Source organism: Pseudomonas sp. NFACC14 (assembly GCF_900106885.1).
In the GTDB taxonomy this organism is placed as follows: Bacteria; Pseudomonadota; Gammaproteobacteria; order Pseudomonadales; family Pseudomonadaceae; genus Aquipseudomonas; species Aquipseudomonas fluorescens_AA.
Genome location: NZ_FNOA01000014.1, coordinates 57,672 through 165,132, shown reverse-complemented (window position 1 = coordinate 165,132; position 107,461 = coordinate 57,672). Strand labels below are relative to the sequence as shown.

General features: G+C 61.6%; 89 protein-coding genes and 4 pseudogenes (1 of these 93 running past the window's edge). 41 read left to right on the top strand and 52 right to left on the bottom strand.

Features of this window, described 5'->3' with window-relative positions:
* Nucleotides 1-177: 177 nt before the first annotated feature.
* Both BLU85_RS20450 and BLU85_RS20445 read right to left on the bottom strand, forming a co-directional pair.
* Nucleotides 178-846, bottom strand: a complete 669-nt coding sequence (locus BLU85_RS20450; RefSeq protein ID WP_092202850.1) for a polysaccharide lyase family 7 protein — start codon at nt 844-846, stop codon at nt 178-180.
* Nucleotides 847-1,174: 328 nt separating this feature from the next.
* Nucleotides 1,175-1,843: a polysaccharide lyase family 7 protein gene (locus BLU85_RS20445; RefSeq protein WP_092202848.1), complete on the bottom strand. Its 669-nt coding sequence runs from the start codon at nt 1,841-1,843 to the stop codon at nt 1,175-1,177.
* A 322-nt stretch (nt 1,844-2,165) separates the two neighbouring features.
* On the opposite strand from BLU85_RS20445, the gene BLU85_RS20440 reads away from it, so the two are divergent.
* Genes BLU85_RS20440 through BLU85_RS20430 form a run of 3 tightly spaced genes read left to right on the top strand, consistent with a single transcriptional unit; the run spans nt 2,166 to nt 5,135 of the window.
* Nucleotides 2,166-4,289 carry a putative bifunctional diguanylate cyclase/phosphodiesterase gene (locus BLU85_RS20440; protein ID WP_092202846.1) on the top strand — a complete coding sequence of 708 codons (2,124 nt, stop codon included), beginning with the start codon at nt 2,166-2,168 and terminating at the stop codon, nt 4,287-4,289.
* A gap of 41 nt (nt 4,290-4,330) precedes the next feature.
* The gene (locus BLU85_RS20435) at nt 4,331-4,834 is read left to right on the top strand and encodes a M48 metallopeptidase family protein (RefSeq protein ID WP_092202844.1); all 504 of its coding nucleotides are present in this window, start codon (nt 4,331-4,333) and stop codon (nt 4,832-4,834) included.
* A 4-nt stretch (nt 4,835-4,838) separates the two neighbouring features.
* A complete protein-coding gene (locus BLU85_RS20430; RefSeq protein WP_092202842.1) occupies nt 4,839-5,135 on the top strand; it encodes a winged helix-turn-helix domain-containing protein in 297 nt (98 codons plus the stop codon).
* 105 nt (nt 5,136-5,240) lie between these two features.
* Here the strand turns inward: BLU85_RS20430 and BLU85_RS20425 are convergent, their stop codons facing one another.
* Nucleotides 5,241-5,693, bottom strand: a complete 453-nt coding sequence (locus BLU85_RS20425) for a GNAT family N-acetyltransferase (RefSeq protein ID WP_092202840.1) — start codon at nt 5,691-5,693, stop codon at nt 5,241-5,243.
* Between the two features lie 260 nt (nt 5,694-5,953).
* Here BLU85_RS20425 and BLU85_RS20420 point away from each other — a divergent pair, with 260 nt between their 5' ends.
* Nucleotides 5,954-6,691, top strand: coding sequence for a substrate-binding periplasmic protein (locus tag BLU85_RS20420; protein ID WP_092202838.1), 738 nt, complete (start codon nt 5,954-5,956; stop codon nt 6,689-6,691).
* Between the two features lie 148 nt (nt 6,692-6,839).
* On the opposite strand, the gene yccS is transcribed toward BLU85_RS20420, so the two are convergent.
* From yccS to BLU85_RS20355, 12 genes are all read right to left on the bottom strand, one after another.
* Nucleotides 6,840-9,023: a YccS family putative transporter gene (yccS, locus tag BLU85_RS20415; RefSeq protein ID WP_092202836.1), complete on the bottom strand. Its 2,184-nt coding sequence runs from the start codon at nt 9,021-9,023 to the stop codon at nt 6,840-6,842.
* Between the two features lie 253 nt (nt 9,024-9,276).
* A complete protein-coding gene (locus tag BLU85_RS20405) occupies nt 9,277-10,455 on the bottom strand; it encodes a BaiN/RdsA family NAD(P)/FAD-dependent oxidoreductase (protein WP_092202832.1) in 1,179 nt (392 codons plus the stop codon).
* Between the two features lie 151 nt (nt 10,456-10,606).
* Nucleotides 10,607-11,944: an ATP-dependent RNA helicase DbpA gene (gene dbpA, locus BLU85_RS20400; protein ID WP_237140825.1), complete on the bottom strand. Its 1,338-nt coding sequence runs from the start codon at nt 11,942-11,944 to the stop codon at nt 10,607-10,609.
* Nucleotides 11,945-12,214: 270 nt separating this feature from the next.
* The gene (gene mdtD / locus BLU85_RS20395) at nt 12,215-13,642 is read right to left on the bottom strand and encodes a multidrug transporter subunit MdtD (protein WP_092202830.1); all 1,428 of its coding nucleotides are present in this window, start codon (nt 13,640-13,642) and stop codon (nt 12,215-12,217) included.
* Nucleotides 13,643-13,835: 193 nt separating this feature from the next.
* A complete protein-coding gene (locus BLU85_RS20390) occupies nt 13,836-15,173 on the bottom strand; it encodes a TldD/PmbA family protein (RefSeq protein ID WP_092202828.1) in 1,338 nt (445 codons plus the stop codon).
* Nucleotides 15,173-16,615: a TldD/PmbA family protein gene (locus tag BLU85_RS20385; RefSeq protein ID WP_092202826.1), complete on the bottom strand. Its 1,443-nt coding sequence runs from the start codon at nt 16,613-16,615 to the stop codon at nt 15,173-15,175. Before BLU85_RS20385 ends, BLU85_RS20390 begins: the two co-directional genes overlap by 1 nt.
* Nucleotides 16,616-16,849: 234 nt before the next feature.
* A complete protein-coding gene (betA, locus tag BLU85_RS20380) occupies nt 16,850-18,553 on the bottom strand; it encodes a choline dehydrogenase (RefSeq protein WP_092202824.1) in 1,704 nt (567 codons plus the stop codon).
* A gap of 218 nt (nt 18,554-18,771) precedes the next feature.
* Entirely contained in the window at nt 18,772-20,244 is a 1,473-nt protein-coding gene (betB, locus tag BLU85_RS20375; RefSeq protein ID WP_092175129.1) for a betaine-aldehyde dehydrogenase, read from the bottom strand.
* Nucleotides 20,245-20,323: 79 nt separating this feature from the next.
* A complete protein-coding gene (gene betI, locus BLU85_RS20370; RefSeq protein ID WP_014340607.1) occupies nt 20,324-20,944 on the bottom strand; it encodes a transcriptional regulator BetI in 621 nt (206 codons plus the stop codon).
* A 500-nt stretch (nt 20,945-21,444) separates the two neighbouring features.
* Complete coding sequence (gene choV, locus BLU85_RS20365; protein WP_060740268.1) at nt 21,445-22,623, bottom strand: choline ABC transporter ATP-binding protein; 1,179 nt, start codon at nt 22,621-22,623, stop codon at nt 21,445-21,447.
* Nucleotides 22,620-23,465 (bottom strand): choline ABC transporter permease subunit, encoded by an 846-nt coding sequence (choW, locus tag BLU85_RS20360; protein ID WP_092202822.1) that lies wholly within the window; start codon nt 23,463-23,465, stop codon nt 22,620-22,622. The genes choV and choW overlap by 4 nt, the downstream gene beginning before the upstream one ends.
* 71 nt (nt 23,466-23,536) lie before the next feature.
* Nucleotides 23,537-24,484, bottom strand: a complete 948-nt coding sequence (locus BLU85_RS20355; RefSeq protein ID WP_092202820.1) for a choline ABC transporter substrate-binding protein — start codon at nt 24,482-24,484, stop codon at nt 23,537-23,539.
* Between the two features lie 425 nt (nt 24,485-24,909).
* On the opposite strand from BLU85_RS20355, the gene BLU85_RS20350 reads away from it, so the two are divergent.
* Complete coding sequence (locus tag BLU85_RS20350) at nt 24,910-26,286, top strand: L-serine ammonia-lyase (RefSeq protein ID WP_092202818.1); 1,377 nt, start codon at nt 24,910-24,912, stop codon at nt 26,284-26,286.
* A 566-nt stretch (nt 26,287-26,852) separates the two neighbouring features.
* Complete coding sequence (locus tag BLU85_RS20345; RefSeq protein WP_060740272.1) at nt 26,853-27,956, top strand: choline metabolism transcriptional regulator GbdR; 1,104 nt, start codon at nt 26,853-26,855, stop codon at nt 27,954-27,956.
* A gap of 143 nt (nt 27,957-28,099) precedes the next feature.
* Here the strand turns inward: BLU85_RS20345 and BLU85_RS20340 are convergent, their stop codons facing one another.
* The 6 genes from BLU85_RS20340 to choX all read right to left on the bottom strand — a co-directional run bounded on the left by BLU85_RS20340 (nt 28,100) and on the right by choX (nt 33,574).
* Nucleotides 28,100-28,360, bottom strand: a complete 261-nt coding sequence (locus tag BLU85_RS20340) for a hypothetical protein (protein ID WP_092202816.1) — start codon at nt 28,358-28,360, stop codon at nt 28,100-28,102.
* 381 nt (nt 28,361-28,741) lie between these two features.
* Complete coding sequence (locus BLU85_RS20335) at nt 28,742-29,905, bottom strand: gamma-butyrobetaine dioxygenase (RefSeq protein WP_092202814.1); 1,164 nt, start codon at nt 29,903-29,905, stop codon at nt 28,742-28,744.
* A 19-nt stretch (nt 29,906-29,924) separates the two neighbouring features.
* Entirely contained in the window at nt 29,925-30,401 is a 477-nt protein-coding gene (locus tag BLU85_RS20330) for a thioesterase family protein (protein ID WP_092202812.1), read from the bottom strand.
* A 161-nt stretch (nt 30,402-30,562) separates the two neighbouring features.
* Nucleotides 30,563-31,528: an L-carnitine dehydrogenase gene (locus tag BLU85_RS20325; protein WP_092202810.1), complete on the bottom strand. Its 966-nt coding sequence runs from the start codon at nt 31,526-31,528 to the stop codon at nt 30,563-30,565.
* A 142-nt stretch (nt 31,529-31,670) separates the two neighbouring features.
* The gene (locus tag BLU85_RS20320; protein ID WP_045157164.1) at nt 31,671-32,558 is read right to left on the bottom strand and encodes a 3-dehydrocarnitine:acetyl-CoA trimethylamine transferase CdhC; all 888 of its coding nucleotides are present in this window, start codon (nt 32,556-32,558) and stop codon (nt 31,671-31,673) included.
* Between the two features lie 71 nt (nt 32,559-32,629).
* Nucleotides 32,630-33,574, bottom strand: a complete 945-nt coding sequence (gene choX / locus BLU85_RS20315) for a choline ABC transporter substrate-binding protein (RefSeq protein ID WP_092202808.1) — start codon at nt 33,572-33,574, stop codon at nt 32,630-32,632.
* Nucleotides 33,575-33,767: 193 nt separating this feature from the next.
* Between choX and BLU85_RS20310 the strand changes: the two genes are divergently transcribed.
* Both BLU85_RS20310 and BLU85_RS20305 read left to right on the top strand, forming a co-directional pair.
* Nucleotides 33,768-34,727: a GlxA family transcriptional regulator gene (locus BLU85_RS20310; protein WP_060740279.1), complete on the top strand. Its 960-nt coding sequence runs from the start codon at nt 33,768-33,770 to the stop codon at nt 34,725-34,727.
* A gap of 68 nt (nt 34,728-34,795) precedes the next feature.
* Entirely contained in the window at nt 34,796-35,971 is a 1,176-nt protein-coding gene (locus BLU85_RS20305; protein ID WP_092202806.1) for an AAA family ATPase, read from the top strand.
* A gap of 204 nt (nt 35,972-36,175) precedes the next feature.
* On the opposite strand, the gene BLU85_RS20300 is transcribed toward BLU85_RS20305, so the two are convergent.
* The 4 genes and pseudogenes from BLU85_RS20300 to BLU85_RS20285 all read right to left on the bottom strand — a co-directional run bounded on the left by BLU85_RS20300 (nt 36,176) and on the right by BLU85_RS20285 (nt 37,689).
* The gene (locus BLU85_RS20300) at nt 36,176-36,592 is read right to left on the bottom strand and encodes a DUF3010 family protein (protein ID WP_092202804.1); all 417 of its coding nucleotides are present in this window, start codon (nt 36,590-36,592) and stop codon (nt 36,176-36,178) included.
* Between the two features lie 32 nt (nt 36,593-36,624).
* On the bottom strand, nt 36,625-36,948 hold the full coding sequence (locus tag BLU85_RS20295; protein ID WP_092202802.1) for a helix-turn-helix domain-containing protein: 324 nt from the start codon (nt 36,946-36,948) through the stop codon (nt 36,625-36,627).
* Nucleotides 36,932-37,186 (bottom strand): annotated as a pseudogene (locus BLU85_RS20290) (type II toxin-antitoxin system RelE/ParE family toxin). The gene BLU85_RS20295 and the pseudogene BLU85_RS20290 overlap by 17 nt, the downstream one beginning before the upstream one ends.
* Nucleotides 37,187-37,287: 101 nt before the next feature.
* Nucleotides 37,288-37,689: a lysozyme inhibitor LprI family protein gene (locus BLU85_RS20285; protein WP_092202800.1), complete on the bottom strand. Its 402-nt coding sequence runs from the start codon at nt 37,687-37,689 to the stop codon at nt 37,288-37,290.
* A gap of 235 nt (nt 37,690-37,924) precedes the next feature.
* Between BLU85_RS20285 and BLU85_RS20275 the strand changes: the two genes are divergently transcribed.
* The 8 genes from BLU85_RS20275 (at nt 37,925) to BLU85_RS20240 (ending at nt 51,176) form a co-directional block, all read left to right on the top strand.
* Nucleotides 37,925-38,902, top strand: coding sequence for a dipeptidase (locus tag BLU85_RS20275; protein WP_030139307.1), 978 nt, complete (start codon nt 37,925-37,927; stop codon nt 38,900-38,902).
* A gap of 79 nt (nt 38,903-38,981) precedes the next feature.
* Nucleotides 38,982-39,512 carry a DUF5943 domain-containing protein gene (locus BLU85_RS20270; RefSeq protein WP_030139308.1) on the top strand — a complete coding sequence of 177 codons (531 nt, stop codon included), beginning with the start codon at nt 38,982-38,984 and terminating at the stop codon, nt 39,510-39,512.
* 15 nt (nt 39,513-39,527) lie between these two features.
* Nucleotides 39,528-41,588: a dimethylglycine demethylation protein DgcA gene (gene dgcA / locus BLU85_RS20265; protein ID WP_045157161.1), complete on the top strand. Its 2,061-nt coding sequence runs from the start codon at nt 39,528-39,530 to the stop codon at nt 41,586-41,588.
* A 169-nt stretch (nt 41,589-41,757) separates the two neighbouring features.
* Nucleotides 41,758-43,707, top strand: coding sequence for a dimethylglycine demethylation protein DgcB (dgcB, locus tag BLU85_RS20260; protein WP_092202796.1), 1,950 nt, complete (start codon nt 41,758-41,760; stop codon nt 43,705-43,707).
* Complete coding sequence (locus tag BLU85_RS20255; RefSeq protein ID WP_092202794.1) at nt 43,707-44,927, top strand: electron transfer flavoprotein subunit alpha; 1,221 nt, start codon at nt 43,707-43,709, stop codon at nt 44,925-44,927. Before dgcB ends, BLU85_RS20255 begins: the two co-directional genes overlap by 1 nt.
* A gap of 13 nt (nt 44,928-44,940) precedes the next feature.
* Nucleotides 44,941-45,711 carry an electron transfer flavoprotein subunit beta gene (locus BLU85_RS20250; protein WP_092202792.1) on the top strand — a complete coding sequence of 257 codons (771 nt, stop codon included), beginning with the start codon at nt 44,941-44,943 and terminating at the stop codon, nt 45,709-45,711.
* 318 nt (nt 45,712-46,029) lie between these two features.
* Nucleotides 46,030-46,596, top strand: a complete 567-nt coding sequence (locus tag BLU85_RS20245; RefSeq protein WP_092202790.1) for a GNAT family N-acetyltransferase — start codon at nt 46,030-46,032, stop codon at nt 46,594-46,596.
* 1,127 nt (nt 46,597-47,723) lie between these two features.
* Nucleotides 47,724-51,176 carry a GMC oxidoreductase gene (locus BLU85_RS20240; protein WP_092202788.1) on the top strand — a complete coding sequence of 1,151 codons (3,453 nt, stop codon included), beginning with the start codon at nt 47,724-47,726 and terminating at the stop codon, nt 51,174-51,176.
* 802 nt (nt 51,177-51,978) lie between these two features.
* On the opposite strand, the gene BLU85_RS31805 is transcribed toward BLU85_RS20240, so the two are convergent.
* Nucleotides 51,979-52,992 (bottom strand): hypothetical protein, encoded by a 1,014-nt coding sequence (locus BLU85_RS31805; protein WP_371914248.1) that lies wholly within the window; start codon nt 52,990-52,992, stop codon nt 51,979-51,981.
* On the opposite strand from BLU85_RS31805, the pseudogene BLU85_RS31800 reads away from it, so the two are divergent.
* Both BLU85_RS31800 and BLU85_RS20230 read left to right on the top strand, forming a co-directional pair.
* Nucleotides 52,918-53,208: pseudogene (locus BLU85_RS31800) on the top strand (hypothetical protein); the annotation flags it as partial. The gene BLU85_RS31805 and the pseudogene BLU85_RS31800 sit on opposite strands and share 75 nt — an antisense overlap.
* A 27-nt stretch (nt 53,209-53,235) precedes the next feature.
* Complete coding sequence (locus tag BLU85_RS20230) at nt 53,236-54,480, top strand: metallophosphoesterase family protein (protein WP_092202784.1); 1,245 nt, start codon at nt 53,236-53,238, stop codon at nt 54,478-54,480.
* Nucleotides 54,481-54,582: 102 nt separating this feature from the next.
* Here BLU85_RS20230 and gbcA read toward each other — a convergent pair whose 3' ends face one another.
* The gene (gene gbcA, locus BLU85_RS20225) at nt 54,583-55,875 is read right to left on the bottom strand and encodes a glycine-betaine demethylase subunit GbcA (protein WP_060740294.1); all 1,293 of its coding nucleotides are present in this window, start codon (nt 55,873-55,875) and stop codon (nt 54,583-54,585) included.
* Nucleotides 55,876-56,159: 284 nt separating this feature from the next.
* Between gbcA and gbcB the strand changes: the two genes are divergently transcribed.
* The gene (gene gbcB, locus BLU85_RS20215) at nt 56,160-57,260 is read left to right on the top strand and encodes a glycine-betaine demethylase subunit GbcB (RefSeq protein WP_060743118.1); all 1,101 of its coding nucleotides are present in this window, start codon (nt 56,160-56,162) and stop codon (nt 57,258-57,260) included.
* Nucleotides 57,261-57,480: 220 nt separating this feature from the next.
* On the opposite strand, the gene BLU85_RS20210 is transcribed toward gbcB, so the two are convergent.
* Complete coding sequence (locus tag BLU85_RS20210) at nt 57,481-58,521, bottom strand: threonine aldolase family protein (protein ID WP_092202782.1); 1,041 nt, start codon at nt 58,519-58,521, stop codon at nt 57,481-57,483.
* A 194-nt stretch (nt 58,522-58,715) separates the two neighbouring features.
* Between BLU85_RS20210 and BLU85_RS20205 the strand changes: the two genes are divergently transcribed.
* From BLU85_RS20205 to fdhA, 8 genes are all read left to right on the top strand, one after another.
* Nucleotides 58,716-59,432, top strand: a complete 717-nt coding sequence (locus tag BLU85_RS20205; RefSeq protein ID WP_092202780.1) for a TraX family protein — start codon at nt 58,716-58,718, stop codon at nt 59,430-59,432.
* 343 nt (nt 59,433-59,775) lie between these two features.
* Nucleotides 59,776-61,029: a serine hydroxymethyltransferase gene (gene glyA / locus BLU85_RS20200; protein WP_003206308.1), complete on the top strand. Its 1,254-nt coding sequence runs from the start codon at nt 59,776-59,778 to the stop codon at nt 61,027-61,029.
* Nucleotides 61,030-61,050: 21 nt separating this feature from the next.
* The gene (locus tag BLU85_RS20195) at nt 61,051-62,301 is read left to right on the top strand and encodes a sarcosine oxidase subunit beta (RefSeq protein WP_003177603.1); all 1,251 of its coding nucleotides are present in this window, start codon (nt 61,051-61,053) and stop codon (nt 62,299-62,301) included.
* Between the two features lie 14 nt (nt 62,302-62,315).
* Nucleotides 62,316-62,645, top strand: a complete 330-nt coding sequence (locus BLU85_RS20190; protein WP_014340581.1) for a sarcosine oxidase subunit delta — start codon at nt 62,316-62,318, stop codon at nt 62,643-62,645.
* Nucleotides 62,642-65,659: a sarcosine oxidase subunit alpha gene (locus tag BLU85_RS20185; protein ID WP_092202778.1), complete on the top strand. Its 3,018-nt coding sequence runs from the start codon at nt 62,642-62,644 to the stop codon at nt 65,657-65,659. Before BLU85_RS20190 ends, BLU85_RS20185 begins: the two co-directional genes overlap by 4 nt.
* A gap of 167 nt (nt 65,660-65,826) precedes the next feature.
* Nucleotides 65,827-66,459 carry a sarcosine oxidase subunit gamma gene (locus BLU85_RS20180; RefSeq protein ID WP_072405821.1) on the top strand — a complete coding sequence of 211 codons (633 nt, stop codon included), beginning with the start codon at nt 65,827-65,829 and terminating at the stop codon, nt 66,457-66,459.
* A gap of 207 nt (nt 66,460-66,666) precedes the next feature.
* Nucleotides 66,667-67,524: a formyltetrahydrofolate deformylase gene (gene purU, locus BLU85_RS20175; RefSeq protein ID WP_060740301.1), complete on the top strand. Its 858-nt coding sequence runs from the start codon at nt 66,667-66,669 to the stop codon at nt 67,522-67,524.
* A gap of 168 nt (nt 67,525-67,692) precedes the next feature.
* Nucleotides 67,693-68,892 (top strand): formaldehyde dehydrogenase, glutathione-independent, encoded by a 1,200-nt coding sequence (gene fdhA, locus BLU85_RS20170; RefSeq protein WP_092169460.1) that lies wholly within the window; start codon nt 67,693-67,695, stop codon nt 68,890-68,892.
* 110 nt (nt 68,893-69,002) lie between these two features.
* On the opposite strand, the gene BLU85_RS20165 is transcribed toward fdhA, so the two are convergent.
* From BLU85_RS20165 to BLU85_RS20140, 6 genes and pseudogenes are all read right to left on the bottom strand, one after another.
* Nucleotides 69,003-70,007 carry an RHS repeat-associated core domain-containing protein gene (locus tag BLU85_RS20165; protein WP_371914247.1) on the bottom strand — a complete coding sequence of 335 codons (1,005 nt, stop codon included), beginning with the start codon at nt 70,005-70,007 and terminating at the stop codon, nt 69,003-69,005.
* Nucleotides 70,004-70,954 carry a hypothetical protein gene (locus BLU85_RS30700; RefSeq protein WP_139207997.1) on the bottom strand — a complete coding sequence of 317 codons (951 nt, stop codon included), beginning with the start codon at nt 70,952-70,954 and terminating at the stop codon, nt 70,004-70,006. Before BLU85_RS30700 ends, BLU85_RS20165 begins: the two co-directional genes overlap by 4 nt.
* A gap of 91 nt (nt 70,955-71,045) precedes the next feature.
* Complete coding sequence (locus BLU85_RS20155; RefSeq protein WP_092202856.1) at nt 71,046-71,258, bottom strand: cold-shock protein; 213 nt, start codon at nt 71,256-71,258, stop codon at nt 71,046-71,048.
* A 178-nt stretch (nt 71,259-71,436) separates the two neighbouring features.
* A pseudogene (locus BLU85_RS20150) lies at nt 71,437-71,631 on the bottom strand (hypothetical protein); the annotation flags it as partial.
* 235 nt (nt 71,632-71,866) lie between these two features.
* A complete protein-coding gene (locus BLU85_RS20145) occupies nt 71,867-72,442 on the bottom strand; it encodes a hypothetical protein (RefSeq protein ID WP_092202772.1) in 576 nt (191 codons plus the stop codon).
* 105 nt (nt 72,443-72,547) lie between these two features.
* Complete coding sequence (locus BLU85_RS20140) at nt 72,548-72,955, bottom strand: DUF3757 domain-containing protein (protein WP_092202770.1); 408 nt, start codon at nt 72,953-72,955, stop codon at nt 72,548-72,550.
* A gap of 307 nt (nt 72,956-73,262) precedes the next feature.
* On the opposite strand from BLU85_RS20140, the gene BLU85_RS20135 reads away from it, so the two are divergent.
* Entirely contained in the window at nt 73,263-73,838 is a 576-nt protein-coding gene (locus BLU85_RS20135; protein ID WP_092202768.1) for a DUF2780 domain-containing protein, read from the top strand.
* 36 nt (nt 73,839-73,874) lie between these two features.
* On the opposite strand, the gene BLU85_RS20130 is transcribed toward BLU85_RS20135, so the two are convergent.
* A complete protein-coding gene (locus BLU85_RS20130; RefSeq protein ID WP_139207995.1) occupies nt 73,875-74,270 on the bottom strand; it encodes a DUF3757 domain-containing protein in 396 nt (131 codons plus the stop codon).
* Nucleotides 74,271-74,487: 217 nt separating this feature from the next.
* On the opposite strand from BLU85_RS20130, the pseudogene BLU85_RS20125 reads away from it, so the two are divergent.
* Nucleotides 74,488-74,625 (top strand): annotated as a pseudogene (locus BLU85_RS20125) (DUF2780 domain-containing protein); the annotation flags it as partial.
* 46 nt (nt 74,626-74,671) lie between these two features.
* On the opposite strand, the gene BLU85_RS31455 reads toward BLU85_RS20125, so the two are convergent.
* Nucleotides 74,672-75,757 (bottom strand): RHS repeat-associated core domain-containing protein, encoded by a 1,086-nt coding sequence (locus tag BLU85_RS31455; RefSeq protein ID WP_256572866.1) that lies wholly within the window; start codon nt 75,755-75,757, stop codon nt 74,672-74,674.
* 80 nt (nt 75,758-75,837) lie between these two features.
* Complete coding sequence (locus BLU85_RS20115; RefSeq protein WP_092202766.1) at nt 75,838-76,731, bottom strand: acyltransferase; 894 nt, start codon at nt 76,729-76,731, stop codon at nt 75,838-75,840.
* Nucleotides 76,732-76,920: 189 nt separating this feature from the next.
* Between BLU85_RS20115 and BLU85_RS20110 the strand changes: the two genes are divergently transcribed.
* The 4 genes from BLU85_RS20110 to creD all read left to right on the top strand — a co-directional run bounded on the left by BLU85_RS20110 (nt 76,921) and on the right by creD (nt 81,190).
* Nucleotides 76,921-77,427 carry a retropepsin-like aspartic peptidase RloA2 gene (locus tag BLU85_RS20110; RefSeq protein WP_092202764.1) on the top strand — a complete coding sequence of 169 codons (507 nt, stop codon included), beginning with the start codon at nt 76,921-76,923 and terminating at the stop codon, nt 77,425-77,427.
* Nucleotides 77,428-77,497: 70 nt separating this feature from the next.
* Nucleotides 77,498-78,178: a two-component system response regulator CreB gene (gene creB, locus BLU85_RS20105; protein ID WP_092202762.1), complete on the top strand. Its 681-nt coding sequence runs from the start codon at nt 77,498-77,500 to the stop codon at nt 78,176-78,178.
* Entirely contained in the window at nt 78,178-79,596 is a 1,419-nt protein-coding gene (creC, locus tag BLU85_RS20100; RefSeq protein ID WP_092202760.1) for a two-component system sensor histidine kinase CreC, read from the top strand. Before creB ends, creC begins: the two co-directional genes overlap by 1 nt.
* 220 nt (nt 79,597-79,816) lie before the next feature.
* Nucleotides 79,817-81,190, top strand: a complete 1,374-nt coding sequence (creD, locus tag BLU85_RS20095) for a cell envelope integrity protein CreD (RefSeq protein WP_092202758.1) — start codon at nt 79,817-79,819, stop codon at nt 81,188-81,190.
* A gap of 197 nt (nt 81,191-81,387) precedes the next feature.
* Here the strand turns inward: creD and BLU85_RS20090 are convergent, their stop codons facing one another.
* The 9 genes from BLU85_RS20090 to BLU85_RS20050 form a co-directional block, all read right to left on the bottom strand.
* Complete coding sequence (locus BLU85_RS20090; RefSeq protein WP_092202756.1) at nt 81,388-82,017, bottom strand: glutathione S-transferase family protein; 630 nt, start codon at nt 82,015-82,017, stop codon at nt 81,388-81,390.
* A gap of 101 nt (nt 82,018-82,118) precedes the next feature.
* Nucleotides 82,119-83,417, bottom strand: a complete 1,299-nt coding sequence (locus BLU85_RS20085) for an MFS transporter (RefSeq protein ID WP_092255160.1) — start codon at nt 83,415-83,417, stop codon at nt 82,119-82,121.
* A gap of 206 nt (nt 83,418-83,623) precedes the next feature.
* Entirely contained in the window at nt 83,624-83,803 is a 180-nt protein-coding gene (locus BLU85_RS20080) for a hypothetical protein (protein ID WP_060740312.1), read from the bottom strand.
* Entirely contained in the window at nt 83,800-84,930 is a 1,131-nt protein-coding gene (locus tag BLU85_RS20075; protein WP_092202752.1) for a PepSY-associated TM helix domain-containing protein, read from the bottom strand. The genes BLU85_RS20080 and BLU85_RS20075 overlap by 4 nt, the downstream gene beginning before the upstream one ends.
* Nucleotides 84,931-85,059: 129 nt before the next feature.
* Entirely contained in the window at nt 85,060-87,498 is a 2,439-nt protein-coding gene (locus BLU85_RS20070; RefSeq protein WP_092202749.1) for a TonB-dependent siderophore receptor, read from the bottom strand.
* Between the two features lie 231 nt (nt 87,499-87,729).
* Nucleotides 87,730-88,704, bottom strand: a complete 975-nt coding sequence (locus BLU85_RS20065; protein WP_092202747.1) for a FecR domain-containing protein — start codon at nt 88,702-88,704, stop codon at nt 87,730-87,732.
* Nucleotides 88,701-89,219 carry an RNA polymerase sigma factor gene (locus BLU85_RS20060; RefSeq protein ID WP_092202745.1) on the bottom strand — a complete coding sequence of 173 codons (519 nt, stop codon included), beginning with the start codon at nt 89,217-89,219 and terminating at the stop codon, nt 88,701-88,703. Before BLU85_RS20060 ends, BLU85_RS20065 begins: the two co-directional genes overlap by 4 nt.
* A gap of 385 nt (nt 89,220-89,604) precedes the next feature.
* Nucleotides 89,605-90,312, bottom strand: a complete 708-nt coding sequence (locus BLU85_RS20055) for a 3'-5' exonuclease (RefSeq protein ID WP_092202743.1) — start codon at nt 90,310-90,312, stop codon at nt 89,605-89,607.
* Complete coding sequence (locus tag BLU85_RS20050) at nt 90,309-92,243, bottom strand: putative nucleotidyltransferase substrate binding domain-containing protein (protein ID WP_305882175.1); 1,935 nt, start codon at nt 92,241-92,243, stop codon at nt 90,309-90,311. Before BLU85_RS20050 ends, BLU85_RS20055 begins: the two co-directional genes overlap by 4 nt.
* A 258-nt stretch (nt 92,244-92,501) precedes the next feature.
* On the opposite strand from BLU85_RS20050, the gene BLU85_RS20045 reads away from it, so the two are divergent.
* Complete coding sequence (locus BLU85_RS20045; RefSeq protein WP_060740319.1) at nt 92,502-92,948, top strand: response regulator; 447 nt, start codon at nt 92,502-92,504, stop codon at nt 92,946-92,948.
* A 182-nt stretch (nt 92,949-93,130) separates the two neighbouring features.
* On the opposite strand, the gene BLU85_RS20040 is transcribed toward BLU85_RS20045, so the two are convergent.
* On the bottom strand, nt 93,131-95,308 hold the full coding sequence (locus tag BLU85_RS20040; RefSeq protein WP_092202739.1) for a malate synthase G: 2,178 nt from the start codon (nt 95,306-95,308) through the stop codon (nt 93,131-93,133).
* A 562-nt stretch (nt 95,309-95,870) separates the two neighbouring features.
* Between BLU85_RS20040 and BLU85_RS20035 the strand changes: the two genes are divergently transcribed.
* Entirely contained in the window at nt 95,871-96,392 is a 522-nt protein-coding gene (locus BLU85_RS20035; RefSeq protein WP_092202737.1) for a glycine cleavage system transcriptional repressor, read from the top strand.
* A gap of 214 nt (nt 96,393-96,606) precedes the next feature.
* Here the strand turns inward: BLU85_RS20035 and rarD are convergent, their stop codons facing one another.
* The 5 genes from rarD to BLU85_RS20010 all read right to left on the bottom strand — a co-directional run bounded on the left by rarD (nt 96,607) and on the right by BLU85_RS20010 (nt 102,413).
* Nucleotides 96,607-97,494, bottom strand: coding sequence for an EamA family transporter RarD (gene rarD, locus BLU85_RS20030; RefSeq protein ID WP_092202735.1), 888 nt, complete (start codon nt 97,492-97,494; stop codon nt 96,607-96,609).
* 205 nt (nt 97,495-97,699) lie between these two features.
* A complete protein-coding gene (locus BLU85_RS20025) occupies nt 97,700-98,674 on the bottom strand; it encodes a serine/threonine protein kinase (protein WP_060740323.1) in 975 nt (324 codons plus the stop codon).
* A gap of 206 nt (nt 98,675-98,880) precedes the next feature.
* Nucleotides 98,881-100,782, bottom strand: coding sequence for a PhoX family protein (locus tag BLU85_RS20020; protein WP_092202733.1), 1,902 nt, complete (start codon nt 100,780-100,782; stop codon nt 98,881-98,883).
* A gap of 67 nt (nt 100,783-100,849) precedes the next feature.
* On the bottom strand, nt 100,850-101,614 hold the full coding sequence (locus BLU85_RS20015; protein WP_092202731.1) for a TOBE domain-containing protein: 765 nt from the start codon (nt 101,612-101,614) through the stop codon (nt 100,850-100,852).
* 58 nt (nt 101,615-101,672) lie between these two features.
* Nucleotides 101,673-102,413, bottom strand: a complete 741-nt coding sequence (locus BLU85_RS20010; protein WP_092202729.1) for a ComF family protein — start codon at nt 102,411-102,413, stop codon at nt 101,673-101,675.
* A 90-nt stretch (nt 102,414-102,503) separates the two neighbouring features.
* On the opposite strand from BLU85_RS20010, the gene bioB reads away from it, so the two are divergent.
* From bioB to BLU85_RS19980, 6 genes are all read left to right on the top strand, one after another.
* Nucleotides 102,504-103,559: a biotin synthase BioB gene (bioB, locus tag BLU85_RS20005; RefSeq protein WP_092202727.1), complete on the top strand. Its 1,056-nt coding sequence runs from the start codon at nt 102,504-102,506 to the stop codon at nt 103,557-103,559.
* A gap of 161 nt (nt 103,560-103,720) precedes the next feature.
* The gene (gene bioF, locus BLU85_RS20000; protein WP_092202725.1) at nt 103,721-104,899 is read left to right on the top strand and encodes an 8-amino-7-oxononanoate synthase; all 1,179 of its coding nucleotides are present in this window, start codon (nt 103,721-103,723) and stop codon (nt 104,897-104,899) included.
* Nucleotides 104,892-105,623 (top strand): alpha/beta fold hydrolase, encoded by a 732-nt coding sequence (locus BLU85_RS19995; RefSeq protein ID WP_092202723.1) that lies wholly within the window; start codon nt 104,892-104,894, stop codon nt 105,621-105,623. The genes bioF and BLU85_RS19995 overlap by 8 nt, the downstream gene beginning before the upstream one ends.
* Complete coding sequence (bioC, locus tag BLU85_RS19990) at nt 105,616-106,428, top strand: malonyl-ACP O-methyltransferase BioC (RefSeq protein WP_092202721.1); 813 nt, start codon at nt 105,616-105,618, stop codon at nt 106,426-106,428. The genes BLU85_RS19995 and bioC overlap by 8 nt, the downstream gene beginning before the upstream one ends.
* Nucleotides 106,425-107,105 (top strand): dethiobiotin synthase, encoded by a 681-nt coding sequence (gene bioD / locus BLU85_RS19985; protein WP_092202719.1) that lies wholly within the window; start codon nt 106,425-106,427, stop codon nt 107,103-107,105. The genes bioC and bioD overlap by 4 nt, the downstream gene beginning before the upstream one ends.
* A gap of 119 nt (nt 107,106-107,224) precedes the next feature.
* Nucleotides 107,225-107,461 carry the 5' portion of a pyrroloquinoline quinone biosynthesis protein PqqE gene (locus BLU85_RS19980; protein ID WP_092202717.1) on the top strand. 60 nt of this gene lie beyond the right edge of the window, so only the first 237 of its 297 coding nucleotides appear in the window; its start codon is at nt 107,225-107,227; its stop codon lies beyond the right edge, outside the window.

Sequence of the window (107,461 nt, the reverse complement as noted above, 5' to 3'; positions counted from 1 at the left end):
GGGCACACCGAGCCTAGGCGAGGTGCCGAGTGGTGGGGCATAAAGCGTTTTGGTTACTTTTGCGCTTCTCAAAAGTGACCCGCCGTAAGGGCGGAACCCTAAGTAGCCGTTACCGCAGCAATGGATATACACACGGTACCCCTAGGTAAATCTCCACGAGATTTCCGAGGATACCGGTCAAGTGTTGTGATCGATATCCAACTTGCTGAACGTCACCTTCCCACCTTCGCTGGTATAGCCACTGTTGTCCTGCACGTACACGCCAGCCTTGAAGTACAACGGCTTGACCTTCCATTTGGAACTGATGGTGGTGTACCAGCTACGACCCGCCGCAGTAATACCCAGGTCACCCGTACGATCGAGGTGGAGCCGGTAACTGAAGGACTGAGCCAGCTTCACGCCGGTCGCGACGGTGACAACCCGACCCTCATCGTCATCGGGGCGCATGCGGACCTTGGCAACGATGTTGCCAGTCTTGCCGTCATCCTTGTACTGGTATTCCAGTTTCACCAAGGGCTTGCTGCTGTCCTTGGCATGAATCTGCCCGATCACGATCTTGCCGCTGCTGGGCACCTGGTTGACCACCAGGGTCGCGCTCAATTTATTGTCGGCGTCAGGGTAGACCCAGTTGCGCAAGGTGCCGTCCTTGTAGGTTTCCCGTAATTCACTGCGCGGGTAGATCGCGTTTTCGGTCTTGGTGCCGGTGACAGGCGACCAGAAGTACACCGTGCTGCCTTCTGAGTTGAAGTACTTATCCTTGAACCCATCCACCAGTCGAGGCGTTTCGATGGTTTTCGGTGGGCTGCCCTCGGGGATGCTCAAGTTCCAGGTTGCAAGATCGACCATGTTCGGATCCTTTCTGTGCAAGAAATGATTTACGCCACAGCCGGAGGCTCTAGGACGCGCTTTTTACAGACGCCAGGCGTGAGCGCGGTAGAACGCTCGTGCGTTTTTCCGGCGGGGGGTTGGCGTCAACAGTCCGTCAGAGTTGCGTTTGCCGGTTTGGTGCCCGAAACAGATGACCGTTAGTCGGCTAATAGGAATTTTCCGGGAACATGGCGATATGGCATCTGTCTATGGCGCCCTGTTGTGGGGCGTCAAGTAGTGGATAGGGAGGTTTTTGTCGCACGAGGCAAGCAGCGTCCCTGCTGCTATGGCGCCACGAGAGGCGCAATCACAGGTTGTGATCGATATCCAGCATGCTGAAGGTCACTTTCCCGCCTTCGGTGACGTAGCCGGTGTTGTCTTGCACATACACACCGGCCTTGAAATAGAGCGGTTTGACTTTCCAGCTCGGATCAATGGTGGTCCGCCAGTTGTAACCGGCCGCAGTAATGCCCAGCGCGCCCTTCGGGCTCAAGTGGATCATGTAGGAAAAGCTACGGTTAAGCGTGACACCCGTGGCGATAGTGATGACCTGGCCCGTTTCGTCGTCCGGACGCATGCGCACCTTGGCGACAATATTGCCGGTGGAACTGTAGGTTTTGTATTGGTATTCCAGTTTCACCATCGGGTTGGTGCTGTCTTTGGTGTGGATCTGGCCGATCACGATCTTGCCGGTGCTGGGCACCTGGTTGACGGTCACGGTAGCGCGCAAGGTGTTATCCGCCGCCGGGTAAAGCCAATTGCGCAGGGTGCCGTCGGGATAGGTTTCGCGCAGTTCGCTGCGCGGATAAATCGCGTTGGCCGTCTTGGTACCGGTCACGGGCGCCCAGAAGAACACGGTGCCGGTTTCGGCGTTGAAGTATTGGTCCTTGAACCCTTGTACCAATCGAGGGGTTTCGATGGTCATTGCGGGGCTGCCCTCGGGAATGCTCAAGTTCCAGGTTGCGAGATCGATCATGTCCAGGTCCTGCGTGTCGAGATGTAAAGGTGGATGCCGTAGCGGGAGGCTTTAAACCGCCCTTTTGAAGCGTTTCGGAACGCTGGACTGGGCTTTTTTTTGTTGACCGTTCGGCAAATGTTTGACGTCAATTGTTCGTCGGTGAGGTCTTTGCAGGTTCTGTGCCTGAAGAGGGTGACCGTTAGTCGGCTATTTCGGGCTTTGTCTGGGTGATGGCGTGATGACACCTACTGCTTTTCAAAATCCCGGTCTAGAGTGAGGGGACAGTATTTGTCCGCTTTGCTACGTAAAAACGGACGTGGCGCCCGATAAGAGAAGCAGCATGGAATGCGCGCAACCAACGCCCGGCGAAGACACCTCTGTCCTTTTGATTGTTGATGATTACCCTGAAAACCTGCTCAGCATGAGTGCTCTGTTGCAGCGGCAGGATTGGCGGGTGATGACTGCGTCCTCGGGGGTCGAGGCGCTTAACCTGCTGCTCGAACACGACATCGATCTGGTTCTGCTGGATGTGCAGATGCCTGACATGAACGGTTTCGAAGTCGCGCGGCTGATGCGTGGCAGCCAGCGCACGCGGCTCACGCCGATCATTTTCCTGACCGCCAACGAGCAATCCCAGGACGCGGTCATCAAGGGCTACGCCAGTGGCGCGGTGGACTACCTGTTCAAGCCCTTCGATCCGCAAATCCTCAAGCCCAAGGTCCAGGCATTGCTCGAGCACCAGCGCAATCGCCGGGCCTTGCAGCGCCTGAGCCAGGATCTCGAAGCGGCCAGGGCCTTCAACGCCTCGGTGCTGGACAACGCCGCCGAAGGCATCCTGGTGGTGGATGAGAATGGGTGTATCCGCTTCGCCAACCCGTCGACCTGCCGTTTGCTCAATGCCACCGCCGACCAGTTGCAGGGGATGCCGTTCCTGGATTTCCTGCAGAAACCCCATATTCCCGAGTGGGCCGATTCCGATATCCATAACGCCTATCGGCGCGGTGAAACCTGGCGACTGCATGACGCGGTGCTGCGCACGGCGCCCGGCCAGCAGGTGTCGGTGGCCTTGTCCTGCGCGCCGCTGCCCTCGGAGCAGAAGGCGATGGTGGTGACGCTGCAGGACATGTCCGTGGTTCGCCACTTGCACCAGCAGCTCGAATACCAGGCCGTCACGGACCCGCTGACTGGCTTGCTCAACCGTCGGGGCTTCTACCAGACCGCGGAAAACCTGTTGATGCGCAGCGAGCGGCTGGAAAGCAACTGGGTGTTGCTGTACCTGGACCTCGACGGCTTCAAGCGGGTCAATGATTCGCTGGGGCACGACGCTGGTGACCGGGTCTTGCGCTGGGTGTCGGAGCAGTTGAAGGCATGCCTGCGCCCCTTCGATATCCTGGCGCGGCTGGGCGGTGACGAGTTCACGGCCTTGCTGGACCTGGAGTTTCCCGAACAGGCGGCCAAGATCGCGGAGAAACTCATCGAGCGTGTCGCGATCTGCCAGCAGATCGAAGGCATGGACGTGGCGCTCGGCGCCAGCATCGGCATCGCGACGTACCCGGACTGTGGCGCCAACCTCGATGGCTTGCTACGGGCCTCCGACATCGCCATGTACGAAGCCAAGCGTGCCGGTCGCCAGCAATACCGTTTCTACGACCATGAAATGAACGGTCGAGCCCGTTCACGGCTGATGCTGGAAGAGAGCGTGCGCTCGGCCATCGAGAACCGCGATTTCAATTTGGTCTACCAGCCGCAGGTGAGCATCGTCGACGGGCGGATCCGTGGGTTCGAGGCGCTGTTGCGCTGGCAGCATCCAAGTGTTGGCGATGTGCCGCCGGGCCTGTTCCTGCCGTTGCTGGAAGAGGCGCGATTGATCAGTCGGCTGGGCAGTTGGATTTATCATCGCAGCGCGGCCCAGCGCAAAGTCTGGGAGCGCTTGTTCGCTGACGACCTGGTGTTGGGGGTGAGCCTGAGCAGCACTCAGTTCGGCATGCCGAACCTGGTGACCGAGTTGCGCCAGGTCCTGGAACGCCACGCCTTGAAGCCTCGGCAGTTGGAGGTCGAGGTGACCGAGGATGCGTTGATGCGCAATCCCGATGAAACCCAAAAGCAATTGCGGCTGCTGCGCCAGCTCGGGGTGCGCGTGGCGTTGGATGACTTCGGTTCGGGCCCGTGTTCGCTGACGCATCTGCGTGACCTTGAACTCGATACCCTCAAGCTGGATCGACACTTGATCGCCCGTCTGCCAGGGTCGCCCCGGGACGCCGCGTTGGCCGCCTCGGTCATCGACCTGTGTACGCAGTTGGGCTTGCGGGTCATCGCCGAAGGGGTGGAAACCCGCGAGCAGTATTTGTGGCTACACGCCCACGGCTGTGAGTTCGTGCAGGGGTTCCTGGTGGCGCGTCCGCTGATGGCCGAAGACACCGCTACCTTCGCCACGCCCTTCGACTGGAGCGCAGTGCAGACCTGAATTCGCTACACTGGCGGCCTCTTGTGACTGTGTTGCCACCGATGACCGCACTCAAATACCTCCAGGCCTACCCCGCCGCCCTGCAAGCCCAAGTGCAGCAATTGATCGCCCAGGATCGCCTGGGCGATTACCTGCAACAGCGCTACCCGGGTCGGCATCCGATCCAGAGCGACAAGGCCCTGTACGGTTATGCGCTGGACCTCAAGCAGCAATACCTGCGTAACGCGCCGGCCATCGACAAGGTGTTGTTCGACAATCGCCTGGACCTGACCCACCGCGCCCTCGGCCTGCACACCGCGGTGTCGCGGGTGCAGGGCGGCAAGCTCAAGGCCAAGAAGGAAATCCGCATCGCGGCGCTGTTCAAGGACGCGGCGCCCGAGTTCCTGAAGATGATCGTGGTGCACGAGTTGGCCCACTTCAAGGAGTCGGACCACAACAAGGCCTTCTACCAACTCTGCGAACACATGCTGCCGGGCTATCACCAACTGGAATTCGACCTGCGGGTGTACCTGACCTGGCGTGACCTGCAACCTCACAAGGACTGACCGGATGGACGTGAGCAAGACCAAGACCAGTTTCTACCGTCGCCTGTACGTGGCCTACCTGATCGACAGCGGCGCGGCCAGCAACGTCCCGGCGCTCACTGACGTCACCGGCATGCCGCGACGCACTGCCCAGGACACGGTCGCGGCGCTGGCGGACCTGGATATCGTGTGTGAGTTCGAACAAGAGGAGGGCGCTCGCAACCACGCCGGGCGTTATCGGATTCGCGACTGGGGGGCGATTGACCGGGGGTGGATCGAGGCGAATCTGCCGCGGATCAAGGCAGTGTTGGAATACCCGTAGGCGCTGCGTAGGAGCTGTCGAGCGAAGCGAGGCTGCGATCTTGCCCCAGACAATTGAGTCCTGAGCGAAAGATCAAGGTCAAAAGATCGCAGCCTTCGGCAGCTCCTACGGCCGATGCATACCGATGTGTGGAATCCCGTCCTCCAGGTATTCCACCCCCACCGCTTCGAACCCGTACCGCCCGTAGTACCCCTGCAAATGCGCCTGGGCCGACAATGAGATCGATGTGCCGGGCCAATGTTTCTCGGCCTGCTTGAGCGCTTGTTCCATCAGCGTGTGGCCCAGCCCCTGGCCGCGTGCCTGGGGGGCGATGATCACACGCCCGATCACTACGTCGCTGTTCTGCGAGTGCGGGTCGAGCAAGCGCAGGTAGGCCATCAGATGGTTGTCGTGCCAGGCCATCAGGTGGCAGGTGTCGCCCTCCAGGTCCAGTCCGTCGACGTCCGGGTAGGCGCAGTTCTGCTCGACGACGAACACGTCGGAGCGCAATTTGAGGATGGCATACAGCTGTTCCTTGCTCAGGTCACTGTGATGTTTGCAGACCCACTCGATAACCATTTTTTGAATTTCCTGAAGAACCTGCTGCCGATATTAAGCGTGGTTGGCTCGGAAGTCTCTTGCTCGCGCGACAGGAAAATCTGTGACAAAGACCAAAATGCCATCATTCCTTTGTCGCGGTGCTGTCGTCTTTGTGTAATCTTCGTGACAGCCCTGCGCTGCGGTTCCAATGAGCTAATGTTAGGACCGGGTGTCCGAGGATGCCTGTTGAGTTTCGGCTAAAAACAAACCGGGCTTTGAACCCGTCAAGGACGTTTGGCATGCCGCGATTGCATCGAACTCTTGCATTGATCGGGTTGCTGTTGCTGAGCTACGAGGCTTGCGCGCAGAAGTTGCGCCTGGTCGCCGATGCCTGGCCGCCCTTTACCGATTCCACCTTGATCAATGGCGGCCTGGCGACCGATATCGTCAGCACCGCCCTGGCGCGGGCCGGCTATGCCACGGACTTCGAACAGGTGCCCTGGGCCCGGGCGATGCTGGGCATCGGCGAGGGCCGCTATGACGTGCTGATCAACGCCTGGTACAGCGAGGAGCGTACCCATATAGGCCGGTTCTCGGCGGAATACCTGATCAACCGCGTGCTCTTCATCAAGCGCAAGGACGAGGCGATCCAGTTCGACAGCCTGCAACAGCTGCGTGCCTATCCCATCGCTGTCGTGCGCGGTTATGCCTATTCCAAAGACTTCGATGAAGACCCGCAAATGCAGAAAATCCCGGTGCATAACTTCGCCATGGCGGTGCGCATGCTGGCTGCCGACCGCGTGAAGTTGACCCTGGAAGACGAGTTCGTCGCCCGCTATTACCTGACCCGCGAATCGCCCAAGGTGCGCAGCGCCGTGGAGTTCCTGCCCAAGCCCTTGAGCGAAAACAGCCTGCACATCCTGGTCAGCCTGAAGAACCCGGAGCATGAGCAGATTGTGGCCGGGTTCGATCGGGAGATCGCGGCGATGAAGGCGGATGGGAGTTATGAGCGGTTATTGAAGGCGCATGGGATGTAAGGTGTCTGGGCTGGCCCCATCGCGAGCTCGCCCCCACATTTGGAATGCCTCCCCCTGTGGATAGACGACATCCCCCTGTGGGTGGACGACATTCCCCTGTGGGAGCCGAGCTTGCTCGCGATGGGGTCAGCCCAGACACCACAACCGCTCAAGCCTCGCCAGTGTCCTTGATCAAATGCGCCGCCAACGTGCGCAACGGCCCCAACTGTCGGCAGATCAACCCCAGTTGCGTCTGCACCAGACGCTGTCCTTCGTCGATTTCATCGGGCATCTGCTCAAGCTCGCTGGCCAAGGCTTCCTCTTCGTCGCTCTGGATCGCGATCGGCTGTTTACTCGCCAGGCCCTGGGCGATTTCGTCGATGCTCGCTGCCAGTTTCACCCCGGCACCGTCGATCAACTGTTCGCGCACTTGCGCCGGCAGTTCGGTGCCCCGGTGGGCGCCCAGGCCGGACAAGTAACTGAGCAGGGTGTGGGACAGCACCAGGAAGCGGAACCCCACATCGGCTTCCTTGCGGAAGTGCCCCGGCTCCATCAGCATGTTGGCCAGCGTGGTGGACAGCGCGGCATCGGCGTTGTGGGCGTTGCGCCGGGCCAGGCGGTAGGCCAGGTCGTCACTTTTGCCGGCGGCGTATTGCTGCATGATCTGGCGCAGGTAAATGCTGTTGCAGGTCAGCGTGTTGGCCAGCACTTTGTTCAGCCGCCGGCCTTGCCAGTCGGGCAGGAACAGGAACACCGCCAGCCCGGCGATCAGGCTGCCGAGCAAGGTGTCGAACAGCCGCGGCAGCAGCAAACCGTAACCGTCGCCCACCTGGTTGAAGCAGAACAGCACCATGACGGTGATCGCCGCCGTCGCCAGGGTGTAGCGGGTGGTGCGGTTGGTAAAGAACACCACCCCGGCGGCAATGGCGAAGCACGATTGCACCAGTGGATTGGGAAACAGGTCGAACAACGCCCAGGCCACCGTCAGGCCGATGGCGGTGCCGATGATCCGCTGGCCGAGCTTGCGCCGGGTGGCGCCGTAGCTGGGTTGGCACACGAACAGCGTGGTGAGGATGATCCAATAGCCCTGGGACGGGTGGATCATGTGCACCACGGCGTAACCCACGCTCAACGCCAGGGGCAGGCGCAGGGCATGGCGGAACAGCAGCGAAGTGGGCGTGAGCTGAGTGCGCAAGCGCAGCCAGACATCCTTGAGGTTGCGCGGCGAGCGGTCCAGCAGGCTGCTGTCGGTGGCGTCGGCCAGGGCGTCGGGGTTGCTCGCGTCGCTGAGCAGGCGGTCCATGGTGCCCAGGTTCGCCGCCAGCGCCCGTAACGAGCGCAGCAAGCCACGCCAGGCCGGGTTGCTCTGGATGCGCAAGTGCTCAAGGGACGCGTGCAGGTCGTTGAGGGCCTCGGCGAAGGTGTCGTCGTAGACGAACGGCTGGCGCAGTTGGATCGACTCGGCCAGCGCCTGGCAGGCCTTGCCTTGCTGGCGCAGCAGGCGCTGGCAGCGGAACAGCACGTCGCTGTGGAAGAAGGCCTCGGCCAGCGCGTTGTAGGGATAGTGGGAGGAGCTGGCGCGTTCGTGGATGTCCTGGGCCAGGAAGTACAGCTTCAGGTAGCGACTGACTTTCGAGCCCGGCCGGCCGTTGCCCACGCGGTGCAGGATGATTTCCTTGGCGCTGTTGAGCGCGGCGACCACCCGGCCATTCTGCTGGGCCAGTTCCAGGCGGCGGGCCTCGACGTCGAGTTGGCGGATCGGCTCCAGGAGCGACGATTTGAGTTTCAGGTAGCGTCCCAACTCGCGGAACAGTCGCGCCAGGCTTTGCTGCACCGGCTGGTTGGAAAACAGCGCCTGCCACAGCACCGAGAGCAGGCCGTACCACGTGGCGCCGGCCACCAGCAGCAGCGGCTCATGCCAGAAATCGGTGACCGCGCCACCGCGCTGGTCCACGCCGATCATGGTGTAGACCGAAAGGATCAGGGTGGCCGAGGCAATCGCGCCATAACGTTCACCCAGGGCCCCGAGCATGGTCAGGCCGAAGCTCGCCAGGGCCAGGGCGATGATGAACAGTACGGGATACGGGAACAGCAACTCCACCGACAACGCCGCAATGGTGAAGCACACCAGCGTTACGGCCAGCGCATTGAGGCGGCCCTGCCAACTGTCGTCGGTCTCGGCCAGGGCGCTGGAGATGATGCCCAGGAAGAGGGGAATCAGCAGCGCCATTTCGTCCAGGTACCAGCACAGCCCCATGCTGCCGGTCAGGGCGATGAACACCCGCACGCTATAACTGAACTTATCCAACGCCCAAAGGCGACGCAAAGACTGGCTAAACGAGTTCGATGACATGAAGTGCAAGGGCCTGACGGGCAATGACGCTAAATTGAGGCAGTAATGACGCCGACGCAATGGCGGCGATCACATCTGGCAGCAAAAAGTGTTCCGGCGCGTGTGAGTGCGATCCAGAAAACACCACTGGCCCCCTGTGGGAGCGAGCTTGCTCGCGATAGCGGCAGTCCTGTCACATTGATGTTGACTGAACCACCACAATCGCGAGCAAGCTCGCTCCCACAGGGTACTGCCACATTCAAATCGTGCCGGATCAGACGTACTGCGCCGCCGCATACCCCGAAGCCCACGCCCACTGGAAGTTGAACCCGCCCAGGTGCCCGGTGACGTCCAGCACTTCGCCGATGAAATACAGGCCGGGGCTTTTCAACGATTCCATGGTCTTGGACGAGACTTCCCGGGTGTCGACGCCGCCCAGGGTGACTTCGGCGGTGCGGTAGCCTTCGGTACCGGCGGGGACGACGTTCCAGCTCGCCAGTTTCTCGGCGATGTCCGCCAGCTCCCCGTGGGTGTACTGCTTCATGGGTTTGGACACGAACCAGGTGTCGGCCAGCAGGTTGGCCATCTTCTTGGTGAACAGCTCGCCCAACAGGGTCTTGAGTTCGCTGTTGGGGCGTTCGGCCTGTTGCTGTTGCAGCCATTGCGGCACGTCGTGATCGGGCAGCAGGTTGATCTGCACCGTGTCCCCCGGCTCCCAGAACGAGGAAATCTGCAGGATCGCCGGCCCGCTCAGGCCGCGATGGGTGAACAGGATGTTCTCGCGAAAACTCTGGTCGTTGCAGCTCACCAGGCAATCCACCGAGGTGCCCGACAGCTCGGTGCACAGCGCCTTGAGCTGATCGGTGATGGTGAACGGCACCAGCCCGGCACGGGTCGGCAGCAGTGCATGGCCAAACTGCTTCGCCACCTGATAACCGAAGCCGGTCGCCCCCAGGGTCGGGATCGACAGCCCGCCCGTGGCGATCACCAGGGATTGGCAGGCGAGGGCGCCGAGGGTGGTTTGCAGCAGGTAGCCGCCGTCGGTTTTTTCGATCTGGGTGATCGACGTGTCGAGGTGCAGGCTGACGCCGGCCTGGTCGCATTCATCCAGCAGCAGGCCGAGGATGTCGCTGGACTTGTTATCGCAGAACAACTGGCCGAGCTTTTTCTCGTGATAGGGCACGCCGTGCTTGGCCACCAGCGCGATGAAGTCCCACTGGGTGTAGCGGGCCAGGGCCGACTTGCAGAAGTGCGGGTTCTGCGACAGGAAGTTGCCCGGCTCGGTGTACATGTTGGTGAAATTGCAGCGCCCACCGCCGGACATGAGGATCTTCTTGCCGGCCTTGTTGGCGTGGTCCAGCAGCATCACCTGCCGCCCGCGCGCGGCCGCGGTCAACGCACACATCAACCCCGCGGCGCCAGCGCCAATGATCACGACTTCGGTAGAGCGCAAAACGGTGTCCTCTCGACTTTCTCGCATACTGAATGTGGGAGCGAGCTTGCTCGCGATGGCGGCGTGTCAGGCAGCATCAATGCCGCTGATCCACCGCTATCGCGAGCAAGCTCGCTCCCACAGTTTGATCTCTGTTGGGTTGCAGATCGCTTTACAGGATCCGCACCCGCAACGATCGCCCCTTGATCTTGCCATCGTTCAGGCGTTGCAGCGCCTGTTTGGCGATGCCGCGTTCCACGGCCACATAGGCCTGGAAATCGAAGATCGCGATCTTGCCGACTTGGGCGCCGGGGATGCCGGCCTCGCCGGTCAGGGCACCGAGGATGTCGCCGGGGCGGACCTTGTCCTTGCGCCCGGCGCCGATGCACAGGGTGCTCATGGCCGGCAGCAGCGGGCCGCCACCCTGGGGCTTGAGGTTGTCCAGTTGGTCCCAGCTCAGGGGCGACTTCTGCAGTTGCTCGATGGCCTGGGCGCGGTGGGCTTCGGACGGCGCCACCAGGCTGATGGCGATGCCTTTCTCACCGGCGCGACCGGTGCGGCCGACGCGGTGGATATGAATTTCCGAGTCCCGGGCCAGTTCGACGTTGATCACCATGTCCAGGGCATCGATGTCCAGGCCGCGGGCCGCCACGTCAGTCGCCACCAGCACCGAGGTGCTGCGGTTGGCGAACATCGCCAGCACCTGGTCGCGGTCGCGCTGTTCCAGGTCGCCGTGCAGGCCAACGGCGGAAATGCCCTTGGCGCTCAGGTGGTCGACGGTTTCCTGGACCTGCTGTTTGGTGAAGCAGAACGCCACGCACGAGGCCGGGCGGAAATGCGCCAGCACCTTGACCACCGCGTCCATGCGCTCCTCGGGGGAGATTTCATAGAAGCGCTGCTCGATCTGCGCGTCGGAGTGAAACGCCTCGGCTTTCACTTGCTGGGGGTTGCGCATGAACTTGGACGACAGTTGCTTGATGCCCACCGGGTAGGTGGCGGAGAACAGCAGCGTCTGGCGGCGTTCCGGGGTCTGCTGGATGATGTCTTCGATGGCGTCGTAGAAGCCCATGTCGAGCATGCGGTCGGCTTCGTCGAGGATCAGCGTGTTGAGGCCGTCGAGCACCAGCGAACCCTTGCGCAGGTGCTGTTGGATGCGTCCCGGCGTGCCGACGATGATGTGGGCGCCGTGTTCGAGGGAAGCGATCTGCGGGCCGAAGGACACGCCGCCGCACAGGGTCAGGACCTTGATGTTGTCTTCGGCGCGGGCCAGGCGACGGATTTCCTTGGCGACCTGGTCAGCCAGCTCGCGGGTCGGGCACATCACCAGCGCCTGGCAGCCGAAGAAACGTGGGTTGATCGGGTTCAGCAGGCCGATGCCGAAGGCGGCGGTCTTGCCGCTGCCGGTCTTGGCCTGGGCGATCAGGTCCATGCCCTTGAGGATCACCGGCAAGCTTTGCGCCTGGATCGGCGTCATCTGGGCATAACCGAGTGATTCGAGGTTAGCCAGCATGGCGGCGGACAGCGGCAAAGTATTAAAAGCGGTGGCAATGGTGGTCACGGGACTGGCCTGCAAAACAAAATGTCGCGCAGTGTAGCAGCCTCGTGCCACTTTCTTCGAAAGTTCTGGACGAACTGTGGTGGCGAGGGAGCTTGATCCCGCTGGGCTCTGTAGGAGCTGGCGAAGCCTGCGATCTTTTGATCTTGATCTTTGGCTCTCGATCCAATGGGCTGTGGAAAGATCGCAGCCTCGCTTCGCTCGACAGCTCCTACAGCGTTCGGTTTAATGCTCGATATGCTCATCGGGACGTTTCTGCCGCCGTCCATCCTGCTTGGACAACTGGGAAAAAATCGTCGCCGCCAGCATCGCCATGATCCCCACCGTCACGAATGTCAGCTGGAACGCGCCCAGCACCGTCTCCACCCCGTCGTTGCCCACCTGGGCGGTAAAGCCGCCGAGCAGGGCGCCGGCGCAGGCCACGCCGAGGCTCAGGGACAGTTGCGCCACCACCGACAACAGGCTGTTGCCGCTGCTGGCGCTGGCGTCGTCCAGGTCGATCAGGGTCACGGTGTTCATCGCAGTGAATTGCAGCGAGTTGATCGCCCCCAGCACCGCCAGTTGCGCCAGCAGCAGCCAGTACGGCGTCTGTTCGCTGACCAGGCCCATGCTCGCCAGCATCACGCCCAAGGCCACGGTGTTGCCGGTCAGGACGATGCGATAGCCCAGGCGTTCGATCAGCGGTCGGGCCACGGACTTGGCGACCATGGCTGCCGCCGCCAGGGGCAGCATGCTCATGCCGGCCTGGGACGGTGAATAGCCGAGGGCGACTTGCAGCAGCAACGGCACCAGGAACGGCAAGGCGCCGCTGCCCAGGCGCGCGAACAGGTTGCCGAGGATGCCCACCGCGAAGGTGCGGGTCTTGAACAACGACGGCGGGAACAGCGCGTTCTCGACATGCCCGGCCCGCAGCCAGTAGGCCGCCAGGCAGGCCATGCCGCCGAACAGCAGCAACATCACCCGCAGGTGCGGCAGGTGCAGCTCACCCAGGCCTTCCATGGCAATGGTGATCAGCACCATCGCCGCGCCGAACAGCAGGAACCCCAGGCCATCGAACCGGGTGCGCTCGCTGCCACGCAGGTCGGGAATGAACTTCCACACGGCATAACAACCGATCACGCCCACCGGCAGGTTGATGATGAAGATCCAGTGCCACGTCAGGTACTCGACCATCCAGCCGCCCATGGTCGGCCCGATCAGTGGGCCGAGCAGGCCGGGAATGGTGATGAAGCCCATGATCCGCACCAGTTCCGAGCGCGGATACGCCCGCAGCACCACCAGCCTGCCAACCGGCAGCATCAGCGCACCGCCCAGGCCCTGGATGACCCGGGCGCCGATCAGCATGCTCAATGAATTGGACAGGGCGCACAGCAGCGAGCCGAAGCTGAACAGCAGGATCGCCCCGAAGAAGATCTTCTTGGTGCCGAAACGGTCGGCGATCCAGCCTGAGGCCGGGATCAGCAACGCCACGGTGAGCATGTAGGCAATGATCACGCCCTGCATGCGCAGCGGGTTTTCCGCCAGGTCGCTGGCCATGGCGGGCAGGGCGGTGTTGAGGATGGTCCCGTCCAGGGATTGCATGAAGAAGGCAATCGCCACCACCCATGGAAGCCAGCGGGCGGTGACGGCGTCGAGCGGTGCGCGGTTGGGCATGGGACCTCTTGTATGGCGTGTTGATCAGGAACAGGTGCCGCTGTTGTGGCGAGGGGATTTATCCCCGCTGGGCTGCGAAGCAGCCCCAGAACTGTCGCCTCGGTGAGTCAGGCAGAACGCATTTACCCTTTGGGGGTCGCTTCGCAACCCAGCGGGGATAAATCCCCTCGCCACAGGTCCTGTGTTTGGTTGGTTACAGCGTCAAGGTCAACCGCTTGACCAGCGCCCCCGGCAACAACATCGAGGCCGTGGCCCGCTGGCTGTAGGTGCTGGCCGAGAGCAGAAGTTCCCGCTCTCGGGTCAGGCCTTCGAGTTGCGAGCCGAGCAGGCTGTAGACGCTGTCGTCGAAACGCATGGTACTGACCGGCGCCACGATCTGGCCGTTCTCGACCCAGAAGGTGGCGAAGCGGGTCATGCCGGTCAGGCGCGCCGCCGGTTGGTCCGAGTAGTTCAGGTACCAGAGGTTGCTGATGTACAGCCCGGTGCCGAGTGCTTCGAGGATGTGCCTTTGCTCCAGTTGTCCGCCCCGCATGTCCAGCGCCGTAGGGTATTCGTAGCTGCTGGCGCCGTTGGCCGCGAGGCCATATTCGGCGGCGCTGCGGGAGTTGACCAGTCGCGCATTGGCCGTGCCCTTGGCGATCAGCCCCAGGTCATCGCGAGGATAACCTTCGTCGGAAAACGCCGGGCTCAAGGAGCCGCTGACCTGCTCCGCCAGCCACACGTTGGGGCTGAAGTGGGCTTCGCCAGCGTAGAACTTCTGCAGCGGGCTTTGCTTGCTGGCGATTGCACGGGCCGAGAACCCGCCCCAACTGAGCATGCCCATGATCTCTTCCAGAGCGGCCGGTGCCAGGTAGGCGCGATATTCGCCGGGCGGTAACGTGCGCAGCGGGCGGCCGAGGAATGCCAGTTGCTCGCGGGCCTGTTCGAAGCGCCGGGCAAATCCGTCACTGCTCCATTCATGCCCGGCGTAGCTGGCTTTCACCGCCTGGCCATTGTCATGGAACAGGCTGAAATCGAAGTTGAAGCTGTTGGCCTGATGCCAGCCGAACGCCCCCGAAGAACTGGCGAAACCACGGCTGATGGGCCCGGCGGCGTAGAACCCCACCAGGTCCAGGCCTTCGGCGGCGCGGGTGATTTCGGTAATGGCCTGTTCCGTCTCGGGCAATGGATGGGCCTGCACATTGTTGCTCTGCCAGTGGCCGGGGTTGAGCAGCAGGTAGGGATCGCGGGGCAGCAACGGCAAGGTTTCGCGCAGTTGTCGCAGGCCTTCGGCCAGGCGTTGCAAGTCGGTCTCGGGGTCGCCGGACAAGGTGATCTGCAAATCGGCGTGGCGTCCGTCGTCGATCAGTTTGAAACTGACATTGGCTTGCTGCACCTGGCCGGCCTGACGGACCTTGCCATGGTTGAAACGGACGAAGGCTGAAGACTCGGCGGCGTAGCCGAGGGTGAACTGTTCAGGCGTATGCAGGGCTTCGCGCAGCCAGTCTACCAACGCCTTGAATGCCCCGGCCTGATTATTGACGGTGCTCATCAGGCATCTCCCCCGAACACATCGACGTTAGTGAACACGCAGGCTGGCGACGCATGGCCGACGCGGATGACCTGGTTCGGTTCGCCCTTGCCACAGTTCGGCGTGCCCAGGACCTGGAAGGTACTGGCATCGCCCACCGCGCGCAGGCTCTTCCAGAATTGCGCGGAAATGCCCCGGTAGTTGGGGTTCTTCACCACGCCCTTGAGCTCGCCGTTCTCGATCAACTGGCCCCACTCGCAGCCGAACTGGAATTTGTTGCGGGCGTCGTCGATGGACCAGGAGCGGTTGGTGCGCATCAGCACGCCATGTTCGGTGCCCTGGATCAGTTGCGCCAGGGACTGGTCGCCGGGTTCGATGTTCAGGTTCGCCATGCGGTCGATGGGTGGCCGATTCCAGCCGCAGGCGCGGCTGTTGGCGACACCGTCGAGGCCGGCGCGGAACTGCGACAGCGCGCCGCCCAGTGGACGCAGCAAAAGGCCTTCGCGAATCAGGAATTGTTTGCTGGCGGCGCTGCCGTCGTCGTCGTGGCTGTAGCTGGCCAGTTCTTCGGGAATGTTCGGGTCGAAGGTCACGTTCAACAGGCGGGAGCCGTATTGCAGATGGCCGAAATCGCTGGTCTTGACGAAGCTGGTGCCGGCGTAATTGCGCTCGTCTCCCAGGATGCGGTCCAGTTCCAGCGGATGGCCGATGGACTCGTGGATCTGCAGCATCATCTGGTCGGGCATCAGCAGCAGGTCGCGGGGGCCTTGCGGCGTGTTCGGCGCCATCAGCAACTGCAGGGCCTGGTCGGCGATTTTCGGCCCGGCCCCGATCAGGCCGCAGCGGCTGATCACATCGAAGCCGCCCTGCTGGCCGAAGTTTTCCCGGCCCAGGGTGCGGGTCTGGCTGTCGTGGCCGTCGAAGGCGGTGACTTCCAGGGCCGGGTAGATGAAGCGTTGGGCCTGGCGCAGTTCAGCGCCGGCACTGTTGAGGTAGATCTGTTCGACCTGGGTCAGGCCGATACTGGCCTGCCAATTCACCAGGCGCTCGTCCTGGGGCACCGCAGCCGATTCGTCGCCGAGCACCTGGTAGCAATCGCTCAGGGAGGGGAAAGCCTGGTCGAAATGCGGCGAGAAGTAATCGGCGCGGTCGCTGGATACGGCTTGTCCGCGCAGGTCGAGCAAGGCATGGGGCTTGAGCTGGCGAGCATGCTGTTCGGCGCGTTCCAGTGCCGCTTGCAGACCGGCCTGGGACAGGTCGTTGGTGGCGGCATACGCCTCGACACCGTTGACCCGCGCGGTGAGCATAGCACCTTCATCACGGTTCAGGCTGGGCGGTTCGGCGACATTCTTGCGCACCGACAAATGCTGGCCGGATTCGCGCACGTAACGCAGGGAAAAGAATTCAGCGCCCGTGCGCAAGGCAGCGAAACGCTGCTTGAGCTGGGGGTGGAAGTCGAACATGGAACCTCCTTGTCTGGAGCGAGGGTGCGGCGCATTGCGGTGATTTGACGCGGCGGCTCTAGATTAGGCCTGGGGTGGGGGTGGGATCAAGGTAGATGGGAATACTGATGTGTCAGGGCGGATGCTATCGCGAGCAAGCTCGCTCCCACAGGGGGGATCTTCAATGGTCACAAAAGGTGTGTCCGCTGCGGATCCCTGTGGGAGCGAGCTTGCTCGCGATGGCGGTCCTGAGTCTTACTGAGCCATTGGCCCCACTTCGCGCAGGGGCTTGCCGCGCACCGGCGCGTCGCCAGCCACGTAGTACGGGGCGGTGCTGCGTGGCAGGGGCTTGCGACCACGGATCTTGTCGGCGATTTTCTCGGCGATCATGATCGTCGGCGCGTTCAGGTTGCCGGTGGTGATGATCGGCATGATCGAGGCATCCACCACGCGCAGCCCTTGCATGCCATGCACGCGACCTTCGCCGTCCACCACGGCCATGTCGTCGGTGCCCATCTTGCACGAGCAGGACGGGTGGAACGCGGTTTCGGCGTGTTCGCGGATGAACTGGTCCAGTTGCGCGTCCGTCTGCACCTCGATGCCCGGACTGATCTCGCGACCCCGGAACGGATCGAGTGCCGGTTGCTGCATGATCTCGCGGGTCAGGCGGATGCCGTCGCGAAACTCCTGCCAGTCCTGCTCGGTCGCCATGTAGTTGAACAGAATGCTCGGGTGCTGGCGCGGGTCCTTGGACTTGGCCTGGATCCGGCCGCGGCTCGGCGAGCGCATGGAGCCCATGTGCGCCTGGAAGCCGTGTTCCTTCACCCCGTTGCTGCCGTTGTAGTTAATCGCCACCGGCAGGAAGTGGTACTGGATGTTGGGCCAATCGAATTCCGGGCGGGTGCGGATGAAGCCGCCGGCCTCGAACTGGTTGCTGGCGCCGATACCGGTGCCGTTGAACAGCCATTCGGCACCGATGGCCGGCTGGTTGTACCAGAGCAGCGACGGGTACAGCGAGACCGGTTGGGTGCAGGCGTATTGCAGGTACAGCTCCAGGTGATCCTGCAGGTTCTCACCGACCCCCGGCAGGTCATGCACCACCGGAATGTCGAGGCTTTCCAGCAATTGCGCCGGGCCGACGCCGGAGCGTTGCAGGATCTGTGGCGAGGCGATGGCGCCGGAGCACAGCAGCACTTCCTTGCGTGCCCGGGCTTCGACACGCTCTTCAGCGGCGCCCACCAGGTAACGCACGCCGACCGCACACTTGCCTTCGAAGATGATCTTGTCGGTCAGGGCGTGGGTGACGATGGTCAGGGTCGAGCGCTTCTTGGCGATGTCCAGGTAGCCGCGCGCGGTGCTGGCCCGACGGCCGTTGGGCGTGACGGTACGGTCCATCGGGCCGAAACCTTCCTGCTGGTAGCCGTTGAGGTCTTCGGTACGCGGGTAACCGGCCTGCACGCCGGCTTCGACCATGGCGTGGAACAACGGGTTGTTGCCGGCCTTGGGCGTGGTCACGCTGACCGGGCCGTCGCCGCCGTGGTAGTCGTTCGGGCCGATGTCCCGGGTCTCGGCTTTTCTGAAGTAGGGCAGGCAGTCCAGGTACGTCCAGTCCTCGAGGCCAGGCAGTTTTGCCCAGTTGTCATAGTCCAGGGCGTTGCCGCGGATGTAGCACATGCCGTTGATCAGCGAAGAACCGCCCAGGCCCTTGCCGCGACCGCATTCCATGCGGCGGCCGTTCATGTGCGGCTCCGGGTCGGTCTCGTAGGCCCAGTTGTAGCGCCGGCCTTGCAGCGGGAATGCCAGGGCGGCAGGCATTTGCGTGCGAAAGTCCAGGCGATAGTCCGGGCCGCCGGCTTCGAGCAGCAGGACGGTGACGCCCTCGTCTTCGGTCAGGCGGGTGGCCAGGGTGTTACCGGCCGAGCCGGCACCGATGATGATGTAATCGAATTCTTGGGACATGAAATGCACCCTCTTTTTGAATTGGGTTCAGGTCGCGGTTGCCTTGACGCCGCAGAACCTGTGGCGAGGGGATTTATCCCCGTTCGGCTGCGCAGCAGTCGTAAATCAGCGACTGGGTTTGTCTGAAGAATGGGGGGCCTTGGGGAGGGGCTGCTACGCAGCCCCACGGGGATAAATCCCCTCGCCACAACAGCGTTCACTCAAGGCCTCATGTCCAATCAGAACACCGACGCGTAATCGCCCAGTTCGACCTGTACCGATTTGATGCGGGTGAAGTTGTTCAGCGAACTGATGCCGTTCTCACGGCCCACGCCCGATTGCTTGTAGCCGCCCACCGGCATTTCAGCCGCCGATTCGCCCCAGGCGTTGATCCAGCAGATGCCGGCTTCAAGCTGGTGGATCACGCGGTGGGCGCGGTTCAGGTCGCGGGTCACGACGCCGGCGGCCAGGCCGAAATCGGTGTCGTTGGCGCGGCGGATCACTTCTTCTTCGGTGTCATAGGTGAGGATGCTCATCACCGGGCCGAAGATTTCCTCGCGCACGATGGTCATCTCATCGGTGCAGTCGGTGAACACGGTCGGGGCGACGAACGCGCCCTTGGCGAATTCGCCTTCAGTCAGGCGACCGCCGCCGCATAGCAGGCGCGCGCCTTCGGCTTTGCCTTTCTCGATGTAGCCCAGCACGCTTTCCATGTGGGCGAAGCTCACCAGCGGGCCGAAATTGGTGTTTTCATCCTCTGGGTTGCCAACGCGGATGCGTGCCACACGCTCGGCGATCTTGGCTTCGAAGGCGGCCTTGAGGTGGCTCGGTACGAACACGCGAGTGCCGTTGGTGCAGACCTGGCCGGAGCTGTAGAAGTTGGCCATCATCGCGGTGTCGGCGGCGCGATCCAGGTCGGCGTCGTCGAAGATGATCAGCGGCGACTTGCCGCCCAGTTCCATGGTCACGTCCTTGAGCGAAGAACTCGAGGCGCTGGCCATGACTTTCTTGCCGGTGTCGGTGCCGCCGGTGAAGGAGATTTTCTCGATGCGCGGGTGCTCGGTCAGCCAGGTGCCGACTTCACGGCCGCTGCCGGTCAAGACGTTGAACACACCCGCTGGAACGCCGGCTTCGGTGTAGATCTCGGCCAGTTTCAGGGTGGTGAGCGAGGTGACTTCGCTCGGCTTGAAGATCATTGCGTTGCCAGCCGCCAGGGCCGGGGCGGATTTCCACAGGGCGATCTGGATCGGGTAGTTCCACGCGCCGATACCGGCCACCACGCCCAGGGGCTCGCGACGGGTGTAGACGAATGAAGTGGTGCGCAGCGGAACCTGCTCGCCTTCGATGGCAGGCACCAGGCCGGCGTAGTATTCCAGCACGTCGGCGCCGGTGACGATGTCGACGTAGCGGGTTTCGGAGTAGGCCTTGCCGGTGTCCAGGGTTTCCAGGGCGGCCAGTTCATCGTTGCGCTCGCGCAGGATGTCCACGGCGCGGCGCAGGATGCGCGAACGCTGCATGGCGGTCATGGCCGCCCAGACTTTCTGGCCCTTTTCGGCGCTGACCACGGCGCGCTCCACGTCCTCGAACGTTGCGCGCTGCACCAGGGCGAGTACTTCACCGTTGGCCGGGTTGATGGCTTCGAAAGTGGCGTCGCCGCTGGCATCGCTGTACGCGCCATCGATGTAGAGTTTTTGCAGTTCGAAACGGGCCATAAAGTCCTCGCAAGTGCATGAGTGGTTGGCTGGCCACCGAGCGTGTCGTTCATAGCTGACTACGCGCTGCGGTGACGGTTCAGGAGTCGAGCGGTTCTGTGTGCTCTGGCGCCCCTGCCTTGGCCAGTTGGAAATCCATGTATTCGTAAGCGATCTGGTGCGCCTGGGCGGTATCGAACGCGTCTCCCGACAGCGCTCCGCGCAGCCACAAACCGTCAATCAACGCGGCCAGGCCCCGTGCCGCGCTGCGTGCCTGATCGACGGGCAACACGCGGCGGAACTGGCAGCACAGGTTGGAATACAGACGGTGATCGTTGATCCGCTGCAACCTGTGCAAAGACGGGTGGTGCATGCTGGTGGCCCAGAAGGCCAGCCAGGTTTTCATTGCCGGGCCATTGACCTGGCTGGCGTCGAAGTTGCCTTCGATGATCACCTTGAGGTGAGCCCGCGGGCTGGTGTCCTCCAGTGCCTGGCGGCGTGCGGTGACGTTTTCGCTCAGGACAGTCATCAGGTACTGGGCCGTGGCCGCGATCAGGCCGTTCTTGTCCTGAAAGTAGTGACTGATGATGCCGTTGGAGACACCAGCCAGACGGGCGATCAGCGCAATGCTGGCGTCCCCCATCCCGACCTGATCGACCGCTTGCAACGTGGCTTCGATCAATTGTTGGCGGCGGATGGGTTGCATACCGACCTTGGGCATCTAGCACATCTCCTTAGGCCTGCAGGCGGACGAGTGCAGTCCGTCATGGCGAGGGCCAGTCTATTTTGTTTTTATTGAACGTTCAATCAACAAAAACAAAGTTCTATGACAAGTCGTCGCTGTTTGTCGGATTTCCACGTGTAAAGGGCGCTTGAAGGCACATGGAAACCCGCCGCGCAGGGGCGAGGACTTTTTCGGGATGTCTTTATAACACTCGTCGGTCGGTGTGAAGGCCTGGCGCCGATTGATAGCTGGAATACTGTTGTGGCGAGGGGATTTATCCCCGTTGGGCTGCGAAGCAGCCCCATAGCCAGGTGTCTCGGTGTGTCAGATGGAATGAGTCCGCAGTTTTTGGGGCTGCTGCGCAGCCCAGCGGGGATAAATCCCCTCGCCACAGTTGTTTGCATTCCAGGTCAAGCTTGTCAGCAGTCAGCAGTCAGCAGTCAGCAGTGCACAAACAAAAACGCCGCGATCATCTCGCGGCGTTTGTGTGCGTGGGCTCAGCCCAGGTTCTTGCCGAGCAGTGCGTGGTACAGCTCGCTGTCGCCCAGGATCCCGACGACTTTCTGGTTATCGTGGAGCACCAGTTTGTTGCCGGTCTGGTAGCGGATCTGCAACGCGTCGCGCATGCCGATGTTGGAATCCACCAGGGTCGGACGCCGGCCCAGCTCTTCCACCGACTGGCCCGGTGCCCAGTTTTGCAGGTCCAGGACCGCGCCGTTCTGCCGGGCGCCCTTGATGGTGTTGCCTTCGGCCAAGTCGAGCCAGGAGTCGCCGCCCGGATCCAGGCAGACCGAACCGTTGATGCGCTTGCAGTTGTCCAGGGTGCGCATCAGGCTGCGACCGCAGAGCACGTTGAGCGGGTTGGTATGGGCGACGAACGTACGCACATAGTCGTCCGCCGGGTTGAGCACGATCTCTTCGGGCTTGCTGTACTGGATGATCTTGCCGTCTTTCATGATGGCGATCCGCGTGCCCAGCTTCAGGGCTTCGTCCAGGTCATGGCTGACGAACACGATGGTCTTTTGCAGTTTGCGCTGCAGTTCCAGCAGTTCGTCCTGCAGGCCTTGGCGGATCAGCGGGTCGAGGGCCGAAAACGGTTCGTCCATCAGCAGGATGTCGGCGTCCATCGCCAGGGCGCGGGCCAGGCCGACCCGTTGCTGCATGCCGCCGGACAGCTCGTCGGGTTTCTTGTTGCGCCACTGGGTCAGGCCCACCAACTCGAGTTTTTCATCCACCAGCTTGCGCCGTTCCTTCTCGGGACGGCCCTGCATTTCCAGGCCGAAGCTGATGTTCTCGCGCACCGTCAGCCAGGGCATCAGGGCGAACTTCTGGAACACCATGGCGATGCGCTTGGTGCGCATCATCTTCAGTTCGGCGGGGGAGCAGGAGGCGATGTCGATCTGCCGTCCTTCATGCTCGACGAACAACTTGCCACGACTGACGGTGTTCAAGCCGTTGATGCAGCGCAGCAGGCTGGATTTGCCTGAGCCGGAAAGGCCCATCAAGACGCAGATCTCCCCCTTCTCGATGGACAGGCTGGCTTTTTCCACGCCGACGATCAGGCCGGTCTGCTGCAGGATCTCGGGGCGCGAAAAACCCTTGTCCAGCAGGTCCAGCGCGGCCTTGGGGCGGTTGGAGAAAATAACATCGACGTCTTCGAAACGAATGATGCTCATGCGTCACCCCCTACTTTAGCGTCGGGTTGTTTGCAGATTCGGTCGAGCATGATCGCCAGCAATACGATCGCCAGGCCGGCTTCGAAGCCCAGGGCGATATCGGCGGTGTTCAGTGCGTTGACCACGGGTTTGCCCAGGCCATCGGCACCCACCAGCGCGGCGATCACCACCATCGACAACGACAGCATGATGCACTGGGTGATACCGGCCGCGATGCTTGGCATCGCATGGGGCAGTTCGATACGCGACAGGAGTTGGCGGCGGGAGCAGCCGAAGGCTTTGCCGGCGTCCATCAGTTCGTCCGGAACGTCGCGGATGCCCAGGTAGGTCAGGCGGATGGGCGCGGCAATCGCGAACACCACCGTGGAGATCAGGCCCGGGACCACACCCAGACCGAAAAGGGTCAGGGTAGGAATGAGGTAGACGAAGGTCGGTACGGTCTGCATCAGATCGAGTACCGGCCGCATCAGGGTATAGAACATCGGCTTGTGCGCGGCAACAATGCCCAGCGGCACACCGATCAGCACACAGACCAGGGTCGCGAACAGCACCTGGGCCAGGGTTTCCATGGTCTCTTGCCAGTAACCCAGGTTGAGAATCAGCAGGAAGGACGCGATGACGAATACGGTCAGGCCCCATTTGCGCTGGATGAAGTGCGCCAATAGCGCGATGAGGCCGATCAGGGCCAGGGGGTTGAACCAGGTCAGCGCAAACGTCACGCCGTGAATCATCGTTTCCAGAAACAGCGCGATTGCGTCGAATGTGCTGGCGCCGTTTTGCGTCAACCATTCGACAAAGCCCGCGATGTACTGGCCCAAGGGTATTTTCTGATCAATAAGCATGGTAGTGAACGTCCGCATGCAAGGGAATAAACAGCCCGGGCGAGCGAACTCGCCCGGCATAACATAGGCAGTTATTGCACAAGCTTGGCTTTCACGGCTTCCAGGCCAGGTTTACCGTCAATGGTGGTCACGCCAGCGAGCCAGGTATCGAGTACCTGTGGGTTTTTCTTCAGCCAGGCCTTGGCCGCGGCCTCAGGTTTCATCTTGTCGTCGAGCACGTTGCCCATCAGCTGGCTTTCCATGTCGACGGTGAACTCCAGGTTTTTCAACAGTTGTCCAACGTTGCTGCATTCCTGGCTGTAGCCCTTGCGGGTGTTGGTCGCCACGGTAGCGGCACCGAAGTCGGGGCCGAAGAAGTCGTCGCCGCCGGTCAGGTACTGGATCTTGAAACGCGTGTTCATCGGGTGTGGCGCCCAGCCGAGGAACACCACGTCGGTGCCACGCTTGGAGGCGCGGTCGACCTGCGAGAGCATGCCCGCTTCACTCGACTCGACGACTTTGAAGCCGGCGTCCTTCAGGCCGAAGGCGTTCTTTTCGATCATGCTCTGGATCAGGCGGTTGCCGTCGTTGCCCGGCTCGATGCCGTAGATCTTGCCGTCCAGCTCTTTCTTGAATTTGGGGATGTCGGCGAAGTCATGCAGACCTTTGTCATACAGGGCCTGGGGTACGGCGAGGGTGTATTTGGCGCCCTTGAGGTTGGTGCGCACGGTTTCCACGGTGCCGGCTTCGCGGTAGGCCTTGATGTCGTTTTCCATGGTCGGCATCCAGTTGCCGAGGAATACATCCATGTTCTTGCCATCGGCCAGGGACTTGTAGGTCACCGGCACGGAAATCATGGTGGTCTTGGTCTTGTAGCCCAGCGCGTCCAGCACCACGCTGGTGGTCGCCGTGGTCACGGTAATGTCGGTCCAGCCGACATCGGAGAAGTTGACGGTGCTGCACTTTTCGGGTTCTGCAGCGTTGGCCAGCATCGGAAGACTCAGCATGGCGGCCAACAACAACGGCTTGGAACCTTTCATGGGTGGACTCCTGGTGTTTTATCGGCGGTGTCCGGTCAGGACAACCACGCTTAATTGGATGTTGCGGTTGGTGGCGCGTGGGCACTCTCTGACACGCGGCCTTGCAAACGAGCCGTAACCGATCATGTACCAGTGCAAATCTGACGCCTACAGGGTGAGTCGTATCCAGTACAGGGATGGTCGCATCCAGTGTCGGTGACGTCGTTTACAGATTTTTTCCGCCCCTGACGGGCCTCTGACACGCAGAAAAACGCCGCAGAACCGGGGTCAGGGACGGGCGGCGCTGGTGGGCATGATTGCGTCGGTGTCAGACGTCGGGCGCCAAGGCAAAAACCGGATGATGCGGCCATCCCGGCGTTGAGCGTAGCAGCTCCGTCACCGGACGCTCCTGCGCCCGGATGTGCCTGTTCTGGAGGTTATCGGCAATGGCAATCAGCGTTTTCGACTTGTTCAAAATCGGTATCGGCCCGTCCAGTTCCCACACCGTGGGCCCCATGCGTGCCGCGGCGCTGTTCGTTGAAGCGCTCAAGGCAAAGGCCCTGCTCAATGATGTGCGCCGGGTCGAGGTGCAATTGTTCGGTTCGCTGTCGGCCACCGGCATCGGCCACGGCAGCGACAACGCCGTGATCATGGGCCTGATGGGGGAGTGGCCGGACGCAATCGACCCGTCGCAGATCGGCCCGCGCATCGAGCTGCTGCGTGAAACCCAGACCCTGCTGCTCGACGGTCGCCTGCCGCTGCCGTTCGTATGGTCCCGGGACATGCGCCTGATCGACGAGAACCTGCCATTCCATCCCAATGCGATGACGCTGGTGGCCGAGGGCGCCGACGGTGAGCTGCACCGTGACACTTATTACTCGGTCGGCGGTGGCTTTGTCGTCGATCAGGCCCAGGCCTCCAGTGGCGTGGTGGATCTGGACAGCACTGAGCTGCCTTACGATTTCTCCAGCGCCGAAGAATTGCTTGAGCTGTGCCGTACCCACAACTTGCGGGTAGCCGAGTTGATGCTGGCCAACGAAAAGGTCTGGCGGTCCGAAGACGAGATCCGCAGTGGCCTGATGAAACTGTGGCGGGCCATGCAGGATTGCGTCGAGCAGGGCCTCAAGCACGAAGGCATCCTGCCGGGCGGTTTGAATGTGCGCCGGCGGGCGGCCAAGTTGCACCGCAGCCTGCAAGAGCTGAACAAGCCCAATGTCATCGGCTCGACCCTCAGCGCCATGGAGTGGGTCAACCTGTTCGCCTTGGCGGTCAACGAGGAGAACGCGGCCGGCGGCCGCATGGTCACGGCGCCGACCAACGGTGCGGCGGGAATCATCCCGGCGGTGCTGCACTACTTCATGAAATTCAGCGAAGCGGTCACCGACGCCAACGTCGTGGATTATTTCCTCGCCGCGGCGGCCATCGGGATCCTGTGCAAAAAGAACGCATCGATCTCCGGCGCCGAAGTCGGTTGCCAGGGCGAGGTGGGATCGGCTTGCGCCATGGCGGCGGCGGGCCTGGCGGAAATCCTCGGGGCCACGCCGGAGCAACTGTGCAACGCGGCGGAAATCGGCCTGGAACACAACCTCGGCCTGACCTGCGACCCGGTGGGCGGCCTGGTGCAGGTGCCGTGCATCGAGCGCAACGCGATCGCCGCGGTCAAGGCCATCAATGCCGCGCAAATGGCCCTGCGCGGGGATGGCCAGCATTTCATCTCCCTGGACCGGGTGATCCGCACCATGCGTGATACCGGTGCCGACATGCATGACAAGTATAAAGAGACCTCGCGCGGTGGTTTGGCGGTCAGTGCGGTGGAGTGCTGACCTGAGGTTGCAGATTTATTGTGGCGAGGGGATTTATCCCCGCTGGGCCGCGCAGCGGCCCCCTACGTTCTTTCTGATACACCGAGGTGTTTGAGGTTAGGGCTGCTTCGCAGCCCAGCGGGATAAATCCCCTCGCCACAAGGACCTCAAGTTGCTCACAAAATGCACACCCATCCTGAAACACGCCACCTTTTAGCGCGTCGCAAACAGACAAGGCGCCTGTTGCCGGGCCAACCGCTCAATCGCGCTCGACCGTCCGTCACCCGCACCTGTGGTGCTACTCCTTGCGCAAGCCGCGCAGCCCAGTTCCCACAAGTGCTACCGAACTGCTCACAGCCTTCTGTAAGCGGTACCTGCAGCCATTGACGGCACCTAAAACCCGGACGCGATGCACGCCTTATATAGACGGGCCGCGATGTCGTTTTCAGGATTTATTGAACACACATTCAATTTTAGGCATGGCAATTGCTCTATCCCGATAAAGCCCTGTCTCGCGCAAGAGAACGTGGCAATAACAAGAGCCTCCGCCTGAGGCCATCACCCGCTTTGTGTGAGGAGATACCGCGATGACGACGTCCAACTCCGGGGCCCAACCCCAGAACCGTGCGCCTCAATCCATCGGCTTTTTGCTGCTGGACAATTTCACGCTGATTTCCCTGGCGTCCGCGGTGGAACCGCTACGCATGGCCAACCAGCTATCCGGTCGCGAGCTGTATCGCTGGACCACCCTCACGGTCGATGGCGGCCAGGTCTGGGCCAGCGACGGTTTGCAGATCACCCCCGACGCCTCCATGCACAAGGCGCCACCCCTGGACACCGTCATTGTCTGTGGTGGCATTGGCATCCAGCGCACCGTGACCCGTGAACACGTGTCGTGGTTGCAGAGCCAGGCCCGCCAGTCCCGTCGCCTCGGCGCGGTCTGCACCGGCAGTTGGGCCCTGGCCTGCGCCGGCCTGTTGGACGGTTTCGATTGCAGCGTGCACTGGGAATGCCTGGCGGCGATGCAGGAAGCGTTCCCGCGGGTATCGATGAGCACCCGCCTGTTTACCCTCGACCGCAACCGCTTCACCAGTTCCGGTGGCACCGCGCCGCTGGACATGATGTTGCACCTGATCAGTCGCGATCACGGTCGCGAGCTGTCGGCGGCGATCTCTGAAATGTTTGTCTACGAGCGTATCCGCAACGAGCAGGATCACCAGCGTGTGCCGCTCAAGCACATGCTTGGCACCAACCAGCCGAAGTTGCAGGAAATCGTGGCGTTGATGGAAGCCAACCTCGAAGAGCCGATCGACCTGGACGAACTGGCGGTGTACGTCGCCGTGTCCCGGCGTCAGCTGGAGCGGTTGTTCCAGAAATACCTGCACTGCTCACCGTCGCGCTACTACCTCAAGCTGCGGCTCATTCGTGCGCGGCAACTGCTCAAGCAGACGCCGATGTCGATCATCGAGGTGGCCTCGGTGTGCGGCTTCGTTTCCACCCCGCACTTCTCCAAGTGCTACCGCGAATACTTCGGCATTCCGCCGCGGGACGAGCGCGTCGGTTCCAATACCACGCAACAGGTGGCGATGATGCCGCTGCCGCAGGCGTTGGTGCTGTCGCCATTGTCCGGGCCGCTGTCGGCGCTGAGCCAGGCGCGTAATGAATCGACGTTTGCCAGTGTGAGGCTCTAGAAGGGAGCTTGCCCCCGCTGGGCCTGCTGGCGCTGTGTAGGAGCTGCCGAGCGAAGCGAGGCTGCGATCTTTCTCCAGACATTTGAGTCCCAAGTGAAAGATTAGAAGATCGCAGGCTTCGCCAGCTCCTACAGGGACCAGGATCAGCTGTGGTTTTGCTGGTAATCCGTCAGCGCCGGCAATAGCTGCTTGTCGATTGCCTGGCGCACGGCCGGCAGGATGGTGGCGCTGCTGGTGTACATGTCCTTGACCATCCGCCGCAGTTCATTGGCGCGGGCCCTGTCCAGCCCCCGCACTGCGCACTCGCATGCCTGCTCGGCAGTGGAGCCACTGGGTATCTGCAGTCCCAGTGCCTTGAGATGGCCCAGCAGGTCTTCCTGGTCGATCAAATCGGCGTGCATCATGACGCTTTTCCTTGTTCAGGGATTGGGGTCGTGTCTCGATTCTGGTAGCCACCCGAAGCGGCGGCAAGGGCAAATGGTCGCAATGTCATGAATGACTATGGAGGCGTCGTTTTCGGTTAACTTGCCCAGGCCTGGACTGGGCACACTGGCCCCAAGCTGAATCACGATGGTTTGGTCACCCTCGCGCGACAGCTCCTCCAGTAACGCAACCTGCCCCGATCCTGTCACGGCTTGATCGGGGATTTTTTTGTCTGTGACAATCAGGGAGTGATGGGTTGTTCGTCAGGGCGCTATCGCGAGCAAGCTCGCTCCCACAGGGGCTGTGTCGTTCACAGAACCTGATGTGGGAGCGAGCCTGCTCGCGATGAACGATGACGCGGTCTACCTCTGCAACACCAGAATCCGCGACAACAACTCATCCCGATCCACATAACACCCTTGGAAATGCCGTGCCCCGGAGGCCGGGTCGAAGGCATTGCGGGCGTGAAGGGTGCGGCGGTTGTCGAAGCACCAGAGCTGGCCCGGTTCGAGACGCTGCACCACGCGAAAGCGTGGCTCGCGGGTCAGGGCGATGAAGCGGCGGTAGGCACGGTAGAGTTTGGGCATCTGCTCGGCCGAGGTGTCGAACGGCCCACGCAGGAAGTTCGCCATGCGGATTTCCGAAACCTGTCCGAGGGCGTCCAGGGCGATGATCGGCGCCAGGCAGCGGTAGTCGCTGCGGCGGTCCTTGTTGCGAAACTCCACCGGAATCCGGCACAGGGCGTCGAAGGCCTCGGGGTCTTCCTGGCGCAGGGTTTCGGCAATGGCGAAACCGTCGACAAAAATGCTCTCGCCACCGTCGGCGTCATTCACCAGGCAATGCAAGAACTGCAGCCCCGGCTGCAGCTCCCGGGTCGGCAGGTCGGTGTGCAGCGGCAGGTTGAAAGCGGTGTAGGCGTTGCTGTCGGCATCGGCCTTGGACTGCACGTTGAACAGCACGCCGAAGTTGCTCTCGCGGATGAAGGCGATGCGTTGGGCTACCCGTTTCAGCGAACCGGGTTCGGTGGGCACGCCGCGCACTTGGGTCAGGCCGATGTCGCGCAGCGCCAGCAACCATTGCAGCAATGCGTCGGTATCGTCCATCAGCGCCGGGTAATCGAACACCGGCAGTGGCAGGTCGTGCCGCCACAGCTGGCGCCGGGGCTTGTTCGCCAGGCGCTCGGCCCGGGATTGATCATCGTAGGCATGGGCGCGCAACCAGCCCGGGTCAAAACGGCTCTGATGGCCGTCCTGCCAGTCCACGCATAGGCAGCCTTCGTCGTCGATGCGAATCGCGCCGGGGGCCATGTCCTCAGCGACATCGACGATTTCCAGCACCTGCTCGCGGGTGACGCTGTAGACGCATTGGGGGCAAGGGCAGTTGTCCCGTAACCATGGGTGATGAAAGGGGCTGGTCCGGCCATCGGCCCATGTGACTTGCACCCGATCGGCCAAGGGTGTGGCGGCGGTCAACGCGAAGATCAGGGGATAACGGCGGAAGTCGGCAAAAGCGGCGGCGGTGTTCATGCGATCTCCTGTGCGAAGCTTACCGGGCGGGGGGCAGGGCGATGACCCGACCGATATAGGTCGGGGTCGGCAGGTCGGATTGCTCATCAAGCAGGGCGTCGAGCCGGGCCAGGGTCTGCTCCGTGAAGGGCGCCGAGCGCGGGCCCGCCAGATCGACGTGCAACAGCATCTGTTCATTGCCGGCCAGTTCTTTATCACCACCCACCAGGTGCAGGCTGTGATAGAGGTGCAGGCGTTTGGCGTCGTGGCCGATGATCTGCGTGTGCACTTGCACCTCGGCCCCGAGTTTCACTTCGTGCAGGTAGTTGAGGTGCAGTTCGAGGGTGAACAGCGAGTGACCGCTGGCTTCGCGGTTCTGGCTGTCCAGGCCGAGCCGGTCCATCAGCGCGTCGGTGGCGTAGCTGAAGATCAGCAAGTAGAAAGCATCGCGTAGATGGCCGTTGTAATCGACCCATTCGGGGAGGATGCGGGTCTGGTAGGTGGTGAGGGTGGGCATGATTCAGGTCCGACAATTGGGGTGACTGGGCTGGCGCTATCGCGAGCAAGCTCGCTCCCACAGGGATCTCCGGGGGAGATAAAGAGCGTTCACACCGCGAAATCCTTGTGGGAGCGAGCTTGCTCGCGATGGGGCCAGACCTGCTGGCCCTAAAACAGGGTTTACTCTTCGAAAGCCATGCCATGCTTGGCCTTGGTGGTCTTCACCGCCTCCAGCACCGCCAGCAAACAGTCATCGCGATAGCGCTCCAGGGCCGAGATGCTGTGGCTGCCCAATTGCTCGCTCGTGCCGTCCACCACATCGTCGATCAGCTTTTCGGTCAGCTCCGGCGCTGGCAGGTAGGTCCAGGGCAGTTGCAGTGCCGGGCCGAACTGGGCCATGAAGTGCCGCATGCCGGCATCGCCACCGGCCAGGGTGTAGGTCAGGAACGTGCCCATGAATGACCAGCGCAGGCCGGCGCCAAAACGAATGGCATCGTCGATTTCCCCCGTGGTGGCGACACCGTCGTTGACCAGGTGCAGGGCTTCGCGCCACAGCGCTTCGAGCAGTCGGTCGGCGATGAAGCCGGGCACTTCCTTGCGTACGTGCAGCGGCCGCATGCCGAGGGATTCATACACCTGCATGGCCGCTTGCACGGCTTCGGGCGCGGTGTGCTTGCCACCGACCACTTCCACCAGCGGCAACAGGTAGACCGGGTTGAACGGATGTCCGACCACGCAGCGTTCCGGGTGGGTCGCACCTTCGTAGAATTCGCTGGGCAACAGCCCCGACGTGCTGGAGCCGATCAATGCATTCGGCTTGGCGGCTGCGCTGATCTGGCCGTGCAATTCGAGCTTCAGTTCCAGGCGCTCGGGGGCGCTTTCCTGAATGAAGTCGGCGTCGCGCACGCATTCTTCGATGGTCGCGACAAAGCGCAGCCGATCCTGCGAGGCACCAGGGGCCAGGCCCTGTTTCTCCAGCGCGCCCCAAGCGTTGGCGACGCGTTTGCGCAATGCCGCCTCGGCACCCGGTGCCGGGTCCCAGGCGACAACGTCGAGGCCATGGGCCAGGGCCCGGCTGACCCAGCCGCTGCCGATTACACCACTGCCCAGGGCGGCGAAGGTCTTGATGTCGGTGATAAAGCTCATGGTGATGTCCTGAAAAGAGTGAAGATCACCTGTGGGAGCGAGCTTGCTCGCGATGGCGGCGGTACATCCAACGCCTCTTCGAAGGCAGGAATATCGCTATCGCGAGCGAGCTCGCTCCCACAGGGTTATGCGCAGGTTCGGCTCAGCCGCGCTGGACCAGGCCCATCTTTTTGCGGCCTTCTGCTGGTGTGAGCACACGCGCCCCGAGGCGGCTGAGGATTTCGCCAGCGCGCTCCACCAGTTGGCCGTTGGTGGCGAGCACGCCTTTATCCAGCCAGAGGTTGTCTTCCAGCCCGACCCGCACGTTGCCCCCCAGCAGCACTGCCTGGGCGGCCATCGGCATTTGCATGCGGCCGATGCCGAAGCCGGCCCATACCGCGTCGGCCGGCAGGTTGTCGACCATGGCTTTCATGGTGGTGGTGTCGGCCGGCGCGCCCCATGGGATGCCCAGGCAGAGCTGGAACAGCGGGTTGTCCAGCAGGCCTTCCTTGATCAATTGCTTGGCGAACCACAGGTGCCCGGTGTCGAAGATTTCCAACTCGGCCTTGACTCCCAGCTCGGTGATCCGCTTGGCCCCGGCCCGCAGTTGCGCCGGGGTGGAGACGTAAATGGTGTCGCCGTCGCCGAAGTTCAGGGTGCCGCAATCCAGCGTGCAGATTTCCGGCAGCAGCTCTTCGACGTGGGCCAGGCGGGTCAGCGGACCCACCAGGTCGGTGTTGGGGCCGAACTCCATCGGCCGTTCGCCCGCACCGATTTCCAAGTCACCGCCCATGCCGGCGGTGAGGTTGACGATGATGTCCACGTCCGCCTCACGGATGCGCTCCATCACTTCGCGGTACAGCGCCACATCGCGGCTGAACTTGCCGGTCTGCGGGTCGCGGACGTGGCAGTGGACCACGGTGGCACCGGCCTTGGCGGCTTCGACGGCAGCGGCGGCGATCTGTTTCGGGGTGACCGGCACGTGGGGGCTCTTGGCGGTCGTGTCGCCAGCACCGGTGAGTGCGCAGGTGATGATGACGTCGTGGTTCATGGTGCGGATTCCTTCAGGCGTGGTGAGTCACCGCGCAGCCGTTGGGTGCTGCGCAGAGGGAGAACGGTTGGTCAGTTACTGGTGAGTTTCAGGTTGTCGGCGGCCGGCTTGCCGTCGAAGGTGGTCACGCCGTCGAGCCAGCGCTGCTTGTCTTGCGGATGATCCTTGAGCCATTGCCGGGCCGATTCGAGTGGATCCTTGTGATCGAGCAGCGGCTGCATCATCCGGCTCTCGTCTTCGGCGGTGAAGGTCAGGTTGCTCAGCAAGCGACCGACGTTCGGGCATTGCTCGGCGTAGTTCGGCGCGGTGACGGTCCAGACGGTGGCCATGCCTTCGTTCGGGCCGAGGGCGTCTTCGCTGCCGGTGAGGTAGGTCATTTGCACGTTGACGTTCATCGGATGCGGTGCCCAGCCAAAGAACACCACGGCTTCCTTGCGCCGTACGGCGCGGTCCACGGCGGCGAGCATGCCGGCTTCGCTGGACTCCACCAGTTGGAATTTGCCCAGGCCGAACTGGTTCTTGGCGATCATCGCCTTGATCTGGGTGTTGGCGCCGGAGCCGGGTTCGATGCCGTAGATCTTGCCACCCAACTCTTTTTCGAATTTGGCGATGTCGGCGAAGCTCTTCAAGCCCTTGTCGGCCAGGTAGGTCGGCACGGCCAGGGTGGCGCGGGCGTCCTTGAGGCTGGGTTGTTCCAGGACCTTGACCTGCTTGGCTTCGACGAATGGAGTGATGGTCTGGGTCATCAGCGGGTTCCAGTAGCCCAGGAACAGGTCCAGGCGTTGGTCACGAATGCCGGCGAAGATGATTTGCTGGGAGGCGCTGGTCTGCTTGGTTTTGTAGCCGAGGCCGTCGAGCATCACTTGGGTCAGGGCGCTGGTGGCGATGACGTCGGTCCAGTTGACCACGCCCAGACGCACGTTCTGGCACGCGGCGGGTTCAGCGGCCATGGCGGCGCCGTTCATCAAGGTGGTAGCGCTGAGTGCAAGAACGCAGGAGCTGATCAGTCGTTTCATGTCGGGTTCCTCGGCAGCTTATTGTTATGGGGCCCCGGTGTCTGTGCGCCGGTGATGCCAAGTTACGCAGCCCGAAGCGTGGCAAAACGCACAGCGGCGACGTGCTCTTGCACTGCAGCGACCTGCACCCTTGAACGACGCTTGCAACTGGCGTATCAAGGTCCGCACGCTACCCGTCGACCGAGTGCGCTCCATGTCCCAGGATTTTTACTTCTTGTTGATGCCGGGCTTTTCAGCCATCGGTTTCATCTCGGCCATCGAGCCGTTGCGGGTCGCCAATCGTTTTCGTGGCGAGCTGTATCGCTGGCATGTGTTGAGCGTCGATGGCGGGGCGGTGCTGGCGAGCAATGGCATGTCGGTCAACGCCGATGCCGCGCTGGAGCCATTGAAGAAGGGCGCGACCCTTTGGGTGGTGGCGGGATTCGAACCACTGAAGTTCGCCACCCCGGCCCTGGAGCGCTGGTTGCATCGGTTGGACAACGAAGGCGTGATCCTGGGCGGCATCGACACCGGCAGCGTGGTCCTGGCCGAGGCGGGGCTGCTGGAAGGGCATCGCGTGACCTTGCACTGGGAAGCGATCGAGGCGTTCAAGGAGTCTTATCCGCAGCTTGGCGTGACCCAGGAGCTGTTTGAAATCGACCGTCGCCGCATCACTTGCGCCGGTGGCACCGCGTCCATCGACCTGATGCTCGACCTGATCGGCCAGGCCCACGGTTCGGAGCTGGCGATCCAGGTCAGCGAACAGTTCGTGCTTGGCCGCATCCGCCCGCGCAAAGACCACCAGCGCATGGAAATCGCCAACCGCTATGGCATTCGCAACAAGAAGCTGGTGCACGTCATCGGCGAGATGGAAACCCACAGCGAACCGCCCCTGAGCACCTTGGCCCTGGCCGAGTCGATCAACGTCACCCGCCGCCAGCTCGAACGCCTGTTCCGCCTGCACCTGAACGACACCCCGAGCAACTTCTACCTGCGCCTGCGCCTGGAGAAGGCCCGGCAACTGCTGCGCCAGACCGACATGAGCGTGCTGGAAGTGAGCATCGCCTGTGGCTTTGAGTCACCGTCGTACTTCACCCGCAGTTACCGGGCACGGTTCGCGCGTTGTCCACGGGAGGATCGGCGGCGGCAGGGGGATGGGCGGGAGGTGGTTTGACAGGCTTTTATACTTAATTATACTCGTGACTATAAATTATACCTGTCGCCATAATTGAGTATAAAACCATGTCCAAGCACCCCGGTTTTGTATTCCGGCGCCCTGATCTGGCCCGCAATATTGTCGATGGGCTGGTCGGCGCCGGGATCCAGGATTACACCTCAGGCCTGTTCCTGGCCGCGCCGAGACGTACCGGAAAAAGTACGTTCCTGCGTGAAGACTTGATTCCCGAGTGCGAAACCTGCGGCTGGCTCGCGGTCTATGTCGACCTGTGGGCCAACAAGGAGAAAGACCCTGCCGACCTGATCGCTTCGGCAATCGCCGGGGCATTGGTGCCTTATGAAAAGGGAATCCGCAAGCTGGCCAAATCCATGGGCATCGACAAACTCAGCTTCTTGCGCACGTTGTCCTGGGATTTCAGCCTGCCGCAACTGCCCGAAGGGGCGACGCTGACCCAGGCGCTGGAGTTGTTGCACAGTGCGGCCGGTAAAACCGTGGTGCTGGTGATCGACGAAGCCCAGCATGCGTTGACCTCCGAGGCCGGGGTCAACGCCATGTTCGCCCTCAAGGCTGCCCGCGACCAACTCAACCAAGGGCGCGAGGGTGATACCAGCGGCCTGCGCCTGGTGTTCACCGGCTCCAATCGCGACAAACTCGCGCACTTGGTACTCAGCCGTAACCAACCGTTCTACGGATCCAGCATCACCGCGTTCCCATTGCTGGGTAAAGAGTTCACCAAAGCCTACGCTGCCCATTTGAACGCGCATCTGGCCCAAACCAATCAGTTCAATGCCGATGACTTGGACCAGGCCTTCGAGTTGGTAGGGCGCCGCCCTGAAATGCTGCGCAGCATCATCGGCGAAATTGCCTTGGAACTGGGTGAGGCGAGCCACTTGGGCGAATTGCTGCGCAACAGCGCGCAAATGCTCCGTGCTGGCGTCTGGACCGAGTTTGAAAGTGCCTGGAACGCCTTGACGGTGCCGCAACGGGCAGTGCTGCAGGTCATGGCCGAGCGCTCGCAAAACAACGAACCCTTTGCGCCCTTCACCGATTCAACGCTGGACGCCGTGGGCAAGGTGCTCAGGAGCATGGGCAGCGAAGTCGTGCCTGGCACCCAGACCATCCAATCCTGCATCGACGCGCTGCGTGACAAGGAACTGGTGTGGAAGTCCAATCGCGGTGGTTACGCCTTGGAGGACAAAGCGTTTGCGGATTGGTTGAAGGGGTATCGCCAGCAACATTGAATTTTGAAAATATCCCGTGGCGAGGGAGCTTGCTCCCGCTGGGTGCGGCCTGTAGGAGCTGCCGAGTGCAACGAGGCTGCGATCTTTCCCCAGACACTTGAATCCCAAGCGAAAGATCAAAAGATCGCAGGCTTCGCCAGCTCCTACAGAGCCGAGCGGGAGCAAGCTCCCTCGCCACAGGTATTGTGTTCGGCTGGAAAAGGTCTATTTCTTCATCAACGCCGAGCACGCCGCCTTGTACGCCTCGTGCTGATACTTGTTCAGCGTCGCCGGCAAGGCGAAGTCGTGTTTCTTGTGCTGTGCGTTGAGGGTCTGCGGTGACAGCAGTGTCACCTCGCAGCCTTCCAGCAACTGGAAAACCCCTTCAATCTTGAACGTGGTCGGTCCGCCGGCGAACTCGCCTTTCTTGCTGCGCTTCTTGATGGCGATGCGTTCGATGCCATTCTCGACCACGAACGCCCGTACCTGAGCGGCAAACGCCTTGACGTTGGCGGCTTCGTCATCGTCGTCCAGGGCGATTTTCTTGGTATTCAGGGCGATGTGGGTCAGCGTCTGCTGATCCAGCGAGGCAACGGCGATGATCGCTTCGCTGCCTTTGATTTCGATGCCGCAGGTTTTCATGGGAGTCTCTTTGCTCGGTGATGACGTACAGCTTACAGCTCTAACTGATCAGCATGGATACCAAAGGCAGCGGCAATTTTCTCTCGAGTAGCCCGGCGAGGCTTTGCGACCGATTCCTGCTGGGCAAACGCCGGTTGAGAAATCCCCAGGCGCCTGGCAACTTCATCCTGAGTCAGCTTCAAGTGTTCGCGCCAGGCGCGGATAGGCGTAGCGCCGTCGACGATACGGCTGACCACTTCGTGAGGGATCAGATCGGGTTCCAGTTTTTGTGCAACGTATTGTGCGTACGGAATGACCACAAATGCCGGGTTTCCGTCTGCATCGTTGATGATCTGAATATCAGTAGGTGCGTTCATCGCGTTTCTTGACCTCTTGAATGCTGACGACCTTGATCGCCCCGTCCCAATCGAACATGACTCGGTAGTTGCCTACCCGCAGGCGGTACGCATAGTCATGACCGACAAGCGCTTTGACGTTGACCACATCAGGCATCTGGGCGAGCTACGTAACGGCATCCCGAACTTGGGCCTGATGGGCTGAGTGCAATTTCAGAAGCTGCTTAACGGCTTTTCTGGTCCAGTGGATAGTGTTCATGGGAAGAATATAAGTCTTTTATAAGATTTGCGAATCCTGACTTATATTCTTTCCAGGGCCAACGCATGAAAGGTGTCTGGATATTGCTCTGTGGATAACCTTCAATCCTGCCCAATCGACTCCAAAAACTCCGACCGATCATCGCTCACCTGGGCCATGCAGTCGTTTTCGGCGATTTTGTAGGCTTCGCTGCCGGGTTTGGCCGGGAAGGCGGCGATGGCGCAATCGGCGTCGCGTTGTTTGAGCCACAGTTGTTGGGCGGCCTTGACCTTGGCGGTGATGTCGTTGAGCTGGGCCTTGTCGCTGGCGTAGCGGGTTTGCAGGCGCTCAAAGAGGCTCTGCAGGTTTTCGTTGAGCAATTGCTCGGCGGCGGTCTTGCCGTAGGCCGAGCAGGCCAGGGTCTGGACGTCGTTTTCAACTTCGTCGCAGGGATTGGGCTCGGTGTCTTCGGTTGCATGTGCCAGGGTGCTGATCAGTGCCAAAGCCAGGAAGATTGATTTCATCGCGTTGCCGCTCAAGTCCAGTAAAAACCAGTGATGCGACGGATTCTGGCGCAACCGTCGGGTAAAGAACAGACGGGCAGGGCGGGCCTGTCGTAGCCCATTGTCGTGGATTGACGCTTTCGGCAATTCCCCTGTCGTTTTTGCACCGGGTCGCGACGGCCCTCAGGCATATGCTGGCCCCAAAGCGCCGGCACACGATTCGGCGCATGAATCGCTGACAAAAGGGGACTGCCTGATGAGCCCAGCCGAATTGCACGCCGACAGCATCGTTATCGACGGGCTGATCATTGCCAAGTGGAACCGCGACCTGTTCGAAGACATGCGCAAGGGCGGCCTGACCGCAGCCAACTGCACCGTGTCGGTGTGGGAAGGTTTCCAGGCCACCATCAACAACATCGTCGCCAGCCAGAAGCTGATCCGCGAGAACAGTGACCTGGTGATTCCGGTGAAAACCACCGCCGACATCCGTCGCGCCAAGGAACAGGGCAAGACCGGCATCATCTTCGGCTTCCAGAACGCCCACGCCTTCGAAGACCAGCTCGGCTACGTCGAGATCTTCAAGCAGCTGGGCGTCGGTGTGGTGCAGATGTGCTACAACACCCAGAACCTGGTCGGCACCGGTTGCTACGAGCGCGACGGCGGCCTGTCGGGCTTCGGTCGCGAGATCGTCGCCGAGATGAACCGCGTCGGCATCATGTGCGACCTGTCCCACGTCGGTTCCAAGACCTCCGAAGAAGTCATCCTCGAATCGAAGAAACCGGTGTGCTACTCCCACTGCCTGCCGTCCGGCCTGAAAGAGCACCCGCGCAACAAATCCGATGAAGAGCTGAAGTTCATCGCCGACCACGGCGGTTTCGTCGGCGTGACCATGTTCGCGCCGTTTTTGGCCAAGGGCATCGATTCGACCATCGACGACTACGCCGAAGCCATTGAATACACCATGAACATCGTCGGTGAGGACGCCATCGGCATCGGTACCGACTTCACCCAGGGCCACGGCCAGGATTTCTTCGAAATGCTGACCCACGACAAGGGCTACGCCCGTCGTCTGACCAGCTTCGGCAAGATCATCAACCCCCTGGGCATCCGCACCGTGGGCGAGTTCCCGAACCTCACCGAGACGCTGCTCAAGCGCGGCCATCCTGAGCGGGTGGTGCGCAAGATCATGGGCGAGAACTGGGTCAACGTGCTGAAAGACGTCTGGGGCGAATAATCGTCGCCGCATCGCTAATCCTCTACCTGCGGCCCTCCGCGCCGCAGGCAATACCACGAATTTCCGGAGTCAAGTTTTCATGGCCAAGATCGCCCCGCAACTGCCTATCGAAGTCGACAGCGAAACCGGTGTCTGGACGTCCGACGCCCTGCCGATGCTGTACGTACCGCGTCACTTCTTCGTCAACAACCACATGGGCATCGAAGAAGTGCTGGGCGCCGATGCCTACGCCGAGATTCTCTACAAGGCCGGCTACAAATCCGCCTGGCACTGGTGTGAAAAAGAAGCCGAATGCCACGGCCTGGAAGGCGTCGCGGTGTTCGAACACTACATGAAGCGCCTGTCTCAGCGTGGCTGGGGCCTGTTCAAGATCCAGGACATCGACCTGGATAAAGGCACCGCCAGCGTCAAGCTCGAACACTCGGCGTTCGTCTATGTGTACGGCAAGGTCGGGCGCAAGGTCGACTACATGTTCACCGGCTGGTTCGCCGGCGCCATGGACCAGATCCTCGCCGCTCGTGGCAGTTCGATCCGCACCGTGGCCGAGCAGGTCTACGGCGGTTCCGAAGAAGGCCACGACGACGGCCTGTTCATCGTCAAGCCGTTGTAAGTCGAGGATCGCGCCATGGCTTTTGAAGCAATGTTCCAGCCGATCCAGATCGGCAAACTGACCATCCGCAACCGCGTGCTCAGCACCGCGCACGCCGAGGTCTACGCCACCGACGGCGGCATGACCACCGACCGGTACGTGAAGTATTACGAAGAAAAGGCCAAGGGCGGCATCGGCCTGGCGATCTGTGGTGGCTCGTCGGTGGTTGCCATCGACAGCCCGCAGGAATGGTGGAGCTCGGTGAACCTGTCCACCGACCGCATCATCCCGCACTTCCAGAACCTGGCCGACGCCATGCACAAGCATGGCGCCAAGATCATGATCCAGATTACCCACATGGGCCGTCGCTCGCGTTGGGACGGTTTCAACTGGCCGACCCTGATGTCGCCGTCCGGCGTGCGTGAGCCGGTGCACCGTGCTACGTGCAAGACCATCGAGCCGGAAGAAATCTGGCGGGTGATCGGCAACTACGCCCAGGCGGCACGGCGTGCCAAGGCCGGTGGCCTGGACGGCGTCGAGCTGTCCGCCGTGCACCAGCACATGATCGACCAGTTCTGGAGCCCGCGGGTCAACAAGCGTACCGACGAATGGGGCGGCAGCTTCGAAGGCCGCATGAAGTTCGGCCTGGAAGTGCTGAAGGCCGTGCGCGCCGAAGTGGGCGACGATTTCTGCGTGGGCATGCGCCTGTGCGGCGACGAGTTCCACCCGGACGGCTTGTCCCACGAGGACATGAAGCAGATCGCCAAGTACTACGACGACACCGGCATGCTGGATTTCATCGGCGTGGTGGGCTCGGGTTGCGACACCCACAACACCCTGGCCAACGTCATCCCGAACATGAGTTACCCACCGGAGCCGTTCCTGCACCTGGCCGCCGGCATCAAGGAAGTGGTCAAGGTCCCGGTGCTGCACGCGCAGAACATCAAGGACCCGAATCAGGCCACGCGGATCCTGGAAGGCGGTTACGTCGACATGGTCGGCATGACCCGTGCCCACATCGCCGACCCGCACCTGATCGCCAAGATCAAGATGGGCCAGATCGACCAGATCAAGCAGTGCGTGGGCGCCAACTACTGCATCGACCGTCAATATCAGGGTCTGGACGTGCTGTGCATCCAGAACGCCGCGACGTCCCGTGAATACATGGGCGTGCCGCACATCATCGAGAAGTCCACCGGGCCCAAGCGCAAAGTGGTGGTGGTCGGTGCCGGCCCGGCCGGGATGGAGGCGGCGCGTGTCGCTGCCGAGCGTGGGCACGACGTGACCCTGTTCGAGAAGAAAGAGTTCATCGGCGGGCAGATCACTACGGCCTCGAAAGCCCCGCAACGGGACCAGATCGCCGGTATCACCCGCTGGTTCCAGCTGGAGCTGGCACGCTTGAAAGTCGACCTGCGCCTGGGCGTGGCGGCAGATGCGGCGACCATCATGGACCTGCGTCCGGACGTGGTGGTGCTGGCCGTTGGTGGGCATCCGAACCTGGAGCAGAACGAACACTGGGGCGCCGCCGAAGGGCTGGTGGTCAGCAGCTGGGACGTGCTCGACGGCAAGGTCGCGCCGGGCAAGAACGTGCTGGTCTACGACACCATTTGCGAGTTCACCGGCATGTCGGTGGCCGACTTCCTCGCCGACAAGGGCAGCCAGGTCGAGATCGTCACCGACGATATCAAGCCGGGCGTGGCCATTGGCGGGACTTCGTTCCCCACGTACTACCGCAGCATGTACCCCAAGGAAGTGATCATGACCGGGGACATGATGCTGGAGAAGGTCTACCGCGAAGGCGACAAACTGGTGGCGGTGCTGGAGAACGAATACACCGGCGCCAAGGAAGAACGCGTGGTGGACCAGGTGGTGGTGGAAAACGGCGTGCGGCCGGACGAAGAAATCTACTACGCGCTCAAGGAAGGTTCGCGCAACAAGGGCCAGATCGACGTCGAAGCCTTGTTCGCGATCAAGCCCCAACCGTGCCTGGAGCAGAGCGGCGATGGCTACCTGCTGTTCCGCATCGGTGACTGCGTGGCCCAGCGTAATACCCACGCGGCCATCTACGACGCCCTGCGGTTGTGCAAGGATTTCTAACGGCTTGTGGATAACCCTGTGGGAGCGAGCTTGCTCGCGATAGCGGTGGATCAGTCGACATTATGTTGGATCTGAGTCCGTCTTCGCGAGCAAGCTCGCTCCCACAGGGATCGAGCAAGACATCCAGGTTTCTGTGCCTGCAAGACCTGAGGTCTTTGGGAGCTTCACCATGCTGAACACCCTTCTTCCAATCCTGCTGTTCGCAGCCCTGGGCCTCGCGGTCCTCGGCGCCTTGCGGCGGGTGAACATGTGGCGCCGGGGACGACCGGCCAAGGTCGACCTGATCGGCGGTCTCTTTGCCATGCCCAAGCGCTACATGGTGGATTTGCACCACGTAGTGGCGCGGGACAAATACATCGCCAACACCCACGTCGCCACGGCCGGTGGTGCGGTGGCGTCGGTGGTGCTGGCGATCCTGGTCCACGGGTTCGGCCTGCATAACCGCTTCCTCGGCTATGCGTTGCTGTTGATGTCGGCCGTGATGTTCGTCGGTGCGATCTTCGTCTACCTGCGTCGGCGCAATCCGCCTGCCCGTTTGTCCAAGGGCCCCTGGATGCGCCTGCCGAAAAGCCTGCTGGCGTTTTCGGCGTCGTTCTTCCTGGTGACCCTGCCGGTGGCGGGCATCCTGCCGGAGAACTTCGGCGGTTGGCTGGTGGCGGCGGTCCTGGGTGTCGGTGTGCTGTGGGGCGTGTCGGAATTGTTCTTCGGCATGACCTGGGGCGGGCCGATGAAGCACGCCTTCGCCGGTGCCCTGCACCTGGCCTGGCATCGCCGTGCCGAGCGCTTTGGCGGCGGCCGTTCCACCGGTCTCAAGCCGCTGGACCTGAACGACCCCGCCGCGCCACTGGGCGTGGAGAAACCCAAGGACTTCACCTGGAACCAACTGCTGGGTTTCGACGCCTGCGTGCAGTGCGGCAAGTGTGAGGCTGCCTGCCCGGCGTTCGCGGCCGGCCAGCCGCTGAACCCGAAAAAGCTCATCCAGGACATGGTCGTCGGCCTGGCCGGCGGCACCGATGCGAAATTCGCGGGCAGCCCATACCCGGGCAAACCTGTGGGCGAGCATGCGGGCAATCCCCATCAGCCGATCGTCAATGGCCTGGTGGACGCCGAGACCCTGTGGTCCTGCACCACCTGCCGCGCGTGCGTCGAGGAGTGCCCGATGATGATCGAGCACGTCGATGCCATCGTCGACATGCGTCGTCACCTGACCCTGGAAAAAGGCGCCACGCCGAACAAGGGCGCCGAGGTGCTGGAAAACCTCATCGCCACCGACAACCCTGGCGGCTTTGCCCCGGGCGGGCGGATGAACTGGGCGGCGGACCTGAACCTGGACCTGCTCAGCGAGAAGAAATCCACCGACGTACTGTTCTGGGTCGGCGACGGTGCCTTCGACATGCGCAACCAGCGCACCCTGCGCGCCTTCGTCAAAGTGCTGAAGGCGGCGAAAATCGATTTTGCCGTGCTCGGCCTCGAAGAACGCGACAGTGGCGACGTGGCCCGGCGCCTGGGTGACGAAGCGACGTTCCAGCTGTTGGCCAAGCGCAACATCCAGACCCTGGCCAAATACAGCTTCAACCGCATCGTCACCTGCGACCCCCACAGCTTCCACGTGCTGAAAAACGAATACGGCGCCTTCAATGGCAACTACCGTGTGCAGCACCACAGCACCTACCTGGCGGAAATCATCGACGCCGGCGCCCTGAACCTAGGCCAGCACAAGGGCGACAGCGTGACCTATCACGATCCGTGCTACTTGGGCCGCTACAACGGCGAATACGAGGCGCCGCGCCAGGTGCTGCGTGCGCTGGGTATCGAGGTCAAGGAGATGCAGCGTTCCGGTTTCCGCTCGCGTTGCTGCGGCGGCGGTGGCGGCGCGCCGATCACCGACATCCCAGGCAAGCAGCGGATTCCTGACATGCGCATGGACGACATTCGCGAAACCGGCGCTGAGTTGGTGGCGGTGGGTTGTCCACAGTGCACCGCGATGCTCGAAGGCGTGGTCGAACCGCGGCCAATGATCAAGGACATTGCCGAACTGGTGGCTGACGCACTGCTGGAAGACGCAGCCCCGAGCAAGCCCGTGGCCCCAGCCAAACGTGAACCTGCGGAGGTGCATTAATGAGCGACATCATCCGCCGCGACCCTCGCGCCGAGTGGATCGCCCGCAACCGCCTGCACCCGCTGCACGCGGCCATGCAACCGGTCCAGCACAGCTGGATGGGCCCCAACGGTGTCATCCGCAAGAACGTCCATGGCATCGGTTTCATCGGCCCCAACGGCATCAAGCGTATCGACCGCAGCGGCGCCCAGCAGGGTGGCGCGACCAAGCGTACCGCCGCGACCGAAGTGCAATTGCCGCTGCATCAAGTAGCGCAACCGGCGTTCTACATCAGTGTGGTGCCGGACATGGTCGGTGGTCGCCTCAGCAGCCACGACCGCGATCTGCTGGGCCTGGCCCATCAGCTTGCGGGGACGGACGGCGCGGTGCTGGCCGTGGTCTTCGGCGAGCACAAGGAAAACGCCTTCGCCACGGCCGGTGTCGACCGCTTGCTGGTACTGGAAGGTGAGACCTTCAGCGGTTATGCACCGGAACAACGGGTCCAGGGTCTGCGGGCTGTGGATAACCAATTCAACCCACGCCATTGGCTGCTGCCTGACAGCCGCACCGGTGGCGGTGAACTGGGCCGGCGTTTTGCCGCAGCCCTGGGCGAGCGTCCGGCCACGCGGGTCTGGCAGGTCAAGGGCGAGGAGTGCATTGGCCGCGCCGGTGCGGGCCTGCAAGACTTGGCCCGGCCGTTGGCGCGCTTGATCCTGGCTGCGGCCGAATGCGCCGAACCGGTCAGCGAAACCCGCCACGAAGCCTTGCCGGTGGAGTTATCCACAAGCGTGGCCCGCAGCTTGTCGCGTATCGAAGATCTGGGTGCGGTGGCGGTGGACCCGGGCGCGATCCCGATGGCCGAGGCCGAATTCATTTTCTCTGGCGGCAACGGGGTCAAGGACTGGGCGCTGTTCCACCAGACCGCCGCGGCCCTGGGCGCCACCGAAGGCGCTTCGCGGGTGGCGGTGGACGACGGCTTCATGGCCCGGGATCGCCAGGTCGGCGCGTCGGGGACCTGGGTCACGGCACGGGTCTACGTGGCCGTGGGGATTTCCGGGGCGATCCAGCACCTGCAGGGCATTGGCGCCTGCGACAAGGTGGTGGCGATCAACCTCGACCCGGGCTGCGACATGATCAAACGGGCAGACCTGTCGGTGATCGGAGACAGCGCGGCGATTCTCCAGGCCTTGATCGCGGCGGTAGAGGCTTACCGCAACGAAGCCAAGCGCGATGCGGCTTAAGAAGGATAAGTTGATGAGTACCCAAGTGATCAGCCTCGTGTCCATCGGCGCCCACCCCACTTCCGGTCGGCCCCGGCGCGCCGAACAGGACGCCCGGGCCGTGGAGCTCGGCCTGCAACTGGCCGGCAACGACCTGCAAGTGCTGCACGCCGGTGACGTGGCCGAACCGGCCCTGCGCGCCTACCTGGGCATGGGCCTGGATGAACTCCACGTCCTGGAAAATCCCGACGGGGGCGACGCCCTGCCGGCCCTGACCGACTATCTGCGTGACGCTGGTGCCCAAGTGGTGCTCACCGGCAGCCAGGCGGAAACCGGTGAAGGCTCGGGCATGCTTCCCTTTCTGCTGGCGGAAAACCTCGGTTGGCCGTTGGTGGTGGGACTGGCCCAGGTCGAGTCCATCGACAGCGGCGTGGCGCTGGTGCTGCAAGCCTTGCCCCGCGGCCAACGACGCCGTCTCAAAGTGCGCCTGCCATTCCTGGCCACTGTGGATAACGCCGCGCCAAAACCTCGGCAAAGCGCCTACGGCCCGGCCCGGCGTGGGGCATTGCATGCCGAGGAAGTCGAAGTGATCGACGACACCTTGCTGGCGGTGGCGACCCTGCAACCGGCCAAGCCACGCCCCAAGCGCTTGAAAGTGATCAAGGCCAAGAGCGGCGCCGACCGCATGAAAGCCGCCACGGCCAAGGCCAGCGGCGGAGGCGGGCAAGTGCTCAAGGGCGTGAGCCCGGAGGCCGGGGCCGAGGCCATTCTCAAGTTGTTGATTGAGGAAGGGGTTGTTCGCTAAACCCAGGAATACCTGAATCCTTTGTGGGAGCGAGCTTGCTCGCGATGGCGGTATGTCAGGTTGCATCTTCTGCGCTGACACGCGCTATCGCGAGCAAGCTCGCTCCCACAGGAGGGCAGTGTTTGCCCACCATTGCTGTGTGCCTCTGTGGATAACCTGCTTGGCCCCCGCCGTAAACCAGACCATCCAGGCCTGCGCTCAAAAAACACCCACCTGACCTACTGCAACATCCGGTCATAAAACCGCTGGCCTGGCGGGTTGCCGCGTCTCAAGCCTGTGGGTGAAAAAGGTCGTTTCATCGCCAATGGAGTCCTATCAATGGAAGTAGCAATTCGTCCGGCCTTGCCCACGGATACACGGGAGATCGCTCGTTTGTTCCGGATCTCCTCGGAGGGTGCGTCGGATTACATCTGGAGCCAGCTGGCAGAGCCCGGCCAGGATCTCCTTGACGTGGGCGCCGCGCGTTATGCCCGGGAAGGTGTCGATTTTTCCTACCAGAACTGCCTTGTCGCCCAGGCCAACGGACAGGTCATCGGCATGATGCACGCTTATGTCACGCGCCATGATCCACAGGCGGCCCCAGTCACAGACCCGATCCTGGCGCCCTACGCCGACATGGAAGTGCCCGACACCCTCTATATTTCAAGCTTGGCCCTGCATGAAGGCTGGCGTAACAAGGGGCTAGGCGTTCGCTTCCTCGAACTGGCGCAACAGCGTGCCGATCAACTGGCACTCAAGGGCCTGAGCCTGATCGACTACGCCGCGAATACCGGCGCCCGGCGTTTTTATGAGCGCCATGGCTTTGGCATCGTCAAAACCTGTCAGGTCGTCCCGCATCCGATGATTCGGGTGACGGGGGCAGCCTACCTCATGCATCGGCCTTAGCCGGCACAGCGGCAACCCTGGCGCGGGGCACAGGTTGGCCCAAATCCCTGTGGGAGCGAGCTTGCTCGCGATATCGGTAGATCAGTGGCATCGATGTTGACTGACGCACCGCCATCGCGAGCAAGCTCGCTCCCACAGGGGCATGTGTTTACCCACAATCCTTGTGCATCCGCCTGTGGATAACCTGTTCGCCCCTTGCTGCACCCCATGCAAATCGGGCCCTACCAGCCTGCGATCAAAAAGTAGCCAGTCTAACCCACGGTTTTTATTGGCTTTTTGTTGTGAATAACGACTCCTCTCAGGCGAAACTTGCCCCCAATCTCTGTTGGCGCTTCTGTGGATAAGATGTTCGCTCAACGCTGCAAGCCATATGGGACGGGGCGTTCAGTGGGTTGATCATAAAATGATCGATTGGCGGTTTTTATCGGTAAAACTTCCCGAAAACCGCGATTTACAAGCCTCCCAAAGGGTTTTCCACAGAATCGTCAAAATTACCCCCAAACACTGTTGGCGCTTCTGTGGATAAGGTGTTTGCTCACCGCCACAGCCCATGCTTGGCGGGGCTTACGGGGATTTGGTCAAAAAACAACCGATGCCCCCGGAAAACCGTGATTGTCCATAAGTCACGGTTTTTATTCACTTTGCCACCGAGAAAATGCCCGACATACGCACACTTGTCCCCATTTGCTGTGGGCGGCCATGTGGATAACTTGTTCGCCAAACGCTGCAGGCCACGGCCCGCATAGCGCCAATCGCGATAGATCAAATTTCATACAGTTCTAAGGCCTAGCCTTGACGCAGGTCTGTCGGCTGTCTTCACTTCCATGGCACAAGGACATCGCACTTTATCCACATCAGGTTCAGGGAGAACACATGATGGATGGCAAGCACCCCCGCTCGCACCCGCTCCCCCTGCTGATCTGCGTCCCGGCACCGCCCGCTTCGCTGCATAAACGCATCCACCGTCGCGCCGCCAATCAGCGTGCACGTCTATAGCGTCCGGTTTTTCCCCCTGTAGCACCGCTGACTGCCGCTGGACCCTGCACGGGACAGTGGCCAGGCGTTCGTGCGCCTGTCGATTTGCAGGCAACCGCAGAGTTGCCCCTTCTGCCTGAGAGGACTTGAACATGACACGGATCTCAACCCCCATCAGTGATATCCAGGAGCACTACGACGTGATCGTCATCGGTTCCGGCTACGGTGGCGGCATTGCTGCCTCGCGCCTGTCCCGGGCCGGACGCAAGGTGTGCCTGCTGGAGCGTGGCCGGGAGATCCAGCCCGGCGAATACCCCAACACCCTGCTCGCGGCCACCGAGGAACTGCAGGTCCATGACCCCGACGGTCACATCGGCTCGCGCACCGGGCTGTTCGACCTGCACGTCAACGCCCAGCAGAACGTGGTGGTCGGCTGCGGCCTGGGCGGCACGTCGCTGATCAATGCCAACGTTGCGCTGGAGCCGGAGCCTGGCGTATTCGACGACCCGCGCTGGCCCCTGGCGGTACGGGAGCACCGCGACACGCTGCTCAAGGACGGCTACGCCCGGGCCCGGGAGATGCTCAAGCCCAACCCTTACCCGGCTTCGGAACCGAACCTGCCCAAGCTCGACGCCCACAAGAAGTCGGCCGATTACCTCAAGCAAGGCGCGCATTTCTACAAGCCGCCGATCAATGTGACCTTCGACAAGCTGCCCAACAACCTCAACCACGTCGGCGTCGAGCAGTTGCCCTGCAATGGCTGTGGCGATTGCGTCTCGGGCTGTAACAACAAGGCCAAGAACACCACGCTGATGAATTACCTGCCGGACGCCTGGAACCACGGCGCGGAGATTTTCTGCCAGGCCGAGGTGCGGCACCTGGAGCGCGACGGCGACGGCTGGATCGTGCACTTCCAATACCTGGACAGCGGCCGCGAGCTGTTCTCGGCACCCACGTTGTTCGTGCGGGCCGATATCGTGGTGGTGTCCGCCGGCACCCTGGGCTCCACCGAAATCATGTTGCGCTCGCGGGACAAGGGCCTGGCCATGTCCGGCCAACTGGGCGAGCACATGAGCGGCAACGGCGACATCCTCGGGTTCGGCCACAACTGCGACCAGGTCATCAACGGCATCGGTTTCGGTGCCCATCCGGCCAAGGAACTGGAGCCGGTGGGGCCATGCATCACCTCAGTCATCGACATGCGCACCGAAGGCGACTGGCGCAGCCGCATGGTCATCGAGGAGGGTTCGATTCCCGGTGCCCTCGGCCGGGCCATGGTGCCGAGCATGGCGGCGTTTGCCGAAATGATCGGCGTGCCCACTGACACCGGTTTCGGTGCCAGCCTCAAGTACAAGGGCCGGGAGGCCGATAGCTTCCTGCGCGGGCCTTATTACGGCGCGCTGCACAACATGCAGACCTACTTGATCATGAGCCATGACAACGCCAAGGGCCGCATGCTGCTCGACAACAAGGACCAGTTGCGCATCGACTGGCCCGGCGTCGGCGAACAGGAGAACGTCACCCTCGGCAACGAACGGCTGCACCAGAGCACCAAGGCCCTGGGCGGGATATGGGTCGAGAACCCGATCTGGACCAAGCTGCTCAAGCACAGCATCGTCTCCGTCCACCCCCTGGGCGGTTGCGTGATGGGTGAGGACGCCACGCAAGGGGTGGTCAACCACAAGGGCCAGGTGTTCAGTGGCGCCAGCGGCACCGATGTCTACCCGGGCCTGTACGTGACTGACGGTGCGGTGATCCCCACGTCCCTGGCGGTCAACCCGCTGCTGACCATCTCGGCGGTAAGCGAGCGCAACATGGGGCTGCTGGCGGCCGACCGTGGCTGGATCATCGACTACACGCTGCCCTCGGCCCCGCGCAAAGCGGTGGCGCCACCGACCCTCGGCGTGCAATTCACCGAAACCATGAAGGGTTACTTCTCCACGGCCTTCACTCAGGCCCAGGGCACCGATCTGAGCCTGTACGCAGCGGCGGCCAAGCGCGGCAAGGCCGACAACTCGCCCATCGAGTTCACCCTGACCATCACCGCCGCCGACCTCAACCGTCTGATCAAGGAGCCGGAACACGCCGCAACCCTGGTGGGCACCCTCGATGCACCGCTGCTCTCACCGCAACCGCTGGTGGCCAGCAATGGGGTGTTCAACCTGTTCGAGCAGTATCAGGAACAGGTCGGCGTACGGCACATGAACTACGACATGAAGCTGACCGCCGAGGACGGCAACGACTACTACTTCAGCGCCTTCAAGACCGTGCCCGAGGACAACGGCGTGCTGAACATCTGGCACGACACCAGCACACTCTATGTCACGCTCTATCGCGGGCCGGACAAGACCGGCGCAGTGATTGGCTGCGGCGTGATGCACATCCTGCCGGCCGACTTCGCCAAGCAGATGACCACCATGAAAGTGCTCAACGCGCGCAACGAGCGTGAGCGCGTGGAGGCATTGGCGCGATTCGGCAAGTTCTTTGCCGGGATCCTGTGGGAGAGCTACGGCGGTGTCTTCGCCGGCGACGTCTATTTCAACCCGGACGCGCCGCCCCGGTTGAAACGGCCATTGGATGCGCCGGCGCCGGTCGTGCATTTCTTCCAGACCGAAGACAACGTCGAGCTGCGCCTGACCCGGTACGAGGCCGGCACCAAAGGCCCGGTGATGTTGGTCCATGGCTTGGGCGTGGGCTCGAACATCTTCTCCACCGACACCATCCACACCAACTTGCTGGAGTATCTGTGCAAGCACGAGTACGACGTCTGGCTCCTGGACTTGCGGGTGAGCATCCTGCTGCCGGCCAGCAAGCACGAATGGAACGGCGACCAGGTGGCCCAGTACGATTTCAAGGCCGCCATTGAGCAGATCCAGCAAGCGACCCTGGCCCGTGACGTGCAGTGCGTGGTGCATTGCTACGGCGCGACGACGTTCTTCATGTCGATGCTGGCGGGGCTGCAGGGCGTGCGCTCGGTGGTCTGCTCGCAGATCGCCGCCGACACGGTGGTCGCCACCGCCACCGGTCTGAAGGCCGGTCTGCACTTGCCGGGGATGCTCGACGCCATCGGCATCAAGTCCCTCACGGCCTACGCCGACACCAAGGAAAGCTGGTTCAACAAACTCTACGACAAGGCCCTCAACGGCTATGCCCGGATCGAGGCCCAGGGCTATTGCACCAACCCGGTCTGCCATCGCATCACGTTCATGTATGCATCGCTGTACCGCCACGACACCCTCAACGAAACCCTGCACGACAACCTGCATGAGTTGTTCGGCGAGTCGAACATCCAGACCTTCGAGCACCTGGCGCTGATCGTGCGCAAGGGGCACCTGGTGGACTTCAAGGGCAACGACGTCTACATGCCGCATTTCGATCGGTTGAAGTTGCCGATCTGCTTCATCAGCGGCGCCGACAACCAGTGCTACCTGCCGCAAAGCACCCTCAAGACCTACGAGCGACTGTGCGAGATGCATGGCCCGCAGTTGTTCAGCCGCTACGAAGTGCCGGGGTACGGTCACATCGACTGCATGTTCGGCAAGGATGCGGTGGTGGATGTGTATCCGATCATTCTTGGGCACTTGGAGAAGACTGCCCTCGGTTGACGCAAGACCGAGTGGTCTGCATCGCGAGCAAGCTCGCTCCCACAGGGGCCATGTGCCGCCGATTTTGTGCACGCCACACATCCAGTGTGGGAGCGAGCTTGCTCGCGATGGCGATCGTCAGAGCGCCGCATATCGTGAGTCAAGAATAAGAAAAAGGATGCCTATGAACACTTACATCCGCTGGTTCCAACGCATCATCTGGGTCGGGATCGTCATGAACATGGTGTTCGCGATTCCGGCACTGTTCGCGCCGGCATTGCTGACGTCCATGATCGGCCTGCCACCGGTATTGTCCGATCCCTGGCTGGAGAACGCCGGCATGTTGCTGGTGGGGATCAGCCTGTTCTACATGCCCTCGGGATTCAACGCGCCGCGTTTCGTGGTGCATTCGTGGTTGTGCGTGTTGTCGCGGCTGGTGGCGGTGGTGTTCTGGGTCTACCTGATCAACACCAATAACCAGGGCCAATTGTTTGTGCCGATGTTGATGGGCGACCTGAGCATGTTCCTGATCCTGGGCGTGCTGCTGTACCTGGGCAGCCCGGTGGCCAATCGTCCGCTGGCCTTGCTCTGCGCCGGTTGGCGGGAGTGGCGCGCCGGCTGGGCGCTGCGCTGGCAGAGCCATGGGTTCAAGGTTGGCATGTTGGTGGTGGTTGTGTTGCTGGGGTTCATTGGCTACCAGACCTGGTACCAAATGATCCGGGAAGTGCCGCAACCGGACTTCGCCTCCGACGAAGACCATTACAAATACGCCGCCATCGGCCTGGGCATCGAGGCGCGGATTCCCTACTACCTGTTCGCCGTGCTACCGCAAATGTGCCCGGAAAAACTGCCCAAGCCCGGCGGCTACGAAGTGTTCGGTTTTCTCTATGAAAACGGCAAAGACCTGCCCATCGGCATGGCCAAGCGGCAACTCGGTTACCCCACGGTCGAGCCCAATTGCGCCCTGTGCCACACCGGTTCCTACCGGGCCAATGCCACTGACGTGGCAGTGCCGGTCGCCGCCGCGCCGGCCAATACCCTGCAACTGCAAGCCTTCCAGTGGTTCGCCTACGATTGCGCCAGCGACCCGAAATTCACCCCCGAGGCGGTGATGGCGGCGATCAATGGCAAGTTCCAGTTGGGTTTTTTCGAAAAACTGTACAACCGTTACTTGATCATCCCGATGGCCAAGAGTGCGCTGCTCAAGCAGAAGCAGGCCTATGCCTGGCAGAAGCTGCGTCCGGCCCAGGGACCTGGGCGGACCGACACCTTCAACCCGACCAAAATGGTGGTGTTCGGCTTCCCGGATGACTCCACCATCGGCACCGTGGATCTGCCACAGGTCTGGAACCAGAAACCCCGGGAGTCCATGTACCTGCATTGGGACGGCAATAACAACCAGATCCACGAGCGCAACTACGCAGCGGCCATGGCCGTGGGCGCGACGCCGGAATCGGTGCTGCCGCCGAGTTTCAACCGGGTGACCAACTGGCTGCTGGGCCACAAGGCACCGGCCTGGCCGTTCGCCCTGGACCAGGAGAAAGTCGCCCAGGGCAAACCGATCTGGGAGAAAAACTGCGCCGGTTGTCACGACTTCGGCCGCAGCGACACCGGCCAGGTCACCACCCACATCGACCAGTTGGGCACTGACCCCCACCGGCTGAACTCGTTCACCACCGGCCTGGTGACGGCGTTCCACGGCTTCAAGAAACCGCCGTTCGACTTTGGCGCCTACCGCAAGACCCAGAGCTACAGCAACACCCCCACCGACGGCATCTGGCTGCGGGCGCCGTACCTGCACAACGGCTCGGTGCCGACCCTGTGGGACTTGCTGCAACCACCGGAACAGCGCCCGCAGGTGTTCTACACCGGCTCCGACATCTACGACCAGGAGAAGGTCGGCTTCGTCACCCGCGGTGCACAGATGAAAGCATCGGCGGATTTCAAATACGACACCCGCCTGGAAGGCAACCACAACGGCGGCCACCTGTATGGCACGCAGTTGTCGGACGTCGACAAACGGGCCCTGATCGAATTCATGAAGACCCTGTAGCCCAGGGCATTGCGAAGGAGCGTCCACATGTCATTACTGCACCATTGGGAACATGAGTTCGACAAGGTCAAGGTCCGCCTGCACGGGTTGGTCACACGGCTGGAGATGTCCTGGAAGAAACTCGTCAACGACCTGGAGCCTGAGGAGTTCCAGGCCATCGTCAAACTGCTGCAGTGCGGGCACGACCAGGCGCGGCACGTCATCGAGCATGGCGACCTCCCGGATGACGAGCCGGCCGTGCCCTGGGAGCTGGCCCACGGCCTGTCGATCCTGAAGATCGGCAACCCCACGCCGTTGCCGCAAAGCGAAGACGAACTGCCGACCCGGGTGCTCAAGGACGGCACCTTGCTCGGTTGTCGCAAATGGGAGTTGCTGGATCTGTTGTGGAGCGAGGCGCTGCTCAAGTGGATCGAGAACCTGCGCCACCATGCGCCGTTCGCCACCAACCCGGCGCTGGTGAAAATGGACAGCGACGTGGTGCTGGCCATCGCCGGCGACTGGGGCACCGGGCCGTTCGACAGCCATGCACCGGCGGTGGCCGTGGCCAACCAGATGCAACTGGCCCAGGCTGACTTCACCATCCATCTGGGTGATGTGTATTACGCCGGTACCCATTCCCAGGAAGACGTCGACATGGTCGGCTGGCCCCAGGGCAAGCACGGCTCGTTCACCCTCAACTCCAACCACGAGATGTACAGCGGCGCCCACGGCTATTTCAAGGAGCTGGCCAAGCGTTTTCCGGTGCAACAGGGCACCAGTTACTTTGCCTTGTACAACGACGACTGGCTGGTGGTTGGCCTGGACAGTGCCTACGCCTCGGACGCGATGAACCTGTACATGGACGGCACCCTCAACACCCCGCAGATCGAGTGGATGAAAACCCTGCCCAAGCGCAAGAAGTTGATGGTGCTCAGTCATCACCAGGGCTTCGATATTTCCGGGCACAACAAGACCGCCCTCTACCAACCGGTGTGCGATGCCCTGGGGCGTGAGCCGGACTACTGGTATTGGGGGCATTTGCACAACGGCATCTGCTACGCCACCCAGGGCGGGCTGCATGCACGCTGCGCCGGGCATGGGGCGATTCCCTACGGCACCACCAGCGAGCTGAACGGGCATGCCCGGGTGCTGTGGTCGGAGACTCGATTGGCGGGGGACGAGGCGTATCCGGAGCGGGTATTGAACGGGTATGTGAAGGTGCGGTTGGTGGGGGAAAACATCGAGGAGACGTTTTATGGGGAGGATGGCAGTGTGCGGTGGTCTTCCAAGTAGACGGTGAGTGTCAGGCCGCTATCGCGAGCAAGCTCGCTCCCACAGGGGTTCTGTGTCGTTCACAAAACCTGTGGGAGCGAGCTTGCTCGCGATGCTTCTGACTTAACCCTGGACCGGAACGCCCTTGAGGTAAGGCGCTGGCTCGGCCCCGAGGTTGTTGAGCATGCGCTCGCTGTACCAGTCCACGAAGTTCACCACGCCGAACTCATAGGTCTTGGAGTACGGGCCAGGCTGGTAGGCGGTGGAGTTGATGCCGCGCTGGTTTTCTTCGGCCAGGCGACGGTCCTGGTCGTTGGTGGCGTCCCAGACCTGGCGCATGCGCGCGACGTCGTAGTCCACGCCTTCGACGGCGTCCTTGTGCACCAGCCACTTGGTGGTGACCATGGTTTCCTGGGCGCTGATCGGCCACACGGTGAACACGATGATGTGGTCGCCCATGCAGTGGTTCCACGAGTGCGGCAGGTGCAGGATGCGCATCGAGCCCAGGTCCGGGTTCTTGATGCGGCCCATCAGCTTGGCGCAGCCTTGCTTGCCGTCCATGGTCATCGACACGGTGCCCTTGAGCAGTGGCATGCGCACGATGCGGTTACGCAGGCCGAAGCTGGCGTGGGCGTAAGGGATCTTCTCGGCGTCCCAGGCGGCGGCTGAAGCGGCCACGTGGTCCTTGAACGCTTGGTCGGCCCGCGGGTCGGTGACGTCGTCCCATTCCAGCAGGGTCTTGAGCAATTCCGGGTGCGAACCGCCGCAGTGGTAGCACTCGCGGTTGTTTTCCAGGACCAGCTTCCAGTTGGCCTTTTCCATCAAGGTGGTTTGCACCGCCACCTTGGTGTTTTCCATGTCGTACGGTTCCATGTAATGGTTCAGCGTCGACAGGAAATCATCGATGGCCGGCGGATTCTCGGCCAGGCTGATGAAGATGTAGCCGCCTGCGGTCTTCACGTTCACAGGCTTGAGGCCGTACTGCTTCATGTCGAAGTCGGCGCCCATCTCGGTGCCGGCGAACAGCAGGCGACCGTCCAGCTCGTAGGTCCACTGGTGGTAGTGGCAGACCAGTTTGGCGACTTTGCCCTTTTCGCTGGTGCACAGCCGCGAACCGCGGTGGCGGCAGACGTTGTGGAAAGCGTGGACCACGCCGTCGGCGCCGCGGATCACGATGATCGGGTTCTTGCCCACTTGCAGGGTCAGGTAGTTGCCCTTGGCCGGGATCTCGCAGGTCATGCCGGCGATCAACCATTCCTTCTGGAAGATTTCCTGCATGTCGATGTCGAACAGGCGCTCATCGCTGTAGAACGGTTGCGGCAGCGAGAAGGTGCGCTCGCGCTCTTGCAGCATTTGCGCGGTGGCCTTGCGTGCGGGTTCCAGCGGATCGCCCAGGCTCAGGGTAGTGGTGTCCATCGTTTTATCCTCGTGGCCCTCTAAGCGGAGCCGGTGAAAATGACTAATCGGTTGTGCTACGCAAGGCAGAAAACTTTGTTTATCTGTTGGGGCGAGTGTGGGGCCGCGAAGGGGCCGAACCTTATCCATGGGCGACATGGCCCAATCTGTTCCCGACGCGCAAGCCCCGGTAGTTAAGGGCTGGTCGCGATAAGTATGTGAATGTCGCAGATAGGTAAATGGTCACCCAGGCGCCTGCGCACAATCGCCATCATGAAGGCCGACAGTCGGCCGTGGAGATCAGCATGTCCAATAACTTCCTGAACCCGGTCACCACCCAGACCTGGGCCAATGGCCGACATATCGTACGTTGCGTCAAAGTCATCCAGGAAACCTGGGATGTGCGCACCTTCTGCTTCATGGCCGATCAGCCGATCATGTTCTTTTTCAAGCCGGGGCAATTCGTCACCCTGGAGCTGGAAATCGAAGGCCAGCCGATCATGCGCTCCTACACCATCTCCAGCTCGCCGTCGGTGCCCTACAGCTTCTCGGTCACCATCAAGCGCGTGCCGGGGGGCAAGGTGTCCAACTGGCTGCACGATACGTTGCATGAAGGCCAGGAGCTGGCGGTGCACGGGCCGGTGGGGCTGTTCAACGCCATCGATTTCCCGAGCCCGAAAGTCCTGTACCTGAGCGGTGGCGTGGGAATCACGCCGTGCATGTCCATGGCCCGCTGGTTCTACGACACCAACGCCAATGTCGACATGACCTTCATCCACAGCGCCCGGTCGCCCAAGGACATCATCTACCACCGCGAGCTGGAACACATGGCGTCGCGGATCGACAACTTCAGCCTGCACCTGATCTGTGAAAAACATGGCCTGGGCGAGCCTTGGGCCGGGTATCGCGGTTACCTGAACCACAAGATGCTGGAATTGATGGTGCCCGACTTCCTCGAGCGCGAAGTGTTCTGTTGCGGTCCGACCCCGTACATGACCGCGGTCAAGCGCCTGCTGGAAGCCGCTGGCTACGACATGAAGCGTTACCACGAAGAATCCTTCGGCGCCACGCCACCGGAAGCCCGCGCCGACGCCGTGGAACAGGCCGAACAGGCGGCCGACGCGCCGGAAGTCGATGCGGCGGACCTGCACCTGGTGGAATTCACCTCCTCTGGCAAGAGCATCCGCGTGGGCCCGGGCGAAACCGTCCACGCCGCCGCCGCCAAGCTCGGCATGATGATCCCCAAGGCCTGCGGCATGGGCATCTGCGGCACCTGCAAGGTACTGAAGCTGGGCGGGGAGGTGGAGATGGATCACAACGGCGGCATCACCGAGGACGATGAGGCCGAGGGCTACATCCTGTCGTGCTGCAGCGTGCCGAAGGGGGATGTGCGGATCGAGTTCTGATCCGTTCTCTCTGGCGGGTGATGAGCGCTTGTGGCGAGGGGATTTATCCCCGCTGGGCTGCGAAGCAGCCCTAAAACCAGGCACCCGGTGTGTCAGATCAATCAGAGTCGGCTGTTTTTGGGGCCGCTTCGCGCCCCAGCGGGGATAAATCCCCTCGCCACAGGTTAACCATGTCCCCGGCCCAGGCAGTGGTGGGGACCGGCCTTGAGTGTGTCTTTCCTTAGCCCGCCATCACTTCCCGAATATCCGCCGCCAGTTCCCGCACCCGCGCTTCTTCGGTGTCCCACGAGCACATGAACCGTGCGCCGCCCTTGCCGATGAAGGTGTAGAAGCGCCAGCCCTTGGCGGTCAGTGCGGCGATGGCCGGTTCCGACAGTTGCAGGAAAACGCCGTTGGCCTGGACCGGGAACATCAGTTCCACGCCGGGAATGTCGTTGACCAGCTCTGCCAGCAATTGGGCGCAGTGGTTGGCGTGGCGGGCGTGCTTGAGCCAGGCGTCGTCTTGCAACAGGCCGACCCAGGGCGCTGACAGGAAGCGCATTTTCGAGGCCAGTTGCCCGGCCTGTTTGCAGCGGTAGTCGAAATCCACGGCCAGGTCATGGTTGAAGAACAGAATCGCTTCCCCTACCGCCATGCCGTTTTTGGTGCCGCCGAAGCACAACACGTCCACGCCGACTTTCCAGGTCAGGTCCGCCGGGGAGCAGCCGAGGAAGGCGCAGGCGTTGGAAAAGCGCGCGCCGTCCATGTGCAGGTTCAGCCCCAGTTCCTTGCAGGTGACGCTGATGGCGCGGATTTCATCCGGCGTGTAGACGCTGCCGACTTCCGTGGCTTGGGTCAGGGTGACGACCCGAGGCTTGGGGTAGTGGATGTCCTGGCGCTTGAGGGCGATCTCGCGGATCGCCTCGGGGGTCAGCTTGCCGTTTTCGGTGCGTGCCAGCAGCAGCTTGGAGCCGTTGGAGAAGAACTCCGGTGCGCCGCATTCGTCGGTTTCGACGTGGGCGGTTTCCGAGCAGATCACGCTGTGATAACTCTGGCACAACGAGGACAGGGCCAGGGAGTTGGCCGCCGTGCCGTTGAACGCGAAGAACACTTCGCAGTCGGTTTCGAACAAGGCCCGGAAATCGTTCGCCGCGCGGTGGGTCCACTCATCGTCGCCATAGGCACGTTGGTGACCCTGGTTGGCTTCTTCCATGGCAGCCCAGGCTTCGGGGCAAATGCCGGAATAGTTGTCGCTGGCAAACTGTTGACTCTTGTCGGTCATGGCCTTGCTCCTGAATAGAGAGTCCTGGATAAAGAGATCCCTGGCGGAATGCCCGGATGGGGCGTTCCCTGGTCCGGCGTGTTTGGGTCCACAGCGCCGTGGTCGATACTGGTGCGCACTTTACCCAAGATTAGTGGGGGAACACACCGGATGTTTCTGTCGGAAAGTATCAATCTCATCGCGCGGCTTTATACATGAACCGGCGTGACGGGGCCCTGGACCTGCTCAAGTGGTTGGCTCTTTTGTCGATGGTCCTCGATCATCTGCGATATGTCGGTTTTTCCGTCGATTGGTTCTATGTGCCGGGACGCCTGGCATTCCCGTGGTTCTGCCTGGCGATGGCGGCGAATCTGGCGCGCAGCGGTGCCAGCGTCGCTCCATGGCGGTACCTGGGCTGGCTGCTGCTATTCAGTGCCGTCAGCGAAATGCCCTACCGCTTGTTCATTCCTGATCCCAGCACCCTGAATGTGATGCCAACCTTGGTGCTGGGATTGTTGGTGGCGCGCTGTTGGCAAACGCCCAGCCTGGAGGCGCGATGCCTGGCGGTGATGGCGGTGCTGTTGGCGGTGCTGTTGGCGGCGCTGTTTTCGTCGCGGTTGATGTTCGGTTTCTTTGGTGTGCTGCTGCCGCTGGCGATGTTGCTGGTATTCAAGCGCCCCTTGTACATGGCGTTGTTGCCGGGACTGGTCTGCGTGGCGGCCAACCAATGGCGGGTGTTGTATGGCACGGCGTGGTTGGGCGATGGGGTGGCGTTGTGGGGGCTGGTGGCTTGCCTGATCGCGCCATGGCTTGGGCAGGTGCTTTTGCGACACGCCGGTCGTTTTCATCCACCGGCGATGCGGCGCTGGGCGTATGGCCTGTATCCGGCGCATTTCCTGGTTTTGCTTGTGGTTCGCCACCTATCGGCCTGAACAGAACCCTGTCGCTAGGGATTTATCTGTGGTGAGGGGATTTATCCCCGTTGGGCTGCGAAGCAGTCCCCAAGCTGGCTAACTCGATCAATCCGACACACCCAGTTGTCTGGTTTTAGGGCCGCTTCGCGCCCCAGCGGGGATAAATCCCCTCGCCACAAGGACCCTGTCTCCAGTCCAAACAGGACCGTGTCTGTTCCTATGTCGTAAACGCACCTTTGCGTGGCGTCCATAGGCATTTGACATGCCTGCGCCAGCCATACCATCGCATCCAAAGGGCACGACCGAATGGTCCGTGCCTCACCGAGACGAAAGGCGCACCGCCGCCGCTGGGAGAGACGCGATGTTCAGCAAACAAGACCAAATTCAAGGCTACGATGATGCGCTGCTGGCGGCGATGAACGCCGAAGAGCAACGCCAGGAAGATCACATCGAGCTGATCGCGTCGGAGAACTACACCAGCAAGCGCGTGATGGAGGCCCAGGGCAGCGGCCTGACCAACAAGTACGCCGAAGGCTATCCGGGCAAGCGCTACTACGGTGGCTGCGAGCACGTCGACAAAGTCGAAGCCCTGGCCATCGAGCGCGCCAAGCAGTTATTCGGTGCCGATTACGCCAACGTCCAGCCGCACTCCGGGTCTTCGGCCAACAGCGCCGTGTACCTGGCCCTGCTGCAGGCCGGCGACACCATCCTGGGCATGAGCCTGGCCCATGGCGGTCACCTGACCCACGGTGCCAAGGTGTCGTCCTCGGGCAAGCTCTACAACGCGGTGCAATACGGCATCGACACCACCACCGGCCTGATCGACTACGACGAAGTCGAGCGCCTGGCGGTCGAGCACAAGCCGAAAATGATCGTGGCCGGTTTCTCCGCTTACTCCAAGACCCTGGATTTCCCACGTTTCCGTCAGATCGCCGACAAGGTCGGTGCCCTGCTGTTCGTCGACATGGCCCACGTGGCTGGCCTGGTTGCCGCCGGTCTGTACCCGAACCCGCTGCCGTACGCCGACGTGGTCACCACCACCACCCACAAGACCCTGCGCGGTCCGCGTGGCGGCCTGATCCTGGCCAAGGCCAACGAAGAAATCGAGAAGAAGCTCAACGCCGCGGTATTCCCCGGCGCCCAGGGCGGCCCGCTGATGCACGTGATCGCCGGCAAGGCGGTGTGCTTCAAGGAAGCGGCGGAGCCTGGCTTCAAGGCTTATCAGCAGCAAGTGATCGATAACGCCCAGGCCATGGCTGGCGTGTTCATCAAGCGCGGCTACGATGTAGTGTCCGGTGGTACCGATAACCACCTGTTCCTGGTCAGCCTGATCCGTCAGGGCCTGACCGGCAAGGATGCCGATGCTGCCTTGGGCCGCGCCCACATCACCGTCAACAAGAACGCCGTGCCGAACGACCCGCAATCGCCATTCGTGACGTCGGGCCTGCGCATCGGCACCCCGGCGGTGACCACCCGTGGCTTCAAGGTTACCCAGTGCGTCACGCTGGCCGGCTGGATCTGCGACATTCTCGACAACCTCGGCGATGCCGATGTCGAGGCCAATGTCGCACAGCAAGTGGCGGCCCTGTGCGCGGACTTCCCGGTTTATCGCTGAGTCGGTTTTGGAGTAATGACTATGCAACGCTATTCGGGCTTCGGCCTCTTCAAACACTCACTCAGCCATCACGAAAACTGGCAGCGGATGTGGCGCACGCCGACCCCGAAAAAGGTCTACGACGTGGTCATCGTCGGCGGTGGCGGGCATGGTCTGGCGACCGCCTACTACCTGGCCAAGGAACACGGCATCACCAACGTGGCGGTGGTCGAGAAGGGCTGGCTGGGCGGCGGTAACACCGCGCGCAACACCACCATCGTGCGCTCCAACTACCTGTGGGACGAATCGGCCCACCTGTACGAACACGCGATGAAACTCTGGGAAGGCCTGTCCCAGGACCTGAACTACAACGTGATGTTCTCCCAGCGTGGCGTCTACAACCTGTGCCACACCCTGCAGGACATCCGTGATTCCGAGCGTCGCGTCAGCGCCAACCGCCTAAACGGCGTGGATGGCGAGCTGCTCAACGCCAAGCAAGTGGCCGACGAGATCCCGTACCTGGATTGCTCGAAAAACACCCGCTACCCGGTGATGGGCGCCACCGTCCAGCGTCGCGGCGGCGTGGCCCGTCACGATGCCGTGGCCTGGGGCTTTGCCCGGGCGGCGGACGCGTTGGGCGTGGACCTGATCCAGCAGACCGAAGTGATCGGTTTCCGCAAGGAAAACGGCGTGTGCATCGGTGTGGAAACCAACAAGGGCTTCATCGGCGCCAAGCGCGTCGGCGTGGTGACCGCCGGTAACTCCGGGCACATGGCCAAGCTCGCGGGCTTCCGTCTGCCGATCGAATCCCATCCGCTGCAAGCGTTGGTGTCCGAGCCGATCAAGCCGATCATCGACAGCGTGATCATGTCCAACGCCGTGCACGGCTACATCAGCCAGTCCGACAAGGGCGACCTGGTGATCGGTGCCGGTATCGACGGCTACAACGGCTACGGCCAGCGTGGCTCGTACCCGGTGATCGAGCACACGGTCCAGGCCATCGTCGAGATGTTCCCGGTGTTGTCCCGCGTACGCATGAACCGCCAGTGGGGCGGCATCGTCGACACCACGCCGGACGCCTGCCCGATCATCTCCAAGACCCCGGTGCCGAACATGTTCTTCAACTGCGGTTGGGGCACCGGCGGCTTCAAGGCCACCCCGGGTTCGGGCAACGTCTTCGCTGCAAGCCTGGCCAAGGGTGAAATGCACCCGCTGGCCGCGCCGTTTTCCATCGACCGTTTCCACAACGGCGCACTGATCGACGAACACGGCGCTGCTGCCGTCGCCCACTAACAGGAGAAATCCCTATGTTGCACATCTTCTGTCCTCACTGCGGCGAACTGCGCTCCGAAGAGGAATTCCATGCATCCGGCCAGGCGCATATCCCGCGCCCGCTGGATCCGAACGCCTGCACCGACGAGGAGTGGGGCGACTACATGTTCTTCCGTGACAACCCACGCGGGTTGCACCATGAACTGTGGGACCACGTCGCCGGTTGCCGCCAGTACTTCAACGTGACCCGTGACACCGTGACCTACGAGATTCTCGAAACCTACAAGATCGGCCAAAAGCCGCAGTTCACCGACAAGGCTGACAGTCCGAAAGCGGCTGCACAGGCTCTGGGAGAGAAGGTATGAGCCAGATCAATCGCCTGTCCAACGGCGGACGGATCGACCGCAACAAAGTGCTGAGCTTCACCTTCAACGGCCAGACCTACAAAGGTTTCGAGGGCGATTCCCTGGCCGCTGCGCTGCTGGCCAACGGTGTCGACATCATCGGTCGCAGCTTCAAGTATTCCCGGCCGCGCGGCATCTTCGCCGCCGGTGCCGAAGAGCCAAACGCGGTGCTGCAGATCGGGGCCACCGAAGCCACGCAGATCCCTAACGTGCGCGCCACGCAACAGGCGCTGTATCAAGGTTTGGTCGCCACCAGCACCAACGGTTGGCCGAACGTGAACAACGACATGATGGGCATTCTCGGCAAGGTCGGCGGCAAGCTGATGCCGCCGGGCTTCTACTACAAAACCTTCATGTACCCACAATCGTTCTGGATGACCTACGAGAAGTACATCCGCAAGGCCGCCGGGCTGGGTCGCTCGCCGACCGAGAACGATCCGGACACCTACGACTACATGAACCGTCACTGCGACGTGTTGATCGTCGGTGCTGGCCCTGCTGGTCTGGCCGCCGCACTGGCCGCGGCCCGCAGCGGTGCGCGCGTCATCCTGGCCGATGAGCAGGAAGAGTTCGGTGGCAGCCTGCTCGACTCCCGCGAGAGCCTGGATGGCAAGCCGGCGACCGAATGGGTAGCCTCTGTTGTCGCTGAACTCAAGTCGATGCCCGACGTGGTGTTGCTGCCTCGTGCCACGGTGAACGGTTACCACGACCATAACTTCCTGACCATCCACGAACGTCTCACCGACCACCTCGGTGACCGCGCACCGATCGGTCAGGTCCGCCAGCGCATCAACCGCGTTCGCGCCAAGCGCGTGGTGCTGGCGACCGGCGCTTGCGAGCGCCCGCTGGTCTACGGCAACAACGACGTGCCGGGCAACATGCTGGCCGGTGCGGTGTCCACCTACGTGCGTCGCTACGGCGTGGCACCGGGCAAGAAACTGGTGCTGAGCACCAACAACGACCACGCCTATCGCGTCGCCCTGGACTGGTTCGACGCCGGCCTGCAAGTGGTGGCCGTGGCCGATGCGCGCAGCAACCCACGTGGTGCGCTGGTGGAAGAAGCCCGCGCCAAAGGCATCCGTATCCTTACCGGCAGCGCCGTGATCGAGGCCCGTGGCAGCAAGCGCGTCACCGGGGCACGTGTCGCCGCGATCGACGTCCGCGCCCATAAAGTCACCAGCCCTGGCGAATGGCTGGACTGCGACCTGGTGGCCAGCTCCGGCGGCTACAGCCCGGTGGTCCACCTGGCATCGCACCTGGGCGGCAAGCCGATCTGGCGTGAAGACATCCTCGGTTTCGTACCGGGCGAAGCACCGCAAAAACGTGTCTGCGTCGGCGGTGTGAACGGTGCCTACAGCCTCGGTGACAGCTTGGCCGACGGTTTTGAAGGCGGCGTGCGCGCGGCCAGCGAAGCCGGCTTCAAAGCGGTGGAGGGCGTGTTGCCCAAAGCCCTGAGCCGTCATGAAGAGCCGACCCTGGCGCTGTTCCAGGTGCCTCACGAAAAATCCACCGCACGGGCGCCGAAGCAATTCGTCGACCTGCAGAACGACGTCACTGCCGCCGCCATCGAACTCGCCACCCGCGAAGGCTTCGAGTCGGTGGAACACGTCAAGCGCTACACCGCACTGGGCTTCGGTACGGACCAGGGCAAACTGGGCAACGTCAACGGCCTGGCCATCGCGGCCCGTTCGCTGAACGTGAGCATCCCGCAGATGGGCACCACCATGTTCCGTCCGAACTACACGCCGGTGACGTTCGGCGCGGTGGCTGGCCGGCACTGTGGGCACATCTTCGAGCCGGTGCGTTTCACCGCGCTGCATGCCTGGCATGTGAAAAACGGTGCCGAGTTCGAAGACGTCGGCCAGTGGAAGCGTCCTTGGTACTTCCCGAAGAACGGCGAAGACATGCACGCCGCGGTCAAGCGCGAATGCAAGGCGGTGCGTGACAGCGTCGGCCTGCTGGACGCCTCGACCCTGGGCAAGATCGACATCCAGGGCCCGGATGCCCGCGAGTTCCTCAACCGCGTCTACACCAACGCCTGGACCAAGCTCGACGTGGGCAAGGCCCGCTACGGCCTGATGTGCAAGGAAGACGGCATGGTCTTCGACGACGGCGTAACGGCCTGTCTGGCGGACAACCACTTCCTGATGACCACCACCACGGGCGGTGCGGCGCGCGTGCTGCAATGGCTGGAGATCTATCACCAGACCGAATGGCCGGACCTGAAGGTGTACTTCACCTCGGTCACCGACCACTGGGCGACCATGACCCTGTCGGGCCCCAACAGCCGCAAACTGCTGAGCGAAGTCACCGACATCGACCTGGACAAGGACGCGTTCCCGTTCATGACCTGGAAGGAAGGCCTGGTGGGCGGCGTGCCGGCACGGGTGTTCCGGATCTCGTTCACCGGTGAACTGTCGTACGAAATCAACGTACAGGCCGACTACGCCATGGGCGTGCTCGAGCAGATCGTCGAGGCCGGGAAGAAATACAACCTGACCCCGTATGGCACCGAGACCATGCACGTATTGCGGGCCGAGAAGGGCTTCATCATCGTCGGTCAGGACACTGACAGCTCGATGACGCCGGACGACCTGAACATGGGCTGGTGCGTAGGCCGGACCAAACCGTTCTCGTGGATCGGCTGGCGTGGCATGAATCGCGAAGATTGCGTGCGTGAAGACCGCAAGCAACTGGTGGGTCTCAAGCCGATCGACCCGAATGTCTGGCTGCCGGAAGGCGCGCAACTGGTGTTCAACACCAAGCAGGCGATCCCGATGACCATGGTCGGTCACGTGACCTCCAGCTACGCCCACAACTCCCTGGGTTATTCGTTTGCCATGGGTGTGGTCAAGGGCGGCCTCAAGCGGATGGGCGAGCGAGTGTTCGCGCCATTGGCCGATGGCAGCGTGATCGAGGCAGAGATCGTTTCTTCGGTGTTCTTCGATCCGAAGGGGGATCGGCAGAATATCTAGTGGCTTGAGGTCCTGTGGGAGACCGGCGATGCCGCGTCGGCATCATCGCGAGCAAGCTCGCTCCCACAGTTGATCGCGTAACCCTTGTGGGAGCGAGCTTGCTCGCGATGACGGCCTGACAGCCACAACAAGGGTTTGACTCAACAGCATTCAGACAGGTGCTCCATATGACCGCAGTCAACGTGTACCAACAACGCCCAACCACCGGGGCCAAGGCCGAGTCGTCGCTGCACCATGCCGACCTCGCCAGCCTGGTGGGCAAGGGTCGCAAGAACGCCGGTGTGACCGTGCGCGAGAAAAAACTCCTGGGCCACCTGACCCTCCGTGGCGATGGCCACGATCCGGCATTTGCCGCGGGCGTGCACAAGGCGCTGGGCCTGGAATTGCCAGGCGCCCTGGCTGTCATCGTCAAGGGTGAAACCAGCCTGCAATGGCTCGGCCCGGATGAATGGCTGCTGGTGGTCCCCACTGGCGAAGAATTCGCCGCCGAGCAGAAACTGCGTGAAGCCCTGGGCGACCTGCACATCCAGATCGTCAATGTCAGCGGCGGCCAGCAGATCCTCGAGCTGTCCGGGCCGAACGTGCGCGACGTGCTGATGAAATCCACCAGCTACGATGTACACCCAAGCAACTTCCCGGTGGGCAAGGCCGTGGGTACGGTGTTCGCCAAGTCGCAACTGGTGATCCGCCACACGGGCGAAGACACCTGGGAACTGGTGATCCGCCGCAGCTTCTCCGATTACTGGTGGCTGTGGTTGCAGGATGCCGCGGCTGAGTATGGGTTGAGCGTGCAGGCCTGAATATCGCAGTCCAAAGCCGGACACTTTTGTGGCGAGGGGATTTATCCCCGCTGGGCTGCGCAGCAGCCCTCAACCAGCCACCTTGGTGTATCAGGCCGATCGCATCAAGCTTTTTGGGGCTGCTTCGCAGCCCAGCGGGGATAAATCCCCTCGCCACAGAGTTCTGTGTTCGGCGGGGCTTATCCATAACAAACAGGAGTCACTGCAATGAGCCGCGCCCCGGATACATGGATCTTGACTGCCGACTGCCCCAGCGTGCTCGGCACCGTGGACGCGGTGACCCGCTTTCTGTTCGAGCAGGGTTGCTATGTCACCGAACACCATTCTTTCGACGACCGGCTTTCGGCGCGTTTCTTCATTCGCGTGGAGTTTCGCCAGCCCGACGGTTTTGACGAGCAGGCCTTTCGCGCCGGCCTGGCCGAGCGTGCGCAAGCCTTCGGCATGGTCTTCGAACTGACGCCGCCCAACTACCGGCCCAAAGTGGTGATCATGGTCTCCAAGGCCGATCACTGCCTCAACGATTTGCTCTACCGCCAGCGCATCGGCCAGCTGTCCATGGACGTGGTGGCCGTGGTGTCCAACCACCCCGACCTCAAGCCGCTGGCCGACTGGCACCAGATTCCCTACTACCATTTCCCCCTGGACCCGAACGACAAGCCGGCCCAGGAGCGACAGGTGTGGCAGGTGATCGAAGACACCGGCGCCGAGCTGGTGATCCTTGCCCGCTACATGCAAGTGCTGTCGCCGGAATTGTGTCGCAAGCTCGACGGCAAGGCGATCAACATCCATCACTCGCTGCTGCCGGGCTTCAAGGGGGCCAAGCCGTATCACCAGGCCTATAACAAAGGCGTGAAGCTGGTGGGCGCCACGGCGCACTACATCAACAACGACCTGGACGAAGGCCCGATCATCGCCCAGGGTGTGGAAGTGGTGGACCACAGCCACTATCCCGAAGACCTGATCGCCAAGGGCCGGGACATCGAAGGGCTCACCCTGGCCCGGGCGGTGGGGTATCACATTGAAAGAAGGGTGTTCTTGAACGCCAATCGCACGGTCGTTCTTTAAGGCCGACATCGCGAGCAAGGGGTACGCGGTCAAAATTGTGGGAGCGAGCTTGCTCGCGATGAGGCCTTTAAGACAACAAAGAAACAAGACACAAGCACTAACCCGAGCAATCAACGCGCTGCCTGCCTGGGCAACGCAGTTCCACAAAAACAACAGCGAGGTGAAAGCATGTCTGGTAATCGTGGTGTCGTGTATCTCGGCAACGGCAAGGTCGAAGTACAGAAAATCGACTATCCAAAAATGCAGGACCCGCGCGGCAGGAAGATTGAGCACGGTGTCATCCTGCGCGTGGTCTCCACCAACATCTGCGGCTCCGACCAGCACATGGTCCGCGGCCGTACCACTGCCCAGACCGGCCTGGTCCTGGGTCACGAGATCACCGGTGAAGTGATCGAAAAGGGCAGCGACGTCGAGAACCTGAAAATCGGTGACCTGGTGTCGGTGCCGTTCAACGTGGCTTGCGGGCGCTGCCGTTCCTGCAAGGAGCAACACACGGGCGTCTGCCTGAGCGTCAACCCGGCCCGTGCCGGTGGTGCCTACGGTTATGTGGACATGGGCGACTGGACCGGCGGCCAGGCCGAGTACGTGCTGGTGCCGTACGCCGACTTCAACCTGCTGAAACTGCCGGATCGCGACAAGGCCATGGAGAAGATCCGTGACCTGACCTGCCTGTCCGACATCCTGCCGACCGGCTACCACGGTGCCGTCACTGCTGGCGTTGGCCCTGGCAGCACCGTCTACATCGCGGGTGCCGGTCCGGTTGGCCTGGCGGCTGCCGCTTCCGCTCGCCTGTTGGGCGCGGCGGTGGTGATCATCGGCGACGTCAACCCGATCCGCCTGGCTCACGCCAAGGCCCAGGGTTTCGAAATTGCCGACCTGTCCACCGATACACCGTTGCACGAACAAATCGCTGCGCTGCTGGGCGAGCCTGAAGTCGACTGTGCTGTCGATGCGGTAGGCTTCGAAGCCCGTGGCCATGGCCATGACGGCGTCAAGCACGAAGCCCCCGCCACCGTGCTCAACTCGTTGATGGGGGTGGTCCGCGTCGCTGGCAAGATCGGTATTCCCGGTCTCTACGTCACCGAAGACCCGGGCGCAGTCGATGCGGCGGCCAAAATGGGCAGCCTGAGCATCCGCTTCGGCCTGGGCTGGGCGAAATCCCACAGCTTCCACACCGGCCAGACCCCGGTGATGAAGTACAACCGCCAACTGATGCAGGCGATCATGTGGGACCGTATCAACATTGCTGAAATCGTTGGTGTGCAGGTCATCAGCCTGGATGATGCACCGAAGGGTTATGGCGAGTTCGATGCGGGCGTGCCGAAGAAGTTTGTGATTGATCCGCATAAGTTGTTTAGTGCGGCTTGAGTAAAAATCATAGATGAAGAGGGAGGTTACGATCACCTTCTTCATCTGTTGATTGAATACTTTACTAGTTGTTGATGTGTTGGCGTTGAACGACTAAAAGTGAGCTGGATTCAGGATTGTCTTATTAATGTTGCTGGATGAAATTTTATGGATTTGTAAGGGGGGATAACCCTGCCTGAAATTTCATTGTGCTTATAATCTTTCAGAATGCTTGCATTTTTTACTTTTTTTATCTTTGCGGTTCCTATATCTAGTCTTATTCTTGATTTGGAGTAAAGTCCGAATGCGATGGTTCCAGAGAACGCTTTTACGGGTTTGTTTGTAAGAGTTGCGAATTGCTCGCCGAAAGAATTAGGGTTGTCGGCTGAATGGCAGAAAAGTAGTCTCAGGGAGTTGTATTTTTTTGTATCGATCCTTTGGGCTAGATATTCATAGAATTGTGTGGGAGAGGTGAGGTGGTCGTCCACGAGTATTAGGCCTGGCAGACCGTGACCAGCTATGTTCAAACGTGGCATCTCTTTGTAAGTGTCCTCAAAGATAGTTATATTGCTGGCGATGTTTCTAACGTTCCCAATCGGTTTTAGAATAATATTTTTGGGAGCGGTTAATTTGGGTTTTCTAGTTTTCCAAAAACTTAATAAACCTCTCCAGAAGCTACCTATGTGTCCGGACGGGTCGTTCATGTTTATGGGGTCTCCCATACAATAAACGTAGGAGTTTATCCCGCTTTCCTCAAACGGGCTCCAACTGTCCGAACTGTTGAATCGCATCAAAACTGGGTTAAACGCCCTATACCCGTTCCCCAACAAATAATGCCCGGTTACCGGATCTGGTCGTTCACCGTTGAAGCCGAGCAGGCTGAGTAGACCGTTTTCCGGGGAACGATGACCGTAAGGTGTATAGGCGGGGGCATGAGACTGCGCGGCAGCGAGTGCGTGCAACACTGTGCGTTGCTGATCGCTGGCAAGCAAAGTGGCTTCGACGGCACCAGACTGGCGCTGCTGTTGCGCCAGAAGTTGATCGTCTTGCTGGAAAATTGACCGACATACCGAGCCTTGAATTTCGCTGGTCAGACGCTCTTTGAGATAAAAGTGCTGGGTGTGGGCCTTGGTCAAGGAGGTACTGCCGACCAAGCGATCCAGCGGGTCGTAGTGGTAGCGGCAGAGTACATTTCTCTGACTCGTCGACATAATCTGCCCCGGTCCGATCGTTGGGGATGCGAATTGATGGGTATAGGCCTGTCAATGAATCGACCACATATCCTTTCGGACTTTCGCCATATCGTCTGCTGCTGCGGGGCATGCCCAAACCTCAACATCGTCCAGATGGAAAAAAAGGGCGTGCTATAGGGCGAATCGCGGAGCCGAAACTGAAGATGAACATGCGTAGGATTGATTCCTTCCGGCGCAACAAAAGTGAGACTTCCTTTAATCCATGCACTAGGAAAGGATCCAATATTCCAATGGGGGCCATATTCAAGAATAGCGCACGAGGCACCGGTAGGATTGCTGGTCAGGATGGAATACTGAACGAGAACTGGCGTACCTGCTTTTATGGCGATTTCTTGGATGAGCCTCGAGCGTTCACTGAGGTGTGCTTGTCCATCAACAATATTTATCTCTCCATCGTAGTCCCACCCCTCAAGTCCGTTATCGAATCCGCCATTTTTCAATAATTGTATGCGTTGGCACTCGGCTTCTTCAAAATAGATCTCAACATCATCGACATCATAAGCGCCTTGCGACGTGAGGATCAGGTCGACGGACCCGCCTTTGTCAGCGGTAAAATCAACTTCGTATTGTCCTGCCCGATTGATGCTGCAATAAGCACCTCCGATCGATAGCCTGACCCCGCCGATGCCGTAATAAGAAGAGACGTTGAAGCGTAATTTGACCGTTCCTGGGGCATTCAAGCTCACGGTCTGTGACAGGTTGCCATTAGGCGCGAACCGTGCCCGGCCACCTGCCCAGGTCACCTGCCTGGCGTTCCAGCCTTCAAGGCCATTATCGAAGGTACCGTTGACGATCAGGTTTTCGCTATTTTTGGGCGCATGCGAAGTCATGAGTTTACCCTGGCGTCTTCCGAGCGTTCGCGAAGTACATACGATGCTATCGGAGATTCGTGAATGAATACTTGTCAACTAAGTAGGGGCGCTATTGCGGTGTCACTCTCGTGGCCTGCATGCCTTTCGCGCCTCTCTCGATTTCAAAAGAAACGGTTTGCCTTTCTTTCAGTGTTTTATAACCCTCGCCGGATATCGCGGAATAGTGAACGAACAGTTCCTCGCCACCTTTGCCACATGTAATGAAGCCATAGCCTTTTGCATCGTTAAACCATTTAACGGTTCCTATGATTCGGTCGCTCATTTTTATTGTCTCTGCTTGCCCGAATGTATAAGGCCGATTGTCCATGGCCTTGTTATCGTTGACACGGTTCGAGCTTAAAGTCGGGCCGGACAGCTGCCTACTGTCAGAGTTGACAGTAGGCAATACCGAGAGGAAATAACCGGTGGCAGGTGATATTCAGATGACTGTCACGTGGCGGTCATGCCATGACCTGCGCTTGCAATCGTCGGCCGATCACGTCCAATACATTGCAACCGTCGCGCAAGGGAATCGCCAGGAGCAGGGCGAAGTCGTGGAGGACGACGGCGTCGGAACTGATCTCCTCGCGGAAGGCGATGTTTTCCAATAGTTGGGTGGCGGCGCGGATGCGGTAGGCGGCGGTTTGGTAGAGGATCCAAATGCCAGTCAGTTAAAGCCCCAAACCCGTGGGAGCAAAGCTTGCTCGCGATTGGGATGAGCCAGTCGACAACGCTATTGACGGGTCTGCCGCCATCGCGAGTAAGCTTTGCTCCCACAGGTTTTGTGTCGTTTGATCTTTAACTGACTGGCATTAGGCAGCAGCCCCCTGCTTTTCAGATACCAGCGGCGAGCGCTTCGCACTCGAGCGGGAGCAAGCTCCCTCGCCACGGTTATGGGGGTGCAGTCGCGGCCTCGACCCGGTCGCAGAATTCAGGGTAGAAACCCCGGGCGCTGGGGCCTTGGCAATAGTCTTGCGCCTGGGTCAAGGCGGCGCGGCTGAAGTTCAGGCCACGGGGCATGCTGGCGAAGGTGACGTAGCCACCTTGTTGCAGTTTGATGGCGTCGAAGCCCTGCATGTCGTAGACCAGTTCCACGTCATCATCAGCCAGCAGTCGCGCCTTGACCGTCACTTGCGTGTATTGCTTACCCCCCGGCGCGCCATTGAGCGCCGCCAGGCCGTGGCCGACCACACGCAGCATGTGCGGGACCCAGGGCTCACAGTCATCCGTGCAAGCGCTGGGACGGTAGAGCACGGTCAGCGTCTGCTGATCGCGGCTGACCTCGGTCAGGGCCGGGTCGGAGCGTTTGATGCGATGCTCGATGGTCAGCCAGGTCTTCTGCGCATCACTGATGTCGTCGGCAAGCTCTGGATTCAGCGGACCCCGCTGGCATTCGGTGACACCAAAGGCAATGAGCATGCCCGCCAGGATGACCGCGAGGGTCGCTCCACCAATTTTTACATTCATAGGCAAACTCTGCAGGAGGAAGCCGCACTGTACGGTAACCGTGCAGCCAATGGCAGGACGTTCTAGAGGCGCAACGCTGGGACACCTGATCCGGGTGATCGACCGTCAAAAGCTGACGCGAAAGTCATCGGCACTGATTAACCTGCACGTTTTTATGTCCGGGCTTTCGCAACGATTGTCCGCCCACGGCAACAGGGTCCGCTCTTGGACTTGTAGGTAGTCGAGGGTCAGATTGATCGCACCGTACTTGCAAGTAATGGTTGCCCTCGTCGGGGTCTGGTTATCTACGTCCGGTTCATGGATCGCGAACTCGGCGCCGTTGAATTGCTCCAGCGCAGAGTTGGCCACTTCCACAATGCTGTGGTTCTCCCATTCGTGATCATCCTGAACGTCTATCGATCCGATGTCTCTATGAATTTGTGTGATGCCAGGACAGGTTATCTCACCGGCATGGACATGACCGATGATCAGCAAGAGCATTCCGGCGCCGCCGACAGTCAGTATGTTTCGCATTTGCCAGCCTCCGTTTTCTCGTGTCGGCGACATGTTTGCGGCTATATGTGGCGGGGACTACTGTCAAGGCTGACAGTTGTTTATGTTGATTTGGAATTAGTTGATTCTGGTTTGTTGTCGTTTGGCGATAAGAAACTCAAAATTTTCGGAAAAGCGGAAGTGACTGAAGGATTAGCAGATTCAGGCAAAGGAATCGGATTCAGATCCAAATCCTAGAGGAGGAACAATCCTCGCCCAACCCAGTCCAACGCTCGATTTTGCGCCGTCCCCCACGGGCGTTTTTTTCAGAGTTCAGAGGATGTTCGGGATGAAGGTTTCACGCGGTTTTGCCCTGTCTTGCCTGCTGACGCTGGCCGCCAGCCCGGCCTTTGCGCAGTTCAGCCTCAGCGATGCGGCCAATGTGGTGTCGGCGATGCAGGGCAACTCAGGTGAGGAAGAGGGCCTCGTAGCCGCCGCGCCGAAAGCGGCCGGCTTGCTCAACACCCTGGGGTCGGAACTCAAGATCACGCCGGAACAGGCCATCGGCGGCGCCGGTGCGATGCTGGGGCTGGCGAAGAATCGGCTCAGCGAGCCGCAGTTTTCCGAGTTGAGCAAAAGCGTGCCGGGGCTGGATCAGATTGCCGGAAACAGCGCCATCGGGGGGCTCAATGGCCTGGGCGGTCTGCTCGGTGGCGGGTCGGACAAAAACGCTTTGCTAAATGGGCTGCTGGGTAACGTCAAGGACACCAATGATTTGAACAATACCTTCAGTGCGCTGGGCATGGACAGCGGCATGATCGGCCAGTTTGCCCCGATTATTCTGCAGTACCTTGGTCAGCAGGGGGTTGCTGGTTCGCTGTTGCAGAACCTGGGAGGGATTTGGGGGAGCGGTGCGGGGGTGTGATGGGGGTGGCGACATCGAAAATCCGCCACAGGGCTATCAGAATCTCAAGCTGAAGTAATCGGTGTTCACCCATCTACAAGTGTTGGTGTCCCGGTTGGCGCAACGGTTGACCGCTGAGGGCAAAGACGTCGGCTGATAATCCAGCGTGAGATTGTTCTCACCGTAATTGCAGGTGATGGTTACTCTCCTCGGTGTCAATTCATCTTCATCGGCTTCATGGAGCGCGAACTCGGCGTCGTTGAGTTGCTGCACCGCCGGGTTGGCTTCCTGTTCCAAGTCCTGACCCTGCCATTGTCGGTCATCCTGGATTTCTACTGTTTCAGTGGTGCCATGGATCTGTATCGCGGCCGGACAAGTGATTTCTCCGGCATGAACATGGCCAATGATCAGCAGGCATATTCCAGCGCCGCCGTCAGTTATAAAGTTTCGCATTGGGTGTCTCCACAATGTGTCCCGGCGACATGTTTGCGGCTGTGCTTGGTGAGGGCTACTGTCAATGCTGACAGTTGTTTATGCTGACTTGGAATTAGTTGGTTCTTGCCTGTTAACCTTTGGCGATAAGAAAATCAAAACTTCATGAAAATCGGAAACGTCTGAAGGATTAACAGATGGGGCGGCTTTGTTCAGGGTTCCGAGGATGTTCGGGATGGCCTTCAGTGCGCTGGGTATGGACAGTGGGATGATTGGGCAGTTTGCTCCGGTGATTCTTGAGTATCTTGGGCAGCAAGGCGTGGGTGGTTCGTTGTTGCAAGTACTGGGAGGGATCTGGGGGGCTGGCGCTATCTGATTTTGAGGCATCGAGCCCCTTCGTTTCGTTCTTGTTATAGATTTGGTCAGAGGCTTCCTCGACGAATAATAATAATTACATGCTCTGTCTCGATTATCACTTCTTTATGTGAAGGCAGTTTTTCCAGTTCATCGGCAAGGGTATAAGAGTGGCGACGGTTTATTCGGGATTGATAAGAACTTTTAAAGTTTAAGGTCTCACCTGTTATAAGGCTCGTTGGCCTATAGGTGTAGCCGGGTGTTGCGTGAGTAGGGAAGAGATTTTGAGCCATATTTAAACTTATTGTTTTGCTGGCTTCAGAGCTACTGATGCCAGGTTTACGACCTAAGCCGACTTCAATTACTTTGTCCAGTGGAGTTTCAGCGGTTCCGCGACGATTGTAAATTTTTTTATTCAAGTAAATTTTAAAATTACTATTTGAAGCTTGATCTGTCATTTCTTTTGTTTCTTTGGAAACTAGTCTTAAGCTGTTCATGTCGCTGCTTGATAAATATTTCGATATTTTTTGAAAGCTATTTGGATCCAAGTCAGTTAAGCGCATTTTTTTTGCTGGAGAATTCGCAAAAATATTTTTGAAAAAACGGGTCAGTGTAGTAAATATGTGTCCTGTTGGGTCCGTCCGGTTTATTGGATCTGCTTTACAGTACGCGTATGTGTTCAGTCCCCCTTCCCCAAACGGACTCCAACTATCCGGACTGTTAAACCGCATCAAAACCGGGTTGAACGCCCGATACCCATTCCCCAACAGATAATGTCCCGTCAATGAATCAGGCCGTTCCCCATTGAACCCGAGCAAACTGAGCAAGCCGTTTTCCGCCGGGCGATGGCCGTAGGGCGTGTAGGCGAGGGGATGGAGGCAGGTGACGTCGAGGGCGTTCAGGACTGAGCGTTGGTGATCGGTCGCCAGCAGGGTGGTGTCGGCCTTCAAATCCTCGCGCCGAATTTGCGCCAACAGTTGGTCGTCATGCTGGAAGACGCTGCATTGCACCGCCCCCTGTATCTCGGTCGCCAGCCGGCTCTTGCAATAAAAGCGCTGGGTGCGGGCCTCGACAGTGGGTGCACAATCGATCAGGTGATCCAGCGGGTCGTAGCGATAGCGGCACAACACGGTTTCATGAGGGGCGGTAGGCATACACCGGGCTCCGTGCAAGGTCCAAAAATCCGGACCTTCAGCATCGTAGGTTTCCCCGCCGCTGCCTACTATCAGAACTGTTAGGAACCCTGCCCTTCGCGACGCAAGGCCGCGATGCGCTGGTCCTTTTCAGTCCAGAGTTGGTTGACCCAGTTCTGCACGTGCTGGCGAAACACCGGATCGTTCTCGTAATCCCCCTGCCACAACGCCGGGTCCAGCTCGCGGGTTTGGATGTCGATGATGACCCTGGGCACCGCGCCGCTGATCAAATCCCAGAATCCGGGGATGCGTTCTTGTGGGTAGACCACGGTCACGTCGAGGATGGCGTCCAGTTGTTCGCCCATCGCTGCCAATACGAAGGCAACGCCACCGGCCTTGGGCTTGAGCAGGTGGGTGAAGGGCGATTGCTGTTGTTGGCTTTTGGCGGTGGTGAAGCGGGTGCCTTCGAGGTAGTTGACCACGGTGACCGGTTGCCGCTTGAACAGCTCGCAGGCGGCCTTGGTGATTTCCAGGTCCTTGCCGGCCAGCTCCGGGTTCTTCGCCAGGAACGCCTTGGTGTAGCGTTTCATGAAAGGGTAATCCAAGGCCCACCAGGCCAGCCCCAGGAACGGTACCCAGATCAGTTCCTTCTTGAGGAAGAACTTGAAGAACGGCGTGCGCCGGTTGAGGGTCTGGACGAGGGCGGGGATGTCCACCCAGGACTGGTGATTGCTGATCACCAGGTAAGAGGTATCGCTGCGCAGGTCCGCACCGCCGCGAATGTCCCAGCGGGTAGGGATGCACAGGGCAAAGATCAGTTTGTCGATCTCGGCCCAGGTCTCGGCGATCCACATCACCGCCCACGAGGCGTAGTCGCGAAAGCGCCCGGGCAGGATCAGTTTGAGCAGGGCGAACACCATCAGCGGCCCGAACAGCACCAGGGTGTTGAGCAACAGCAGCAGGGTGACGAAACAGCCGGTGAGCAGGCGGCGCATAGATGACTCTTGCAAACGGGTGGGCGGGCCATGATAAGCAAGCTTCGGGCGGCAGGCCAAATCGGTGTGGACGAATGTTTCACCTTTTGACGAGTATGCTGGATTTGCTTTTGTGGCGAGGGATGTGTCCAACCGAACGAATCCACCCGTCACGGTCTAAAACCCCACCCACACAGGAAGCCCTATTGCATGAAATCCCTTCTCGCCCTGCTTACCCTGGTGGCCCTCCCAGTGCTGGCCGCTGAGCCGACCCTGTACGGGCGCTACGAATACATTGCGCTGCCGGAAATCGGCGGTGAAGTGCTCAAGGCCAAGATGGACACCGGCGCCCTGACCGCCTCGCTGTCGGCCAAGGACATCGAGACCTTTACCCGTGACGGCGATGATTGGGTGCGGTTCCGCCTGGCGACCAAGGATGCGAGCAACAAGGTCTACGAACACAAGATCGCCCGTATCAGCAAGATCAAGACCCGTTCCGAAGAGGATGAGGACGACGACGAAAAGATCGCCCCCACCAAGCGCCCGGTGGTCGATCTGGAGTTGTGCCTGGGTAACGTCAAGCGCACGGTCGAGGTCAACCTGACTGACCGCAGCAGTTTCAATTACCCACTGTTGATTGGTGCCAAGGCGTTGCGTGAGTTCGGCGCGGCGGTGAACCCGGCGCGGCGGTTTACGGCGGATAAGCCGGACTGCTGATTTCCCTGATTGACTCACCCCAAGCCTTGCGGCACCGTTCCGGCAACTTTTACTGCCGGGCTCGCAAGCCATGCCTCATATCCTGATTGTCGAAGACGAAGCCGCCATCGCCGATACGTTGGTGTTTGCCCTGCAAGGGGAGGGGTTTGACACCACTTGGCTGAGCCTTGGCGCCGCCGCCCTCGATCACCAGAAGAACACCCCGGCCGACCTGATCATCCTCGATGTGGGCCTGCCGGATATCAGCGGATTCGAGACGTGTAAAAGTCTCAGACGTTTCAGCGACGTTCCGGTCATCTTTCTGACAGCCCGGGATGGGGAGATCGACCGGATCGTAGGCTTGGAAATCGGCGCCGACGATTACGTAGTCAAACCCTTCAGCCCCCGCGAGGTGGCGGCCAGGGTCCGGGCGATCCTCAAGCGCGTGGCGCCGCGCCCAGCGGTGGAGCCGGGCACGGGACTGTTCCAGGTCGATGCCGACCGTGTGCAGATCAACTATCGCGGCAAACCGCTGAACCTCACCCGCCACGAATTCCGCCTGCTCAATTGTCTGCTGGAGCAACCCGAGCGGGTCTTCAGTCGCGAACAATTGCTCGATGCCTTGGGCGTTGCCAGCGATGCCGGCTACGAGCGCAGCATCGACAGCCACATCAAGAGCGTGCGCGCCAAGTTGCGCCTGGTCCGGGCCGAGGCCGAACCGATCCAGACACATCGAGGCCTGGGCTACAGCTACAGCCCGGGGCACAGCTGATGTCGCTGGGGATCCGGATTTTCCTGGTGTATGTGCTGTTTATCGCCCTGACCGGCTATTTCGTGCTCAACACGGTCATGGAGGAAATCCGCCCCGGCGTGCGCCAGTCCACCGAAGAAACCCTGGTGGACACCGCCAACCTGATGGCCGAGATCCTGCGGGACGATTTCAAGGCCGGCACCCTCAACCAGAATCGCTGGCCGCAATTGCTCAAGGCCTACGGCGAGCGCCAGCCGGCGGCGACGATCTGGGGCCTGCCGAAGAACCAGGTCAGCCATCGCATCTACGTCACGGATGCCAACGGCATCGTGGTGCTCGACTCCAGTGGCGTGGCGGTAGGGCAGGATTATTCGCGCTGGAATGACGTCTACCTGACCCTGCGCGGCCACTACGGCGCCCGCTCGAGCCGTAGCGATCCGGACGATCCGGCGTCTTCGGTGATGCACGTCGGCGCGCCGATCCGCGACAACGGCCGGATCATCGGCGTTGTCACCGTCGCCAAGCCCAACAGTTCCTTGCAGCCTTATGTCGACCGCACCGAACGGCGCCTGTTGGCCTATGGCGCCGGCCTGGTCGCCCTGGGCTTGTTGCTGGGCGGCTTGCTGTCGTGGTGGCTCAGCGCGGCACTGCGGCGTTTGACGAGCTACGCCCAGGCGGTCAGCCAGGGGCGTCGGGTGGAAGTGCCGCATTATCGTGGCGGCGAGTTCGAGCAATTGGCGGGTGCCGTGGAGCACATGCGCACCCAACTCGAAGGCAAGGCGTACGTCGAGCGTTACGTGCACACACTCACCCACGAACTCAAGAGCCCGCTGGCGGCGATTCGTGGCGCCGCCGAACTGCTGCAAAGCGACATGCCCGCCGCCCAGCACCAGCGCTTCGTCAGTAACATCGACAATGAAAGTGCGCGCATGCAGCAGTTGATCGAACGCTTGCTCAACCTGGCCCAGATCGAGCAGCGCCAGGGGTTGGAAGAAGAAGTCTCGGTACCGCTGGCGGCGTTGATGGACGAGTTGCTGGAAGCGCGCGGCGGCTGGATCGAAAGTCGCCAGTTGAAGGTCGAACGGCACATCGCTGCCGAGCTGACGTTGACGGGAGAGCCGTTCCTGTTGCGCCAGGCCTTGGGCAATTTGCTGGAAAACGCCTTGGACTTCACCCCCGTCGACGGCCTGCTGCGGGTCAGCGCCGAGCGCCGTGGGAACCGCGTCGAGATCCGCCTGTTCAATCAGGCCGCGCCGATCCCCGACTACGCGCTGCCCCGCCTGAGCGAACGCTTCTACTCCCTGCCGCGCCCGGACAGCGGTCGCAAGAGCACCGGCCTGGGGCTCAACTTCGTGGAGGAGGTGGTGCAGTTGCATGGGGGGCAGTTCAGTATTGGCAATGTCGAGGGTGGGGTGGAGGTGGTTTTGCGGTTGCCCTGAAACCGCAGTTGCTATCTGACTAAACACCCATTCCTGTGGGAGCGAGCTTGCTCGCGATAGCGGGGTACCAGTCGGCATAACTGGCGCTGACCCACCGCCATCGCGGGCAAGCTCGCTCCCACAGAGGTTCCTGATTCTCCACACAATCTCCACATTGCGCCCATAAACCCCTCACACAGCCACCCCAGACTCTCCCTCATTCGAACAGGGAGAGCCCCACATGAACCGCAGCCTCGCTATAAAACTGGGCATGATCGCCCTCTTGATTCTCTTGCTGATGATTCCGCTGTTGATGATCAATGGCCTCATCGATGAGCGCCAGGAATTGCGCGACGGTGTGCTACAGGACATCGCCCGCAGCTCCAGCTACAGCCAGCAATTGATCGGGCCGATGATCGTGGTGCCATTTCGCAAGAGCGTGAAGGTCTGGAATACCAACGAGAAGACCGGTGTGCGTTTCCTGGAAACCGTCGAGCGAACGGGGGAGTTGTATTTCTTGCCCGAGCAATTCGAGCTCGACGGCCAGGTCCGCACCGAAACCCGTGCCCGGGGTATCTACGAAGCGCGGATGTTCCACGCCGATAACCGGATCGATGGCCGCTTCAAGGTGCCTGAGCGCTATGGCGTCGCCGCCAAGGACTTTGCCGACTATCGCTTCGACGAACCGTACTTGAGCGTTGGCATCAGCGATATTCGTGGCATCGAGAACGCGCTGACCCTGACGCTGAACCAGCAGACCGTCGACTTCCTGCCCGGCTCGCGGCTTGGCTGGCTGGGGCAGGGTGTGCATGTGCCGCTGCCGATGATCACCGCCCAAGGCGGTCCCGAGCTGACCTTCGGTTTTGACCTGCGCCTGCAAGGCACTGGCGAGTTCCAGATTCTGCCGGTGGGCAAATCCACCAAAGTGCACTTGTCGGCGGACTGGCCGCACCCGAGCTTCATTGGCAACTATCTGCCCAGCAATCGCGAGATCAATGAGCAGGGCTTCAGTGCCGACTGGCAGACGTCGTTTTTTTCCACCAACCTGCTGGAAACATTGCAAGCCTGTGAGCCGAGCGATAGCTGTGAAGCGTTCCGCAGCCGGGCCTTCGGTGTGAGCTTCATCGACCCGGTGGACCAGTACCTCAAGAGCGACCGGGCGATCAAATATGCGCTGCTGTTCATTGCCCTGACGTTCGCCGGCTTCTTTCTCTTCGAAGTGCTCAAGAGCCTGGCCGTCCACCCGGTCCAGTATGCCTTGGTGGGTGTGGCGCTGGCGTTCTTCTACCTGCTGCTGTTGTCGCTGTCGGAGCACATCGGCTTCACCCTGGCGTACCTGGTGTCGGCCAGTGCCTGTGTCGTGCTGATCGGGTTTTATGTCTGCCATGTGTTGCGCAGTGTGAGCCACGGCCTGGGGTTTTCGGCGGGGCTGGCAGGTTTGTACGGTTTGCTCTACGGCCTGTTGAGCGCGGAGGACTATGCACTGCTGATGGGGTCGCTGCTGCTGTTCGGCCTGCTGGGCGTGTTCATGGTGCTGACCCGCAAGCTGGATTGGTACGGAGTGGGGTCGAAGCCGGCCGCTGCAATGGCCTTCGATCTGGGAGAAGTGAAATGAGCCGGTCGTTGGGGTTGCGTGAGGATCAGCGGGAGGGGGCGATGTTGGTGGCGCTGATTGCCGGGTTGTTTCCGCTGGACCGCAGTGGCCCTATCGCGAGCAAGCTCGCTCCCACAGGAGATCCCGGTCGTCCAGGCGAAGCAACCCAATGTGGGAGCGAGCTTGCTCGCGATGGGGCCGGTGCAGCCAGTGCAGCACTAAACCTTGGGCACCGTCGCTGCCATTGAAGGCCGCAAGCTCACCTCGGCAAACCACGCCGCCAATTGCGGGTTGGCCTTGCGCCATTCCAGGTCGGGATGGCGCAGGTCCAGGTAGCCCAGGGCGCAGGCCACGCTGATGGAGGCCACGTCGAAATGGCTGGCCAGTTCGGCGATCGCCTCGGCTTCCAGCAGGCCCAGGGCCCGGCGAATCTTGTCCCGTTGCGCATCGAGCCATTCGTCCCAGTGTTTTTCCACAGGACGTAGCGCGGTTTCGTAGCGGATCATCACCGCCGCATCCATGACTCCATCGGCCAGGGAGGCCAGGGTCAGGCGCCGCCAGCGGGCCGCACCCTCGCGGGGAATCAGCGGGTTGCCGACATGCTGGTGATCGAGGTAGTCGAGAATGACCCGACTGTCATGGATCACGCTCCCGTTGGCCAGGCGCAGGGCCGGGATCTTGCTCAACGGATTGTCCTCGATCAGCACGCGGTCCGGCTTGACCGGTGTGAGCTGGCTGAGCTGCAACGCCACGCGGTCTTGCTGGCCGGTTTCGTGCAGCAGCACCAGGACCTTGCGAACGAAGGGCGAAGCGGGGTTGTGGAACAGCGTCATGCTGGGGGTGGACATGGCAACGTCTCGATTCAAGGGGACTTGTTGCGCAGCATAGCGCGTTCATCCGTGTTCGAGGCAGGCGCGACCGGGGTGAAGAAGGCCGGTCGCGCCATGCATCAGGCGGCCGGTTGAAGGGCCTGCGGTTCTGGCGTCGATGTCGTCGGTTGCTGCTTGAGTTCCCGGGCGACAGTCCAGACGATGAACGCGGCGATGACATCGAAGATTGCCAGCAGCACGAACAGTGGGCTGTAGCCGATCCGGGTCACCATGACGCCGAAGAGCAGGGTGAAGGCGGCGGCGCCCAGGTAACCGAACATGCCGCCCATGCCGGTGGCGGTGGCGACTTCATTCTTGCCGAACGAATCGGACGTGATGGCGTACAGCGCCCCGGACAGGGTCTGGTGGGCGAAGCCGCCGATGCACAGCAGGGCGATGGCGGTGTACGGGCTGGCGACCAAACCGATGCAGGCTGGGCCGATCATGCAGGAGGCGCCGAACAGCAGGACCATCTTGCGCGAAGTGAACAACGACACCTTGCAGTATTTATGGAAGAACGGGCTCAGGTAACCGCCCAGCACGCAACCGAGGTCGGCGGCCAGGAACGGCAACCAGGCGAACATCGCGATCTCCTTGATGTTCATGTGCCGCTCGGTCATGAGGTACAGCGGGATCCAGGCGTTGAACGTCTGCCAGGCCGGCTCGGAGAGGATCCGCGCGCTGGCGATGGCGTAGAAGTTGCGGCTGGCGATGATGCGTTTCCAGCTGCCTTTCTTCGGCGTCGGGTCTTGAAAGTGAGCTTCCTGGCCGCTGAGGATGTAATCGCGCTCGGTGTCGCCCAGGAGCTTCTGGTCGCGTGGATGTTTGTAAAAGATCAGCCAGAGGAACGTCCAGGCCACGCCCAGGCCGCCAACGATCAGGAACGCCAGCTCCCAACCACTGTTCAGGATCGCCCAGACCACTAGCGGCGGAGCCAGCACGGCGCCGATCGAGGAGCCGATGTTGAACCAGCCGATGGCCACCGAGCGTTCCTTGGCCGGGAACCATTCGGTAGAGGTCTTTACCGCCGCTGGCAGCCCAGCGGCTTCCGTCAGGCCAAGCAAACCGCGGAAAAACGCCAGGCCCTGCCAGCCCGACGCCATGGCCGCCGCGGCACAGGCGATGGACCAGGCGAACGCGAAAATGGCGAAGCCCATCTTGGTGCCGATGGCATCGATGATGTAGCCGGCCACTGGTTGCATCAAGGCATAGCAGACCTGCCAGGCCACGACGATGTGGGAGTATTGCTCCGTGGAGATGTTCATTTCGCTCATCAGGGTGGGAGCGGCCACCGAGAGGGTATTGCGAGCCAGGTAGTTGACCATCAGGCCGGCCGTGACCAGGCCGACCATCCACCAGCGGATGCCTTTGATTTTCATCACTTCACCATCGATTATTTTTGGATTTGGCGTGGCGTGTTTCGTTGTAGGTTGTCGTACAACCAGCGCACTTATAGAGGGTCAAGAATTAATTTGTCAATAAATATGTCAAAGGCTGGGCGGTCTGAAACAGCCGGCGCGCTTGCGGTTGTCGTATGACGAAGATAAAAGGGGCGCCCACTCTGGCAAGTGCACGCCCGGATGACTCAGCGGCGAGGGATCAGTCCCCACACCGCCAACACGGAGGGTATACCCAAGCCCAGCCAACTGACGGCGTCCCACAGACCGTCCCCCAGCAAGGCACTGAACAGCCCGGCGGCGCAGAGAATGGCGATCAGCACGGGCATGCCGAACACTTTCCAGAAACTCGATTGCCGTGGCCTCACGAGGCGACCTCCGTGCCGACCGTTGCACGCTTGGCCGCTTTACGCCGCACCAGCCACAGGTAGACGCCACTGCCGAGGACGATGATGGTCAGCACGTCGAGGGTGGCCCAGAAGATCTGCATCGGCCGGCCACCGTAGTCGCCGAAGTGCAACGGTAGAGACAGGCTCATGACGTCCATGTACCACGGCCGCTCGGCCACCGCGGTGACCTCCAGGGTGCTGGCATCGATCAATACCGGCGTCAGCAAGTGCGAGGTCAGGTGGGTGCTGCCTTTCATGAACACGCCGTAGTGATGTTGGCTGGAAAACAACGTGCCGGGGAAGGCGATGAAGCTGGGCTCCATGCCCGGCGCGACCTCCCTGGCGATGTCGAGCAAGCGGGTAGCCGGGGCCAATTGCGTCAGCGGCGGGGCGTTGCGATAGGGTTCGACCATGGCGCTGAGGCTGTCGTTGCGCCAGGCGGCGATGATCAGGTCGGCGCACGCGGCGATCACGCCGGTGACGCCCACGGTGAGCGCCCAGACCAGCGTCACCACGCCGATCAGGTTGTGCAGGTCGAGCCAGCGCAGGCGCGTGGATTTGTCCTGGCGCACCGTGGCGAATTTCAAGCGCCGCATGAACGGCAGGTACAGGACCACCCCGGAAACGATGGCGATCACGAACAGCAACCCCATGAACGCCAGCAGCAACTTGCCCGGCAAACCCGCGAACATATCCACGTGCAGGCGCAGCATGACCATCATGAAACCGCCATTGGCCGAGGGCCTTTCCAAGGCCTCGCCGGTGCGCGCATCGAGCATGAAGGTATGGGAGGCGTTGGGCTCGGTGTCCGCTGTCGGCGCCATGATGGTGAAGATGCCGTTGGGCTCGTCTTCGTCCCAGCCGAAATACTGGACCACTTCACCCGGACGATGGGCCTTGGCCTTTTCCACTAATTGCTGAAGATCCAGGTGTGGCGTGTCGGCAGGCATCTCCCGGAACTCGGGAGCGTCGCCCAGCAGGTGTTCGATTTCGTGGTGGAAGATCAATGGCAGCCCGGTAATCGCCAGCATCAGCAGGAACACCGTGCAGATCAGGCTGGTCCAGGTGTGGACGAAGGACCAGCGGCGGATGGTTTTGCTTTTCATGAGCGATCCGAATGCAAGAGGGCCTCGATGCCTGAGCCCCGTCAGTCAAACCGCTCCCACAGGGATTTCATTTGACTGACAGGTCTCGGGTACAGGTGCCCTCAAAAAGGTTTTGCAAATGCTAACCGTTTACCATTTGTAATTCACGCTGGCGACGACGTTGCGTTGGTCGCCGTAGTAGCAGTAGAAGCCATCGCAAGTGGACAGGTAGTCCTTGTTGAAGATGTTCTTCGCGTCCACCGCCACCGTGACGCCTTTGAGGGTCTTGTTCAAACGCCCGAGGTCGTAATGGGCCGAGGCGTCGTACACGGTGTAAGAGCCGACATGACCCCAGTCGGTGTTGGTGGTGTTGCCGTAGGTGTCGCCGACATAACGCACACCGGCGCCGACACCGAAGCCATCCAACGGGCCGTTGTGCCAGGTGTAGTCGGCCCAGGCGGTGGCCTGGTTGCGCGGCACCTGGGCCATGCGCTTGCCTTTTTCCGCTGCGGTGCCCTTGGTGATTTCACTGTCGTTGTAGGTGTAGGAACCGATGAGCTTCAGGTTGTCGGTCACATCGCCCGAGGCTTCCAGTTCCAAGCCACGCACCTGGACTTCACCCACTTGGCGGGTGACGTTGTTTTCGGTCACGGAGTTGTTTTTCTGGGTCAGGTCGAACACCGCCGCGGTCAGCAAGGTCTTGGTGCCCGGCGGTTGATATTTGATGCCGGCCTCGTACTGTTCGCCTTCTGTTGGCTTGAACGCTTCGGTGCTGTTGACGGTTGAACCGGCCGCCGCCTGGAACGACTGGGCGAAGGAAATGTAGGGCGTCACACCATTATCGAAGACGTAGCTCAACGCCGCGTTGCCGCTGAATTTCTTGTCGCGCTGGGTGTTGGTGACGTTGTTCTGGTTGTGGAATTCGGTGCCGGTGTGAATCCAGTCTTCACGGCCGCCGAGGGTCAGGCGCCAGTTGTCCAGGGCGATCTGGTCCTGGACATACAGGCCGGTCTGGTTGGTTTTCTGGTTGTAGTCATACATGGTGAAGTATTGGACGTTGGAGAAGTCCTGCCCGTAGATCGGGTTGTGGATGTTGCTGGTCGGCACACCGGTCGAGCCCCACAGCCAACGGGAATTGCTGTTGGAGCGCTGGTGATCCAGGCCCAGCAGCAGGGTATGACTGAGGGCACCGGTCTGGAAGTCGGCCTGGAAATTGTTGTCCACGGCGAACTGGCTGATGTCTTCGTCAATGACACTGGCGCTGCGCTTGATGGTGCCATCGGCGCTGACTGCTTCCTCAGGCCCCGCTGGCCAGAATTGCCCACCAGCGGAGATGCCCTGGGTTTCCAGGTCGCTCTTGGTGTAGCGCAGGTTCTGGCGGAACTGCCAGGTGTCGTTCAGGCGATGTTCGAAGTTGTAGCCCAGTGCGTAGTAGGTGCGGTCGTAGAATTCCCAATCCGGATCGCCCAGGTTCTTGTGATGGGAAATCTTGCCCGCTGGTGACGACAGCTTGGTGCCTTGCAACGGCAGGAATTGTCCGGTGATGCCGGTGTCGTCGCGGGTGTACTGGGACAGGAAGGTCAGGCGCGTGTCGTCGTTGATGTTCCAGGTCAGGCTCGGCGCGAGGTTGTAGCGCTTGTCCGGGATGTGGTCGACCTGGGAGTTGCTGTCGCGCACGGTGCCGCTGACCCGATAGAGGAACCGGCCTTCGTCATCGACTTTGCCGGTGCTGTCGAAGTTGATCTGCTTGTGCTCGTAGCTGCCGGCCTGCAACTCGACCTCATGGCTGCTTTCGGCCTGTGGGCGACGGCTGACCATGTCCAGCATGCCGCCGGGTGGCGTCTGGCCGTAGACCGAGGATGCCGGGCCGCGCAGCACGGCGATGCGCTCAAGGTTCCAGGGCTCGATTTTCGGCGTGATGTAGTTGCCCTTGGGCAGTGGCAGGCCATCGAGGAACTGGGTCGGCACGAAGCCGCGAACCAGCAGCCAGTCGTTGCGCGAATCCGAGCCGTAACCGCTGCTCTGCACGCCGGCGGTGTAGCGCAGGGCGTCATTGAGGTTAAGGACAGAGCGGTCCTCCATCTGTTGGCGGGTGACCACGGAGACGGAGCGCGGCAGTTCGACGATCGGCGTGTCGGTCTTGGTGCCGGCGGCGGTGCGGGTGGCGACGTAGCCCTCGGTCGGGCCCCACGCGGTTTCGCTGAGACCGGCACCGATCACGCTGGTTTCCGGCAAGGCCATGACGCCTTCAGGTACGGCCACCAGGCTGTAGGTGCCAGCGCTGCTTTGTTCCAGTTGCAGGCCGGTGCCGCGCAGGGCCTCGCGCAATGCACCGGTGGCGTCGAACTGGCCCTGGACCGGGGCCGAGGTCTTGCCCGAGGCCAGGGACGGATTCAGGCTCAGCGCGAGGCCGGCCTGGCTGGCGATCTGGTTCAGGGTGCTGGCCAGGGGCGCGGTGGGCAGGTTGTAGGTGCGCACGCTCGTGGCTTGTTCGGCGGCCAGCAGCGGGGCGCAGGTCAACGGGACGGCGAAGGCAATGGCAACGGCCAACAGGCTGGGGCGCAACAGGGTGTCTAGCGGGCGGGACATACGGCGGCTCCTGAATGGAAATATTTCTCAATTGCCTGGGTGCCGGATGAAAATCGAAAAGTGATAGGGCTGGATGAAAATAATTTAGATTCGTTTTGCAGCTGGTGGCTTTGTGGTGAAGCGAATGGCCTCATCGCGAGCAAGCTCGCTCCCACAGGATGATTCGTGGGCGACCCGGTCAATGTGGGAGCGAGCTTGCTCGCGATGAGGCCATCCCTGACATAAAGCCATTCAGGGCTTGGCTGCAGCCCGTGGCCCCACCACCACCCACCACCGCGTGTGATGCTCGATCTGCACCGGCAAGGTCGGCAACAGGGCGGTCAGGGCCAGGTCAGTGTCATGCAGCGGGAAACTGCCGGTGATGCGCAGGTCGGCCACTCGTGGCTCGACACCGAGGTAGCCGCGCCGGTAACGCCCCAACTCATGGATCAGGTCTTCAAGGCGGGCGTTGTCCACCACCAGCATGCCGCGGGTCCAGGCATCGGCGCCGGGGCTCAGGGCAACGGTCGGCCCGAGGCCGTCGCGGCGCATCAGCACTTGTTGGCCTTCGCGCAGGATCTGTTCGCTGTCCGTGGCCTGGGGATGCGCCGCCACGGCGGATTTCAGCACGCTCAGGCGCGTGCCTTCGTCTTCACGCTTGACCAGGAATCGTGTGCCCAACGCGCGCAGGCGGCCTTCGCGGGTCTCGACAATGAACGGACGCGGGTCGTCGTGCCCGGTTTCCACCAGGATTTCGCCTTCCTGCAGGACGATACGGCGCTGCTTGTCATCGAAACGCACGTCCAGCGCACTGTGGGTGTTGAGGTTGATCAGCGTGCCGTCGCTCAGGCGCAGGGTGCGTTGCTCGCCTGTCGCTGTGCGCTGGTCGGCCAGCCAGTAATCCAGCGGCAGGTAACGTTCACCGGCGAGCAACGCCAGGCCGATGACCGCGACAACGCTGGCCAGGCCGCTGCCGATCTTGCGTATCCGCCGGCGAATGCTCACCCGTGATTGCAGCAGCGCCGCCCGTGCCGGCCCGTTGGCCACGCTGAAGCGCTGGTCGAGCATGCCCAGTTGCCGCCAGGCCCGGGCGTGTTCTTCATCGGCGGCATGCCAGCGGGCGAATGCTTCATGCTCCTGGGCGCTGCTCGCGTCCAAAGACAGCTGCCAGGCAATGGCGGCATCCAACACGCTGGCCGAGACCGGCTTGGCATGGGCCTGGCTCATGTCGGTTCACCGTACAGGGCGATGTAGCATTGCCGGATGCCCTGGGCCAGGTACTGCCGTACCCGCGGGACCGAAACCCCCAGGCGCTCGGCGATTTCGGCATGGCCGAGGCCGTCGAGGCGGTTATAGAAGAAGGCTGCGCGGGCCTTGCTCGACAGTTTGCCGAGCAGGCGATCGATGGCCTTGAGGTCTTCCAGGATGATTTGCTGTTCTTCCACCGAGGGTTGCTCGGCCTCGGGGATCAGCATCAGTTCGGTGAGGTAAGCCTGCTCCAATGCCGCTCGACGGAAATAATCGAACAACAGGCCCTTGGCGATGGCCACCAGAAACGCCCGGGGTTCGCGGGGCGCCTTCAGGTCCTCGCGTCCCAGCAAACGCACAAAAGTGTCCTGGCTCAGGTCTTCCGCCCGGTGCGCACACGCCACGTTGCGTCGCAGCCATGCCAATAGCCAAGCGCGATGGTCACGGTACAACGCACCAACCAAATCACTGTGAGGAGTAGTGCCCGGTCTCACAAGTACCGTTCCTTTTTGACGGTGTCTGCTGCCGTCATGCTGCGTTGCCGCTCCTCGCCATAGCGGGCTATGACTCGTCGCGGCGCCTTGCTTGACGACAGCAGCCACTCGTCAAAAAAGGGACGGTACTTGTGAGACCGGACACTAGGAACTGACGACACGGAGCATCACCGATGTTTTAAGTAACGAGAATTGTTCGCGATTGTGGCAGAGGCGGGGGCGGGAAAGCAATTGGCGCCGGTCGGGCGGTGTAGGTCAGGAAATTGAGGCCGGGTCTGTGTGGGAGCGAGCTTGCTCGCGATAGCGGCAGGTCAGTCAACATCAATGCCGACGGACAGTGCGCCATCGCGAGCAAGCTCGCTCCCACAGGTAGTGTGTTCATCTTTTAAAGCGAAGGCGCCTGCTGCCGCCGTTTCCACTGGCCCAGGCGCTGTTGCAGGTCAAGCGGGCTGTGGATCTGTTGCTGGCGGGCGCGGCTGAACAGGATCAGCGCCAGCTCCGCTGTGGCCAGGGCGTCGGCGCTGGCGTTGTGGCGGTCGAAGACTTGCAGCTTGAACCAGTCGATCCACTCGTCCAGGCCGGACTTGCGCAGATTGGCTTGTGGACAAAGCATCGGGGCCAAGTCCGCCACGTCGAGGAACGGATGCTGCAGGCGATAGCCCAGGTGGTCTTTCAAGGCACGCCCGAGCATGTGGGAATCGAACGGCGCGTGAAAGGCCAGCAGCGGGCTGTCGCCCACGAACGCCATGAACGCCAGCAGCGCCTCCGCCGGGTCGCTGCCGGCGGCGATGGCACTGGGCGCCAGGCCATGGATCAACACACTGGGCCCGAGCTTTTGCTGATTGCACTGCAAGGTACGTTCGAATTGCTGGCTGAAGTCGATGGCACCGTCTTCGATGACCACCGCGCCGATGGACAGCACTTGGTCCTTGTTCAGGTTCAACCCGGTGGTTTCCAGGTCCAGGACGACCCAGCGTTGCTCCCGCAGGTCGCCTTCGCCCAGTGGCGAGGGCGCGGGCAGGCGCTCCAGGCGCTGCTGCAGCACGTCGGGCAATGTCGGCTGGGCCGGGCGCAGCCAGGAAAACAGGTTCACAACTGGTACCTCAGCGTCAGGCTGCTTTGCAGGCGTTGGGCCTGGCGCAGGGATTCGCGCAGGATGCGTCGGTCCAGATGGTTGAGGCTGTCGGGGTCGACGCGGTTGGAATAGGGCAGGTTCTCGCGGGTTTGCCGTTGGTGTTGCTGCATGCGGGTCTGCTGGATGAAGTGATAGGCCTCTTCATAGGCCGCGCCATCGAGCGGTTCGATCACTTCCTTGACGACCAGTTGCCGCAGGCGTTCCAGGGTATTGTTGGCTTCGATGCCGTTGGCCAGGGCCAGCAGGCGGGCGCCATCGACGAAGGGCGTCAGGCCCTGCACTTTCAAGTCCAGGGTCGCCTTTTCGCCATTCTTGCGGCTCAGCACGAAGTCCCTGAAGCGCCCCACCGGCGGGCGATGACGCAGCGCGTTCTCGGCCATCATGCGCTGGAACAGGCGATTGTCGGCCACTTGCCCCAGGATCTGCTGGCGCAACTGCTCGCAACCTTGCTCATCGCCCCAGACCACCCGCAGGTCGAAATAGATGCTCGAGCCCAGCAGGTTTTCCGGCGTCGCTTCGCGAATGAATGACGCGAAGCGCCGGGCCCATTCGGCGCGGGACAGGCACAGCTCGGGGTTGCCGGCCATGATGTTGCCCTTGCACAAGGTGAAGCCGCACTGAGCCAGGCTCTGGTTGATCTGTTGGGCGATGGGCAGCAGCAGGCCGCGGATCTGCGCGGCATGGGCGGCGTCCCGGGCTTCGAACAACATGCCGTTGTCCTGGTCGGTGTGCAGGGTTTGCTCGCGCCGGCCTTCACTGCCGAAACACAGCCAACTGAACGGCACACCCGGGTCGCCTTTGTCGGCCAGGGTCAGTTCGATGACGCGGCACACCGTGTGGTCATTGAGCAGGGTGATGATGTGGGTGATCTGGGTCGACGACGCGCCGTGGGCCAGCATGCGCTCCACCAGTTGGCCGATCTCGCCGCGCAGGGCCACGAGGTTTTCCACCCTGGGGGCGTTGCGGATGGTCCGGGCCAGGTGCACCAGGTCGACACGTTGCAAGGAAAACAGATCGCGCTCCGAGACCACACCACACAGGCGCTGGTCCTTGACCAGGCAAACGTGGGCGATGTGGCGCTCGGTCATGGCGATGGCGGCGTCGAAGGCGCTGTGGTCCGGCGAAAGGAAGAAGGGGGCCTGGGTCATGTGGCCTGCGATGGCCTGGGAAAAGTCCCCGGAACCATCGGCCACCACCTGCCGCAGGTCGCGCAAAGTGAAAATCCCCACCGGCGCTTTTTGCTCATTGACCACGACGATGCTGCCGACCTGTTGCTCGTGCATCAGTTTCACGGCTTCGCGCAGCGGCGTGTCCGGGCTGCAACTGACTGGATGGCGCATCGCCAGTTCACCCAGCCGCGTATTGAGGGAGTACTGGGTGCCCAGGGTTTGCGCGGATTTCTGCTGGACCTGTTGGTTGACCTGGTCGAGCAGGCTGCTGACGCCGCGCAGGGCGAAATCGCGAAACGGGGCGGACAGGGCGAAGAGCTTGATGAAGGCCTGTTTGTTCAGTTGCAGGCAGAACGTGTCTTCGCCGGCCCGGTGCTCGGTGCGCGTGGCTCGCTCGCCCAGCAGCGCGGCAAGGGGGAAACATTCTCCGGTGGTGATCTCGAAGGTGGTCTCGGTGCCACCCTTGGCCGAATGCGGGCGTTCGCCCACCACCCGGCCTTGCTTGACAATGTAAAAGTGCTCCACCGGGCCGTCGGCCGGTTTGATGATGGTGTCGCCCGGGGCGTAGAAACGCAGCAGGCATTGCTCCACCAGATAGGCCAGGTGGGCATTTTCCATCTGGTTGAACGGCGGAAAGCGCTGGAGAAACTGCAGCGTCCCCTGGATGTTTTGCAACACCGCGGTTTTCCCTGCCTGGATGAAGGCGTCCGCTTTTTTCATAACCATTACGCAGTCTTTTTCGAATTGTTGTGGTCGGATCTGTTCCCATGGTCGGCCCCTCAGCACGGGGTGCCCATTGGACGTAAGTCTAGGTCGCGGCCTAAGGGCCGCACTCACGGAAAAGTCTTACGCCGGGCGTCGGAAAAATCTTCATTGAATGTTCTTGGAAAAAAATCCGACGAAGTGCACATTGAAGCGCCGCAGAACGATGTCTGACCACTGTGCCAGGGGATCGATTTAAAGAACGTAGAGAGCACCATGTCCGACCACGATATTTTGAGTGACGCCGAGCGCGAGGCGCTGAGTGCCGTCATGTTGGAACCTGACCTGCCGCCGCAGCGTGTCTTGATCGTTGACGACGATAAGGACGCCCGCGAGCTGTTGTCGGAGATCCTGGCCTTGGACGGGATTCACTGCATGACCGCCGCCAGCGGCGAAACGGCACTCAAGATGCTGGAAACCAAGCCGTCGATCGGCCTGCTGATCACCGACCTGCGCATGGGCAATGTCGATGGCCTGGAACTGGTCCGCCTGGTGCGCGAGTCCGAGCGGGCAGCGCTGCCGATCATCATCGTGTCGGGCGATGCCGACGTGAAGGACGCCATCGAAGCGATGCACTTGAGCGTGGTGGACTTTCTGCTCAAGCCGATCGATACCGACAAGCTGCTGGGGTTGGTCAAGCATGAGTTGGGGATGGATCTTTAAGACCGTCCGCCGAGGACCGGTGTCATCGAATGTGGGAGCGAGCTTGCTCGCGATGGCGGCCTGACATTCAACATCGCCATTGAGTGCCACACCGCTATCGCGAGCAAGCTCGCTCCCACAGCGGCATGAAAAAGCCCCGATCTTTCGATCAGGGCTTTTTTTGTGCCGCGTCTACCGCTCAATCACAACCCATTGGCTGCCTTGAACTCGCGACGGCGACGGTGCAGCACCGGCTCGGTGTAGCCGTTAGGTTGCTTCGTGCCTTCGATCACCAGTTCGACCGCCGCCTGGAAGGCGATGTTGCTGTCGAAGTCTGGCGCCAGCGGCCGGTACAGCGGGTCGTTGGCGTTCTGGCGGTCGACCACCGGCGCCATGCGCTTGAGGCTTTCCATCACCTGGTCTTGCGTGACGATGCCGTGGCGCAGCCAGTTGGCGATGTGCTGGCTGGAAATACGCAACGTCGCACGGTCTTCCATCAGGCCGATGTCGTTGATGTCCGGCACCTTGGAGCAGCCGACGCCCTGGTCGATCCAGCGCACCACATAGCCGAGGATGCCCTGGGCATTGTTGTCCAGTTCGTTCTTGATCTGCTCCGGCGTCCAGTTCGGGTTGACGGCCAGCGGGATGCTCAGGATGTCGTCCACCGAAGCGCGAGCGCGCTTGGCCAGTTCGGCCTGGCGAGCGAACACGTCGACCTTGTGGTAATGCAGCGCGTGCAGGGCGGCGGCGGTCGGCGAGGGCACCCACGCGGTGTTGGCGCCGGCCAGCGGATGAGCGATTTTCTGTTCGAGCATCGCGGCCATCAAGTCCGGCATCGCCCACATGCCCTTGCCGATTTGCGCGCGGCCCTGCAGGCCGGTGCTCAAGCCGATATCGACGTTCCAGTTTTCATAGGCGCCGATCCACTTCTCGGCTTTCATGTCGGCCTTGCGCACCATCGGGCCGGCTTCCATGGAGGTGTGGATTTCATCGCCGGTACGGTCGAGGAAGCCGGTGTTGATGAACACTACGCGTTCGCTGGCGGCCTTGATGCAGGCCTTGAGGTTGACCGTGGTACGGCGCTCCTCGTCCATGATCCCGACCTTGAGGGTGTTGCGCGGCAGGTTCAGCACGTCTTCGACGCGACCGAACAGCTCGTTGGTGAATGCGGCTTCTTCCGGGCCGTGCATCTTCGGCTTGACGATGTACACCGAGCCGGTGCGGCTGTTGCGGCGCGAGGTGTTGCCGTTGAGGCTGTGGATCGCCGCCAGGCTGGTGACCAGGCCGTCGAGGATGCCTTCCGGCACTTCGTTGCCGTGCTTGTCCAGGATCGCGTCGATGGTCATCAGATGGCCGACGTTACGCACGAACAGCAGCGAGCGGCCGTGCAGGGTCACGCCCGAGCCGTCGACGGCGGTGTAGACACGGTCAGGGTTCATGGTCCGGGTAAACGTCTGGCCGCCCTTGGCGACTTCTTCCGACAGGTCGCCCTTCATCAAGCCGAGCCAGTTGCGGTAGATCACCACTTTGTCATCGGCGTCGACGGCGGCGACCGAGTCTTCGCAGTCCATGATGGTGGTCAGTGCCGCTTCCATCAGGATGTCTTTGACGCCGGCGGCATCGGTCTGGCCGACGGGAGTGCTGGCATCGATCTGGATTTCGAAGTGCAGGCCGTTGTGTTTCAGCAGCACGGCGGTCGGTGCCGAGGCATCGCCCTGGAAGCCGATCAGTTGGGCATCGTCACGCAGGCCGCTGTTGCTGCCGCCCTTGAGGGCGACCACCAGTTTGCCCTCGACGATCTTGTACGCGGTGGAGTCGACATGGGAGCCGGCCGCCAGGGGGGCCGCTTCGTCGAGGAAGGCGCGGGCGAAGGCGATGACCTTGTCGCCACGCACCTTGTTGTAGCCTTTGCCTTTTTCCGCGCCATCGGCTTCGCTGATGGCATCGGTGCCGTACAGCGCGTCGTACAGCGAACCCCAGCGGGCGTTCGAGGCATTGAGGGCGAAGCGGGCGTTCATCACCGGTACCACCAGCTGCGGGCCGGCCATGCGGGCGATTTCGTCATCGACGTTCTGGGTCGTGGCCTGGAAATCCGCCGCTTCTGGCAGCAGATAGCCAATGTCTTGCAGGAAGGCTTTGTAAGCCACGGCGTCGTGGGCCTGGCCGGCACGGGCCTGGTGCCAGGCATCGATCCGTGCCTGGAAATCATCGCGTTTGGCGAGTAGGGCTTGGTTCTTCGGGGCCAGGTCGTGGATGACCTTGTCGGCACCGGCCCAGAACGCGTCGGCGGTGAGGCCGGTTCCGGGAATGGCTTCGTTATTCACGAAGTCGAACAGGACTTTGGCGACCTGCAGGCCACCGACTTGAACGTGTTCAGTCATTGCTTGCCTCACTCTGCTCAGCTATTTCGCTTTTCAGCTCTTCGATTTTGACAATGAAGCCTCGGGACATTTAAACCACAAACCCCGGAACCAGTACATGCCATCGCTGGCGGCTGGGTATTCAAGCCTTGCTGACGGGGCTTTTCAGGGATGCGACTGGCCTTAAGCAGACATCGGTACAACAGGGGTGTCGCGATTATGTAGTGCGTGCTGCGGCATACTACATGATCAATTGCGGTTGTGAAAATTAGACTAATTGCGTCGTTCCGCGACCGACTAAAGCAGTACAGTCACGGTGCGGCACGGGATGTTCTCAAAAAACTTATGGATTGTTCCAGATAAATCTAAAATTCGTACACATATTCCGTTGTAGGAGCTGCCGAAGGCTGCGATCTTTTGATCTTTCACTTTGGACTCAATTGATAGGGACAAGATCGCAGCCTCGTTGCACTCGACAGCTCCTACGGGCCGGCGGAAGCGTGTTCCATTGCCGTGAAAGCGCGACCGTGTTGATTTTCTGCCTTGCCTATACTGTCCCTTCCATCAACAAGAGGACTGCGCCATGGACCACCTCGTCATCACTGTCTTCGCCCCGGACAAGCCCGGGCAGGTCGAGCGCATCGCCGATTGCATTGCCGAACATGGCGGTAACTGGCTGGAAAGCCGCATGGCGCATCTGGCCGGGCAATTTGCCGGGATCGTGCGCTTCAGCGCCCCGGCCGAGACCCATGAGAAGTTGATCGAAGCGTTGCAGGGGCTGGCGGCCCATGGCATCCGCGTATTGATCGCTGAAAGCGCCGTTGAGGAGGCCTGTACCTGGAAACCCATCACCATGGAACTGGTGGGCAACGATCGTCCCGGTATCGTGCGGGACATCACCCGGTTGTTGAGCGAGCAGGGCGTCAATGTCGAGCGTCTGGTGACCCATGTCCGGCCGGCGCCGATGAGCAGTGAGCTGCTGTTTCATGCCGAAGCGATCCTGGGCGTGCCTTTGACCTTGTCCCTGGAGACCTTGCAGGAACGCCTGGAGACCTTGGCCGATGAGTTGATGGTGGAACTCAGGCTCAGCGACGAAGTGCAATGAAGGTTATCCAAGGAAAAACTGCGCCTGCCTGTGGATAACCTGTAGAGACCCGGCCCCAGCCCAGGCCCGCCGGGGCTCAGCGGTCAATGATCAAAAAATCACCAGTTTTCAAGGGCTTGTGCACAAACGGCGGGGATCACGCTGTGGATAACCTTGGGAAGGATAAGCGCAGGCCACGGCGGACGTGGCCTGTAGGGATTTGTGCGTTTTCTGATCAGCTGCGCCGGCGCATGCTGATCACCGCATCGACGCTGTACACCGCCAGGCCGGCCCAGATGAACAGGAACGCCACCAGCGTGCTGGACGACAGGTGCTCACCGAACAGCAGCACGGCGAGCAGCAGTACCAGCGTCGGTGCGATGTACTGGAGAAACCCCAGGGTGGTATAGGGCAGGTGCCGGGCCGCGGCGTTGAAGCTCACCAGCGGAACCAGTGTCACGGGGCCGGCCGCCACCAGCCACCAGGCTTCGGAGGTGGTCCAGAACGCGGCCTGGGCACTGGTGGCCGCGGGATTGAACAGCAACCAGGCGATGGCGATCGGCACCAGCATCCAGGTTTCCACCACCAGGCCCGGCAAGGCCTTGACTGGCGCTTGTTTGCGGATCAGCCCATAGAAACCGAAGGTCAGCGCGAGCACCAGCGACACCCACGGCAGGCTGCCCACTTGCCAGACCTGCTGCGCCACGCCGACGGCCGCCAGCCCCACCGCCAGCCATTGCATGCGGCGCAGGCGCTCGCCGAGGATCACCATGCCCAGCAACACGTTCACCAGCGGGTTGATGTAGTAACCCAGGCTGGCTTCGAGCATGCGTTCGTTGTTCACCGCCCAGACGTAGGTCAGCCAGTTGGCCGCGATCAGTGTCCCACTCAGGGCGAGAATCGCCAGGCGCTGTGGATTGTCCCGCAGTTCGCGCCACCAGCCCGGGTGTTTCCAGACCAGCAGCAATGCCGCGCCGAACAGGGCCGACCACAGCACCCGGTGGATGATGATTTCCACTGACGGCACGCTGGCGATGGCCTTGAAGTAGATCGGGAACAGACCCCAGATGATGTAGGCACTCAGGCCCAGGATATACCCGCGACGCGGGTTGGCGGCTTGCATGCAGAATCCTTGCTTAGGCAGCTAACAAAGGCGTGATTGTAAGGAGATTTGTCAGGTTGTGCTGTGAACCTTTGTGAGCGTTCCAGCGCAAATCCCTTTGTGGGAGCGAGCTTGCTCGCGATAGCGATGTGTCAGGCGACAGAGGTGTCGAGTGATCGAACGCCATCGCGAGCAAGCTCGCTCCCACAGAGGGACCCGCAGTAGGTCAGAACAACTTCAACGGCTCTTCATTGAGCGCCGCCAATTGCTCGCGCAATGCCAGCACCTGGTCGCCCCAGTAGCGTTCGCTGCCGAACCACGGGAAGCTGCGGGGAAACGCCGGGTCGTCCCAGCGCCGCGCCAGCCAGGCGCTGTAGTGCATCAGGCGCAGGGCCCGCAGCGGCTCGATCAGCGCCAGTTCACGCGGGTCGAAGTCGTGGAACTCACGGTAGCCGTCCATCAGTTCCGACAGTTGCCCCAGGCACTCCTGGCGATCGCCGGCGAGCATCATCCACAGGTCCTGCACCGCCGGGCCCATGCGGCAGTCGTCCAGGTCGACGATGTGGAACACCTCGTCGCGGCACATCATGTTGCCGGGATGGCAATCGCCGTGCATGCGGATGTTCTGGTGGGGCGTGGCGGCGTAGACCTCTTCGACGCGCTTGAGCAAGTCCCGGGCGACCGACTCATAAGCCGGCAGCAGGCTGCGGGGAACGAAGCCGCTGGCCAGCACGGTGGCCAATGAGTCGTGGCCAAAATTTTTCACGCCCAGGGCTTCGCGATGCTCGAACGGTCGGGTCGCCCCGAGCGCGTGCAGGCGTCCGAGCAATTGTCCCAGGCGATAGAGTTGGTCGAGATTGCCCGGCTCCGGCGCTCGGCCACCGCGACGAGGAAACAGGGTGAAACGAAACCCGGCGTGTTCGTGCAGGCTGGCGCCGTTGTGGATCAGCGGCGCCACCACGGGCACTTCGTATTCGGCCAGTTCGAAGGTAAAGCTGTGCTCTTCCAGGATCGCTTCGTTGGTCCAGCGCTGGGGGCGATAGAACTTGGCGATCAGCGGCTCGGAATCTTCGATGCCGACCTGATAGACGCGGTTCTCGTAGCTGTTGAGGGCCAGCACGCGGGCGTCGCTGAGAAAGCCGATGCTTTCAACGGCATCGAGCACCAGGTCGGGCGTGAGGGTTTCGAACGGATGGGACATGCTGACTCCTGCGCAGCGGCAGGGCTGCCGCGTCCGGCACAGCATGGTAGCGCAGACGGAGGCAGATAGGTGGCGGCTGTACTGACGTTATCGCGAGCAAGCTCGCTCCCACAGGGATAGCGGATCCATTGGACTGCCCCCAAAAGTCCAACTTTTTGGGGGCAGTTCACTTTTGTGGGAGCGAGCTTGCTCGCGATGAGGCCCTGTCAGGCGCCGATGACCCCACCATCTTCCCGGGTAATCACCATCACCGAAGACCGCGGCTTGCCGTTGGGCAGGTGCTCAGGGAAGGTCGAACCACCGTTTTCTCCTGGATGCTGGATCCCGACGAACAAGGCTTTCTGGTCCGGGGCAAAACTGATCCCGGTCACTTCGCAGCCCACCGGTCCGACCATGAAGCGGCGGATTTCACCACTGTTGGGGTCGGCGCAGAGCATCTGGTTGTTGCCCATGCCGGCGAAGTCCCCGGTGTTGCTGACGTCGCCGTCGGTGAGAATCCACAGCCGGCCGGCCTTGTCGAAACCCAGGCCGTCGGGGCTGTTGAACATGTTCTGCGGGTTGATATTGGACGACCCGGCTTTCGGCGTGCCGGCGTGTACCGTCGGGTTGCCGGCGACCACGAACAGATCCCAAGAAAAGGTCTTGGAGGCATGATCGTCGCGGTCGGTGCGCCAGCGCAGGATCTGCCCGTAGACGTTCTTGGCCCGAGGGTTAGGCCCGCCCACCGGTTGGCCGTCTTCGCCGCGCTTGGAATTGTTGGTCAGGGTGCAATAGACCTGGCCGTCTTTCGGGCTGACCACGATCCACTCAGGGCGGTCCATGCGGGTGGCACCCACGGCACTGGCGGCCAGGCGCGCATGGATCAGCACCTCGGCCTGGTCGGCGAAGCCACTGCTGGCGTCGAGGCCGTTCTTGCCGTGGGTCAACTCGATCCACTGGCCCTTGCCTTTGGGATGGTCCGGGTTGCCGTCGCCGGCATCGAAGCGCGCCACGTACAAGGTGCCGTGGTCCAGCAGGTTGCGGTTGGCCTTGGCATTGCGATGATTGATGCGCTCGCGACTGACGAATTTGTAGATGAACTCACCGCGTTCGTCGTCGCCCATGTACACCACGGCGCGACCGTCATTGGTTTGTGCCAGGGCGGCGTTTTCGTGTTTGAAGCGGCCCAGGGCGGTGCGTTTCACCGGCGTGGATTCTGGATCGAACGGATCGATTTCCACTACCCAGCCATGGCGATTGAGTTCGTTGGGGTTCTTCGCCAGGTCGAAACGCGGGTCGTACAGGTGCCAGTTGATCTCGCGGCTGGTGACGGTGGCGCCATAGCGCTTTTGCGCCTCATCGAACTGCAGGTCGGTCTTGCTGCTGCCGAAGCAGTCGGTGAAGTTTTCTTCGCAGGTCAGGTAGGTGCCCCACGGCGTCATGCCGTTGGCGCAGTTCTGGAACGTTCCCAGTACTTTCTTGCCGCTCTTGTCGGCACTGGTTTTCAGCAGGTCGTGGCCGGCGGCCGGGCCACGCAGGCGAATCGGCGTGTTGCCGTGGATCCTGCGGTTGTAGCGCGATTCCTGGACGAACTGCCACTGCCCGCGACGACGCTGGACCTCGATCACCGACACCCCTTCGCTGGCCTGGGCCTTGTGCACGTCTTCGGCCGACTGCGGCTGGCCGCCGTGGGGGAAGAGGTAGCGGTAGTTGGTGTATTCGTTGTTGATCGCCATCAGCGCCCGGTTCTTGTCGCCGGGGAATTCGAACAGGCTCATGCCGTCGTTGTTGTCGCCAAACTGCACTTCCTGTGCGCGGGCTGTTCCATTGCCACTGGGATCGAACGCCGGTGCATTTTTCTGCAGCGGCTGGCCCCAACTGATCAGCACCGAGGCCTTGTAGCCCGGCGGCAGTGTGATGGTGTCGGCCGTGGCCGCGGCGATGCTGTTGAAACCCAGCAGCCGGCTGTTGCCTTCGCTCACGGCGGCGGCCAGCACGCTGCGGCTCAGCAGGTTGCCGCCCAGGAACATCGCCGCGCCGCACAGGGCGCCGGCGCTGATGAAACGGCGCCGGCTCAGGCCGACGATCTTTTCCAGGTCGGTGGATTGGTTTTCTTCTAATAGGCTCATCATCAGGCTCCCTGCTGGTTTTGGCAGTCACCTTAAAGCGGGTCGATGAAGCTATTGTTGCAGCGCGCTACAGCGGTGTGCCGAGCAGCACATTTGTCGCTGAAAACGTCACTTGAACCGGTGAGCCGGCTACCAGGTTCTGCCCTTGCAACTGAAGCGGCTCGGCCAGGGCGCACAGCGTCTGGCCGTTGGGCAGGCCGATGCGCACTTCGCTGGGGCCGTCTTCGGCGGCATCGACCTGCTCGATCATGCCACGCAGCGTATTGATCCCCGGTTTTTCCGCTTGTTCGACGGGGTGTAATTCCAGCCAGCCGGCCTTGATCAGTGCCACCACGTCGGTGCCGGCACCCAGCTCCAGGCGCAGCGTGCTGTCATGGGTGATCTGCGCTTCGATGACCAGGCCCCGGGCCAGTTCCAGGCGTACCCGGTCGTTGTGCCCCTGGGCCTCGATGCCCAGGACCTTGCCATGCAATTGATTGCGGGCACTGGTGCGCAGCATCAGGCGACTGAGCAGGCCCAGGTCGCCGGCGTCTTCGCTGGCTTCCAGCAGTTGCGCCTGCAGTGCTTGCAGGCGCTGGTACAGGCGCAGCACCCGTTGGCCTTCCCCCGACAGCCTGGCGCCGCCACCACCCTTGCCGCCGACGCTGCGTTCCACCAGCGGATGGTCTGCGAGGTTGTTCAACTCATCGATGGCATCCCATGCCGCCTTGTAGCTCAGGCCCGCGCTCTTGGCGGCGCGGGTGATCGAGCCCTGTTCGGCGATGTGCTGCAGCAAGGCGATGCGTTGTGGTCGCCGAACGATGTGCTGGGTCAGGAGCGTGGGCAATGACATGAAGGCAAACCGCGTGCAAAAGTCGATGAACGGACGTTGGCGCCTTGGGCGCGGCACGTCAAGCCGGTTCACCGGGTTTCGGCGTGCGGGCCAGGCAATACACATCGACCCGCGTAGCGCCGGCATCGAGTAACAGGGCGGCCAGGGCCTGGGCGGTGGCGCCGGTGGTGAGCACATCGTCGACCAGCGCCAGGTGACGATTGCGTAACGTTGCCTTGGGCGCGAGGGCGAAGGCCTGGCGCAGGTTTTGTCGTCGGGCCCTGGCGTCGAGGGCCTGTTGGGCGGGCGTATCCTGAGTGCGTCGCAACAGGTTTTCTTCGCAAGGGATCGCCAGTGACCCACTGAGCCAGCGGGCCAGCAGTGTCGCCTGGTTGAAACCGCGCTGGCGCAAACGCCGGGTTGCCAGTGGCACCGGTACCAGTGCGTCGGGCCGCTCCAGCCCTTCGTCGAAATGATGTTGCAGCGATTGCGCCAGCAGTTCGCCCAGCAACCGGCCAAGGGGCCATTTCGCCTGATGCTTGAAGCGGGTGATCAGGCTGTCCACCGGGAAGTCGTAGGCCCAGGGCGCCAGGACTCGCTCGAAAGCTGGCGGTCGCGCGGCACATTGGTCGCAACGCAGTCCGGCCGTGGGCAGTGGCAGGGCGCAAATGCTGCATTGATCGCCGAGCCAGGGCAGCTCGCTTTCGCAAGGGGTGCAGATAGGCTGCGGGGTGTCCGTACTTTCGCCACATAGTAGGCAGTATTGTTTGTTTTTTAACCAGATGTAAACCGGCCTCTTGTATCGTGGTTGACAGCGCATGACTCTTCCTTAAATATGCCGAACATCCGTGTCGCGCCTGTGGGTATTGCATGCCCCAGGCGCCAGCCAAGCATAATCAAGGAAATGCCCATGAGCGCCAGCACCACTGCCAACCTGCGTCATGACTGGTCTTTGGCCGAAGTCAAAGCACTCTTTGTCCAGCCATTCAATGACCTGTTGTTCCAGGCGCAGACCGTGCACCGCGCGCACTTCGACGCCAACCGCGTCCAGGTTTCCACGCTGCTGTCGATCAAGACCGGCGCTTGCCCGGAAGATTGCAAATATTGTCCGCAGTCCGGTCACTACAACACCGGTCTGGATAAAGAGAAATTGCTCGAAGTGCAGAAGGTCCTCGAAGAGGCTGCGCGGGCCAAGGCCATCGGCTCGACCCGTTTCTGCATGGGCGCGGCCTGGAAACATCCGTCGGCCAAGGACATGCCGTATGTGCTGGAAATGGTCAAAGGCGTGAAGGCCATGGGCCTGGAAACCTGCATGACCCTGGGCCGCCTCGACCAAGAACAGACCGAAGCGCTGGCCCAGGCTGGCCTGGACTACTACAACCACAACCTCGATACCTCGCCGGAGTTCTACGGCAGCATCATTACCACCCGTACCTACAGCGAGCGCCTGCAAACCCTGGCCTATGTGCGTGATTCGGGGATGAAGATCTGCTCCGGCGGTATCCTGGGCATGGGCGAATCCCTGGACGACCGCGCCAACCTGCTGATCCAGCTGGCGAACCTGCCGGAGCCCCCGGAATCGGTGCCGATCAACATGCTGGTCAAAGTCGCCGGCACGCCGCTGGAGAATGCCGAAGACATCGATCCGTTCGATTTCATCCGCATGCTTGCCGTGGCGCGGATCATGATGCCCCAGTCCCATGTGCGCCTGTCCGCTGGTCGTGAAGCGATGAACGAGCAGATGCAGGCCCTGGCATTTTTTGCCGGCGCCAACTCGATTTTCTACGGTGACAAGCTGCTGACCACCGCCAACCCGCAAGCCGACAAGGACATGCAATTGTTCGCACGCCTGGGCATCCAGCCCGAAGCCCGCGAAGAACATGCCGACGAAGTGCACCAGGCGGCGATCGAACAGGCGCTGGTGGAGCAGAAGAGCAGCGAGCAGTTTTATAACGCCGCTGTTTGACCACTCACCGATACCCGGATTGGAATGCAAGACCCTGTGGGAGCGAGCTTGCTCGCGATGGCGATGGAACATTCACATTAATGTCGACTGACACACCGCTATCGCGAGCAAGCTCGCTCCCACAAGGGGCTTTGGCCAGTCTTTAAACAGTTGAGGCCTGCATGCCCTTCGATCTCGCCGCACGCCTGGCTGCCCGTCGTGCCGACAACCTCTACCGCCAGCGCCCGCTGCTCGAAAGCCCCCAGGGCCCGCAAGTGGTGGTGGACGGCCAGCCGTTGCTGGCGTTCTGCAACAACGATTACCTGGGCCTGGCCAATCACCCGCAGGTGATCGAGGCCTGGCGCGCCGGCGCGGCGCGTTGGGGCGTCGGGGGCGGCGCCTCCCATTTGGTGATTGGCCACAGCAGCCCTCATCACGCTCTGGAAGAAGCGTTGGCCGACCTGACGGGGCGTCCGCGGGCGTTGCTGTTCACCACCGGTTACATGGCCAACCTCGGCGCGGTCACCGCGCTGGTGGGACAGGGCGATACGGTGCTGGAAGACCGCCTCAATCATGCTTCGCTGCTCGACGCCGGGCTGTTGTCCGGTGCGCGTTTCAACCGATACCTGCACAACGATGCCCAGAGCCTGGCCAGTCGCCTGGAGAAAGCCACTGGCAATACCCTGGTGGTCACCGACGGCGTGTTCAGCATGGACGGCGACATTGCCGACCTGCCAGCCCTGGCCCGTGAGGCAAAGGCCCGGGGCGCCTGGCTGATGGTCGACGATGCCCACGGCTTCGGTCCGCTGGGGGTCCATGGCGGCGGTATCGTCGAACATTTCGGCTTGAGCCAGGAGGACGTGCCGGTGCTGGTCGGCACCCTGGGCAAGGCCTTTGGCACCGCCGGTGCCTTTGTCGCCGGTAGCGAGGAACTGATCGAAAGCCTGATTCAGTTCGCGCGTCCCTACATCTACACCACCAGCCAACCGCCGGCCCTGGCCTGTGCCACGCTCAAGAGCCTCGAACTGCTGCGCGACGAGCATTGGCGGCGCGAACACCTGCAGGTGCTGATCCGCCAGTTCCGCCAGGGGGCCGAGCAGATCGGCCTGCAATTGATGGACAGCTTCACGCCGATCCAGCCGATCCTGGTGGGCGATGCGGGGGGGGCCATGCGCTTGTCGCAAATGCTGCGTGAGCGGGGGCTGATGGTCACGGCGATCCGCCCACCCACCGTGCCGGCCGGCAGCGCTCGTTTGCGGGTGACCCTGACCGCCGCCCACAGCGAGGCCCAGGTGCAGCTATTGTTGAATGCACTGGCCGAGTGTTTTGCCCTGTTGGGAGCGGAGCCAAGCCATGCGTGATCGATTGATTTTGCTGCCCGGTTGGGGCTTGGGTGTTTCTCCGCTGGAACCGCTGGCGGCGGCCTTGCAAGGGCTCGACGAGCACCTGCGGGTGGAAATCGAGCCGTTGCCGGCGTTGCTATCGAGCGACCCCGATGAATGGCTCGAAGAATTGGACGCCACCGTGCCTCAGGACACCTGGCTGGGCGGCTGGTCCCTGGGCGGCATGCTGGCCTCGGTGCTGGCGGCGCGCCGGGGTGAGCGCTGCTGTGGCTTGCTGACCATGGCCAGTAATCCGTCCTTTGTCGCCCACGAACAATGGCCGAGCGCGATGGACGGCCAGACGTTCGATGGCTTTCTCGCCGGCTGTGCAGTCGACCCACGCCAGACCCTCAAGCGTTTCAGCCTGCTGTGTGCCCAGGGCTGCGGCGATCCACGCGGGTTGTCGCGGTTGTTGTCGGCCGGGGCGCCAAGCACTTCGCCTGAAGTATTGATGGCTGGGCTCGAACTGCTGGCGCGATTGGACACCCGCGCTGCGTTGCAGAGTTTCCGAGGCCCGCAACTGCATCTGTTTGCCGGGCTCGACGCCCTGGTGCCGGCCGAGGCCGCGGGTGATTTGCTGGTCTTGTTGCCGGATGTCGAAATCGGTCTGATTGAACAGGCCGGCCACGGATTCCTTCTGGAGGACCCTCACGGTGTAGCGGCGGCGATCCAGGCTTTTTTGCATGAGTCCGGCGATGACTGATTTGTCTCTTCCTCCATTGCCCGGTGCCTTGCCCGACAAGCGCCAGGTAGCGGCTTCGTTTTCCCGGGCGGCGACCAGCTATGACAGCGTGGCCGAGTTGCAGCGCGACGTGGGCCAGCAATTGCTCGGTCGCTTGCCGCCTTCTTTCACGCCGCAACGTTGGCTGGACCTGGGCTGCGGCACCGGCTACTTCACTCGGGCCTTGGGGGCGCGTTTTGGTGCGAGCACCGGCCTGGCGTTGGATATCGCCGAAGGCATGCTCAACCATGCGCGTCCCCAGGGTGGCGCCGCGTATTTTGTCGCCGGTGATGCCGAGCGGCTGCCTTTGCAGGCGGCGAGCTGCGACCTGGTGTTCTCCAGCCTGGCGGTGCAATGGTGCGCGGATTTCGCCATGGTGCTGAGCGAGGCCCATCGTGTGTTGAAGCCGGGTGGGGTGTTGGCCTTCACCAGCCTCTGCGTGGGCACTTTGTACGAATTGCGCGACAGCTGGCGTCAGGTGGATGGCTTGGTGCACGTCAACCGTTTCCGTGCGTTCGAGACGTATCAACGCCTTTGCGCGGCCAGCGGGCTGAATGTCGTCAGTCTTGAAAATCGTCCTCATGTGCTGCATTACCCTGATGTGCGCAGCCTGACGCATGAATTGAAAGCTTTGGGTGCCCACAATCTGAACCCAGGTCGCCCCGGTGGCTTGACGGGCAGGGCGCGGATTCTCGCGTTGGTTGAAGCCTATGAGCAGTTTCGTCAGGCCCAGGGGCTGCCGGCAACTTACCAGGTGGTCTACGCCGTTTTGGAGAAACCGCTATGAGCAAGGCCTATTTCATTACCGGCACCGACACCGATGTAGGCAAGACCACGGTCGCGGCGGGCCTGCTGCATGCTGCGCGACAGGCTGGCATGAGCACGGCTGCCGGAAAGCCCGTGGCCTCTGGCTGCGACGTGACGCCCAAGGGCCTGCGCAACGCCGATGCCTTGGCCTTGCTGGCCGAATGCTCCGTACCGTTGACTTATGCACAGGTCAATCCGGTGGCGTTCGAACCGGCAATAGCGCCGCACTTGGCCGCCCGGGAAGCGGGCGTTGCGTTGACGGTGCAGTCGCTACTCGGCCCGATGCGCGAAGTGCTGGCGCTGGGCGCCGATTTCACCTTGATCGAGGGCGCGGGTGGTTGGCGCGTGCCGCTGGCCGGCCAGGACAATCTTTCCGATCTGGCGATCGCGCTGGGCTTGCCGGTGATTCTGGTGGTGGGCGTGCGCCTGGGTTGCATCAGTCACGCATTGTTGACCGCCGAGGCGATCGCCCGTGATGGCTTGCAGCTTGCCGGTTGGGTCGCGAATATCATCGACCCGGCCACCTCGCGCCTGGAAGAAAACCTGGCAACCTTGGCCGAGCGACTTCCGGCGCCCTGCCTGGGCAGGGTGGCGCGGATCCAGAGCGTGACGGCCGAAGCCGTGGCCGGACACCTGCAACTGGATCTGCTGGATTGAGACCTCGCCAAGGTTTTGCCTATGACACGGCACTGTGCCATTAGTGTTTTTGTCGGGCCTTTTCCCTGGGCTTCTGATTCAATGGCCACTGTCGACCGTTCAAGAAGACGAGTTCTGCCATGGAAATCTCAGGAAGTACCGCGTTCTATGCCGGTCTGAGCACGATTCAGACAGGGCAGAACCGCGTCGATCAGGCCGCCAGCCAGATCGCCAACAACACGATCGAGCGTTCGGTCACCAGCCAGTCCTCGGAAGTCCAGGCCGATCGCTTGCGTTCGGTGGATCGTAGCCAGCAGTCGGACCAGGCCGCTAACATGGTCGAAATGGCCCAAGGCAAGTTCCAAGTGCAACTGGGT

Excerpts from the sequence above, each read along its gene's own strand:
- BLU85_RS20450 (WP_092202850.1), bottom strand. The coding sequence starts at position 846 with ATGGTCGATCTTGCAACCTGGAACTTGAGCATCCCCGAGGGCAGCCCA.
- BLU85_RS20445 (WP_092202848.1), bottom strand. The coding sequence starts at position 1,843 with ATGATCGATCTCGCAACCTGGAACTTGAGCATTCCCGAGGGCAGCCCC.
- BLU85_RS20440 (WP_092202846.1), top strand. The coding sequence starts at position 2,166 with ATGGAATGCGCGCAACCAACGCCCGGCGAAGACACCTCTGTCCTTTTG.
- BLU85_RS20435 (WP_092202844.1), top strand. The coding sequence starts at position 4,331 with ATGACCGCACTCAAATACCTCCAGGCCTACCCCGCCGCCCTGCAAGCC.
- BLU85_RS20430 (WP_092202842.1), top strand. The coding sequence starts at position 4,839 with ATGGACGTGAGCAAGACCAAGACCAGTTTCTACCGTCGCCTGTACGTG.
- BLU85_RS20425 (WP_092202840.1), bottom strand. The coding sequence starts at position 5,693 with ATGGTTATCGAGTGGGTCTGCAAACATCACAGTGACCTGAGCAAGGAA.
- BLU85_RS20420 (WP_092202838.1), top strand. The coding sequence starts at position 5,954 with ATGCCGCGATTGCATCGAACTCTTGCATTGATCGGGTTGCTGTTGCTG.
- yccS (WP_092202836.1), bottom strand. The coding sequence starts at position 9,023 with ATGTCATCGAACTCGTTTAGCCAGTCTTTGCGTCGCCTTTGGGCGTTG.
- dbpA (WP_237140825.1), bottom strand. The coding sequence starts at position 11,944 with ATGCTGGCTAACCTCGAATCACTCGGTTATGCCCAGATGACGCCGATC.
- mdtD (WP_092202830.1), bottom strand. The coding sequence starts at position 13,642 with ATGCCCAACCGCGCACCGCTCGACGCCGTCACCGCCCGCTGGCTTCCA.
- BLU85_RS20390 (WP_092202828.1), bottom strand. The coding sequence starts at position 15,173 with ATGAGCACCGTCAATAATCAGGCCGGGGCATTCAAGGCGTTGGTAGAC.
- BLU85_RS20385 (WP_092202826.1), bottom strand. The coding sequence starts at position 16,615 with ATGTTCGACTTCCACCCCCAGCTCAAGCAGCGTTTCGCTGCCTTGCGC.
- betA (WP_092202824.1), bottom strand. The coding sequence starts at position 18,553 with ATGTCCCAAGAATTCGATTACATCATCATCGGTGCCGGCTCGGCCGGT.
- betB (WP_092175129.1), bottom strand. The coding sequence starts at position 20,244 with ATGGCCCGTTTCGAACTGCAAAAACTCTACATCGATGGCGCGTACAGC.
- betI (WP_014340607.1), bottom strand. The coding sequence starts at position 20,944 with ATGCCCAAGGTCGGTATGCAACCCATCCGCCGCCAACAATTGATCGAA.
- choV (WP_060740268.1), bottom strand. The coding sequence starts at position 22,623 with ATGAGCATCATTCGTTTCGAAGACGTCGATGTTATTTTCTCCAACCGC.
- choW (WP_092202822.1), bottom strand. The coding sequence starts at position 23,465 with ATGCTTATTGATCAGAAAATACCCTTGGGCCAGTACATCGCGGGCTTT.
- BLU85_RS20355 (WP_092202820.1), bottom strand. The coding sequence starts at position 24,484 with ATGAAAGGTTCCAAGCCGTTGTTGTTGGCCGCCATGCTGAGTCTTCCG.
- BLU85_RS20350 (WP_092202818.1), top strand. The coding sequence starts at position 24,910 with ATGGCAATCAGCGTTTTCGACTTGTTCAAAATCGGTATCGGCCCGTCC.
- BLU85_RS20345 (WP_060740272.1), top strand. The coding sequence starts at position 26,853 with ATGACGACGTCCAACTCCGGGGCCCAACCCCAGAACCGTGCGCCTCAA.
- BLU85_RS20340 (WP_092202816.1), bottom strand. The coding sequence starts at position 28,360 with ATGATGCACGCCGATTTGATCGACCAGGAAGACCTGCTGGGCCATCTC.
- BLU85_RS20335 (WP_092202814.1), bottom strand. The coding sequence starts at position 29,905 with ATGAACACCGCCGCCGCTTTTGCCGACTTCCGCCGTTATCCCCTGATC.
- BLU85_RS20330 (WP_092202812.1), bottom strand. The coding sequence starts at position 30,401 with ATGCCCACCCTCACCACCTACCAGACCCGCATCCTCCCCGAATGGGTC.
- BLU85_RS20325 (WP_092202810.1), bottom strand. The coding sequence starts at position 31,528 with ATGAGCTTTATCACCGACATCAAGACCTTCGCCGCCCTGGGCAGTGGT.
- BLU85_RS20320 (WP_045157164.1), bottom strand. The coding sequence starts at position 32,558 with ATGAACCACGACGTCATCATCACCTGCGCACTCACCGGTGCTGGCGAC.
- choX (WP_092202808.1), bottom strand. The coding sequence starts at position 33,574 with ATGAAACGACTGATCAGCTCCTGCGTTCTTGCACTCAGCGCTACCACC.
- BLU85_RS20310 (WP_060740279.1), top strand. The coding sequence starts at position 33,768 with ATGTCCCAGGATTTTTACTTCTTGTTGATGCCGGGCTTTTCAGCCATC.
- BLU85_RS20305 (WP_092202806.1), top strand. The coding sequence starts at position 34,796 with ATGTCCAAGCACCCCGGTTTTGTATTCCGGCGCCCTGATCTGGCCCGC.
- BLU85_RS20300 (WP_092202804.1), bottom strand. The coding sequence starts at position 36,592 with ATGAAAACCTGCGGCATCGAAATCAAAGGCAGCGAAGCGATCATCGCC.
- BLU85_RS20295 (WP_092202802.1), bottom strand. The coding sequence starts at position 36,948 with ATGAACGCACCTACTGATATTCAGATCATCAACGATGCAGACGGAAAC.
- BLU85_RS20285 (WP_092202800.1), bottom strand. The coding sequence starts at position 37,689 with ATGAAATCAATCTTCCTGGCTTTGGCACTGATCAGCACCCTGGCACAT.
- BLU85_RS20275 (WP_030139307.1), top strand. The coding sequence starts at position 37,925 with ATGAGCCCAGCCGAATTGCACGCCGACAGCATCGTTATCGACGGGCTG.
- BLU85_RS20270 (WP_030139308.1), top strand. The coding sequence starts at position 38,982 with ATGGCCAAGATCGCCCCGCAACTGCCTATCGAAGTCGACAGCGAAACC.
- dgcA (WP_045157161.1), top strand. The coding sequence starts at position 39,528 with ATGGCTTTTGAAGCAATGTTCCAGCCGATCCAGATCGGCAAACTGACC.
- dgcB (WP_092202796.1), top strand. The coding sequence starts at position 41,758 with ATGCTGAACACCCTTCTTCCAATCCTGCTGTTCGCAGCCCTGGGCCTC.
- BLU85_RS20255 (WP_092202794.1), top strand. The coding sequence starts at position 43,707 with ATGAGCGACATCATCCGCCGCGACCCTCGCGCCGAGTGGATCGCCCGC.
- BLU85_RS20250 (WP_092202792.1), top strand. The coding sequence starts at position 44,941 with ATGAGTACCCAAGTGATCAGCCTCGTGTCCATCGGCGCCCACCCCACT.
- BLU85_RS20245 (WP_092202790.1), top strand. The coding sequence starts at position 46,030 with ATGGAAGTAGCAATTCGTCCGGCCTTGCCCACGGATACACGGGAGATC.
- BLU85_RS20240 (WP_092202788.1), top strand. The coding sequence starts at position 47,724 with ATGACACGGATCTCAACCCCCATCAGTGATATCCAGGAGCACTACGAC.
- BLU85_RS20230 (WP_092202784.1), top strand. The coding sequence starts at position 53,236 with ATGTCATTACTGCACCATTGGGAACATGAGTTCGACAAGGTCAAGGTC.
- gbcA (WP_060740294.1), bottom strand. The coding sequence starts at position 55,875 with ATGGACACCACTACCCTGAGCCTGGGCGATCCGCTGGAACCCGCACGC.
- gbcB (WP_060743118.1), top strand. The coding sequence starts at position 56,160 with ATGTCCAATAACTTCCTGAACCCGGTCACCACCCAGACCTGGGCCAAT.
- BLU85_RS20210 (WP_092202782.1), bottom strand. The coding sequence starts at position 58,521 with ATGACCGACAAGAGTCAACAGTTTGCCAGCGACAACTATTCCGGCATT.
- BLU85_RS20205 (WP_092202780.1), top strand. The coding sequence starts at position 58,716 with ATGAACCGGCGTGACGGGGCCCTGGACCTGCTCAAGTGGTTGGCTCTT.
- glyA (WP_003206308.1), top strand. The coding sequence starts at position 59,776 with ATGTTCAGCAAACAAGACCAAATTCAAGGCTACGATGATGCGCTGCTG.
- BLU85_RS20195 (WP_003177603.1), top strand. The coding sequence starts at position 61,051 with ATGCAACGCTATTCGGGCTTCGGCCTCTTCAAACACTCACTCAGCCAT.
- BLU85_RS20190 (WP_014340581.1), top strand. The coding sequence starts at position 62,316 with ATGTTGCACATCTTCTGTCCTCACTGCGGCGAACTGCGCTCCGAAGAG.
- BLU85_RS20185 (WP_092202778.1), top strand. The coding sequence starts at position 62,642 with ATGAGCCAGATCAATCGCCTGTCCAACGGCGGACGGATCGACCGCAAC.
- BLU85_RS20180 (WP_072405821.1), top strand. The coding sequence starts at position 65,827 with ATGACCGCAGTCAACGTGTACCAACAACGCCCAACCACCGGGGCCAAG.
- purU (WP_060740301.1), top strand. The coding sequence starts at position 66,667 with ATGAGCCGCGCCCCGGATACATGGATCTTGACTGCCGACTGCCCCAGC.
- fdhA (WP_092169460.1), top strand. The coding sequence starts at position 67,693 with ATGTCTGGTAATCGTGGTGTCGTGTATCTCGGCAACGGCAAGGTCGAA.
- BLU85_RS30700 (WP_139207997.1), bottom strand. The coding sequence starts at position 70,954 with ATGACTTCGCATGCGCCCAAAAATAGCGAAAACCTGATCGTCAACGGT.
- BLU85_RS20155 (WP_092202856.1), bottom strand. The coding sequence starts at position 71,258 with ATGAGCGACCGAATCATAGGAACCGTTAAATGGTTTAACGATGCAAAA.
- BLU85_RS20145 (WP_092202772.1), bottom strand. The coding sequence starts at position 72,442 with ATGAATGTAAAAATTGGTGGAGCGACCCTCGCGGTCATCCTGGCGGGC.
- BLU85_RS20140 (WP_092202770.1), bottom strand. The coding sequence starts at position 72,955 with ATGCGAAACATACTGACTGTCGGCGGCGCCGGAATGCTCTTGCTGATC.
- BLU85_RS20135 (WP_092202768.1), top strand. The coding sequence starts at position 73,263 with ATGAAGGTTTCACGCGGTTTTGCCCTGTCTTGCCTGCTGACGCTGGCC.
- BLU85_RS20130 (WP_139207995.1), bottom strand. The coding sequence starts at position 74,270 with ATGCGAAACTTTATAACTGACGGCGGCGCTGGAATATGCCTGCTGATC.
- BLU85_RS31455 (WP_256572866.1), bottom strand. The coding sequence starts at position 75,757 with ATGCCTACCGCCCCTCATGAAACCGTGTTGTGCCGCTATCGCTACGAC.
- BLU85_RS20115 (WP_092202766.1), bottom strand. The coding sequence starts at position 76,731 with ATGCGCCGCCTGCTCACCGGCTGTTTCGTCACCCTGCTGCTGTTGCTC.
- BLU85_RS20110 (WP_092202764.1), top strand. The coding sequence starts at position 76,921 with ATGAAATCCCTTCTCGCCCTGCTTACCCTGGTGGCCCTCCCAGTGCTG.
- creB (WP_092202762.1), top strand. The coding sequence starts at position 77,498 with ATGCCTCATATCCTGATTGTCGAAGACGAAGCCGCCATCGCCGATACG.
- creC (WP_092202760.1), top strand. The coding sequence starts at position 78,178 with ATGTCGCTGGGGATCCGGATTTTCCTGGTGTATGTGCTGTTTATCGCC.
- creD (WP_092202758.1), top strand. The coding sequence starts at position 79,817 with ATGAACCGCAGCCTCGCTATAAAACTGGGCATGATCGCCCTCTTGATT.
- BLU85_RS20090 (WP_092202756.1), bottom strand. The coding sequence starts at position 82,017 with ATGTCCACCCCCAGCATGACGCTGTTCCACAACCCCGCTTCGCCCTTC.
- BLU85_RS20085 (WP_092255160.1), bottom strand. The coding sequence starts at position 83,417 with ATGAAAATCAAAGGCATCCGCTGGTGGATGGTCGGCCTGGTCACGGCC.
- BLU85_RS20075 (WP_092202752.1), bottom strand. The coding sequence starts at position 84,930 with ATGAAAAGCAAAACCATCCGCCGCTGGTCCTTCGTCCACACCTGGACC.
- BLU85_RS20070 (WP_092202749.1), bottom strand. The coding sequence starts at position 87,498 with ATGTCCCGCCCGCTAGACACCCTGTTGCGCCCCAGCCTGTTGGCCGTT.
- BLU85_RS20065 (WP_092202747.1), bottom strand. The coding sequence starts at position 88,704 with ATGAGCCAGGCCCATGCCAAGCCGGTCTCGGCCAGCGTGTTGGATGCC.
- BLU85_RS20050 (WP_305882175.1), bottom strand. The coding sequence starts at position 92,243 with ATGAAAAAAGCGGACGCCTTCATCCAGGCAGGGAAAACCGCGGTGTTG.
- BLU85_RS20045 (WP_060740319.1), top strand. The coding sequence starts at position 92,502 with ATGTCCGACCACGATATTTTGAGTGACGCCGAGCGCGAGGCGCTGAGT.
- BLU85_RS20040 (WP_092202739.1), bottom strand. The coding sequence starts at position 95,308 with ATGACTGAACACGTTCAAGTCGGTGGCCTGCAGGTCGCCAAAGTCCTG.
- BLU85_RS20035 (WP_092202737.1), top strand. The coding sequence starts at position 95,871 with ATGGACCACCTCGTCATCACTGTCTTCGCCCCGGACAAGCCCGGGCAG.
- rarD (WP_092202735.1), bottom strand. The coding sequence starts at position 97,494 with ATGCAAGCCGCCAACCCGCGTCGCGGGTATATCCTGGGCCTGAGTGCC.
- BLU85_RS20025 (WP_060740323.1), bottom strand. The coding sequence starts at position 98,674 with ATGTCCCATCCGTTCGAAACCCTCACGCCCGACCTGGTGCTCGATGCC.
- BLU85_RS20020 (WP_092202733.1), bottom strand. The coding sequence starts at position 100,782 with ATGAGCCTATTAGAAGAAAACCAATCCACCGACCTGGAAAAGATCGTC.
- BLU85_RS20015 (WP_092202731.1), bottom strand. The coding sequence starts at position 101,614 with ATGTCATTGCCCACGCTCCTGACCCAGCACATCGTTCGGCGACCACAA.
- BLU85_RS20010 (WP_092202729.1), bottom strand. The coding sequence starts at position 102,413 with ATGCGCTGTCAACCACGATACAAGAGGCCGGTTTACATCTGGTTAAAA.
- bioB (WP_092202727.1), top strand. The coding sequence starts at position 102,504 with ATGAGCGCCAGCACCACTGCCAACCTGCGTCATGACTGGTCTTTGGCC.
- bioF (WP_092202725.1), top strand. The coding sequence starts at position 103,721 with ATGCCCTTCGATCTCGCCGCACGCCTGGCTGCCCGTCGTGCCGACAAC.
- BLU85_RS19995 (WP_092202723.1), top strand. The coding sequence starts at position 104,892 with ATGCGTGATCGATTGATTTTGCTGCCCGGTTGGGGCTTGGGTGTTTCT.
- bioC (WP_092202721.1), top strand. The coding sequence starts at position 105,616 with ATGACTGATTTGTCTCTTCCTCCATTGCCCGGTGCCTTGCCCGACAAG.
- bioD (WP_092202719.1), top strand. The coding sequence starts at position 106,425 with ATGAGCAAGGCCTATTTCATTACCGGCACCGACACCGATGTAGGCAAG.